We start from the raw sequence: 115,343 nt of genomic DNA on the forward strand, positions 1-115,343 counted from the left end.
TGTTTCTAAACCTTTAAATTGTGCTGACTTGGATTCTAAAGCCGTAATTTGACTTTCTAAATGCTTCCTTTTTTTTTGATTAGCTATATTCTTACCATTAATATGTTTTCGATAATAATTAAAAACATTTGGAGTAAAAATAATTTTCTCAGCCCTTGTTGCTACTCTACAAAAAAATTCACCATCTTGGTCTTTGCTTAAATCTTCATTCCAAGGTCCTGAATCTTTTATTAAAGATTTAGGAGTTAACCAAGCACTGGTTTGAATCATATTATGATGCTCTCCATCGGCACCATATAAATTTAAAAGCAGTTCTTTAGGATTATCTGTTGTATATAAAAATGCTCTATCAGTTATTTTACCCGTATGAAAACTCTCATAAAAATGTTTAGTACTGCATACTGTTATACTTTTAGAGTTTCTTTCTAATTGTGCAAGTTGGTTCTGAATTTTATCCTCACTTATTAGATCATCAGCATCCAAAAATTGTATATAATCACCAACTGCCAAATCTAAGCCATAGTTTCTCGCAGCACAAGCTCCTTTACCTCTATTCTTAACAACCCTTATATTATCTGAAGCATACTCTTTTGCTAATTCATAAGAACCGTCCTCTGAACCATCATCTACAATTATAATCTCCCAGTTTTTATAAGATTGATCAATAATAGATTTTATTGTTTCCTCAAAAAATGAAACAGAATTGTATAATGGAATTATAATCGAGACCTTTATATTATTCATATATTTTTAATAAGCTTAGCAGGAACACCACCGTATATAGCATTGGGCTGAGTCGATTTTGTTACTACAGATCCTGCAGCAATAATGCACCTCTCCCCTATAGTCACTCCTGGCAAAATAGTAACACCTGAACCTACCCAAGCTCCATCACAAATTCTTATAGGCTTTTTAATCAAACCTCCCTTCCAAGCTGCTACGTTTTTATCTGAATAAATATGGTCATGTGTATATAGTGTACTATTTGGACCTATAGCAACTGTATCGCCAATGATTACATCATCAACAAGGTCAATTATCGTGTAGTCTCCAATATTAGTATCATTTCCAATGACTAATTTTCCTGATTTTTCTGGCTCTCTAGCAAATATTGAGCAATATGTTTCAATACTTACATTATCACCTATGACCCAATCACTTTTAACATAAAGCCTAGCGTTTCTACCTAATTTGAAATTTTGCCCAGTTACTAAACTAAAATTAGTGTCAATAATTATAGTTGCATCATCTTCCGTTATGCACTTGTTTCCTATGGTTAGTTTTGCACTTTTACCTATTCCGAAATTAGTCATCCTTCCAAGGACAGCATTGTTTCCTATATTTATTTTTCCTTGACCTTCAACTTTAATAGGAAAGGTGATTTTTGGTGATTTCCCAAAACTAATATTGTTAAGCTTGTAAAACCAAAACAGTTTTCTTAATACCTTTTCTTTTAAATATTTTGCGTAACTGAAAATCATAATACTTTAACTAATAACCGAATTTAATATAGAAAAAAGGGTTACATTTTTACTTTCTTTATAAAGTTGAAAACTTTTTTTAAATGAATGATGCTTAGCTGCTGACAAAACAGCTCTACTCTGTTTTTTATAATTAAGCTCTAGAGCCTTATCTGCTTCCTTTGCAGATAAAGGACAACTATTACTTTTAAGCATTTCTTCTGAAAGCAATAAATATTTAAAAGGCACATAGGGATCTGTTCTATTATCATTCATTTGCTGATCGTCATGCTCTCTATACCAAACCAAACCTTGAGGCATCAAGACTACATTTTTGCTTTTTGATAGTATATGCCACATCTCAAAATCTCCAAGGTGCTGTTTTCCCGTAAAACCACCTACTTCGTCAAAATCTACTTTTTTTATAATAGCAGAGAGAGGTGCTTTATGAAAAATTGGAAACTCAAAATAGTGCCTATAATAAGCCTCTCTTGGACCTAACATAAATGGGTATATATTTTGTTTATCTTGACTTAGTGAGCACAAACCATAAGCAGACTCGGGGAATTTTTCCATATAAAAAACCAATTGTTCTAAGCCAAAAGGGTAAATTATATCATCTGCATCTAAATATTTTAAATATTTCCCATTAGCGTACCTTGCTGCTTGGTTTCTGTTTGGATAGTCCCCTAAGTTGACATCATTAATATGAATCTTAATTCTAGTATCTTTCTGAGCATAAGATTTTGCAATAGCTACAGAATTATCCTTAGATTGATCATCTACTATAATTAATTCCCAGTTTTTATAAGTAGAGGCAATAACACTTTCTATTGCTTCCGCAATATATTTTTCCCTATTATATACTGTCATTAATACAGATACCAATGGCTTTTCCATAATTATAAAATATTTCTCATTTTAGTATAGGAATTGTGTGCTTTTTGAAAATATTTTAAACGTGTTAAATACGTCTTATATTCTTTAAGGTCTGTTTTACTATGATCATTTTCTACAATCGACTTGTACTTTTGGTATAATTTAATATCATATTGATTTATGTCCTCTATAAGCTTTATTGTATCTGAATCAAAAGTAATTGAATCAAGTTCATTCTTAGTAGAGATATTTAAGGAATTATAATACGGATAATATTTCCAGTCTACTTTCTGATATATTTGAAACAAACTCTCATTAAACATCTCTTGGATTCCAACATACATAAAGTCTTTCGAAATATTAGATTCTGCCTCTTTAAAAATCAATTCCATATTCAAATCATTTCGAAATTTTTGTCCTGATATCCACGCTGTTTGCATATTAGAAAACCCATAAACTTTATTATTCTTTATAAGTTTATACAAACTCTTTTCTTTTTGAAACTCTCTATATATGTATGATTTAGGCATTCTTAAATACTGTCTAATATGAGATTTCACTCGGTCAATAGGGTCTCTAAGAAAAGTTACATACCTATAATCTCCTTCGATATTCATATAATTATGGATACCATAATGATAATGCCCTTTAAGCACCTTAAAATCTTTCGGCTCTATATCACCATTTTTATATTTTTCTTGTAATTCAACAAACTTAATGTTGTCCCAAGGATGTATTTCTTTTTTAGAATATTGAAGTTTTAGTAAGATATCAAGTGAAGTTCCTGCAGTTTTTGGTATATGTAAAAAAAATAATCGCATTACTATAAAATTTCTTTTTTCTTTAGTTAAAACCTGTTATTCTAACTATAGTGATTGAAACAAGCTTTCAATTTCATCATAATTTTTAATAGTATTTCTTAAATCAGGAGCATTCATCTTCTTAATATTAGCCTTTACAGAATAACTATCAACTCCTAAAAAAGAAAATATTCTGTCACAAACGGCTTGATGATTTTCTGACACTAATAAATCTTTTTCGTATGATACTTTTATATGAGGTATATTTTCAAGGCATTCTTTTTCCATATTGGTAAATTTTCTACGCCATAATACTGATTTTTTGAATTGAGTTGGGTCAATATATAGCTCTTTATCTTTCTTATTTTGAATATCTTCTGATTTATCTACAAACCATTTACCCAAACTAAATGCTTTGAACGACGATACATTATGTGCTAATTCATCCTCACGATGTAAAAAAATAAACTTCCATCCTTTTCTATGTAAATCTTCTAAAAGCCCCTTAACATTACTGATTTTTTGATCTGTATACAATTGGTAAATCTTAACTTTAAAACCATAAATTGATACATCTTTAGTCTCTGGCTTTCTTGAATTACTCTCAATGTATTTGTTTGGAGACAAAAAAATAGGAGACTTTTTATTTCCGAATATTTCTTGGTCGCAAAAAATTTTTGGATGTTGATTTATTAATTTTGTTAATAAAGTACTACCTGTTCTACCTTGGCCGAACACAATGAATTTAACTTTCTTTTCTGTGTTAGGGTTTTTATGATGTCTGTAGTGATATCTTTGAGAAAAAATCGATTTTAATCCGTTTTCTTTAATTAAATAATATAGTCTTCTCACTCTAAATTTTTATACTTCTATTTTAATATTTGGCTCTGTAGTTCTGTTTAAATTTCCTAAAATAATAAGGTTTCCAAAAATTTAGACATCTTAATAGAATTCTGTTGCATGTTTTTAGATTTTTCTTTCTTAGGTAATACATCATTTTAACAACAACACCCCAATTTTTATTAATGTTTGAAGCAAATAATCTATTAGTCTCTTCAAAGGTATTAATAATATCTATATCTGATGTATTTCTTAATACCGCTAGAGTGTCTCTAACCAAATACTTATGCAACTCATATTCCTGAACATCATTTAGCTTTGGTAGTATCTTTTTTATCAAGGGGATTCTATTGAAATATGATTTTATCGAGTAATGCCCCTCACTTATACGATGTTTATCAACAGCATCTCTCCTTATAAAATAATCAGGCTTTCCATCTATTTTTTTGTATCTCGGATTTTGAAGTAGCGCATGGACGTGAAACTCCCAGTCCTGAGAACTTTTAGCTTCTTCATCAAACCTTAGACTACTATTTATTAAATAGCTACGTTTCCATAAGGGTCCTGTTGTTTGCCAAACGACGTCTCCTCTGAGAAATCGGTTAAGATCATTCTCTTGAGTAAATTTATTCCACAGTCTATCAGAATCATCTATACTTTCAGTGAAAAAGGCACCTTGAAAAATCAAAAAATCGTAATCTTTAGATTCATTAATTGAATTCACTCTATTATGTAATGTTTCCTTTTGCAGAATATCGTCCGAATCTAAAAACACAACATAATCACCTTTAGCTTTTTCTAAACCTAAATTTCTACAAACAGGTGCGCCTTTTTTAGTTGTGAAATCCGATCTTAAATAATAATTTATCTGAGAAGAGGCTTTGCACACTTCCTGCATAAAACTATTGGTACCATCTGTTGAACCGTCATCTACAACAATAACTTCCCAGTTTTGGTATTTTTGATGCTTTATAGAATTTAAGGTTTCTAATAAAACGTTTTTTCTATTGTAGGTTGGAATTACTATTGAAATTAGCGGGTAACTCATGACTAATGAACAAGAGATTTAAAAAAATTAAACTCTTGTTCTTCAGAAAACTTAATTTTAACAAGATTATGTCCCTCTTCACCATGCTTTTGCAATAATAAAGCGCTTCTATAATACCCTAAAAAAGCATTGGCATGCTGCTGAATATTAAATGGCTCAATGAGATAGCCTGTTTTTTTATCAACAATAATTTCGTTAACGCCACCTACACTACCTGTTATAATAGGTATACCATAACTCATTGCCTCTATGAGTGTAACACCAAAAGCCTCTTCTTGCCCTGTAAGCAATCCTTTACAATTATGTGCTGTAAAAATACTTGCCTTTTGCATTAAGGCTTTTACTTTTTCTGAATTTACACTTCCTAAGATTTGTATTCTATCTTGATATTTTGATTTTATCTTTAGAAGTTCTACTGTTGTTCGAAGGGCTCCATCACCTGCAATTATAAGTTCTCCTTCTAAGCCCTGTTCGCAAGCTAACTCAAAAGCGTTTATTACTATATCTGCTCCTTTAAAATCTACAAGCCTACCTACATATAGTATGGTAAATTTATTTGGCAGAGGTCTTTTTTCATTTTCTTGAATACCAAAATATTTGGTTAAAACTCTATTTTCTGGAATCTTAATATCTAATAGTTTTTCCTTAGTACATTTTGAATTTGCTATAAAAAAAGCATGTTTTGAAAGCTTTAAAACCTTGGAAACGTAATCTGAACTAAAATGTTTTCTATTAGGATTAGTATGTGAGCGTAAATCCCAAGTAACATCATAACCATGACAATGTATATAAATCTTTTTTTGTGTTTGTTTTATAACATCATAAAAGCCCAAAGCAAAGTCTATATAATGAAACAATACTACGGAAGAGCTACTTTTTGTTAAAATACGCTCTAAGCGTTTTTTAATAACTTTTTTATAATCTTGCTTTTTTACTGAATTGTACAAACGATAAGATAACTCAGCTCTTGGGTCTATGGATGTTACAGGAATACCTGCAAATTTCTTTTGCTCGTAATAATCAACAACTACAATACTTTCTACTAGCGGTGAAATGAGCGCTAATTGTCTAGTAAGCCATGATTCGGATACAATATTAAGTTGTCTTACCACTACAATCATATCATCCTAAGATTTGGGTATAAGATTAACAATAGCTTTGCTATTAATCTTCTACTTGCATTATGAAAAGGTAATTTACTTAGTTTGGGGTTAAGTATATATTTTCTAATAGCTTTCTGTTCTTTGTCTGAATAATATGTATTTCTAATTTTTGGGATTTCGCCCGCACTATATTTGCTAAAGTGGGTTTCACTAAGTCCACCTTCTTCATAATAAGCTACTAAAAGATTTATTTTTTTAATACTAACACCTTTAAATATGGTTCTTAAAAACCAATCGTAATCGGCTTTAATTTTATAAGATAAATTGAAACCACCCAGTGTATCAAACACCTTTTTTTTACAGAATATGGCTTGGTGGCATATCATTTTTTGGTAAAGACTAATTTTTTCTACTTGAAAATCCGTAATACGCTCTTCTTTGGTATTAGGATTAACATAGATAACATCTCCATAAATAATATCGGTAGGCTTAACCTCTATAGCTTTTGCTACATTTTTTAATGTGTTTTTATCATAAAACAAGTCTCCTGAGTTTAAAAAAAATACATACTCGCCACTTGCCTGCAGTAATCCCTTATTCATAGCATCATACACCCCTTTATCAGGTTCACTTATACTATGATGTATCTTAGCCTTATGATTCTCAATAATAGTTGTACTTCCATCATTACTACCACCATCAATAACAATATATTCGTAATCCTTGAAGGTTTGACAGATAACACTTTGCATAGATTTTTGCAAACCTGATGCATCGTTATAATTTATGGTTATAATAGAAAAAAGAGCGTTTTTTTTCATTTTTAATTATTTCCTAAATTTACCCAAGTGTCTTAAAATTGAATACTTTATTAGTTTTATTTTAGGAGGTTCATGTTCTAAAAAATTCCATTCAGATTTTTGTAAAAAAACATCGAACAAAAAAGTGTCTTTTATTTTAAGTATTGGTAATTCATATTCGCCATATTCTCTAAGAAAATTTGGTTTTAGATAGTTTAAATATCCTTTTAAAAACTCTGACCAATATTTATCTTGTAATAAGTAATCCCAATTCTCAATAGATCCTTTATTAGGCTCCGAGTGTGTTTTAATTCCGGTAGGATCTCCAAGACGTCCTAAAAACTTCTTGTTTTCAGAATAATCTAAAATATTTTCATTGTAGTCTAATCCAACCCAATTATAGATACTTTTTAAATGAATTGAAGGATCTTTAACTAAATCTTCATATCTTAAACAATAGACATTTGGATTGTCTTTATTTTTTTTTTGAAAATTGTGTATAATAAAAGGAGCATTTAAAACATCCCTTTTAAAATCTAAAAGTTTGTCAATATCCCTAACTCGCCATGTTTTAATTATGGATTTCAAAACAGATAATGGATGCCTTTTCAAAATAATGATTTTACTATTTGGAAAATACTCTAGTATTTCATCAAGTATTTCATAATATCTTGGTGTTTTATCTAAGACATACTTTTCATTATTCTTAATAATTTTATGGTACTGCTTTAGAATAAAATCTGCCATATCAGTTTTAAAACTGTTATGGTTTGTTTTATCTAAAAATTCACTTATACCTTTAATTGCTAGTTGCTGTTGGTATTTAGCATCAATTAAATCTTTACGATTATAACTTAAAAATGGCAATAACAACCATGGCTCACTAACTGTTCCAACTAATTCATTGTTAGATAATAAAGCTTGTAATAAAGTTGAACCACTTCTTGGTTGAGAAGCTATAAAGATTAAGTTATTATCTGTCATCACTTTTTATATGTCTCAGAATTTTAGCAGGATTCCCAGCAACAATAGTAAATGGCTCAACATCATCTACGACTACACTCCCAGCTGCAACAACTGAATTTTTACCAATTTTACAGGGTCCAAGTACAATAGAATTACTTGCTATCCAAGCACCATGATCTATAATTATATCTCTTCCTTCTTTAGGATAGTCTTCAACCCTGTCTTTTCCGAAAACTCGGTAATTGTGAGTTCCTGTTATCAAAGAAACATTTTTACCAAAGAAAACATAATCACCTATAAAAATTTTTCCTGAATTTGTATTAGCAAAATAATTATTTGGGTAGGCATTATCTGATATAATCAATCGCTCTTTAGGACCTATAATTTTCGGCTTCTTAACAATAAATTCATAAATTCTCCTTTCCAAGAACTCATTAAAGAGTTTAGATCCTAATAATCTTTTGACAAAAAGTTTTTCAAAAACCTTATTCATAATTCAGTTATATCCAATTATGATCTATGTAAACTCCTGCTCTTTTTTCTAACTTACTATAACCTGAGTCAAAGAAATCCGCTGCTATTACATCAAAAGAAATTGCTTCTTCAATATAATCATTTAATACACCATCAACTATTAATCCAACATTTATATAATGTCTCCCATTCATAAAAGGCATTCTATCAACAACGCATTTGAAGCTCTGATTTTGTTTATCTAAAATTAGATCCACACCCTTAGTTTGATTATTAAATGCAGTCAAAAATGTTCCATTAGAATTGAAAATTTGTGCACCTAATTGAATAGGTTTATTCAAATAGTCTAAATCATTTGCTTTTATACTGTATTCTATAGTTATACCCTCTCCACTTCGAAAATCATTACTAACTTTAGAATTACTCAACTTCTTTATCTCTAAATTTTCTATTATAACATTTTGACTTCCTTTCCTCTTTTCTGATGAAAATTCTGTTCCTTTTGAAGATTTTGTATATATCTCTAAAGCTTTTGATGTTTCGCCATTGAAAATCAAACCACCATTTTGCAATATTAAAGTTTTTGTACAAAGGGCTTGTATCGTCCCTAGATTATGACTAACAAACAGTACAGTTCTTCCTTGTCCTTCACTAACTTCTTTCATCTTACCAATAGCCTTTTTTTGGAACTCGGCATCGCCTACTGCCAAAACCTCGTCCACTACCAGGATATCTGGTTCTAAATGTGCAGCTACTGCAAAAGCCAAGCGCACATACATCCCTGAGGAGTATCTTTTTACTGGTGTATCTATATATTTAGCACAACCTGCAAAATCAACAATTTCATCAAACTTATCTGCTATTTCTTTCTTGGTCATTCCTAAAATAGCACCATTGAGGTAAATATTTTCTCTTCCTGTTAATTCTGGATGAAAGCCTGTACCTACTTCTAATAGTGACGCTATTCTACCATGACAAGTTATCTTTCCTGTAGATGGAGCTGTAACTCTGCTTAGTAATTTAAGTAAGGTAGATTTTCCGGCACCATTTTTTCCTATTATACCTAAAATCTCACCTGGTTGAACTTCAAAATTTATATCCTTTAGCGCCCACACATAATCTGAACCACCTTTTGAAGTTCTATCATTTACATCTCCAACCTTAAGATACGGATCCTCTTTGCCTCTAACCTTATACCACCAGCGGTTAATATCATGAGACAAAGTACCAGTACCTACAGCACCCAATCTATATTGTTTTCCTAAATTTTCAATTTTTATAATTGGCTTATTCATACTATACTGTATCCATAAAAGTTTTTTCAACCTTATTAAAGGTCAATGTTCCTATTAGTAAAAAAACAATCATTGTAAAAAAACTGTATCCTAAATTAACCCAACTGAATTCACCTACACCTGTAAAAGCATACCTAAATGTTTCTATAATAGCACTCATTGGGTTTGCCAAAACAAGCATTTTTAGATTTTCATTATCTATTTCGCTCAATGGATATATTATTGGTGTAGCATACATAGCTAATTGTACAGAAAAAGCAATTAAGAATCTAAAATCTCTATACTTTGTTGTTAGTGCCGTAATAAGTAAACCTAAGCCTAAAGCTAAACCTGCTGTGATAAGAATGAGGACAGGTATTAAAAGCAAAGATACATTCGGGTTAATATTTGCATCTGTAAAAAATACATAGTAGAAATAAACGATTAAGAATAATACAAATTGCACTCCAAAAGTTAAGAGTTTAGAAACAACAATAGATAATGGTGAAATCACCCTTGGGAAGTATACTTTACCGAAAATTTTGGCATTAGCTATAAAGGTTTCTGAAGTGGTCTTTAGAGCTTCGGAAAAATAATTCCAACTTACTATTCCTGCTAAATAAAATATTGGTTGAGGAAGTCCATCGGTACTCATTTTTGCTATACCACCAAACACTACCATAAACATTATAGTTGTTAGGATGGGCTGTACAAAAAACCACAAGGGCCCAAAAATAGTTTGTTTATAAACTGCAACGAAATCTCTTCTTACAAACAAGAATAATAAATCTCTGTATCTCCAAACCTCTTTTAGGTTAAGATCCAAAAGCTTAGTTTTTGGCTCTATAACAAGCTTATAATTCTCTGGAGTTTCACTCATGTATTAAAATATTGTGTGACTAAAATTAAAATTTTTGGTTGTTAATTTTTTACCAAAAACCAATTGTTCAACAACTCTTCTCTATTGTATAACATTGGTGCTTTGGTTTTCCAATCTAACACTGTAAAACCAGCATGCTCGCAAATGGCTTGTCCTGCAGCTGTATCCCATTCCATTGTTGGTGCAAATCTTGGATAGCAGTCCGCTTTCCCTTCGGCTACCATACATAACTTAAGCGAACTACCTTTGGACATTAAGTTAACTTCACCATGTTTTTCTCGCATCTCATTTACATAAGCCTCTGTTTCTGGAGACATATGCGAACGACTTGCAACAACTGTAAAGGTTTTATCTTCCCTATCTAAGGGTAATTTGGAACCTTCTTTAACTAAATCTTCAACTGAATAATTTTGAAGGTCAACGTTTACTTTATAAGAACCATTATCTATTGTAGAAAAGTAAAGCTCACCAAGTGCTGGTACAAACACAACACCTAGTTGTGTTATTTGGTTATCAATAAGCGCAATGTTTACAGTAAATTCCCCATTACGTTTTATAAATTCTTTGGTACCATCTATAGGGTCTACAATCCAAAGTTGCTTCCAATCTTTTCGTTCTTCATAAGGTATTTCCTTACCTTCTTCAGACAATACTGGAATGTCAGTCGCTTTTAAGTGTGCTACAATGATATTGTGAGATGCTATATCAGCTTTTGTTAAAGGAGAATCGTCACCTTTCAACTCAACACCAAAATCATCAGAATTATAAATTTCTAAAATCGCTTTTCCGGCTTCTAGTGCTGCCTCAATGGCAATATTTAAATGTTCTTTCATAGCCAACTTATATAATCATTCCAGCTCCAATAGTTTCATTGGTTTGCTCGTCTATGATGATTATACTTCCGGTTTGGCGATTTTTTTTGTAGGCATCAAAGAATACAGGTTTTGCTGTTCTTATAGACATACGTACAATATCATTCATTTCCACCTTATCTATACCTTCGATTCTGTGTAGAGTGTTGATATCTATTTTGTATTTCAATTCTTTAACCATGGCCATACACTCATTCGTTGTATGTTTAACAACAACTTTTGTACGCGCTTGCATTGGTTTTGAACTCATCCAGGTTACCAAGGCTTCTAAATCCTGCCCAACTTCTGGAACATTATTTTCTCTAACAATCATATCGCCACGACTGTTATCGATTTCGTCCTCCAAGGTCATGGTTACAGACATTGGCGCAAAAGCCTCTTCAATCTGTTCGCCATCTAGTTCAATGGTCTTTATAGTCGATACAAATCCTGATGGTAATGACTTTACTTTATCTCCTGGTTTAAATACTCCACCATCAATTCTACCTGCAAAACCTCTGTAGTCCTGATTTTCTAAAGTATGAGGACGAATAACCGACTGAATAGGAAAACGACAATCTACCAAGTTATGATCACTTGAAATATGAACCGTTTCTAAATGGTACATCAAGGTACTTCCTTTGTACCAATCCATATTTTCGGAACGATTTACCACGTTATCTCCTTTCAAAGCTGAAATAGGAATAAACTGAATATCGTTAATAGCTAACTTAGAAGAGAAGGCATTAAAATCCTTTACAATTTTATCATAAACCTCTTCACTATAATCGACTAAGTCCATTTTATTCACACACACAATAGCATGTGGAATTCGCAATAATGATGCAATAAACGCATGACGATGTGTTTGCTCTAACATTCCTTTACGTGCATCAATAAGTATAATTGCTAGGTTAGCAGTTGATGCACCTGTTACCATATTACGCGTATATTGAATATGACCTGGCGTATCTGCAATGATAAATTTACGTTTTGGAGTAGCGAAATAACGGTAAGCTACATCAATAGTAATCCCTTGCTCACGCTCAGATTTTAAACCATCTGTAAGTAAGGATAAATCCACATAATCAAAACCTTTACTTTTACTCGACTCTTCTACAGCTTCTAATTGATCTTGAAAAATCGATTTACTATCGTATAATAAACGTCCTATAAGTGTACTTTTTCCATCATCTACACTTCCAGCTGTTGTAAATCTTAATAATTCTATATCTTGATATTCCATTCTTTCTTATTCTAAATAATATTAAAAGTAACCTTGTTTTTTACGATCTTCCATAGCTGTTTCAGCACGTTTATCATCTGCTCTACCTCCACGTTCCGTAGTACGTGTTGTCGCGATTTCTTCAATAATTTTCTGAAGATTATCAGCTTCAGATTCTACAGCACCTGTAATTGGCATATCTCCACAAGTACGGTAACGAATAGTCATATTAACCACTTCTTCACCTTCTTTTAAAGTTATAAATTCTGAGTTGGCTAATATCACACCGTCTCTAACCACACAATCACGTTGGTGAGAGAAATATAAAGATGGCAAATCAATATTCTCTAGTTTTATGTATTCCCAAACATCCATTTCTGTCCAGTTTGAAATTGGAAACACTCTAAAATGCTCACCGTAATTCTTTCTACCATTAAAAAGGTTCCAAAGTTCAGGACGTTGGTTTTTAGGATCCCATTGTCCAAACTCATCTCTATGAGAAAAGAAACGTTCTTTGGCACGTGCTTTTTCTTCATCACGTCTTGCTCCACCCATAGCTGCATCAATTTTATGATCTTCTAGTGTATCTAAAAGCGATACAATTTGAAGTGAATTACGCGACGCATCAGCACCAGTTTCTTCCTTAACACGTCCTTTATCAATAGCTTCTTGCACAGATCCAACGATAAGTTTTACTCCTAAGCGCTCTACCAAAGCATCTCTAAAAGCTATAGTTTCAGGAAAATTGTGACCAGTATCGATGTGGATTAATGGAAAAGGGATTTTTGCAGGATAAAACGCTTTCTTAGCTAAATGCGTTAATAAAATAGAATCCTTTCCGCCTGAAAACAATAATGCCGGATTTTCAAACTGCGCAGCAATCTCTCTTATGACGAAAATAGCTTCGGATTCTAGTTCTCTTAAATGATTAATTACGTAATTACTCATATGATGTATTTAATTTTTCTACTATAAAATCAACAATTTGCTTAGTTGATGCTTCTATAGATTGGTCATCGGTTTTTATTTCTAAATCTGGATTTGTTGGTGCTTCATAAGGTGCAGATATCCCAGTCATGTTTTTTATTTCTCCTGCTCTTGCTTTTTTGTATAAACCTTTTACATCTCTACGTTCACATTCTTCTAAAGACGTATTCACGTAGATTTCTATAAAATTCTCTGCACCAACTATTTTTTTAATGTTTTCTCTATCTTTTATATATGGCGACACAAAAGCAGCTAGTGTTACCACACCTGCGTCAACAAATAGGTTTGCAATTTCTGCAATTCTTCTGATATTTTCCGTACGATCTTCTGGAGCAAATGTGAGGTCTTTATTAATACCTTGTCTTATATTATCTCCATCCAAAGTATATGTAGAAATGTTTTGTTTATTCAATTCTACTTCTACGAGGTTTGCTAATGTAGATTTACCAGAACCTGAAAGACCCGTAAACCATAATAGAAAAGATTTGTGCTTGTGTATTTTTTCGCGATCGGCTTTAGCGATCTTGTAGTCATGTCTAACCGTATTTAGACTCATGCTTCTTTTTCATTTTTTAGTTCGTTCAAACGTCTTCTTCTTATTCTTTGATCTAAACCATAATTAATTTGGTACCAAAGTTTTTCGTGACCAAAATACAACAACATTTTGGTAATCACCTCAGCAGCTCCAATTTTTAATCCCGTAAGTGGATTACCTGTAACGAGCCAACCCAACAACATGGTATCCAATGTACCTATACCTCTCCAAGAGAAGGTTTTTAATATATGACGCTTATTAGACGATTTTATTTTAGAATGAAACCACACGCGCTCGTGAAAATAATAGAGCACCATTTTAGTTACAAGCTCAAAAACAGCAATTTTAGACCCTACCGCAAAATCTTCAGAAATAAACCATGACAGCAACAGCGTATCTAATGTTCCAAAAAAACGCCAAGTAATGGTCTTAGCTATGTGTCGTTTACTTAGTTTCAATATTAAAATTTACAAATTAGAATAGCTTTTCTTTAATCTATTAATGACAGAATTTCAACCATTTGGATTTCTACTACTCTTTTTTTTACAAAACTAAAACAAATTGTAAAACTGCCTAGATTCTTACAAAGAATATTATTAAAGTTTAAAAACCATAAAGTCTTATAATACGTAGATTGTATTGTTAATTGAAAACTAACATTAAATTATAAATCTAAAATTACTATTTGTTCAGAATAAAAAAATGGGTTATAACTGAGGTCTACATGGATATAATATTTTTACGTAAGAAAAATCTTTCTTAAAAATACCGTTTATCTAAGATTTTTTATCATAAAATATATTACCTTTGAGCCATCCTAAACTTACTGAAACCCCTTACTTATCAATAAGATAATGTTGGTAATTTTAGATAAAACAAAATTTAAAATATGAAAAAACACTTACTTTTTTGCTTGTTGACACTCTTCATTTCTATTGTTTATAGTCAATCTACAATTGTCACAATAGACCAGTCTAATGTTATAGGTCCTACTGACACAGACAATATACCCTCAATATCATCAGTTGGATTTACAAGAGGGTCTGGTGTATCAATGACAACTAACAGTTCTGCTTTTACTACTGGGTATTGGCCAGTTGGTGGAGATATCTCCACTGCACAATCTGGAAATGATTATATCCAGTGGTCTGTAACTGCCAATTCTACTTTTGAAATTGATTTAGACGAAATTGATATCAAATTAAGAAGAAATATTAACGGCCCAAGTAATTGGCAAATTTTCTACAGTTTAGACAACTTTTCTACTGCAGGAATACCTTTAACGTCTATTCAATCTCTAGCCTCTGGTACAACGACCTCATATAATTTTCCAAGTCTTGGTATATCTTCTGGTAATTCAGGAACTATAACCTTTCGTCTTTATGCTTGGGGAGCTTCTGCCTCACTTGGTTGGTTGAGAATCATATCGGAATCTTCATGGACAGGTTCTTTAGGAATACCTAATCCTGGTGCTCGATTATTAGGATCAGTCTCGACTGCATCTACCAATAGCTTTGATTCTGATATTATAACTTCTACATTTGGTTTGTTTCCAGTTCAGCAAAACATTGATTATACTTCTTATACTGCCACATCAGGGCTTAATTTTTCTAACGCTGTTAACCTAGGTGCATTTACAATAAGAGATGGTGGAGATACTTCTGATGGAGATACAGTTGGCACTACTTTAAGCTCAATTGAATTTGAAGTAATAAATAGTGAGAACATAGCTACACTAGCAATTTTAGATTTATCTACTTTTACAATAGTCTCTGAAATCGATTCGGTTACAGATTTTACCACTTTTAGTGAATTGAACTTAAGTGCTGAAGACGGTGGAACAAGACAGTTTCTAGTATTAGGATCTTTCAAAACAACAGTAACAGATAATGAACAAGTACAACTTATTATAAATACCGTAGAATCCCCAGCTTCCGGAAGCTCTCTTTTTGCACAGGCCAATGCAGGTGGATCTGCAACTTCAATAACAGGAGATGACAACCGTATTGAAGTTACGGCAAGTCAATTTATTTTTGATCAGCAACCAACAGACGGAAACCAATATGAGGTAATGGTTCCTTTCCCAACTATTTTAGCAGTAGATTCTAATTTAAACTTAGATGTAGATTCCAATATTGCTGATTTAACTTTAACTGCATCACCTAGCGGTAGCATTATTGCAGAAAATTACTCTATGACAAATGGTTTTGCTACATTTGATAATGTTGTATTTTCTGACACAGAAAGCAATATCACATTAGTCGCAACAGGAAATTCAATTTCGGGAACTAGTGCTTCATTTAATATTAATGGTCCATTAGTAAACATCATAGAACAAAATTTTGACTCCACTACCAATTGGTCATACACAAGTGACACAGCATTCTTTGGAACAGTTTCTGATTGGGGAAACCCTATCGGTTATTTTGGAGAAATAGCATTAGCAAACGCTTCACCTTTAGACAATCCTTTATTTGATACAAATATATTTGGTGAAAACGACCTAAACGATGGGACTAATGTTTTTGCTACATTAACATTTGATAACGTTGATATAAGTAATTACTCTAATGTCCGTATTGAATTTGATTGGCAAGTTATAGGGTATGATTATGCAAGCAATGATGTACAATATAGAATTGCCACAAATGGATCAGATTTTAGTGGTAGTTGGGTTTTTGTTTTTGATGGTGATACTGTTACTATTGATGGATCTGGACGTGTGAAAATTGATATTCCTAATGAAACCACAAGTGTTGCACTTCAAATAAGATTAAAAAACAATAGGGATACAGGATATTCTGGTTTTGACAATTTCAGAGTAGTAAGTGAATTTGATGGTCTTATATACACTAACGAAGATGGCTGGGCAAACAATATTGAACCAAACGAAACAACAGGAGCTTTTGATGCTTTAGTCATTGATGGTAACTATGATGTTTCCGGTGATGTACAATTAAATAATCTAATTGTAAATGAAGGTGCTACAACAACTGTTGGTTTTGGACAATCTATGACGCTTATTTCAAGTTTGACGAATCGTGGTAATGTTGAATTAAACTCTATAAGCAACAACTATTCTAGTTTAATTGTTAATGGCACTGTAGAGAATGATATTATATATAATCGTTTTGTGAACCAATTAGCAGCGCCTGGAACTACATCTGGTGATAACGACCTTATTTCACCTCCTGTAACTAATGCTTCTCAAACTTTTTTAGCATTTAGAACTACCAATCCTGATTTAGCATCAGGTACTATAGATGGTCAGCCAGCATTTTTATTCGGCCCATTTGATAATGAAACTAATTCTTATGTTATCTACACACCTGCTGATGATTCTGAAATATTAGAGTCTGGCATAGGCTACAGAACAGCTTCAGATACACCATCTGGATCTACTTTTGAATTTTCTGGCTCTGTGCTAACAGATATCAAATCAATTCCTATTTCTCAGGGTTCATCTAGTATATTTAACCTTATAGGAAACCCTTACCCTTCATACGTTACGCTTTCTGGATTCTTAGCGAGTAACAGTAGTGAATTTGAAGTTGAAACTTCTGGTATATATGGCTATAATGGTAATGCTTCACCTGCAAATCATTACACCATATGGAACCAAGCGTATTCTGATATGAATCCAAATGCTAAAATAGCTCCTGGACAAGGGTTCTATGTATCGTCTAAACCTGAAGGTGGAACTATAACTTTTGACCCTTCTATGCGAACTAATGGTACAAGCGACGACTTTATAGCGGGAAGATCTTCTTCTGAACAAAATTTAGCTTTTGTTAAGCTAAAACTTTCAAAAGAAAATAATTTCTATAGTACCGATCTTTATTTTAACAACAACGCTTCGTTAGGTCTGGATAATGGTTATGACACAGCAATGTTTGGTAACGTAACACCTAGCTTCGCACTTTATTCTCATCTTGTTGAAAATAATACAGGTAAAGATATGGCTGTACAAACAGTTAGTTTTACGGATTTGAACAATGTTACTATTCCTTTAGGAGTTAACCTTGCGCAAGGAGAACAAGCTACAATCAGTATCGCTGAGGAAATTGTACCTGATGATGCTACTATTATATTAGAAGACAATATAACTAACACGTTCACAAACTTAAAAGATGGTGATTACACATTTACACCATCCACAACTTTAACAGAAACTGGTCGTTTTTACATACATATGTCTCGCGAATCACTTAGCACGACAGAAAACATATTGAATGGATTAGAAATTTATACGGAATCTAATCCTAAAACTATAACTATTAAAGGTCAGTTAGATAGTAACACAACCTTTAACCTTTACGATATACAAGGTCGTTTGGTAAATTCTCAAGCATTAACTACCAAAAGTAACGAACAGAGAATAGATGTTTCTGATCTAACATCTGGTGTTTATGTAGTACAATTACAAAATACAACAAGTAATAGAACTCAAAAAGTGATTTTAAGATAGTAAAATCACAACTCTCAACAATTATAAGCGCATCCTTAACAGATGCGCTTTTTTATTTTATATAACTGAATAGAATTATTCATTTCTCAAAAACTTATCCTTAAAATTCACAACTTAACAAAAAGTAAACATAGGTAATGGAAACTTAACCTTATTTAACGTGAGAAAATTCTCTGTTTACTATATTTGTCACCCCCTTGTAATCAAACACTTAGCCTAGATTTTACATATTTAAGACAAAGAACATTTAACTAATGTTGTTTAGTAATATTTTGTAGCTTTTTTCTTAAAAGGTCTCATTCTGAATATTTTAATCAGCATGCTAAAATTAACTTAATTGCATATGAAAAATTTTTACAGCTTCTTATTTGCACTTTTAATAAGTGGTTTAGGCTTTGGGCAAGTAATTGAAAACTTTGACTTCAATTTTGGAACTTCTTATAGTAACTATGTTCATAATGACTTTCAAATCATTAATGGCCTTAGCGAAAGCTCATCTAATTCTTTGGGTTCAACCGGGAGATCGGTTAGGCTAAGAAACTCAGGAAGTCCAAGCCTAGAATATATTGGACCAGACGGTAATGGATTAGACGGCGGGGTAGGTACTATATCTTTTTGGTACAGGCATTGGGACGGGAGCCCTGCCATATCTACAATAAATATTGAGTATAGCATTGATAATGGCAATTATATAAATATAGGAACTATAAATAATTTTAGCAGCACTACATATTCTCAATTTTCTTATACATTAAATAACACTTCTGAAAATATTAAAGTCAGAATAACTTCTTCTGGTGAAGAACGTTTCATAATAGATCAATTTGAGATTACAGCACCTACTAGTGGCCCCAGTAATCCAGACACTTTCTCTGCTTCACCAAGCTCTTCAACACAGATAGATTTAGCTTACGATGATAATACCAGTGAAGATAACGTTATCATTCTATTTAACACTGACAATGCATTTACAACTCCTAGTGGTGCACCAACAGCTGTTGGGACTTCTTTTGCTGGCGGAACGATTTTAGTGAACAGCAATGGCACAGGCACATACAATCATACTGGATTATCCGAAAACACTACCTATTATTATATGGCTTACTCTTATGATGGAGCTGAATATTCAACAGGTTTAAGTGGTGAGGCTACTACTCCATGTTCAGCAATTTCTTCATTTCCTTTTACTGAAGGGTTTGAAAGCGGAGTACCTCCAACATGTTGGACATCTTACAGAGGAACAAACAATGAAGGGACATCTGAAGATTGGACTTCTAGTTCTGATGCTAATTCTGGTTCAGTAGCAGCCGTTGTATCTGATGAAAACGCAGGTGTGGAAACGGAGGATTGGCTTGTTACTTCTCCCTTAGACTTATCTGTATTATCTAATACCACATTGAGCTTTTATTCTAAAAATTCATATGATAATGATTACGGAACAGAATACTCTATAAGGGTATCAACTACCTCACAAACTGATCACGGAAGTTTTAGTGTAGTAGAAACTTATACTGAAACTGACTTTAATAATGTTGCTTACACACAACAGATTGTTGACTTAAGTGCTTATGATGGACAAACCATATACATTGCTTTTGTACAAACCCAAAACTGGGGTGATTCATGGTATTTGGACGATATTGAAGTATATGAAGCCATAAGCTCAGATAATGATTCTGAAGTTTATGAGTCAAGCCCACAGATAAGCGCCACTAGTATAGTTGCCGCAGATGTAACCACAAGCGGTTCTTCAGAAGATGTTTTTAGTTTTATAATTGAAGATTTTGGAACATCCGACGGCTTACCAACAAATGTAACTACTATGCGCTTTGTACCAGGTGCAAATAACTCTACAGACTGGAGTAATGCTATCGCTGGAATTACTCTGTATGATGAGAACCTTGTAGACTATACACCTTTTACAACCATTACAGATACAGAAATTATCTTGAATTTTGCTTCACCGATTGTTATCGCTAATGGCACAGCTTTAGAGTTTTTCTTAGGGATTTATTTAAACACAACTAATATCATAGATAACTCAGTAATTCAAGTTCAAATAAATGAAAGCTCTAGTGGATTTTCATCTGATAATTCTGGTTCTGGATTCTCAGATCCATTCCTTCTTGGTGATATTATTGGAAACAACATTACTATCGATGTAGAAGCAACTGAGATCATTTTTTCAGAGCAACCAACTGAGACCATTGTTAACGAAATAATGGACTCTGTTTCCATTACAGCTGTTGACACTAATGGTAATGTTGATTTGGGGTACACCTCTGACATTTCTGTAACTTCAACTGGTACTTTAAGCAGCACTCCTGTTACTGTAGCTGCGGCAAATGGAGTAGCTACTTTTTCAAACTTAACACATACTGCAACAGGAACCGCTTTAACACTTACGGCTTCCGATGACTTATTTACAGATGTTGTAAGTGAAGCTTTTAATATTATTGAAGTTCCTGTAGGCGCTACCGATTTATTTATATCAGAATACATTGAAGGTTCAGCAAGTAATAAATATATAGAAATATACAATGGCACAGGTGCAAATGTAATTCTAACGGATTATTCTGTTGAACTCTATTCAAATGGAGCTACGTCACCTACCAATACAGAAGATTTCACATCTGGTTTTCCTTCTACTTTAGCTGATGGAGAAGTGATAGTATTAAGAAACAACTCCGCAAACATACATGGTTCTCTAACTACATATACCTCTACAGTTGTTAACTTTAATGGTAATGATGCTATTGTTTTAAAACATAACGGAACAATAATAGATATATTTGGTAATATTGGCTGTGATCCTGGAAGCTATTGGAGTGGCAGTAGCAACACTACCCAAGATGAGACTTTAATTAGAAACTCAAATATCTGTGGTGGCATATTAAATGATTCGGGTTCAAATTGTCCTTTCTCTACTTTGGATAGTGAATGGACCAGTTTTCCACAAGATGACGTAAGCAATTTAGGTGTTCATACTGCAAATTGTGGCCCAACCACATACACCTATAATGACGGAGTATGGTCACCAAGTAATCCTGATGGCACTTCTACGGCATCAGAAAATATTGTTATAGAATCTGGTAATGCTACAATTTCTTCAGACACAAACATAAATTCTATCACTGTAAATCCAGGCGCAGGTTTAACCATAGATAGTGAAGTTATATTAACTGTGAACGACGTCTTACTTTTAGAATCAACCTCAACGAGTTACTCTAGTTTAATTGTGAATGGTACCGTAACTGGTACGGTTAATTATTCTCGTTATATAAACAGTGCTGCTGAATCAGGAACAACAACTGGAGATAATGATTTAATTAGCGCTCCACTAACGGGACAAACTTTCGGTGATTTCAAAACCGCCAACCCTAACATACTATCAGGTACTATTGGAGATGTTGGTCCTTACTATTTATTTGGTCCCTTTGATACTTCTAATAATGAATATGTGCTTTATTACGATACTGATAACGATGCTTCTACTCTAGATGCTGGAGTAGGTTACAGAACAGGCTCTAATGGAGGTGGTCCATACACTTTTACTGGTAATGTTGAAACTACGGATGTTACGGTTTCTATCCAAAACGAAACACAAAGCAACTGGAACTTAATCGGAAACCCTTACCCTTCTTACATTTCACTAAGTGACTTCTTAACAGAAAACTCATCTCTATTTGACACCTATAGTTCTGGTGTTTATGGTTATAATGGAGCAGATTCCAACCCTTGGGTGGTATGGAATAATGCCTATGCGTTAGCAAACCCTGGTGCTGTTATTGCACCTGGTCAAGGGTTTTATGTATCATCTCTAAACGAAAATAGCATGGTAACTTTTAACTCAACATCTAGAACTTTTGGTAGTACTGATGATTTCATCGCTGGTAGAAGTACTGAAACTGTAAGTAACATAACCTTATCGTTGAGTAATAACTCATCATCATTCTCCACCGATTTTTATTTTACTGAGTTCTCTACTCAAGGTCTTGACCCTGGTTATGATTCTAGTCTTTACTCAAGCACAATACCTTCTTTCGCAATTTATTCACATCTTGTGACTGACAATACAGGTATTCCTATGGCTATACAATCTTTAGGTGAAACAGATTACAATAATGTTACTATACCTTTGGGTGTAAACGCTAATCAAGGAGAGCAGATTACATTTAGCATTACAACAAATACAATACCTGCTAATATTGATATTTATTTAGAAGATACCGTTGAAAACACCTCAACATTACTGACCTATGGAGATTATACCTTAACTCCTAACACAACACTTAATGGCACAGGTCGATTCTTCTTAAATTTTGTTAATTCTACACTATCTACAATAAATAATGATTTAGAAACTCTTAATATTTATACTAATCAAGGTGATGACACCATTGTTATCCAAGGTCAATTAACGAAAAAAACCACTGTAAACATTTATGATATACAGGGTAGAATAATACAAACTACTCAACTATTAAACACTAAAAATTCCCAAAGTATAGATGCTAGCAGTTTAAGTAACGGTGTGTATATTGTTGAACTCAACAATAATTCACAAACTAAAACTCAAAAAGTAATTTTAAGATAAAAGAATTTAATAAAAAGTCCATGATAAGAAAAGAGTACTATAAATTGGTGCTCTTTTTTTACTTAAAATTATCTCATAATTTTTTACTAGTATAAATAAGGGTGATATTTTTCAGTTATGAACAACAATTAACTGTTACAGTTATTCCCTTTTATACTATGACAAAGAGTAGAAAAGTAAAACATATACCTAATAAAACTTCCGTTGTAAAATATTAGAGACCTTAGAGAAAAGATAATACGTTTAAACTTTTTTTAATAAAAAACCCTATCTTTAAACAAGTTAAGAATGTAAGTTATTGTAAACCTTTTTCATATTTACTTTAAAAACTGAATTATTTTGTTAAATTTGAATCAAATTTAGGCCATATCCATGAAGAAAGAAAATAACCTAGATAAAATTACTCGTAAAGAAGCTATTAGCAAAATGGGCAAATATGCTGCATTGACCGCTATTGGTACGTTTGTAGTTTTAAATCCTCTTAAGGCAGCTCAATCATCAACACCTCCAGATGATACAGGTGGGAACCCTTTTGATTAATAATCACATTTTGCATTGAATAATAGCCTATCACCAACATATAAAAGAATGTTTGGTGACTTTTGTGTTTTATGGTATCAATCTTCCAATACCTACAGTATTGTTGATTACTCGTTCAATACGATACTGGAACTTTACCTACAGTCTGAAAACATTGAAGACTTTGCCTCCTATCTTCAAAGCGAAAACTTAGACATCAAATCAATTATTGAAACAATCAATAATTATCTTAAGAGTTGCAACACTGTATCTTTTTCAGCTTCTAAAACTTCAATAGATTTTAATAATACCAAAAGAAACTTCAAACGGTTTTACAAAATCAATAAATTGATGATTCAGATAAACTACGATTCTGAATTAGTATTAAAAACAATTCATCCGTCTTTATCTCATCTAGAAATAAAAGAAACAAATGATATTCCTAATACCGTTTTCGATTTTTTTTTACAAGATGGTGAACTCCACTTATTTAAAAATAAAAAATGGGTAATCTCTTCTCCAAAAAGAGCGTATCATATTATACAAGGTAAGTTTGCCATCCAATTACTTTGTAGTATTTACGACCTTGAAGAGGCTGATTGGATTGGTACTTTTCATGGCTCTACAATTACCGATAATGATTCTTCTGTTCTATTTGTTGGAGAATCTGGAAAAGGAAAAAGTACGCTGTGTGCCTTATTATGTGCTTCTGGCTTTAATTTAGTTGCAGACGATGTTTCTCCTTTAAGATCTCAAGATAAATGTATTTATGTTAACCCATCAGCACTTTCAATCAAGGAAGGCTCTTTTGAAGTTCTTAAAACTATAGTACCTAATTTTGATGATGTCCCGATTACAGAATTTAACAAATCTAAGGGGAAAATTAAATACTTAGCATTCACTCCGCCTCAAGAAGATCGTTACCCATGCAAAGCTATAGTTTCTGTAAATTACACTAAAGGTTCCGATACTATTTTAGAAAAGACATCTATAAAGGAGGTTTTAGAAATAATAATTCCTGAATCTTGGATTTCACATAATACCGTTCACGCTAAACAATTTTTACATTGGCTGGAAAATGTAGAATTTTATAAATTACATTACAGTGATAACCAGAGCGTCATTAAAGAAATTTCAAGTTTATTTAAAAGCTTGAAATAAACAAATATTCTTTATCAGAAAAATTAATCTATGGGCAACCTAGCTAAAACTTATAGAATTATTGCAGATATTTTAGCAACTGAGTCTAACGAATCTAGTTTAGCTATTGAATTTTCCAACCCAAACTTTGATTGGGACAATATTGTTGTAAAAGGTAGTCAACAAGTAGTATTACCTGCAATCTGTTGCAGATTAAAAGAAAAAGAGCTTCTATCCTATCTACCTGAACAGCTACAAAACTATTTAGAATATATAACAACCATAAACAGAAATAGGAACATAACTTTATTAAGGCAGATAAAATCAATTTCTCAAATTTTAAATCAGAATAGTATTGAACATGTTTTCTTAAAAGGTGCTGCTTTATTAGCTTCAGGATGTTATAAAGACAATGCTGAACGCATGGTTGGTGACATAGATATTTTAGTAAAAAAAAATCAAGTATTAGAAGCTTTTGATTTATTAAAAAACAATGGATACAATAAAACCTCTGGTTTTGCTTACGACAATAAAGATTTTAGGCACCTAGACAGATTAATTTCAGAAAAAGAGCTTGCTGCCATAGAGTTACATAGTGAGTTGCTAGAAAATCCTAATAGAGATTTGATAGACTTAGATTCTGTCTTTAACAGTAAAAAAATAGTAAACAACATCACTATTCCAAATGATTACTACATAAATAAACATCAAATTATAGCCTGGCAAACAAATAATTATGGCTATTATTTTAGATCCATAAGTTTCAAATTATTTTATGACAGTATTGTTTTAAATGCTTTTTCTGACAAAGAATTAATATCTGATTTATTTGAAACTAAATTTGGGCAAGGTTACTTAGCTACTGCAAAATTTTATTTTCAAGCTTTCTCGTCTGTAAATTGCAACTCATTTATGGAGTCTTATACCGAAAGTCACAATAATTATGTAGAAAAAAAAATATTTAGAAAAGTTTTAAAACCAGCTAAATACGCTTATTTAAATATAAAGAAGAGGCTGATTTTGATTGCAAACAACGTATCTTACCGAAAACATATCTTAAATTTGAGATTTATTTTTAAGAAATAGCTGATTTTACATAGAATATACTATTTTTGAATCTATTAAAGACGAATTTCTAATTCAGAAAAAATATGAAAAGAACACTTCTCACACTTTTTATTTCTTGCTTTACTTTGATATCTATAGCACAATCTGTAAGATCTATAGATAGAAATGAATGGCTGTTTTCAGTAGGCTTAAATACCGTAAACTCATTAGGAACTCGTAACCCTGTTGAAGGAATTGGGGATTGGGGCTATCGCTTTCCTATAACATTTGGATTTGAAACTAAATGGTTTGATGTCTTTTCTATAGAAGCTGTCTTTAGTGTCAATGGTGTTGCTGCAAACCAAAGATTAGACGCCGCAGGACCACCAAAAGAAGATTTAACTTATGTTGCTATAGATACTAATCTTAAATATTACTTTGGTGAATATATATTCCCAAGGACTGATTGGTTAGATTTTTATGTTGCTGGTGGAGTTGGTCTTTTTGTTTTTGATGACACAAATATGTCTTTCAACTTCGGAGGAGGAGCTACGCTTTGGTTAAACAGAAGAAAAACTATAGGTTTTAAACCTCAAGCAATGGCTAAATTTGGTTTAAACAGTAGTAAAGAAAGTTATGAATATCCTAATAACCATTTCCAATATAGTTTAATGGCTGTATTTGTATTGTAAGATTTCTAAAAAGATATTTGAAAAGCTTCATATTCATTTATGAAGCTTTTTTCTTTTTAGTAGTGAGCAAAGTCAAAATTCAACATTTGTTTTATATAATTATAAAGCTCCGGGAATTGAGTTTTGAATTCTAAGGGAGTCTCTATAAAGTTTTCTAACAAGACTGCAAAAAATTCAAACTGATTTGTATAAGCGTACTCTCTAAAATATCTCGAGGCGATTAATTCTTTCCTTACATCTTCATTATTTTGTAAATACGTAGTGAGGTTTTCAAAACCTATATTAAAAATCATACTACTAATATCATCACCTTTGTAAGCATTAAGGTGAATTGCATGTCCAAACTCATGAATACCCAAATTTAAGTTATCGTCACCTATTTTGTAACCGTGTTTAAAATCTTCCCACGAAAATACAATAGTCTTAAGTTGCGGATTCATTTCACCTTTATGCAAAGTGTCATTAATTTTAGAGTAGTAAGCTTTTGGATATATGATGACATGCTCAATCAAGTCAATTAGATAATCTCTAAATCCAAAAGTTAACATCACAGCTGTTGATGAAATTAAAATTTTCATTTCATCGTTAGGTACAATTCCTTCTCTACCTGTAAAAGTCTTATCGCTTATAAACTTAGATAAGCGATGCCGAAAAATAGTCTTATCTGCTTTAGATAGATTTTGATAAAAAGAAAAGTCAGATTCTAATATAGACCGATGAGCTTCCTCTAACTTGTCTGAAAACACAACTCTATTGATGTAAAAGGGTTTGTATCTTCTTAAGGCATAAAGCTTTTCTATATAAAGAAAGGTTTTATAAAGTACAATAGTTGCGATACCAACAAAAAAAATGACCAACAAAACAAGTTCGGCAATAGGACTAAGTCCTTCGTCTTGAATTAGGGCGAAATATATCATGTCTAAATATAGAATAATTTCATAAAATGTGACTTCTAGATATTGGCTACGGATACTTTGGATTTAGCTACATTTATAAATAAATTAATGTTGAATTTTGAACCAACAAAAAACATTACAACATGAAAAGAAATAAAATTGCTCTAATTACAGGTGGAAGTCGTGGCTTAGGAAAAAATATGGCTTTAAAAATTGCCGAAAAAGGAATTGACGTTGTCATCACTTATCACACTAATAAAACAGCTGCTGATGAGGTTGTATCAAAAATTGAACAGTTGGGTCAGAAAGCTCACGCTTTAAAGCTAGACACAAGTAAGACGGCTACTTTTGATAAATTCTTTGAAGAACTAAAAGATTATTTAGAGAGTAAAACAGGTCATTCTAAATTCGATTTTCTAATCAATAATGCTGGTACAGGCATCTACACTCCATTTACCGAAACGACAGAAGAACAATTAGACGACATGTTTAATATTCATTTTAAAGGAGTTTATTTTTTAACCCAAAAAGCCTTAAATTTCTTGAATGATGAAGCAAGAATCATTAATATCTCATCAGGATTGGCTAGATTTAGCTTTCCTAACTCTTCTGCTTATGCTTCAATGAAAGCTGCTGTAGAAGTGTTTACAAGGTATTTAGCAAAAGAATTAGCACCACGTAAAATACGAGCTAATGTCGTTGCTCCTGGTGCTATAGCCACCGACTTTGGCGGAGGCGAGAATAAAACCAACGAGCAAAAGCGTACTGCGGTTTCTAATGCTACAGCTTTAGGTAGAGTTGGTGAACCAAAAGATATAGGTGGTATTGTAGCCTTTTTATGTACCGAAGATGCTGAGTGGATTAACGGACAACGTATTGAAGCTTCAGGAGGTATTTTCCTTTAAAACAACATTTTTGAAAAAGAACACTATATACAAGATAAAATCCATTAGTGATTTTCATAAAGTCAGAGGCTTATCAAAACCGCAACACCCTTTGATAAGCCTTATCGACTACAAAGCCATGATCCACAAACCAGAATACAACAATATTAGTTGGCTACAAACCTACTACTCTATTGCGTTAAAAAAGGATGTTCCTGGCAAGTACAGATATGGTATACAAGATTATGACTTTGATGATGGCCTAATGTCGTTCTTTGCACCAAACCAAATCCTGAACATTAAGTATGTACCTAACGACACTAATAAAGTCCCTTCGGGTTGGATTCTTCTTATACATCCAGACTTTTTGTGGAATACCAGTTTGGCTACAAAGATAAACAGCTATGATTTTTTCAATTATTCATTAAATGAAGCATTGTTCTTGTCTGAAAAGGAACAAAAAACCATATCCGATTTATTAGAAAATATTAAACAGGAATACCAAGCGAATATTGACAAATTCAGTCAGAATATTATTATTTCTCAAATTGAATTGCTACTTAATTATGCCGAACGCTTTTATGAAAGACAATTCATCACCAGAAAGAAAAATAATCATGAAATTTTGTCTAAGCTAGATGCTATTCTGAACAGCTATTTTGAAAACCAAACCCAATTACCCACCGTACATGCTGTGGCAGACCAACTGCACATCTCACCAAATTACCTGAGTAGTACTTTAAAATCTGTTGTAGGACTCAACACCCAACAATACATACACGAAAAGCTGATTTCTAAAGCTAAGGAAATACTATCTACAACCGAGCTTAGCGTGAGTGAAATAGCGTATCTATTAGGTTTTGAGCACTCCCAATCGTTTAGTAAACTTTTTAAAAACAAAACCAACCTCTCGCCTTCTGAGTTTAGAGCGTCTTTTAATTGATATTAGTTTTAAATTACATTATCTTTTCTTCTAAAAATCATTAGATTAGCTAATGTTAATATAAGTTGGATATAGTTAATGTGTATATCCAATTGTTGTAGCCAATTCGAACAAATGGAAAAAGAAAAAATTCAAACCATTAGGAATAAAATTCATTTAATTGAAAAATACTCAAATCAAAAGTGTAACTTCAATAAGATGGTCAATGAAAAGGAAGTTTTAAAGTTTGAAAATAAATTTGACCTAAAATTACCTAAAGATTATCGTGATTTTATCATACAAGTTGGAAATGGTGGATTTATGAATTTAAATTTTTTAAATATTAACCACTATATTCATCGAGTTAGTAAATCTGATAGAATATCTGAAAAATTCCCACTTAAAAAAGCGCTTATCGATATTAACGAAAATGAAGATTTAGAAGAGCACGTAAATATTGGTGATTATGATTTTTTAAGATTGCAAGAATTGAATTTTGATTTTGATGAATTATATAACGGTCAGATTATATTAAAAAACACTGGTTGTGGCAACTACATATTCTTAGTTATAAAAGGAGCTGAATATGGAAATGTTTGGATTTGGGAATATCCATCAAATGGAGAAATTCTACCATATAACGGAAAAAAATGGAGTGATAGATTTAAATCATTTCAAAGAAAATCTTTTAGTGATTGGTTAATAGAAGAGTTAAATCAATATTTATTAGATAAAAACTGGCTACAACAAGGCGTATAATTAATTGCGGCTGAATTTCCTCGCCAGAAATTCAATCTTATTAATTATCTTTCCGCAACATCGGAAAACGACTCGCGTCCTTTCCCGCAAAAAATCATACACAAATACGTTGTGTGTAATTTAAGCAACCTAACTAAAAACAAAATGAATGGGATTCTTTGGAAATCTATTTGGAAGTAAAAAACTAAAAACGACTGACTCTGATTTTGGAGAAATCGAGAGTTTTAGCACAAGAGGAAATGATGTTGGTTGGCAGGTAAATAAAAAATATTTTAACTCTGACATTGAAATACTCATTGCAGGAAACAAAGACGGAATTGCCGAAAACCAAAAACGGATTTTACTCAATGCTCTGAATAACGAAACGGAAATCAAATCTGAATCGGAAAAGGCTCTTAAGGAACAATATGCAAATGCAGAAATGGAATTTGAATCAATTGAAAAGCATTTTGACCTGAAAGGAATTTCCGTTAGAGACGAAGGATTTGAAATGGCTTTTCAACAAAAAAATGACCCATACTATTTTTTTAATGTTCATTTTGAGAATAACAAACAAGTTGGAGTTTCAATAGATGGTTAGTTTAGATGTAAAACATTATCTCGGAATTTATAAAACCCGACTGCAAATGCAAGAAGAAGGAATTACCAATCCTTCTGACGAAATAAAATTATTAACTAAAACAATCGTGGAGAAATTATCTCAATTACCTCTAACCGAAAAAATTGAATTAGAGAATGGCAAAATGATCGATTCAAAAGGTAATATAATTGTTGTTTTTCCGAGAAATTAAACGAATAAAAACCTCAAACAACATTGGCTATAAACAATTGCTATTACAGGCTTATCCTGAAAATTCCTGCGGAATTTTCAGCTTCGTGTGTACTTGCAAAAGTCCGTGCTAACCCACGAAACTATTCATAGCCGAGACCGTTACCCAACATTTAAAAATGACTAATAAAAAAATAAAATATACCGGAATTACAACAGGGATAATCTTGCTAACTGGATTTTTGTACTATTTTTTATTTGTAAATGACTTTGAAGCCATTGACTTTTCAGCTTGGGAACAAACATACACCAAAATCAAGTTTGATAAAGAAATCTGGAAAACTGATAAGGAGCAAAGATTTACTATGTCAAAAGATCTAATTGATAGTGGAATACTTATTGGAAAAAATTTAATCGAGGTAACGGAATTACTTGGAGAAGATTATATATCAAACTCTGAAAACACAATATCCTATTATCTAGAATTTATTCCGAGTCCAGGTAATTTGGATCCTGACTTATTAAAACTGACTTTTGAGAATGATATGGTAATTGAGGTCATCCAGCACGGAACATAAAAACGTTGGGTAAAAACGTGTATAATTAATTGCTTATTCTCGCCTACTTCTGAAAACCCTGACCTAAATAAAGTGTATATTTGCGATTAGACTGGTTTAAAAATATTGAGGCAATAATTTGCAAAATTCACTTAATTTAAAGTTCTACCCTACTAAACATTTTTTGTTTTTACTAATATGTGTAAGTCTTTTTCTTGCAACAACTAAAATCCATTCGCAATCTGAAGACGACATTTTATTAAACAAAGCTTCTTGGCTACTCTATGACCAACCTCAAGAAGCTATAAAGATTGCAGATTATATAATTAAAAAGACTTCTAGTCCCTCTGAAAAAAATTTGAAAGCTCAGCTTATTTTAGCTGAAAGCGGACTTTTGCTTAGCGACTATAAAACAGCCATAACTTGTTTATTTAATACCAAAGAAGCTCTGGATGTTTTTCCAAATCAAAAACTTAAAAATAAAAACAGCATCTTATTTGCTTCATTATATCGGCAATTAGGCTTATTAGATAAAGCAAAACAAGCACTTGAATTTATACCAAAAGACAAAGACTTAAAAGGGCGGTTTTATTTTGAACAAGGACTTATAGAAGCGAATCTTAAAAATCAAGATAAAGCAACCTCTTGTTTTAATAAAAGTTTAGATGCCTACAAATCCTTACCTCATACGCAACTTTCATCTTGCCTAATCGGTTTATCGAGATTGGCTCTAGCAGAAAACTCTTTAGAGACTTCTGAAAAACTTGACAGTGCCTTTACAGACACATCTTCACCACAACTTCTCAAGCATATCTCTAAAAAATTACAAGCAAAGTTTTTATATGATAAAGAAGCATACAACGAATCCTTAGCCTTATTAACTACATTGATGCCTTTGGAAAATTCAGTTAAAACTACTGAATTAAGAAAGCAACTTTTCGAAATTGCTTCTCGTGATTATTACGCCTTGGGTGATTTTGAAAAATATCTAGACTATGATGAGCAATTTAATGCGCTTGAAGATTCTTTAATTAACATAGAAAAAGAAGCCCATATTGCACTGTATGCCCGAATGCTGAAATATCAAAAAAAGACAGTCAACCAAAAAGGTGAAAGTAATAAAATTAAAGGGATTATAATCCTAACCATATTATCCTTGATAGTAGCCTTTCTTATCTTTTACCGAGTAAGACAGCATGTTTTAGAAAAGAAAAAAACAGGTGGTGATACTGATCATAAATCGAATAACGATCTTGTAAAACCTCAAGAGCATGAAAGTAAAACCATTGTTATTCCTGACGATACAAAATATCAAATTATTCAAAAACTGAATGCTTTTGAAAAAAATATGGAATTTCTAGATGCAAGAATCTCATTAACTTCCATGGCAAAAAAACTAAATACAAACACCAAATATCTTTCTGAAATAATCAATACTGAGAAAGAAGTAAGCTTTACACGTTATATAAATCAACTTCGAATTGATTACATACAGAAAAAATTAGCTGAAGAACCTACCTATCGAAAATATAAAATTAGCTATTTAGCTAAAGAAAGTGGATTTGTGTCTCACAGTACCTTTGCTACTACGTTTAAGTCACACACAGGAGAATCACCAACAGCTTATATCTCAAGACTTCAAAAAAAAGAAAAAAATAACAGGATATGATGCGTCAAAAAATTTACATCATACAATTATTTGTTTTCCTTCTTGGAAATTCCATTTCAGGAATAGCTCAAGAAGACACTAAAAGTATTGATAGCTTATTTAAAGAAGCCTCTTTTTTAGTCTACACACATCCAGAATTATCTATTGAAAAGGGAAACTCTTTATATGAATTAGCTAGAGAAAAAAAATTACCCAAAGTTCAATTACAGGCTCTCATCGTCATAGCAAATGGCCATGCTGCACAAAATCAATATGACAAATCTATTAGCTTCTCTCGTAAAGCTTACGATATAGCATTACAATCTCAGGATTCCATCAATCAAATAAAAACCTTAGCATTCATAGGAAGTCAATACCTCTCAATAGGCATGAATGATGAAGCCTGGATATACTTAGACAAAGCAGATAAGCTTTCTCAAACTGGCTCACTTTCAAAAGATATACAACCGCTTTTGGGGAATATCTTTTTATTGAAAGGAATCAATTATAAACATAATTTAGACTGTGCTTTTGCACAAGATTTTTTTGACCAAGCGATACAAATATTTGTTACGTACCCAGACAGCAATTATTCTAGAGGAAACATTGCCCAAGCTTGGAATCAAAAAGCAACTTGTTATTTACAAATCAAACAGTTGGTTAAAGCTGATTCTAGTTTTATTAAGGCAATAGATTATGGAGAGCAAAACTATTCCAGTGGTATTTTAGCTCATGCCTTTTGGGGACGTGCTCAAATATGTGAACAAAGGCAAGATTTTGAAAGTGCCATGAATTACCTAACCAAAGCCTTGGAATATGTTAGGGAAAACAGTATAAAAAAGCTCGAGCTAGAAATATACAGATCCTTAGCAAAAACTAATTTGCAACTCAATAATCTGGAAGACCATAAACTATATAATGAACGGTTTAGAGAGGTAAAAAAAGAGATTACAGAAACACAGCAAAAATCACTTTTATCCCTACAAAAAAGTATGCTTGATTATGAGGTATCAATAATTGAAAAACAACAAGACAAAACGAAACTTATTTTTATTATTAGTTCTGCCTTATTAATCATTTTTATTGCAGTATTATCATGGAATATCTTAAAAAGATATAAAAAATAAGCATTTCTTAACCTAAAGCTAAAAATTCTTCTGTGTTTTCACTTCCTAAACACAAACAATTGACCTACAAATATTTAAGCATCCTTTTATATTTTCTAAAACTTGAAATTTTACCGAATACAAAAAAGCAAGTTCTTGATTAGGCTCTTTAATTAGGTACTTTTGGTCAGAACTATAACTACAAATAATTTATGAAAAGCAAAATTACTTTTTTCACAATTTTAATCACTTTTATATCATTTTTAAATGCTCAAGAAGGAGTGAACTTAGAACTGGTTAAGGATATTAATATTTCAGGAAATTCTGAACCAGGTTCCTTCATTGATCTGCAAGGGAGTTTAATATTTGTTGCCACTGATGTAGATCACGGAAGGGAGTTATGGATATCTGACGGTACTGAGGGAGGAACTCAACTTTTGAAGGATATTAGGACAGGTACAGCAAGTTCTAATCCTTCGCAGTTAACTTTATATGGTAACCATGTAATTTTCACAGCTCAAACTGATGAAGAAGGTAATGAAGTTTGGATAACGGATGGTACTGAAGCAGGAACCGTGATACTAAGTGATATCAGACCAGGAACAGCTAGTTCTTTTGCCTTTGAGTTTACTGAGTATAACAATGCTATTTTCTTTAGAGCTAATAATGGTTCTGAAGGTACAGAATTATGGAAAACAGATGGTACAACAAGTGGAACTGTGATGGTAAGTGATATCAGAAACGGACAGTCTGGATCAAACCCTACAGCTTTTGTAGTATATAATGGTCTACTTTATTTTAGAGCTAATGACGGATTTGATCCTGGCCAACATGGTTTTGAATTATGGGTTTCAGATGGTACCGATTCTGGCACATCACTATTTATGGATATCAACCCAAATGGTAATAGCAACCCTCAAACCTTTTATGTATTTGATAATATGCTCTACTTTGTTGCAGATGATGGCACTAATGGTATAGAACTATGGCATACAGACGGAACTATGGCAGGTACTCAAATAGTTAGTGATATTAATCCTAATGGTAATTCGTTGCCTAGTTATTTATATGCAGCTAATAATGAGTTATTTTTTACTGCCTACACACAAGATTCAGGAAGAGAACTATGGAAAACAGATGGTACAGAAGCAGGTACAGTACTTGTTAAAGATGTTAGCCCAGGTACTGGTGATGGTATGTTTACTCAATTTAGTATCATTGAATACCAAAACAATGTCTATTTCACAGGTGTTGATGGGGTACATGGTGCAGAGATATGGGTTACAGATGGAACTGAAAGTGGCACCCATGTTTTTAAAGATATTTTTGCAGGTAGTGAGTATAGTATTTCATATGCAGGAAGAGTCGATTTCCAAATCTATAACGGGTTATTGGTATTCAGAGCTATGGATGATTTAGTTAATGGTTATCAATTATGGCTGAGTGATGGTACTATAGACGGAACTCAAGAGTTTATACCTGATTCTGTAGAAAACCCAAATGCATTATGGTTAACCCCTGGGTTTACCGTTATGGGTGACTCGTTATATTTCCAAGCCAATTTTGACGGAGCTTATGGCTCAGAATTGTACAAGCTTACATATACAGAAAACTTAAGTACAGAAGAGTTTAGCGCAACTAATTTTGAAGTCTTCCCTAACCCTACAACAGACTATGTAACGATATCTTCAGTAAATGAAGATTTACAGAGTGTTGAAGTATACAATACCTTAGGAAAACAAATTTTTAATATAGTCCCTTCTCAACAAAGAATAGATTTATCTCAATGCAATCCAGGTATATATTTCCTAAGGCTTACAAGTACATCTGGAAATTATATGATTAAGAAAATCATCAAAAACTAACTTTCACTTTCAACTAAAAGTTTAGTATTGAAAAGCCTTGTTTTTAAAACAAGGCTTTTTTTAATGCTAGTCAATGGCTTATTTAATTTTAATCAGCAAGGAAAAAACCTATACAACCAAGATTACCTTAAGCTAAATAACATAATATTAAGTTTTGTGCACTCACAATAGTTTAGTAAACTTTTTAAAGACAAAACCAACCACTCACCTTCTGAGTTTAGAGCGTTTTTTAATTGATATTAGTCTTGAATTACATTACCTTTTTCTCTAAAAATCATTAGATTAGCTAATATTAACATAAGTTGGATATAGTTAATGTGTATATTCAATAGTTATGTGCAATACTGAAAAGAACTTATGAAAAAAATTTTAGTCCCTGTTTTTCTAATGACAACACTGATTTCAATTGGACAAAGTGTTTACAGAAAAGACGCTGACCTGAAAAAACAGAATGGAATCAAGCAAACTGACATCTATATGCTAGATAAATCGAAATCAACTAATGCGATTTTGTTCCAGTCAAACCTTTATGACAGAAATGGTCGAACAATAGATACAAAAAGCTATACTCTTGATGGAAAATTGGATTCTCATTCAAAATTTGAATATCCAAATGACACAATTAGAATCAAGATTTCAGTTGACTCAACCCAAACAGAATTAAAACGGATTGAACAAAAATTTGACTTATCTGATAAGAAAAGAGAAGCACAAAAAAATAAGAATCGGAATTTTGAATACGAATATGATTCCAGAGGCAACGCAACAAAAATCTACAGAATAGTAGGAAACGAAAAATCCTTGTTAACTGAAAAAGAATATAATCAAAATAATTATCTGACAAGAGAAGGAGCTTTCTCGTTTAGGTCAGATGGAACTAAAAGATGGAAAGTTAGAATTTACGAACGAGATGAATCTGACAACATTTTACGGATTACTACAATGGACGAAAGTGAAATTGAAAATGTTGTAATATATGTTCACAAAAAGTACAGCACATAACAACGGCTATAGTTCATTGCTTCTGACTTTCCTCTCGGAAAGTCCTCGCAAATTTGCTATCTTCGGTTTACGGCAGAAAATCCTAGCGGATTTTTACGTAATGAAACCATAGCCAAACCGTTACATATCATTTGAGAAACTAATGACAATTAGAAAAATCACTCTCTTAATATTTACAATTTTTCTCATTTCTTGTTCCAACAAAAAACTGATTAGATACGAATTCAAGAACTCTGAAATTGAACTGAATTGGTTTTTTTATAGTTATTTATCAAACACAAGTTCCGATTTTATCGAAGTTAAATGTGATGATTATTTTATTACAATTTTTGAGTCTCAGCACGGATTGATGAAAGTGAAAGTCGAAGATAAAACAATAATAATATCTCATCTAAAATCTAACGGAATTCAACCTAAATTAAAGCGTACAAAAATGTTTGCGGATATAAAATTGAATATCAAGAAGTTTCCTCTCACGATATCTATCAAGAATATTTGAATGAAAAAAGTAATGAAAACAAATAAAAAAAGTATAGCAATATGTAACTATAGCGGATTCGACTTACCTTAGATTACGTTAGATACGAAGCTCTCTAATACACTAGTAATAGTTAACGTCTGTACTTTACCGAAAAAATATTAAATTTTAATCCCTAACGAACGGTTATACTAGACCGTTAGCCTCAATATGAATAAAGTGTCATTTATAAAACGAATTACAATATTATTGAGCTTTTCTATTTTACTACTTCTGACCTGTATATCGATTACTATATATGAGTTATTGAACTCTAATCCTGTAACGGATGACCTTAATTACGGAATTATGGCTCTAATTTTTATTGGTCTTTCTGGACTATTCGGAATTATAATTGATTTCATATTGTACAAATTCATAAAAAACAAATGGATCCTAAATATAATCGGACTAATAATTGTTCTATGCTTTATCTATTATTGGTATTAAATTGAGTTAAATTCTGAAGGTAACAACTCATATAATGCGTAAACAAACTGTTAACTAAAATATGAAAAAAAACATTTAACTTTTTTAATTGGATTTTTTATCTTGATTACTTCTTGCTATCAAGCAGAAAAGAAAGAACGCACCCAACTAAAAAAAAATGAACCTATTATTCAGGAAATTATTGTAGAATCTAGTGAATTTGAAGAAAAAGAAAGCCCTCAATTCATAGAAAACGATAGTATAATTCATCTCTGGGAATCTGAATTAAAATCATTGACAAAAGAATACAGCAATTTCGTAGTTAAAACGGAATTAATTGAAAATGACCACGATAATACTCAAATAGACACTATAAGAACTTTAACTTTTGACAAATCAAAAATAGTAGTTTATTCAACGACCGGATTTTATGCTGTTTGGACAGCAGACATAAAAAATTCGGAATTACCAATATGGAACTATGTAAAAGTCGGAATGAAAAAACACCAATTGGAAAAAACCCTAGCAACTAGATTAAAATCTGACACAATAAAATTTGGGAACTTAGAACAGACATCACTTTTTGAATTTTATTTTAGTAATGAAGAGTTAAAACAAGTGAAATTTGAGGGATATATTGATTAAAAATTCTGAAATAATATTTTATAAAACTACTCACAAAAAAACCACCAAAACTCATCTCAAAACAAGTCTTAGTGGCTTAAATAATTATGTATTTGTGACCGCGGAGGGATTCGAACCCCCAACCCTCAGAGCCGAAATCTGATATTCTATCCAGTTGAACTACGCAGCCTTTACTTCCTGAAAAAGCAGGAATTTATCACTTTAATTAAGACATTAATTTTGCCTTAACTATAGAAGATATTGTTTTTCCATCAGCTTGCCCAGCTAATTCTTGGCTTACAATGCCCATTACTTTACCCATATCCTTCATACCTTCTGCACCAACTTGGTCTATAGTCATTACCACAACTTTTTCTATTTCCTCTTCACTCAACGCCTCTGGTAAAAACTGGCTTATAACTTCAGCTTGGTCTAATTCTGGTTGCGCTAAATCTTCACGTTTTTGCTCTAAAAATATGGCTGCACTATCTTTACGTTGCTTTACCATTTTAGACAAAATCTTTATCTCTTGTTCTTCGGTAAGCTCATCTCCACCATCTGAAGCTGTTTTAGCTAATAATATTTCAGATTTTACAGCCCTTAATGCCGCTAAAGCTGTTTGATTTTTTTCTTTCATGGCTACTTTCATAGCGCTCATAACATCATCTTGTAAACTCATAGTTTGTTATTTTAATAGAAGTGCGAAGATACTAAAAGTTTCACTGTTTTAAGCTAGAAATCTAGCCTGTAAACTCAAAATACCATAAACAAAAAGCCCAAATAGTTGGAGGGACTTTTTGGGCTTTGACTGGTGTTTTAACACTTAACTTAAACTTGCTATTAATCTACGTTGTCGTGTAAAAATGAATTGTTACTTCTTAATTGAATATCGTCATTTTCATCAGTATTGACAGACATTCTAGAAGAGTTAGTTTCTGAGGAATGTTGAGCATCCTCCAAGTTTACACCTTGTCTTTTGTAAGCAGGTTCCTTTTCAATTTCATCTATTTTAGCGTTGTTAAACTTATAGTTGAAATCTTTCATTTTTCTTCTGCGCTCATCTGCACGAGCTATTAATAATTCTGAAATTGGAGAGTTTAAAGGATCTATCTCACCTTCCTTCATCACTTCAGTATCATCTTTTGGTAATACTTTCTTTTCAAAAACAACTTCTTCCTTAACTTCTGTTTTTTCAGCTTTAGTGTTTAAAGACGATTCAAAGGTTTCAAATTCATCTAAAGTATAGCGTTTTTCGCCTTGCTCATTCACTTGCGTTACAGAAATAATTTCTACAGGCTCATTAACATCTATATCATTAATATCTTCGTCTAAGCTAAAGAACATCTTTTCTTCTTTAGATTCTGGCGCTTCAACTTCTTCAATAGTCTGATTGGTTAAAGGCAAATCGAAAGTCAATGTGATTTGCTCTTCTGGCTCTATTTCTATCTCTTCAGCCTTATTTACGATTGGTGTAATAATAAAATCTTCTGAATCGTCTACAAGTGGCTTAGCATCTATAACTTCATCATATACAACACTCATATTTTTAATGAAATCTGTTGTAGGAATGATGTCTGAATCATTATCGTTTTTACTTGAAGCTATTGTCTCATTAGTATCTTCTTCATCTAGTAATGTATGACGCACTACTGGATTTTTATTCTCATCTTCCAAAACAATATCTGGAGTGATAATCGCTGGCTCTTTATCTTTTGTGCTGATATCCTCATCCGAAGATTCACCTAAAGCATGGATTACTTTTTTTGCTTCAGTATTTGAAATTTCATTTTGCTGATCTAGATTAAAACCCGTTGCTATAATGGTAACAGAAATAGATTCTTGTAAAGATTCGTCTTCACCAACACCCATAATAATGTTAGCACCATGACCAGCTTCATTTTGAATATGATCGTTGATTTCACCTATCTCATCAATAGTGATTTCCTGAGAACCAGAAACGATTAACAACAATACATTTTTAGCTCCAGTAATTTTATTATCGTTTAATAATGGTGAATCTAAAGCTTTCATAATAGCTTCTTGCGCTCTAGTTTGACCAGAAGCAACTGCCGATCCCATAATGGCAGTTCCACTATTACTTAAAACAGTTTTAGCATCACGTAAATCGATGTTTTGTGTATAGTGATGTGTAATAACCTCGGCTATACCTCTAGAAGCTGTAGCTAAAACTTCGTCTGCTTTTGAGAAACCAGCTTTAAAACCAAGGTTACCATAAACTTCACGAAGTTTATTATTATTAATAACGATTAAAGAATCTACATGCTGACGTAAGTTTTCTATACCACGTTGAGCTTGTTCGTTTCGCATTTTACCTTCAAACTGAAAAGGCATTGTGACGATACCAACGGTAAGAACATCTAATTCCTTAGACATCTTAGCAATGACTGGTGCAGCACCTGTTCCTGTACCACCACCCATTCCGGCAGTAATAAATACCATTTTGGTATTGGTATCTAACATTCTGCGAATATCTTCTAAACTCTCAACAGCAGCTTGTTCACCAACATCTGGGTTAGCACCTGCACCTAATCCTTCGGTTAAGTTGACTCCTAGTTGAATTTTGTTTGGAACACCACTGTTTTGAAGTGCTTGCGCATCTGTATTACAGATTACAAAATCCACTCCTTTGATACCTTGCAAAAACATGTGATTGATGGCATTACTACCACCTCCACCGACACCAATAACTTTGATGACGTTAGATTGGTTTTTTGGCAAGTCAAATGAAATATTTCCAAATTCGTTACTACTACTCATACTATCTGTGATTATGGGATTTTATTTGTCTTAATTAATTTCTATTTTATTATTCTGCGTTGTCTAAAAATTCTTTGACACGCTCTGTCAATTTATCTAAAAATGAACGTCGTTCTTTTTTAGGTTCTTCAATTATTTGTTCTGCTTCTGGCTCTGTTGTTTCTTCAGCAGCATTTTCAATTTCTATTTCTTCAATTTCTTCAGCTTTCTTACGATCTTGGCGCTTAAGGCCATCCATAACTAAACCTACTGCTGTAGCAAAAAGCGGGCTTGCAATATCCTCATCACTATCACCAGCCAAATGCTCATTAGGATACCCTATTCTGGTATCCATTCCTGTGATATATTCTACTAATTGCTTAAGGTGTTTTAATTGGCTTCCACCACCTGTTAAAACAATACCAGCTATCAATTTTTTCTTTTGCTCTTCGTGTCCGTAGTTTTTAATCTCTACGTAAACTTGCTCTATAATTTCCACGACTCTAGCATGAATAATTTTAGATAAATTTTTCAGTGTTATTTCTTTTGGCTCTCTTCCACGTAACCCTGGAATTGAAACAATCTCATTGTCTTTATTTTCACCTGGCCAAGCAGAGCCAAATTTTATCTTCAGTAATTCAGCTTGCTTTTCAATGATAGAACAACCTTCTTTAATATCTTCAGTGATAACATTACCACCAAAAGGAATTACCGCTGTATGGCGAATAATACCATCTTTGAACACCGCTAAATCTGTTGTACCACCACCTATATCAATTAATGCAACACCAGCTTCTTTCTCTTCCTGACTCAATACTGCATTTGCCGATGCTAAAGGCTCTAAAGTGATGCCTTCTAGCTCTAAACCAGAACTTTTGACACAACGTCCAATATTTCGAATTGATGACACCTGACCTACAACCACATGGAAATTGGCTTCTAAACGTCCACCATACATTCCGATTGGCTCTTTTATTTCTGCTTGTCCATCAACCTTAAATTCTTGTGGCAACACATGGATGATTTCTTCACCTGGAAGCATCACCAATTTATGAACTTGATTGATTAAACGATCAATATCAGTTTCGTCAATAACCAACTCAGAATTTGCGCGCGTGATATAGTCGCTATGTTGCAAACTGCGAATATGCTGACCTGCAATACCAACTGTGACATCTTCAATTTTTTCTGAAGCTGCCGCTTCAGCCTCTTGTACCGCTTGCTGAATAGATTGAATGGTTTGAGTAATATTGTTTACCACACCACGATGCACACCCAAGCTTTTGGATTTACCTACACCTAAAATCTCAACCTTACCATACTCGTTTTTGCGACCAATCATGGCCACAATCTTTGTAGTTCCTATATCTAAACCAACCGAAATATTATGCTTTTCCATAGTTTACTTTTTGGTGCAAATAACTTGTTTATCAAACTTTAGATTAATCACTTTGTAATTGTCCAAAATTTTATCTTTCAGCGCTTTTTGATAAAAGGCTTTAAAATTGTTTATCTTTTTTTGTAGATTTTTTAGAGTTCCTACATGAACCAAAAAATCACTTTTACGTATTTTAAAATCAATGGTTTTATCGTCGTTTTGACGAATCTCAATGATATATTTTTTTAAAAACTCATCTTCATCTACAGCTTTAGCAAATTGAAAAACCGTTTCGAGATTATTTTTCATAACATTACCTGTTACAAGTGGCACTCTTGCTGTATAATTAGAGGATAAAGGCATGTAAGAACCTTCATCATCTATATAATATGAAGCATTAGTATTGACCCTTGCGATAGGTCTTTTTTGTTCTATTTCGGCTGAAAGCTCACCGTTTACTGACATAAACACCTCAGCTTTCTTTATCATTGGATTAGAATTTAGGGCAGTTTCTAATTCGTTCAAATCTATAATTTCTTTAGGTTGCTCCGTAACTGGTCGTTGATTTTGTATTAACAATTTACTAACAGTAGCATCCGTGATAAAGAGTTTATTATCGCCTAAAAACTTAATGTTTGATTTAACAACTTTCCGTGCATCGTTTCTTTTATTAGAAAACGCGAACAATCCACCAACCAAAATCAGCAAAACAATGATTTTTATGTAGTTATAATTAATTCGCAACACTAAAAGCTTCTTTTATATGTTTTACTTCTTCTCCAATATCTCCAGCACCAATCGTCATTACAATATTGGTATCAGATTTTTTTATTTCATTAATTAATTCTGATTTTTGAATTAACTTTTTGTTATCGTTTTTAATTTTATTCAACAACCATTCCGACGTCACACCTTCGATAGGCAATTCTCTTGCTGGATAAATATCTAACAGGATAATTTCATCGAATTTTGAAAGACTTTCTGCAAAACCATCTACAAAATCTCTTGTTCTACTGAACAAATGCGGCTGAAAAACTGCCAATACTTTTTTATCTGGATACATCTCTCTAACTGCTTGATGCACGGCATTAATTTCTTCTGGATGATGCGCATAATCATCTATAAAAACAAATTCATCTGTTTTTATTTGATAGCTAAATCGACGCTTTACACCTTTGTAAGATGCCAAGCCTTTAGCCAACTGCTCATGAGAACAGCCATATTCTAAAGCCATCGCCAAGGCAATTATGGCGTTAGACAAATTATGTCTACCTGGTAGATTAAACTCTAGATTTCTATAAGTACCATTCGGTGTTTTAATATCGAAAATGTATGATCCATTTTCAATCCTTACATTTTTAGCACTATAATCGGAATCATCTTCTATACCATAGGTTATACCTTTTAGTGGTAGACCATTTTTTACAAATAATTTACCATTAGGTTTTATTCTTTCAGTAAAATCTTTAAATGATTTTATCAGCTCAGAAGCATCTCCATAAATATCCAAATGGTCTGCATCCATTGATGTGATGCACGCTAAATTTGGCGAAAGAGTTAAAAAAGAGCGATCGAATTCGTCCGCTTCTACCACGGTAACTTCTGTTCCGTTTATAATCAGATTTGAATTATAATTTTCACTAATTCCACCTAAAAATGCCGTAACCGGAGCGTCACAACTATTCAACAAATGTCCTAAAATGCTTGTTGTGGTAGTTTTTCCATGTGTACCAGCCACAGCCAAACAAGTGGTTTGTTTTGTTATTTCACCTAAAATAGCCGAACGTTTTAAAACCTTAAAGTTATTGTCGATGAAATAGTTTAATTCGGTATGGGATTTTGGTATCGCTGGTGTGTAAACAATCAGAGTTTCATCTTGATTCAAAAACCTTGAGTCGACATGTTTTACATCATCTTCAAAATGAACAGTTATACCCAATTCCTCAAGTGCTCTTGTAATATCTGTCGGTACTTTATCATATCCTGAAACATGCTTACCATTAGCCACAAAATAACGTGCCAAGGCAGACATTCCAATGCCTCCAATTCCAATAAAAAAAACGTTATTTACAGCTTTTAAATTCATCTATTTTTCAATAGTTTTTCAACTTCATCAACAATATCATTTGTAGCATTTACCAACGCTAACTTTTCTATATTTTGCCTTAAAAATTTTCTCTTTTCTTCATTAGAAATCAATTCGACAAATTCAGATTCAAAATCAGTATCTAGATCTTTTTCTCTTATCAATACCGCTGCATTTTTATCCGCTACAGCCTTTGCATTTTTGGTTTGATGATCTTCTGCTACATTTGGAGATGGAATAAAAATCGTTGGCTTTCCAACAATACACAATTCCGACACAGAAATAGCTCCTGCTCTTGAAATGATAACATCTGCTGCTGCATAAGCCATATCCATATTATTCAAAAATGCATGTACCTGAACACTATTTAACTCATTATATTTTTTGTACTGATCGAAATACAATTTCCCACATTGCCAAACCACCTGAACATTATTAGCTTCAAACATTTCAATATTTGCTTCGATAAGCTGATTGATTCTTCTGGCTCCCAAGCTTCCACCCAAAACCAATAAAGTATGTTTACTATGAACTAATTTAAAAGTATCTTTTCCTTCAATTTGCTTTCCTTTTACTTCCAACAAATCTTTACGAATTGGATTTCCTGTTAGTTTAATTTTTTCTTTTGGGAAGAATTTCTCCAATCCTTCATATGCTACACAAATAGAGTTTACCTTCTTCCCCAACAGTTTATTAGTAATACCTGGATAGGAATTCTGCTCCTGTATTAAACTAGGAATTCTTTTTGAAGTCGCCACATGAAGCAATGGCCCACTTGCAAATCCACCTGTTCCAATTACTACATCTGGCTTAAAGGATTTTATTATTTTTTTAGAACGTAAAATGCTACTTATTAACTTAAATGGAAATGCTAGATTTTTTAACGTTAATTTTCGTTGAATTCCAGAAATCCAAAGCCCTTCAATTTTATAGCCAGCTTGTGGCACTTTATCCATTTCCATTCGATCTGAAGCACCAACAAATAGAAATTCGGCATCTGGATAACGAGATTTCAATTCATCCGCAATAGCTACTGCAGGATAAATATGACCTCCTGTTCCTCCTCCTGATAATATGAATTTATAACGACTCATTAAATTGCTTCACTTAAAATATCCAACGGATTTTCTTCCGATTCTTGTTCTTTTATTTCTTCGCGCTTAGCACTAACACTTAATATGATTCCGATGGCCATACAGGTCATCCAAATTGAGGTTCCACCACTACTAATAAGCGGTAAGGTTTGTCCTGTAACTGGAAACAACTCCACTGCAACTGCCATATTAATCAATGCCTGAAACACAATTGGCAAACCAACTCCAAGCACTAATAATTTACCAAAAATGGTATCTGATTTTTGAGACACAATAACAATTCTAAACAATAACCACGAATACATGATTAGCAAAAAGATACCACCAAACAAACCGTACTCTTCAATAATGATGGCGAAAATAAAATCTGATGAGGACTGTGGTAAAAAGTTTTTTTGTACGCTTTTTCCTGGACCTAGGGGTGTTATTCCTGTAGCTATTGCAATTTTGGCTTTTTCAATTTGATAATCTTCTTCAGTATCTTCACCATTAGCAAAATTTTCTATTCGGCTAATCCATGTATCCACACGGTTTGGCATAGCTTCTGGAAAAGCTTTAGCTGTCAAAATAAACATAGTCAGCGCTAACAGCCCTGTTCCTATAATAATCAAAAGATATTTTACTGGATAACCACCAATAAAAGCTAACATCATCACCATAGTAAATATGATTGCTGTTGTGGAAAAGTTAGCTGGAAGAATCAATATCAAAATCAAAAATACTGGTCCCCAAAGCGGTAACAACGTTTCTTTAAAACTAACTTCTTTATCTTTTATCTTCGACAAATATCTAGCCACATAAACCATCAAAACTACAGCGGCTAATGTTGATGTCTGAAAAGACATATTAACAATAGGAATCTGAATCCAACGGCTCGCGTTAGCACCATCAATAGTAGTACCTTGAAGCATAGTAATAATCAACAGCACGAACACTATCGGAATCATAATCATCGATAGGCCTCTGAAATACTTATAAGGCACTTTGTGCACTCCAAACATAATAGCAAAACCAAGCGCTAAATGCATAAAATGCTTTAAGAAAAAAGAAAATGTATTACCCATACCTCCAACATAAGCCAAATTACTCGCCGCACTGTATACAGGTAAAAACGAAAATATGGCCAATAGCGTTACTATTGCCCAAATCGCCTTATCTCCTTTTATTTGCTTAAAAATATTATTCATATCATCTATTATCCACAATCAATAGCCCTAGGAAGCACCTTACTAAATTTCAGCTCTTCTATAAGGTAGTATTTCATACAGTAACTCTATATCGTTATTAACCTTGTATTGATTTAAATTATTTATCACATAACTTTCTTTACCATAAAACACTTCCCATAACCAAACAAAAAATATCTTAGAATCTTTTGTTAGTTCAAATGAAGGCATAGAACGCTCAAAAACCTCTTTAAAATCAACCTCATTGGTTGTCAAAAAATACGACAGTGAATTTTTAAAAATTCGTTGAAATTGATCTTTTTTATAATTATAATAGAACGGTATTAATATTAAATATTTTATTAAACTTTTAACCTCTCGCTCATCTTCCGTATTTACATCCCCAAGAACATCTTCACATTCGTCTATATCATAAAAGCTTGCAGAAACTAAGACCTCTGAAATAAAATATTTATTTACCAAATTCATAGTTAAAGGTTTCTTACAGCATTTTTAAATTGACGACCACGATCTTCATAGTTTTCAAATAAATCAAAACTCGCACACGCTGGTGACAACAATACATTATCACCTGCTTCAGCCACTTTATATGCTATTTTTACAGCTTCGCTCATGTATTGGGTTTCAACAATAACATCAACCATATTTCCGAAGGCTTCAATTAGTTTTGCATTATCTACACCCAAACAGATAATCGCCTTTACTTTTTCATTTACGAATGGAAATAATTCCTTGTATTCATTCCCTTTATCGACACCTCCAACAATCCAAACTGTTGGCGCATCCATACTTTCCAAAGCGAAATACGTTGCATTAACATTAGTTGCCTTAGAATCATTGATGTACTGCACTTTATTGATCTTAAGCACATGCTCCAAACGATGCTCAACACCCTGAAAATTCTCTAAACTCTCTCTTATGGTTTGTTTTCTTATTTTAAGTAAATGCGCCACAGTTGATGCTGCCATTGCATTTTTTACGTTGTGCTTTCCTTCCAAAGCTAAATTTTCTGTCGGCATAATTATTTGGTTATTATCTATTGTTATTATTATTTTATTATTGTCTAAATATGCACCTTCCTCAATGACTTTAGTCAGTGAAAAAGGCAGTTTTCGAGATTGAATTGGGTTGTTTTGCAACCACTCATTGATAACCTCATCATCAGCATCATAAATGAAAAAATCTTCTTCAGTTTGATTTTCTACAATTCTAAATTTTGAAGCGATATAATTTTCAAACTTGTAATCGTAGCGATCTAGATGATCTGGCGTAATATTGGTTAAAACCGCAATTTTTGGTTTGAAATCCACGATATCATCGAGCTGAAAACTACTAATCTCCAACACATAGTTTTCGTGATTTTTCTCTAAAATCTGTTTTGCGAAACTGTCACCAATGTTACCAGCCAAACCCACATCCAATTCTTGCTTCAGCAAATGATGCGTAAGTGTTGCGGTAGTAGTTTTACCGTTACTTCCCGTTATACCGATTAAAGTTGCTTCTGTGAATTTTGATGCAAATTCAATTTCTGAAACAACGGGAATTCCTACTTCACGAATTTGTTTCACCAAAGCCACTTTATCTGGTATCCCAGGACTTTTCATTACGATGTTTGCATTCAGAATTTTTAATTCTGTATGCTGTTCATCTTCAAATTCAATCTCATTATTTAAAAGAACGTCTTTGTACTTTTCTTTAATTTTTCCTTTATCAGAAACAAAAACTTCATAGCCTTTTGCTTTTCCTAAAAGCGCCGTTCCTACTCCGCTTTCACCTCCACCAAGAATTACCAACCGTTTCATTATCTAATTTTCAATGTAACGATGGATATAATTGCCAGCAAGATTCCGATAATCCAAAATCGAGTTACAATTTTACTTTCATGATATCCTGATTTCTGATAATGGTGGTGCAATGGAGACATCTTAAAAATGCGCCTCCCTTCACCATATTTTTTTCTTGTGTATTTGAAATAACTCACCTGCATTACCACAGATAAATTTTCCGCTAAGAAAATACCACACAGTACAGGGATTAACCATTCTTTTCTTACCGCAATAGCAATTACCGCTATAATTCCACCAATTGTCAAGCTTCCTGTATCACCCATAAACACTTGTGCTGGATATGTATTATACCACAAGAACCCTATTAAAGCTCCTACGAATGCCGCAATGTAAATAGTGATTTCCTCAACCCTTGGTATGTACATAATGTTGAGATATTCCGAGAAAATGATATTACCTGAAACCCATGCAAAAATTCCTAATGTCAGTACAATTATGGCTGATGTACCTGCTGCTAACCCATCAATACCATCGGTAAGATTTGCACCATTAGAAACAGCCGTAATAATGAAAATACTCACCAGAATAAAAATGACCCATGCATATTTTTCTAAATCAGGACTGATCCATGTGATTAAGTTTGAATAATCAAACTCATTTCCTTTCACAAACGGAATTGTGGTTTTTGTTGACTTTTCCTCAGCATCAAATAATTTTGCTGGAGCAATGTCTGGATCTTGTGCTAACAAGACCTGTTGCTGCTCTACTGGTAATTTTTCCTTTATAGTAACATCATCACTAAAAAATAGTGTAGCACCTACGATGATTCCCAATCCTACTTGGCCTAAAACTTTGAATTTACCTTTTAGACCTTCTTTATCATTTTTGAATTTCTTAATGTAATCATCAATGAACCCAATAGTTCCCATCCAAACTGTGGTAACCAGCAAAAGAATGATGTATATATTTTCAAGTTTTGCCAATAACAACACAGGAATTATGGTTGCTAGAATTATGATGATTCCACCCATAGTTGGCGTACCTGCCTTCTCAACTTGCCCTTCTAAACCTAAATCACGAATAGTTTCACCAACCTGTTGTTTTTGTAAAAACTTTATGATGCGTTTCCCATAAATTGTCGAAATCAAAAGCGACAATATTATAGCCATAGCTGCTCTAAAGGTTATAAACCCAAAAAGCGAAGCTCCAGGTATCTGAAATTGTTGTTCTAAATATTCAAATAGGTAATACAGCATCTTACTTTTGTAATTGTTTCACTTCGACAAGCTCAGTGACCGTTGTAGTCTCATTGCTTACTGTCGTTTATTTTTTTGTTATTGTCTTACTTGTTAAGCTTCTTTAAATAATCTTGCACTATTTTAAAATCATCAAAATCGAATCGCTCTCCTTTAATTTCTTGATAGGTTTCATGTCCTTTTCCCGCGATAAGAATAATATCATTTGCTTCCGCCATTTGACATGCCGTTTTTATCGCTTGTCTTCTATCTGTGATTGATAATGTCTTTTTGAAATTTTGAGGTTCAACTCCTTTCTCCATATCTTCAATAATGGCTTCAGGAACTTCGCTACGTGGATTATCGCTAGTAAAAATCACTTTTGTACTTAAAGCCGAAGCGATGTGCGCCATTTTAGGTCGCTTGGTCTTATCTCTATCTCCACCACAGCCAACAACCGTAATTAATTCTTCATTTTTAGTACGAATACTATTTATTGTTTCCAGTACATTTTTCAATGCATCTGGTGTATGCGCATAATCTACAATCGCTGTGATTTTCTCATCTGAAATGAAATACTGAAAACGTCCCGAAACATTTTCCAGCTCACTTATCAATCTCAAAATTTCATCTTTTCCTAAACCTAAAAGTTCAGCAGCACCATAAATTGCTAGAATATTATAAGCATTAAAATCACCTATTAATCGTGTCCACAATTCACTCTCATTCACCTTCAGTAATAAGCCACTAAATTCATTTTCTAAAATCTGCGCTCTGTAATCAGCGTAATTCTTTAAAGCGTAAGTGTATTTTTTAGCTTTTGTATTTTGAAGCATTATCAAACCATTTTTATCATCCATGTTAGATAATGCAAAGGCTTCTTTAGGCAACTGATCGAAAAATCGTTTTTTAACATCCCTATACTCAGCAAAGGTTTTATGATAATCGAGATGATCATGAGATAGATTTGTGAAAATTCCTCCAGCAAACTGCAATCCTTCAGTTCTACTTTGATGTATACCATGAGAGCTCACCTCCATAAAGCAATATTCTACACCTGCCTCATTCATCATCTTTAAATATTTATTTATCGTTAATGAATCTGGAGTAGTATGTGTCGCTTTATAAGTTTCATCAGCTACCATGATTTTAACCGTTGACAATAAACCAACCTTGTAACCCGCTTTTTTAAAGAGTTGATACAACAAACTAGATACCGTAGTTTTTCCATTAGTACCTGTTACACCAACAAGTTTTAAGTTTTCGGATGGATGCTCAAAATAATTGGCAGCCATAAAAGCCAAAGCCTGATTTGAATTTTCAACTTCGATATAAGTAATTCCGTTTTGAAGATTTTCTGGCAAAACCTCACACACGATAGCTGTCGCACCATCTGCTATAGCTTTCTCAATGTATTTATGCCCATCTGTTAATGTCCCAGTAATTGCCACAAAAACATCATTAGTTTGAATTTGACGTGAATCAAACTCAATCTTTTGCACGGTAATGCCTGTGCTACCAACAACAGCATTAATATTAACCTTATACAATATGTCTTTCAATACCATCATGATGCTTCTAAAACTATTGTTTGGTTAGCTTGTAATTTTTGATGCTTGTCTACGGATTGCTTTCTCACCACTCCACTTCCGGTAATTTTCACCTTAATACCTACAGGCAGATTTTCCAACAAAGCCAATGCGTCCATAGCAGGCATACCAACTACGTTTGGCATTAACTCTCTATATTTTCTGGAATTTTCATAATAACCTTCAAAATCATTCTTCACTAGATTACTCTTATAATCAAGGTTTTTGATTTCATCTACTATAGGAGTATCTGTATAAATCTTTTGAGCAATTCTTTTAAACACAGGACCAGAAACGTCCGCACCATAATAACCAACACTTTTATCAGGTTCATGAATTACCACAATACATGAATATTTAGGGTTATCCGCTGGAAAAAAACCTGCAAAAGATGAGATATAGTTTAATTTATCCCTATTTCTATAATCCTTTTGACATGTTCCTGTTTTACCTGCCATGGAGAAATTTTCAGAATACAATCTATGCCCTGTTCCATGCTCCTTTTCTACCACATTCTCCAACAACTGCTTTACTTTCTTCACAGTTTCTTCTGAACAAATTCTAGGATTGATTACTTTCTTCTCAAATGGCTCAACCACTCTATCATACTCCTTAACCTCTCTTAAAAACCTAGGCTTTACCATTTCACCATTGTTTGCAATGGCATTATAAAAAGTTAGTGTTTGAAGCGGAGTAAAAGACACACCATAACCATAAGCCATCCACTGTAGCGCAATACCACTCCATCTACCGTTTTTTACTCTTGGATCTGGAATTATAGGACTTGGCTCACCAATTATTGGAAGATCAAGACTATCGTTAAGATTCATAGCATACAATCTATCCACAAATTTGCTTGGCTTATTTCTGTATGCATTATCAATAGCTTTTACTATTCCTGTATTTGAAGAAACCTCAAAAGCTTCAGAAACTGAAATCTTGCCATAACCACCATGTTTTGAATCTCTAACTTTTTTACCATAAAAAGTCAGAATCCCCTTTTCCGTATCAACAACATCACTAGTATCTATAACCCTATCCTCTAAAGCTGCAGTTACAGCCATTAACTTAAACGTAGAACCAGGCTCATGACTTTCTCCTACAGCATAATTCAATCGTTCGTAATAATGTCCGTTAGTATTTCTTCCTAAATTAGAAATGGCTTTTATTTCTCCTGTTTCAACTTCCATAACCACCACACACCCATGATCTGCTTTGTATTTTTCTAATTGTGCCAACAATGCGTGATGCGCTATATCTTGAATATTGACATCTAAAGTTGTATAAACATCATAACCATCTTTTGGCTCTACTTTATCAAAATCGTAAATTGGTTTCCAATTGCCATTACCTATCTTTTGTTTAGTTCGTTTACCATTTACACCTCTTAAATATTTTTCACCAAAAGCACCGTCTAACCCAACTCTTGTTGCATAATTATTTTCATCTATACGCTCATAACCAATGGAACGTGCAGCAATTTCACCCATCGGATGTTCACGTCGTGTAGTTTGCTCAACTATTAAACCTCCTTGAATTGCACCAAGCTCTAAAAGCGGAAAGTTTCGCATTCTTATATAATCTGAATAGCTGATGTTTCTTGCGAGTAAGAAATATCTATTTTTGTTATTTCTCGCTCTTCTAATAATGTTTTTGTAATACGAAGCTGGCTTTCCTTTATACACACTAAGCGAATCTGCAAGTGCATTTATATATTTTTCAAAAACTACATCTTTAGGCTGAATCGCATCAATACGTATATCATATTTAGGAATAGACGTTGCCAACAAACTACCATCAGCAGAATAGACATTACCCCTATTGGCAGGTATTTCGAAATCTCGCAACGTACGCTTTTCTGCAAGCGCTCTATATTCATCACCTTGAATAAACTGAATACTAATCAGCTTGAACACCACAGCAAGCGCAAATACAAACATGCAGCCTGCCACGAAGTACAATCTGTTTAATATGTTGGTTTCTGTTGTTGCCAAAGTTTATTCTTGGTTTGATTTTACTATTATTTTTGTTGGTGGATTTAATGAAATTTCAATTCCTCTTTCTTTCATTTTAGTCTCCACATAAGACTCCTTTTTGAGACGCATTAATTTGCCTCGCTTATCCACAAAGGCCGAACGAAGCTCTTTCACTTCATTTGTAAGCCTCGCTATTTCATATACTTTTTTATCTGCACTATGAGAACTCGCAATCATAACTATAGCCAGTACTGAAATAAAAATGATGATACGCCAATTTTTAAACGAATCATCACTAATCAGAAACCTGCCTCTTAATATGCTATAGATGTTTTTCTTCATAGTTTCTCAGCAATTCTCAGCTTTGCACTCCTTGCTCTATTATTCTCTTTAATTTCTGTTTGCGAAGGCACAATTAAACCTCCCACTTTTTTTAACGGCACTTCAAAATTTCCAAACACATCTCGCACTGGCTCACCTTCAAACAACCCGTTTCTTATAAATCGTTTCACCAATCGATCCTCTAAAGAATGGTAAGAGATAAAACTTAATCTCCCACCTGTTTTTAAAACCTCTGGCATCTGCAACAACAACTCCTTCAACACTTCGATTTCTTGGTTCACCTCAATTCTTATCGCCTGATATATTTGCGCCAATACTTTATTCTCTTTCTTATGGTTCAAAAACCGCTTCAAAACAGTTTTTAATTGCTCACTCGTTTTTATTTCCCCATTATTTCTTTCCGAAACAATCACCCTTGCCATTGCTGGAGCCTGTCTTAACTCACCATATTGCAAAAGCACATCTCTAATTTGCTCTTCAGAATACTCATTTATCACTTCAAAAGCAGACAGTTTATTAGATTGATTCATTCGCATATCCAAATCCGCCTCAAAACGTGTTGAAAACCCTCTTTCAGCAACATCAAATTGATGCGACGATACACCAAAATCCGCAAGCACACCATCAACCTCCTTTACACCATAAAATCTTAAGAACCTTTTTATATATCTGAAGTTTTCATTTATCAACACAAAACGATCATCTTCAATTACATTCTCTAAAGCATCTTTATCCTGATCAAAGGCAAACAACTTTCCTTCTTCACCAAGTCTCGACAATATCTCTCGACTATGACCACCACCACCAAATGTTACATCTACATAAACTCCATCAGGACGAATATTCAAACCATCCACCGTTTGTTTTAACAACACTGCGTTATGATATTCCATCGACCTCATCATCTTGTCCCATTACCTCTTCAGCCAAATCCGCAAAATCTAATGCAGCATCATCAATAGCTTGCTCGTACTTATCCTTATCCCAAATCTCAATGATATTCACAGCAGAAGCCAAAACAACTTCTTTTGTAATTCCCGAAAAACCCATCAAGTCTTTCGGTATCAACAATCTTCCCGCATTATCAACCTCTACCACTTTCACACCAGCAGTGAATCGTCTTATAAAATCATTGTTTTTTTTCTTAAAACGATTAAGCTTATTGATCTTTGCCATAAGCACATTCCACTCAGCCATTGGATACAATTCCAAACACGGCTGAAACACCGCTCGCTTTAAAACAAAACCATCTTGCAAAGCCGACGACAACTGCTTTTTGAGCACAGCAGGCACCATCAGCCTTCCTTTTGCATCAGCTTTACATTCGTATGTTCCTATAAATGAATTCACAAGGTTTCGCTTACAACTTCAACGATTTAAATTCAAATATATTGAAAAATTATCCACTTTTTACCACATTATCCCACTTTGTTGATAAGTTTTGAATTTTAGAAGTCTGATTTACATCTAAATTCTAGAAATACAGACACATCACAGTTAGTTAAAATTGTGGGAGATATTAACAAGCAAAAAATATTTAGACGGTAAATGAAATGACCGATATTTTCAGCATTATATTTATATTCTAAAGGATTTAGTTATATTTGTTTTTAACATTTAACCGCTAATATGTAAATGGCACACCTTTTAAAAAAAGAAAAGGATTATAGATATATTGAAGTAGGAGAAGGCACACCAATTATAGTACTTCATGGATTAATGGGAGGGCTAAGTAATTTTGATGCCGTTACCAAATTCTTCAGCTCTAATGGGTATAAGGTTATTATACCTGAACTACCGATATACACCATGTCTTTACTTAAAACTAACGTAAAGAGCTTTGCTAATTACCTAAAGGATTTTATTGAATTCAAAGGTTTAGATAATGTTATTTTGCTAGGTAATTCCCTTGGTGGTCATATCGGTTTATACCACACAAAACTTTACCCAAATAAAGTAAAAGCCCTTATTATAACAGGAAGCTCTGGTCTTTATGAAAGCGCTATGGGTAGTGGCTACACAAAACGAAGCGACTACGAAGTAATTAAGAAGAAAGCACAAGATGTTTTTTTCGATCCTGAGGTTGCCACAAAAGAGATAGTAGATGAAGTTTACGAAACCGTAAATGACAGAAATAAACTCATTAAAACTTTAGCCATTGCAAAAAGTGCTATAAGACATAATATGGCTAAAGATTTACCAAAAATGGATACACCAACTTGTATAATTTGGGGTAAAAATGACAACGTAACTCCACCTGAAGTTGCTGAGGAGTTTCATGATCTTTTACCAGATTCTGACTTGTATTGGATTGACAAATGTGGCCACGCTGCAATGATGGAACATCCTGAAGAATTTAATAAAATACTTAATAACTGGTTAGAAAAAAGAGGCTTTTAAAAGATTACATCTTCTTAGAAACTTAAAATCTTACACACCATTTATAAGAAATTATGAAAATAAAATCTGCCGAATTTGTTGTTAGCAATTCTGATGTTGCCAAATGTCCTAAAAACCATTTGCCAGAATATGCATTTATAGGCAGAAGTAACGTAGGTAAGTCTTCTTTAATCAACATGCTTACCGACAGAAAAAGCTTAGCAAAAACTTCAGGTAAACCAGGAAAAACACAACTGATTAATCACTTCGTCATCAATGACAATTGGTATTTAGTTGATTTACCAGGTTATGGTTATGCTAGAGTTTCTAAAACCTCAAAAAAGAAATTCCAGAAATTCATAACTAATTATTTTGAACAACGTCAACAATTGGTTTCTGCTTTTGTTCTAGTAGATATTCGTCATGAGCCTCAAACTATTGATTTAGAATTTATGCTGTATTTAGGTGAAAATGGAATTCCTTTTGGTATTATTTTTACCAAAGCCGACAAATTAAAACCAAAAGCTATTGAGCGCCACGTAGATGACTATTGCCAAGAACTACTAAAAACTTGGGAAGAACTTCCGCCTCATTTTATAACCTCATCTAGCAAGAAGATTGGACAAGAGGAGGTTTTAGGCTTTATTGAAGCTACTAATGAAGAGATTGAAGCTTTAAAAAATGAATAAATTTTAGGTTTTTACATCCAAAGCATCCCTAAGTGCATTACCAACCAGCATAAAGGCCATCACTAAAATCATAATACAAACTCCAGGAATCATAGCTAAGTATGGCTTTCCTAAAATAATGTAGTTATAATGGTCTTTAATCATCGCTCCCCAACTAGCCATTGGAGGTTGGGCACCTATACCCAAAAAACTTAAGCCACTCTCTATAAGAATCGCAGCTGCAAAATTAGCTGCAGAAATCACAATTAACGGCCCGAATATATTAGGTAGAATATGTTTTGTAATAATTCTGTAATCATTATAACCTAAAGCTTTCGCAGCAGTTACATATTGCATTTCCTTGGCACTAATAATTTGACCACGCACCACTCTAGCCACTTCTACCCACATAGTTAAACCCACAGCTATAAAAACTTGCCAGAAACCCTTACCCAAAGCCAATGTTATTGCAATAACCAACAGTAATGTCGGAATGGACCAAGTCACATTAATAACCCACATAATTACAGCATCAACTTTACCTCCATAGTAACCAGCCACACTACCCATAAGCAAGCCAACAACTAAAGAAATAAAGACAGCGATAAAACCTATAAAGAAAGAAATTCTAGAACCTATTAGAATACGACTAAGATAATCCCTACCATATTTATCTGTCCCAAAAAGAAAGGTTCGGTTTTCAATAAAATTTTTATAATCTGAATTGGGAAATTTAGTGAGTTCCACTTCTTTTTCTACCCCTTTTAATCCATCCGAAGCATATTCAACATAGCTTAAAACACCATTATTAACACTGTAAGACTGAATAGGAATTTCAGTATCTGTATTCTGTTTTCCAAAAAATAATTGTGAAATAAAATTTTGATCCGACTCTATTCCAGATGGTATGGTTAACATTTCAACATTAAAACCAGGCGATTTAGAATGTATAGCCAAATGCATCTGATTTGCATTTTTTGTAGCATCTGGAGCAAAGAGATAAGCAAAAACTGAGATAAGTCCTATGCAGGAAATTATACCCAAACTAAAAACGCCCCAAAAGTTTTTTTTAAACTTTTGAAGCGCTAATGTTGTTAGTGAATTATTTGGTTTTCCCATAGGAAGTTTTTAATTCTTCACAGAGCCTGCTAATTTATTTTTAATAGCATGTGTCATTTTTAAATCATGTAACACATTGATTGCCTCTTCTATGTACACATCTTTTGCTAAAGCTTGATGCCAACGGTTACGCTTTTCTTCAAGTACAGAATCCTTTTCCATCAATTTTATTTCATATGGAAGCGAATTAAATGTAAGGTTTGTTTTGTATTCAGAAAGTTTTTCAAATCGTTTTGCTTCTTGCTCATTTAACTCCATTTCTTTCTTATACTCACTATACTTTAACGAATACACCTCACGGTCTCTTATTTTTTTAACCCATTTAGCATTCGCGTCAATCAACTTTAATTGCTCATTGACAGCCATGCGTTCCTTACTCTTGCTTATTGTAGTATCATAATCAAAATAGTTTTCCCAAACATCATATTCTGCAGCATCAATTTTATCCCAAGGTAATGGGTTTTCCTGATCTTTCTCACCAATATTAATGTAACTATAACGGTCTGGCACAACAACATCACTCTTAACACCTTCTAACTGGGTAGAACCACCATTAATTCTATAGAACTTTTGCGTAGTAAATTTTAGCGCTCCCATATCTCCATTAGTGTTGTTTCTAACCATACGGTTTAAATCGAAAACAGTCTGCACAGTTCCTTTTCCATAAGTTTGCTTACTTCCAATCACTATACCTCTTTTATAATCTTGCATTGCCGCAGCTAAAATTTCGGAAGCTGAAGCCGAAAGCTCATTTACCAGAATTACCAAAGGACCATCCCATACTATCGACTTATCTTTATCACTTAAAACCTCTTTAGCTTCACCTGTTGTTTTAACCTGAACTACTGGACCTTGCTCAATAAACAATCCTGCAATATCAACAACTGTTTGTAAAGAACCACCTCCATTATTTCTTAAATCAAGCACAAGACCTTCAACATTTTGTTCTTTTAAACGAAGGATTTCTTGTTTAATATCTGAAGCTGCATTTCGCTTATCATAATCTTCAAAATCGATATAAAATTTTGGGAGATTGATAACACCAAATGTTTTACCTTCCTTTTCAACCGTAGAAGACTTTGCATAAGTTTCTTCCAACTCAACAATATCTCTGGTAATTGAAATATCCTCAATGGTGCCATCTACTTTTTTAAGAGTTAAGGTTACTACAGTGCCTTTTGGACCTTTAATAAACTTGATAGCGTCATCTAAACGCATACCTACTACATTAACTGCCTCGTCCTCGTCTTCTTGTTTAACCTTAAGGATTTGATCTCCTACTTCAAGTTCGTTCGCTCTCCAAGCTGGACCTCCGCTAATGATTTCATTAACAACGATACCATCCATTTTCTTTTGTAAACGTGCTCCAATACCTTCAAAGTTTCCAGACATATCTCTATCAAATCGCTCTTTATCTTCTGGAGCAAAGTAAAATGTATGAGGGTCAAATTCTTCTACAATAGCGTTTACATAAACCGAAAACCAATCTGTTCTTCTTCTGTCATCAATGTAATCGTAAAGCTCATCAAGAGAACGCTTTGTAGCATCTCTAGCCTCTGATTCAATTTCACTTAAAGTCTTTTTATCTTCTTTAGAATGTGATTTCTCACTAGTTGCAGAAAACAAACTTTCTGGTAGTTCATTAGCACCTAATTCTATATTTCTTTGCGTGATAGCATCATCATAATTTGCGATGGTAGAAAACTTAAGTTGCTTTCTCCAACGTTCTTTCATTTCTTTTTTCGACTTTACATAAGTCAACTTTTCGTAATCCGCAGAATACTCTTCATCTTTTGTAAAATCAAACGGTTTCTCTAAAATCTCAGTGTAGATTTTTTTAGATTCCGCTATACGTTGAAGTAATCGCTGGTGTGTTAAATTGAAAAATGACACATCATATGCTTTAATCTGATCGTCTAATTGTTTTCTGTAAGCATCAAACTCTTCAATATCCGAAGCATAAAAATAACGCTTAAACGGATCAAGGTTATTTAAGTAATCTTCATAAACACTTTCAGAAAAATCGTCATTTATATCTTGTGGATTGAAATGTCCCTGTTCTAAAAGATAAGTGATTAATTGAATCAATAATTTATCTTTATCAGGATCATCGAACTTTTTACTTGTAAAGCTACATGACGCAAAAGCTATCATTAATGCTAGTAGCAAGAACTTATAATTCCCTTTCATAGTCTTATTTTTAAATTTATAGGATTAAGTAGGCTTTCAATATTTCACTAAAATAGCAGAAAAAACCGTGCCATAAAAAATAGCGGCACTAATTTTTTGTTAAAGCCAATATAACCGACAAAAGGTATAGTTTTTTAGTATTTTTACAACACAATAACAATTTTTCTTACACAATGGCCAAACGCCCTTTAATTTTAGTAACAAACGACGATGGTATTACTGCCCCTGGCATACGGACTTTGATTTCGGTAATGAACACCATTGGTGATGTTGTAGTTGTTGCTCCAGACAGTCCACAAAGTGGCATGGGGCATGCTATTACCGTTAACGCAACATTGTATTTAGAAAAGGTAGCCATAGACGGCAAGCAACCCGAGTACAGCTGTTCTGGCACGCCTGCAGATTGCGTAAAATTAGCCGTAAGAGAAATTTTAGATAGAAAACCAGACATCTGTGTTTCTGGTATAAATCATGGCTCTAATTCTTCAATAAATGTGATTTATTCAGGAACAATGAGTGCTGCTTTAGAAGCTGGAATTGAAGGCATTCCTGCAATAGGTTTTTCGTTATTAGATTATAATTGGAATGCCGATTTTGAACACTGCAAACCCTTTATAGAAACAATCACCAGACAGGTTTTAGAACATGGTTTACCTGATGGCGTTGTGTTAAATGTTAACCTTCCTAAACTAAAGAAAGAAGATATAAAAGGGATTAAAGTTTGTAGACAAGCTAGAGCTAATTGGGTTGAAGAATTTGACAAACGCACCAACCCAATGGGAAGAGAATATTACTGGTTAGCCGGAAAATTTGTAAATCTAGACAATGGTGAAGATACCGACGAATGGGCTTTAGAACACGGCTACGTTTCTGTTGTTCCTGTTCAATTCGATCTTACAGCTCACCATCTCATACAGAACCTAAACACCTGGAACCTGAACAACTAAAAAGCTATGAAATACTATATCATTGCAGGAGAAGCTTCAGGAGATTTACATGGTTCTAACCTAATGAAAGCTTTGTTTAAACAAGATGAAAATGCGGAGATTAGATTCTGGGGAGGAGATTTAATGCAAGCTGTTGGTGGCACTTTGGTAAAGCATTACAAAGAGCGACAGTTTATGGGTTTTGCTGAAGTTATTCTCAATCTTAGGAAAATCTTAGGACTCATTAAGTTTTGTAAAAATGATATTGAAAATTTTAATCCGGACGTTATTATTTTCATAGACAACTCTGGCTTTAACCTAAGAGTTGCCAAGTGGGCCAAAGAGCAGAATTATAGAACACATTACTATATTTCCCCTCAGGTTTGGGCATCAAGAGCCAGTAGAGTTGAAAAGATAAAACGCGACATCGACGCCATGTATTGCATCTTACCTTTTGAAAAAGCCTTTTACAATAAGTACAATTATGATGTCAACTTTGTTGGCCATCCTCTAATTGATGCTATAGCAAATAGAACTCAGATTGAAGAAGCCACTTTTAAATCTCAGAATAATCTTAATGATAAACCTATAATTGCTTTGTTACCTGGTAGCCGAAAACAAGAAATCACCAAAATTTTGGGAGTAATGCTAAGTCTTGTTAACGATTTTAAGGACTATCAGTTTGTAATCGCCGGAGCTCCAAGCCAAGACTATGAATTTTACAAGCAGTTTATAAAACAAGACAATGTTAGCTTCATTTCTAATAAAACCTACGATTTACTAAGTGTTTCTTATGCTGCTCTTGTAACTTCTGGAACTGCAACATTAGAAACTGCACTTTTTAAAGTACCGCAAGTGGTTTGCTACAAGGCCAATGCTATTTCTTATCATATAGCGAAACGCATTATTACACTTAAGTTTATATCTTTAGTTAACTTGATTATGGATCGAGAGGTAGTTACTGAATTAATTCAAGCGGATTTAAACAAAAAGCGCCTCAAAAAAGAATTAAATTTAATTTTGAATGGAGAAAAGAGAGAGCAAATGTTCCTCGATTATTTTGAATTAGAGAAGAAACTAGGTGGTAAAGGTGCCAGTGAAAACACCGCTAAATTAATCTACGAAACCATAAAAGAACCCAATATCTAAACTTACAAATGAAAAGACTATTACCTATCCTACTTTTAGTAGTAATCTCAACCAGTTGTAAATCTAAAAAAAGCTACAGCAGCAAAAAAAGGCAGACCTATTCCGTAAAGGTAGAAAACAGTTCTAAGAAACCTTCTAAAGACGCAGAAAGCATTGTGAAATTTGCTAAAACATTTAACGGCACACGCTATAAATATGGAGGAACTACAAAAAAAGGCATGGACTGCTCTGGGTTAATATATACCTCTTTTAAAGAACACAATATTAGCTTACCAAGGTCAACTTCTGGATTACGAAGTTATGGAGATTGGGTAGATTTGAAAGAAGTTAATGTAGGTGATTTAGTATTTTTTGCCACTAGTAAAAATAGTAGAGATGTTAACCATGTTGGTATTGTTACAGATGTTAGACCTGGAAATGTTGAATTTATTCACGCCTCAACCAGTAGAGGAGTTATGATTTCTTCTTTAGCAGAAAAATATTGGTATTTCGCTTTCGTTCAGGCGAGACGTGTTTTATAACCTAACTTTTACTATATTAGTAGCTCATTATCATGAAGTTACTGAATTTTCCTATCATAAAACTGACCGTTTTCCTGATTTTAGGAATTGTAATTTCCCATTACTTTAAGTTAAGCCTAAACCTTATTTTAGTTTTTATAATCCTTAGTGTTATAGCGCTTGGACTCTTATGGATTTTGTTACGCTCAAAAATTGCAAACCATCCGTTTTTTGACATCCTGAGTTTTGTTTGTTTTATTGGTATAGGAATGCTTAGTTACACTATTCAAAATGAAAAATTACTAAGCAATCACTACCTAAACATTGATAAAAGTAATGGAGCTCAAGAAATAATTTTACAGATTGAAGAACGACTAAAACCAGATAACTACAATGACAAGTATATTGCTTCGGTAAAGTCCATTAACAATAATAAATCTTCAGGTAGGCTACTCATTAACTTAAAACCAGACAGTCTTTCTAAACCTTTTGCTGTTGATGACATTGTATTGACTTCAGCAAAACTCACTAATATTCAAAAACCATTGAATCCTTATCAGTTTGATTATTCTGAATATTTAGAATTAAAGCAAGTTTACAAACAACTATATTTAAAAAAGCATGAGGTTTTTCTTCTTTCAAATTCTAAACATAGCATTTATGGATACGCGGACCAACTTAGATCAACAATCAATCAAGAGTTAGTTAATACTGGATTTAAAGGAGATGTCTTAAGCATAATGAATGCCTTACTACTTGGGCAAAGACAGTCTATAGACAAAACAGTTTACAATAACTATATCAATTCTGGTACTATACATATTCTTGCCGTTTCTGGTTTGCATGTTGGAATTTTATTATTGATCCTCAACTTCGTTTTTAGTCCACTACTCTATTTTAAACATGGTAATTTCATAAAAGGCTTAGTCATATTTGTTCTGCTTTGGTCTTTCGCTATTATTGCTGGCTTATCACCTTCGATAACTAGAGCCGTCATGATGTTTAGCATCATAAATGTTGCAATGCATTTAAAACGACCAACAAATATTTATAATACCCTAGCTGTTTCAGCTTTCCTTATTTTACTCTTTAAGCCTACATTTTTGTTTGAAGTTGGTTTTCAGATGAGCTATTTAGCTGTTTTAGGGATTGTAAGTATTCAACCTATTATTTACAAAATCTGGCAACCAAAATATTGGATTCTTGATAAATTATGGCAAATATTTACCGTAACAATAGCTGCGCAATTTGGAGTATTACCTATCAGTTTATTTTATTTCCATCAGTTTCCAGGTTTGTTTTTTATATCAAATATTGTTGTTATTCCGTTTTTAGGATTAATTCTAGGTTTAGGCTTATTGGTTATATTATTGGCATTATTAAATGTGCTTCCAAGTTTATTAGTTGATGTATATAGTACGATAATAAATTCACTTAATGGATTTATAGCTTGGGTAGCTCAATTTGAAGATTTTTTGTTTAGAGACATCCCTTTTACCATAGCTCAGGTGATTTGTGTCTATGTTTTTGTGGTTTCTCTAGTCCAAGTCCACAAACACAAAACTTTCAAATGGGTTGGATTAGCATTGATCACTGTAATCTGTTTTCAAGGTACTTTTTTCTACAATAAGCATCAAAGCGAAACTTCTGCTTTTGTTGTATTCAATAAGAGTCGGTTCTCTATGATTGGCCTACAAAAAAGCAGCAAACTTTTAATTCATCATAATTTAGATACTTCTAAGCGAAAAACAGATAATGTTATTAAAAACTATAAGGTTGGTAGAATATTAAAAACCCTTGAAGAAGATTCTTTACAACACTTTTACACCTATAAAGACTATAAAATTTTAGTAATTGATAGTTTCGGTGTTTATAAAAATATATCTGCAAAAATCGATTATGTTTTATTGATAAACTCACCAAAAGTAAATCTAAACAGAGTCTTGGACAGCTTGAAGCCTAAAACAATTATTGCAGACGCCAGTAATTATAAAACTTATGCGCAACGTTGGAAATTAACTTGCCAGCAAAAAGAAAACCCTTTCCATTACACCAATGAAAAGGGAGCTTTTATTCTTGAGTGATTTCTAAAAACCTATTCTCAATACAATTTTCCTAAACAGGATTTAGGAAAACCACCCGTATTGACGGTTAATCTATTCCTTAAATGTAGGTTTAAAGTTTTTGTAATATTCATTAAACTTTTCCTGTGTCGTCATATCCTTATGTTCATCAGCTTTAAACATTTTTAGATACAACTCTAATTGTTGAGGCTTTAAATAACCTGTAATTGGAGGCGCAATGACATTAGCACTTTCATCAAAAAACACCATTGAAGGATAAGCTCTTACTTGTAAATACCTTGAGAATTCATGCGCACTATTTCGTCTGTTGGCGTTCGCTGGATTATAATTAGGATTACTAAAAGTCTTATCCTTATAAGTCACTGAGGCATTACCTTCTGCATTAAATTTTACGGCATAATAATTCTTATTAACATAGTCAACCACATCTTCGTTATGAAAAGTATTTTTGTCTAGCATTTTGCATGGACCGCACCAATTAGTGTATACATCCATTATAATTTTTCTAGGCTCTTCCTTTTGAAGTTCAATAGCCTCCTCTAGCGTTATCCAATTAATTTCCTTCTCAGCCTTATCACTCACCTTGAAAGATGTAAGTAACACAATAGCAAATATGTAAAGTAGATTTTTCATAACCGATTTGTTGCAATTCTTGTTCCGAACTTACAAAAAATGCTCCTTTTTAGGAGCATTTTATATTATTTTAACTGTTTTGATTAGCGTACACCGTGCATTAGTTTCTTAAGTACTGGGTTTAATAAAAATACCAAAACACCAGCTGCGACAGGGACAATTGTAAAAATCAGGAAGAATGTAGAGAGACTATACTCTTCTGTAATATTTTCAATCTGACCTCCTAAAACAGCCGCTAACTTATTACCTATAGCAATGGCCAAGTACCACATACCAAACATTAACGCAATCATTCTCGCTGGCACCAACTTACTAACGTAAGACAAACCAACTGGAGACAAACACAATTCTCCCAATGTATGGAAGAGGTAGGCTAAAATCAACCAAATCATACTTACTTTAACTCCATCAACTGCACCTGAAGAACCAAAGGCTAAAAGACCAAAACCAACACCCATAATTATCAGCCCTAATGCATATTTAGTAGCTGCACTAGGATTATATTTACTTTCCCACCATTTAGAAAACAATGACGCAAAAACAATTATAAAAAATGAGTTTAAGATACTGAACCACGATACAGTAATCTCTACTTCATTATCTCTAACTTTTGTTATCGTTGCAGACACAATTCCGTTATCTCTATTTAGCGCAATAGCATTTTCTTTGGCGAAAGCTAACCTTTCTTCATCCAAGAAACCAAACTCAGTTCCTTCGTTATTTTTTGTTATGATATTTAATTTATCACCTACATTAAATGATAATGGTTCAGCAATTGATGTTGTTCTAGTAACAACTTTTTGACTTGAATTTGCTTGATTACCTTCAGTTATTGGAACGTAAATAAATTCTAAATTGCCATCTTTGTCAACCTTTTGTTTTCCATCATCATCCATTGCTGGTTGTTCTATTGCAGAATACGTAACATCATATGCAACAGTTTTAAAATCACGGTTTAGCATCCAACCAACAATTCCCCACATCAACAAGAAACAAAGTACCAGCACAACATTTGATCCTGGAATTTTCTTGAATGTTTTTTTCCATAACAAGTATAACACATATGAAATGATGATTAAAGGAATTACCGTCAACAAGGTATTTACGATATTAAATGTCGTTGCAGCTCCTCCACTTAAAAGCCTATCAACATTATCTCTTGCAAAAATAACTAGTGATGATGCGCCTTGCTCAAAAGACAACCAAAAGAATACCGTAAAAAAAGCAAACACAATAAAGGCTATCATTCTATCCCTAACTACAGCTGTATATCTTAAAATCCTTCCGATTACCAAAACTAAAAATAGAGCAAGGGCAAATAGAACAGCTACATACTGACCTTCAAAATCACCTATCTGTAAAGCAGAAAACATATCGATACCTGCAATTTTAGACATCGGGTCATTAATAGCATATCCCAAACCTATAACTGATGAGATAATGATTAATATTTTATCAAAAAGTGTGAAAGGATTAGGTTTTTCTTCTTTTTCAAAATTCTCATCAAATTCAACAGATTCCTCATTGATATTTTGAGGTAATTCAACTTCATTAACTTTGGATGGCTTGGCACCTATTTTTCCAAATAATGGTCCTGATAACCAAAATTGCAGCGTTCCTAAAAGCATAAAAACACCTGCTAATCCAAACCCATATGCCCAGCCTATTTTCTCTGCTAAATAGCCACACAACATCATACCGAAAAAAGCTCCTGCATTAACACCCATATAATAAATGGTGTAAGCTCCATCTTTTTTCTCTGGGTTTTTCTTGTACATCTCGGAAATAATAGAGGTCATTGTTGGTTTAAAAAACCCTGTTCCGATTACTAACAATGCTAAACCTAAATACAGAGAAAACTCAGTTTCTATTGCCATAGAAGCATGACCCAAAGTCATGATAAGCGACCCTATAATCACAGCCCAACGATAACCTGTAAATTTATCCGCAATGTAACCACCTATGATAGGTGTGATATAAAGTAGCATTGCATAAGTACCAAAAAGAGCTCCTGCATTTTCTACACTCCATTCCCATCCTGGATTATAGCCTATAGCTGCCATGGTTAAAAAATTAACCAAAAGAACTCTCATTCCATAGAATGAGAAACGCTCCCACATTTCTGTAAAAAACAATACAAATAGTCCACCAGGATGACCAAGAACCTTATCCTTAAATAGATTTTCAATATCAGTACTCATAAAATAATAGTTAGTTTTAGTTAGTGTAGAAAACCCTTATTACACATAAGGGTTTAGTTATTTAAAATAATATTTTTAATTATTTATTTCAGAATCAGCTAATTCATATTTTTCTGTCTCTAGCAACTCTCTTTCATTATCCTCAGCTCCATGAGTTAATCTTTTTAAAGGTTTTAATAATAAGATCACCAAAAGTCCAAATAAAACTGTGAACACTGTAATTCCAGAGAAAATAGCATATTCACCAAATTCTGAAGCTGACTCGCCAATAACACCTGCCACCTTATTCCCTAAGCCAGTAGCTGCAAAATAAACTCCCATCATTAATGAAGCATATTTTACAGGTGCTAATTTTGTAATAAAAGAAAGTGCTACAGGAGAAGAACATAATTCTCCTATAGTATGGAATAAATAAGCCAAAACTAACCAATGCATCGCAGAACTACCTTTTTCATTAAATTCAGCAGCAGCGAAAATCATAAATACAAAACCTAGTCCCATAATCATTGTTCCTATGGCCATTTTGAAAAGAGAAGAAGCCTCTTTTCCTTTCAGTTTTCTTTTTGCCCAGAAACCTGCAACCAATGTTGCAAATATGATTATAAAACCTGCATTAAGTCCTTGAAACCATGTTGCAGGAACTTCCCAACCGAACAACATTCTATCCGTATTTGTCTTAGTATAAATACTCATTAAACCACCTGCTTGCTCAAAGGCTCCCCAAAATACAATGACAATTAAGAAAGATAATAGAAGCACTAGGTATCTATCTTTAGACACTTTTGTTTCTAAGTTTTTATAAATCATCATCATGATTCCTGCCACAATAGCTATAAACACATAAAGCGCTGTGTAGCCCCAACTATCAACACCTTCATAAGAAAAGCCTGCATAAATAGCATAAGCTATTATTAAGAATACTATCCCTAAATTCACTGGAGACTTAATCAGGTCGCCTAATAACTTACCGATGGAGGCATCACCTTTTTTATCTTCTTCTGTAGGTTTATTACCTACAGTTATTAAAAATTTCTGTCCATACAAATACACTAGCAAACCTAACAACATAGCAATACCTGCTAATCCAAAGCCATAATGCCATCCTATTTTTTCACCAACATAACCTACTATAAATGTTGCTAAAAGTGACCCTAAGTTTATACCTATATAAAAGATACTAAAACCTTTATCTCTTCTAATATCTCCTTGTTTGTATAAACCACCAACCATAGTCGAAATATTTGGTTTAAGTAATCCAACACCTAATACAATTAAAATTAGACCTGTATAGAATGCCCACATTTCATCAAAAGCAAGTATACCGTGACCTGCAACTAAAGTTAAAGCACCATAAAGAACAGCCTTTTTCTGACCTAAAACTTTGTCTGCAATGATACCTCCTGGAATTGACATTACATACACTAGCATAGTATACCAACCATAAAGCATTATTGATTCTGAATCTAACCATCCTAAACCAGGATTGTCTGCAGTTGTTTTTTCTACGAGATACAATGTTAGTAAAGCTCTCATCCCATAATAAGAAAAGCGCTCCCACATTTCCGTGAAGAACAAAACATAAAGTCCTACTGGGTGACCAAAAAGCTCTCTTTGATGCGGTTGTTTAACTGCTGTTGACATATATTTTAATTTAGTTAGTTACTGTGTTATTTATTAGCTATTAGCCTTTGATATTAGATCTTTGATTTTCTTCTTTAGCATTGTCTAACTTATCACCTAAGGTTTTATTGATGAAGTTGGTCATCTTTTTATATAAATGCAAACGGGTGTTACCACCATAAATACTATGATTTTTATCTGGATAAATCATCCATTCAAATTGCTTATCTGCTTGAATTAATGCTTCAACCATTCTCATCGTATTTTGCAAGTGCACGTTGTCATCACCAGAACCGTGAATTAACAGAAAATCACCTTTTAGTTTATCAACATGATTTATTGGCGAGTTTTCATCATAACCACTTGGGTTTTCTTGTGGTGTTGTCATGTAACGTTCGGTGTAGATTGTATCGTAAAATCTCCAGCTTGTTACAGGTGCGACTGCGATTGCCATTTTAAAGACATCATTACCTTTAAACAGCGCATTACTACTCATAAATCCACCATAGCTCCAACCCCAAATACCAATTCTTGAAGCGTCAATGTATGGTCTTTCTCCTAATTGCTTTGCTGCAGCTATTTGGTCTTCAACCTCATATTTACCTAATTCATTTTGAGTAACTTTTTTAAAGTCCGCGCCTTTAAAACCTGTACCTCTACCATCTACACAAGCCACAATATAACCTTGCTGTGCTAACATTTGATACCAATAATCATTTGCTCCATTCCATCTGTTAGCGACTTGCTGAGATCCTGGTCCTGAATATTGATACATAAACAATGGGTATTGCTTTTTCGGATCAAAATCAGACGGTTTTATCATCCACATATTTAAATCATTACCATTGACATTTATGGTACTAAATTCTTTTTTTGAAGTCACATAGTCTCCAACTTTTTGAGATAACTTATCATTATCCTTAATACTTTTAACCAACTCTCCAGATTTAGCATCATTCAAAGTATATTCTGGTGGAGTTGTTGCGCTAGAATGTGTATTTATAAAATACGTAAAATCTGCACTGAAAGACGCACTATTGGTACCTTCAGCTTTAGTTAGTCTTTCCTTATTTTTACCGTTTAGCTTTATTGAATACACATCTCTGTTGATGGAACCATTTTCCGTAGACTGAAAGTAAATGGTATTGACCTTCTCATTAAAACCATAATAATCGGTTACTTCCCAATTACCTTTGGTGACTTGGTTTATCAACTTTCCATTTTTATCATAATGATAAATATGATTAAAACCATCCTTTTCGCTCGTCCAAATAAAGCTATTGTCTTTTAAAAATGTGAGATTGAAAGTTACATCGATGTAAGCTTTATCTTTTTCTGCCAAAACTAAATTTGCAGTATTGCTTTTTACATTTATAAACCAAAGATCCAATTCATTTTGGTGACGATTCATATATTGAGCACTAAGCACATCAGCATCTTTTGTCCACTTTATTCTTGGAATATAAAAATCAGCATAAGACTTGTTCACTTTAATTTCGGATAGTTTTTCCGAATCTAAATCGTACAAGTGTAAAGACACCTTAGAGTTAGCTTCACCAGCTTTAGGGTATTTAAAAACCTGTTGTGTTTGGTACAAATCCGAACCGTACACATCCATTGAAAATTCAGGCACTTCGGATTCATCAAAACGAATAAAGGCTATTTTATTTCCATCTGCATTCCAATCAAAAGCTCTTACAAAACTAAACTCTTCTTCATAAACCCAATCCGTAATTCCATTGATTATTTTATTCTTTTCACCATCAAAAGTGATTTGCTTTACATCACCAGATTTTAAATCTTTTATGTATAAATTATTTTCAAAACCATAAGCAATTTTACTAGCATCTGGTGAGAACGTCGGCTCTTGTACTAAATCATTAGATACTTTAGTGACTTTTTCATTTTCAATATCATAGATATAATATTCTCCTAAAGTAGAGCGTCTAAAAACCGGAATGGAATTAGTCGTTAAAAGTACTTTAGACTCATCTTCACTAAAGCTATAATCAAAAAAACCTCGGACTTCAGCTAAATCTGCTGAGGATACCAAGGTCTTTACCTTTTTCAAAGTTTTATAATCGTAAATATCTATTGTTGAAGTTCTGGTTTGCCTATCAAAATTTAAAACCGAATATTGCTTACCATTATTCATAGAATGCAGCGCTTGCATTCCTTCTGTTCTAAACTCACCACTCCAAATATCTTCTAGTGTAATCTGTTTTTCTTGACTGTAAATTAGGGAGGTAGCAATAAAGCCAATTACGGCTGCAAAAAGTTTAAATTTCATATTTTATTTTTTCGATAAGGCAATGCCAAGTTTACTAAAAATTATGGAAAAAACCGTCATTATTAACAGTAAATCCGCAATATTGATAGTTTGCGCACACATTTTATGCCAATGATAAGTATCTTTGTATTTTAAAACTAAATTTAACATGCCGAAACCAATTTCTGGCTTTTCTAAGCTTTCAAAATCTGAAAAGATCGATTGGCTTTTAGACACCTATTTTACAGACAAAAATCAATCTAAAACTCTTGTTGAACAATACTGGAATAGCGACAAAAAACTGCAAAAGCTACACGACGAGTTTATTGAAAATACCATAACCAATTTTTATTTACCGCTTGGAGTAGCTCCAAATTTTAAAATCAACGAAAAGTTGTACACCATACCAATGGCTATTGAAGAAAGTTCAGTGGTAGCCGCAGCAAGTAAGGCTGCTAAGTTTTGGTTAGAACGTGGTGGTTTTAAGGCTGAAGTTATATCCACCGAAAAAATTGGCCAAGTTCATTTTACCTATGATGGCAGTTTTGAAAAATTAGAAACATTCTTCAAAACTGTTAAGCCTAAATTGATTTCTGATGCTTCTGCAATTACAAAAAATATGGAGCGTCGTGGTGGTGGAATTCTAGATATTGAACTGATAAATAAAACTGAAGATTTAGAAAATTACTATCAGTTACACGCTACTTTTGAAACTCTAGATGCTATGGGAGCGAATTTCATTAATTCGTGTTTAGAGCAGTTTGCAACAACATTTAAAGATGAAGCTGAAAAAATTCTTGAAGGCAATATAGAAATAGTAATGAGTATTTTATCTAATTACGTTCCTAACTGCTTAGTAAAGGCTGAAGTTTCTTGTAAAATTGAAGACTTAAAAAGTAAGGATATTAACAATCCACAATTATTTGCTCAAAAATTTAAGCAAGCAGTTAACATAGCTGAAGTTGAGCCTTTCAGAGCAGTTACACATAACAAAGGCATTATGAATGGCATTGATGCTGTTGTACTTGCTACTGGTAATGATTTTAGAGCGGTTGAGGCTGGTGTTCATGCTTATGCTTCAAAAAGTGGTCAATACTCTAGCTTAACACACTGTAAAATTGATGATGACACTTTTAGATTCTGGATTGAAGTTCCATTAGCATTAGGAACCGTTGGCGGATTGACTAGTTTACATCCATTGGTGAAATTTGCTTTAGATCTGCTTGAAAAACCAAATGCGAAAGAACTGATGCAAATTGTAGCTGTTGCTGGTTTGGCGCAAAACTTTGCTGCTGTAAAGTCATTAACTACAACCGGAATTCAAGAAGGACACATGAAAATGCACTTGATGAATATCCTTAATCAATTTGAGGCTTCAAATGAAGAAAAGGAAAAAGTCGTTGAGCATTTTAAAACCAATATTGTAACGCATAGTGCTGTGGTTGATACTCTAAAAAAACTAAGACAGTAATCTTGAAAACCTTTAGAAGCAACGGTAAATTATTACTAACATCAGAATATTTAGTTTTAGATGGAGCTAAAGCCTTGGCGATTCCTACAAAATATGGTCAGAGTTTAGTGGTTAATTCTAGTGATGATGATACTATCGGCTGGAAAAGTTTTGATGAAGATGAAAAGTTTTGGTATGAAGGTGTTTTTACTTTTGGAAATGGTAAGATTCTGAAACAAGTTCAGGATGACAATCCTATTACAAATAGACTTGAAAGTATTCTAACTACTGCTCTTAAATTAAATCCTGAATTCTTGTCAAAGTCTAAAGGGTATAAAGTTTCTACACACTTAGACTTCAATAGAAAATGGGGATTAGGCACATCATCTACACTTATTAATAATTTAGCAAAATGGGCTAATGTAAATCCTTATAAGCTCTTAGAAAAGACCTTTGGCGGAAGTGGTTATGATATAGCTTGTGCTCAAAATGATAAGCCAATAACTTATCAAATAACTGATGGATCACCAATTGTAAAAGAGGTTAATTTTAACCCATCATTTAAAGAGCAACTGTTCTTTGTTTATCTTAATAAAAAGCAAAACAGCAGAGACGGTATTGCTAATTACAAAAAGAATGCTGTTATCAATAGTTCTATAATTAATGAAGTAAACAGCATAACAGAAACCATGATTTCATGTATGTCCTTACCCGATTTTGAAGACTTAATCAATGCTCATGAAACCATTATTTCTAATATTATTCAGCTAGACCCAGTCAAATCAAAATTCTTTAGTGATTACGAAGGTTCTATAAAAAGTCTTGGAGCTTGGGGAGGGGATTTTATATTAGTTACTTCGGAAAATAATCCTTCAGATTACTTTAAGTCTAAAGGTCTTGATACTATTATTCCTTATTCTGAAATAATAAAATAGAACTATAAAAACGTATCAATAAAAAAGGGCTTTACATTTCGTAAAGCCCTTTTTTATTTTATTAAAATTGATTAGAAGACTAATAAACTGTCTTAGCTCTGTTATCTTCTATATCAGCAGCTTTTTCTAAAGCTTGATATACTTTTGTTTGAACTGTATTTCTACGCTCAGAGTTTAATCTATTCATTACTGGAGCATAGTTTTCTAATTCAGTTGCTTCGTTTACTTTAGTTACCTCAACAACATAAACACCTTTTTCTCCATCAATTGGTTTAGAAGTTGCACCTTCTTTTAAACCAAATGCTGCACCAACAACTTTTGGCTCAACACCTGCACCAGAAAGTGTCGTATTCTTAATAGTTACAGCCGCTGCTGTTCTTGGTGATTGACCATTATTCTTAGCTATATCATCTACAGAAGTTGTTGTAATTTTTTCACGAATCATTTTAGCTTTCTTCTCTTTTCTAATTTCTGGAAGTGCCGTGATTGAAGCATCTTCAACACTCATTAAGCCTTCCTCATTTTTCTCTACAAGTTTTGCAACGATAAATCCGAAACCTGATATTGAGAAGTTTTTATAATCTCCTTCATCTGTATCTTCATCAAAAGCCCAACGCACTACTTCTCTTTGACTTCCCAAACCTGGAATAGTTTCATCCAATTCATTAAATGTAATTGGCTTCACTGTTAAGTCACGTTCTTTAGCTAACTCACTAAAATCACCATCTTTTGCTGCAATTTCAAACTTTGACATTTTGTTGAACACTTCATCAAGAGTTTCTTGAGATGGTTCAATTTTATCAGCTAAAGTTGCTACTTTGATAGCTTTATTAAAACTATTTTGTTCTAAAATTTCAATAACGTGGTAACCAAAAGATGTACCAACTACTTCTACATCACCAACTTCATTTTCAAATGAGAATGCTTTGAACTCTGGTGCCATACCTGCGTTGTAATCAAACTCTATTTCACCATCTTTTTCATTACTAACCTTATCAGAAGATAATTCTAATAAGTCCATGAATTTAGTTCCTCCTTTAATTGCAGTTAAAATACTATCAGCAGTTTTTTCTGCTTCCGCTGGAGTTTTAGTTACTGTAGCATCAGCTCTAGTTCCACCAACATAAGGAATTAGGATATGACGAACTTTTACAGAATCTGGCATTTGCTTTGCCGCAACAACCTTAGATAATTTAAAGAATTCCCCATCTTTATAAGGTCCGTAATAATCACCAACGTTAAGTTTTAGTAATGTATCTTTTGCAACAGCTGGCAACTGATTAGCTCTTAAGTAAGCATCGTTGTATTTAATATCAGAGTATGTATTTATAAACTCTTCAACATCTGAAGTCGTATCAAAACCAGAAATTGTATCTGTGTTTTTACTACTTTCATTGTACTCTGGTCTATCAGATTTTAATGCTAACAAGTCTGCTTTAATTTTATCCTCATCAGCTTTAGAAGCTTCTTCCTTAAACTCTACATAAACTACTTCTCTATTAGCGTCAACTTCAAATTTATCTTTATGGCTTTCCATATAAGATTTGATTTCGCTTTTAGAAACAGGCACCAAGCTATCTGCTATTGTAGTGTAAGGTATTTGTACATATTTTACATCTACAGTTTTAGCATCACCAAGATATTCATCTTTAGCTTCTGCAATCGTCGCACTTACGCCAGCTTTAATCATATTGTAATATGATTGCTGAATTGCACTTGCTGCAATATTTTGCTCGTTATTTGTCCAGCTATCATAAGTCACCATGAAGTTACTTAATGGAGCAGCTTCACCATTTAAATCTTTAAGGTTAGCTATAAAAGCGTTTAAACGGTTAACATCAAAGTTTCCATTTTGATCTTGAAATTCTGGGTAAGAAGAAAAGCTAGTTTTTAATAAATCACGCATCTCATCTTTTTCAACTGAAAGACCTAAAGCTTCTGTTTCAGAATTTAAAATAATTCTACGAAGCTCTTGGTTATAAATAGTATTCATAGCTTGTGTAGAAGTGACTCTACCACCAACTCTATCTTGGTAACCTTTTACTTTTTGTTGAAACTCTAATCTTCCAATATCTGTTCCATTAACCGTTGCAACAACATCTTGCGAACCTCCCGTCAATGCATCTGAATTTTTAAACAAATCGCCAATAACGAAAGAGAATAACGCTAAAGCTATCACTAATATCAATATAAGCGAACGTTGTCTAATTTTATTTAAAACTGCCATAGTCTTGTTTTATTTAGTGTAAATAAGTGTGCGAAAATAGTATTTTCTAGTAAATTATAAAAGGAGAAGTTCAGTTTTTACAATCTCTTAAAATCCTTAGTCTATTTCAAGAATTTTGAGCACTACCACATCAATTTTTGTTGAGGAAACTTCTTGTATGGTAAACTTAAAATTATCGATAAGTACATCGTCGTTTTCTTGCGGAATTTCTTCCGTTGCATTAACAATTAGTCCTCCCAGAGTTTCGTAATTTTCTCCTTCTGGCAAGTCTAATTTATAGGTTTCGTTGATATAATCAACCTCTAAACGTGCCGAGAATCTATAGGTGTTTTCACTAAGTTGCTCTTCTATTAATTCTACAGTGTCATGTTCATCTTCAATTTCACCAAAGAGTTCTTCTATAATATCCTCGACGGTCATAATTCCTGAAGTTCCACCATATTCATCAATAACGACAGCCATACTTCGTCGTTTTTTTGTTAGAATATTCAAAACATCCTTAATAAGAATAGTTTCGGGAACAAAACCAACCGGAATTATTATTGATTTTATACTTTTTGGTTTCTTGAATAATTCAAAAGCATGAACATAACCTAAAATATCATCTATAGTATCTTTATAAACTACAATTTTGGTTTTACCTGTATCTATAAAAAGTTGTCTTAAGTTATCAATGCTTTCTGAAATATCTACAGCTGTAATTTCGGTACGAGGCACCATAACTTCTCGAGCTTTAACTTCTGAAAACTCTAAGGCGTTTTGAAAAATTTGAATTTCGCTATCAACATCTTCATGGTCTTCAACAGACTCCATTTGTTCCGTGATATAATTTCCCAATTCTACCTTTGTCATCGCTAAAACTACATCTTCACCTTCAGCCCTAAAAACATATTTTAAAATGATATCTGATATCCAGATTACAAAATCGGATATAAACCAAAACAGCATGTAAAATAAATACGTCGGAAATGCTAACAACTTCATTAAAGTGTTAGCATATATCTGAAAAAATACTTTTGGTAGAAATTCTGCCGTTATTAAAATTACCAAAGTAGATATTATGGTTTGGGTTAATAACTGAAAGTCTATAAATAAGTAAGACAACAATGCATTATCGATTGGCAGCATTGATTGAAACCACCTTACTAACACATCACCCATAATTAAACCATATATTACTAATGCTATATTATTCCCAATAAGCATCGTAGCAATATATTTTGAAGGTTTTGCTGTAAGTCTAGCTAAAATCTTTCCTAAAAAATCTCCTTGTTTTTTTTCTAGTTCTAAGTGAATTTTGTTTGAAGACACATAAGCAATCTCCATACCCGAAAAAAAGGCCGAAAGGATAAGTGTAGTTACAATAATGATTATATCTACAGTCATAGATTAATCCTTATTATTCTTATTTCGTTCTTCAATTTTTTTTCTGAAGCGTTTTCTAAAGAAATACATAAACACCGACAGTGCTGCTAAAAAGAGTGAAGTATATGTTCTATTTCTATCTTCTGACCAATTTTGAATGGCGTCCCAAAGAAATATTACAGCAAAAATTAAATAAGCGTATTGAAAAAACTTTAATAGTTTCATTAAAATAAAATTGAATTACAATACAAATGTAATCAATTATCAAGTTCAAAGTCACCACCCATTTCTAACATTTCAATATTCTTGAAACTTTTATCAGAATCGAAACCATTACCTTTCGTATAACCTACGGTTTGCTTATAGTAAAAAGGCTCATTTGTAAAAACCCATTCAAGCTTTTCATTGTAGTAAAGTTGATCGGTAAAAAGTGTATCTTTACTATGTGTTGCGATAATAACATCTCCTCTTAAATCTATAATACCTGTCTCCTCATAGTAAACAGCGTATTTAGAAGTAATGTCTGTTCGTTTGCTATTATCATCATAAACTTTTAGCAAAATACCATCAGGAAATTCTTGGAAAGCGAAACCTCTATTTGAGTAATCTAGCATTTTTGGACTAAGAAGGTTTGCTACTAATCTTACAGTGTCGTTTTCGTATTCGGTATATTTTAAATCTATATTTTCGGCTTCACCAATGGGCTGATTTTGCAACACACCAACTTGTTGCACTTTATCAAAATCGTTTTCACATGAAAAAAACAAAGTCACAGCAATTGCTGTGACTAAGTTTTTTATGATATGTAAATTTTGTTTTATCATTAAATATTAGGAACTGTAATAGTTCTTCCAATCCAACATCCAATTTTTAAAGACTGACCAGCATTACCTTCAGTAAAGATATCTGCTTTAGATGGTGCACTACCTCTGTAACTTGCCGCTGTTTTTGTAGCTGTAGATTTTAAACGTCCATCTACTCTACCTGCTTTCTCAGCTTCATCTGCAGCTAACCAAAATACTGCTCTCTTGTTAAAGTTAGTATCCCCACAGCTATTTGCGCTCTTTGCATACATAGCAGCTATTCTTAAGTGAGGTACACCACTAGATGGATTTAATTTTAAAGCCTCCATATATTGTTGTCTAGCCTTAGCAAAACTACCTCTTTTGTAACTTTTCTCAGCAACTCTCATTACTAACTTCCATTTTTGTAGTGGATCTGTTTCTAGTTCTAAAGCCTGATTATAATATTTTTCTGCTTCTGCCATTTTACCTTGCTTTTCTTTCAAAACACCAAGATAATAAGCTGTTTTAGCATCTGGTTCAAGAGAATTCTTCTGTTCAACTAGTTTTTCAAAAAGCGGATCATCAGTACACTCCTTTTCTCCCATTTTATTCATTGCACGTTGTAACCACTCTGCGTCATTTTTCTTTTCTTCAAAGTATTTTTCGTACAAAGGCACTAATACATCACAATTAGCTCTACCACCAAGCTTACTATCCATACTAGACTTTACTTTTTCGAAAGCCTCTAAGTTCGCTTCATAATTATCCTTATATTTTTGTTCTTTACTAGAGAGTGCAGTACCTGCCTCTTCCTTTTCAACTAACTTATTTAATTTTTGAATATAGTTTTCCTCTACATTTTCAATAAGCTCCATTACATCATCATACTTGTCGAACAATTTTTGAGCATCATCTGGGGTTTTCGCTCCTGCATCGTAGATATCTACAGCTATGGAAAAATAAGTATAAAGTCCTATCGTACTATCAAAGTTCTTAGGATCTTTTTTATAAGCTTCATCAAACATATCATAAACTTGTTGATCTGTTTTATTCAGCTCGTTTTTATACTTATAAGCTAATTGCGCTTTCTTAACTAACATCTCACCCAAAGAATACTTAGATGAAAAGTATTCATGACTTTGGTCAAATAATAACATTAAATCTTTTATAAATGCTACTTGCTCTGCACCAGTAGAATTTTCGATTTTATGCTCTAAAATATTATCACCATAAGCATAAATAGCTCTATTGAACTTAGGGCATTTTTCTCTTACCGTTTTCCAAGGTCCATAAGCATCATCATACTTTTTACTTTTGTAATAACTATCAAAAATTGATAAGTTATTCATACACTCTTCGTCTTGCTGAGCAAAACCTATATTGAAACTCACAAAAAGTGCAATTAGCATTGTTGTAATTCTCGTCTTCATCTTGTTTTTAATTATATTATATTACGTTAGTTATACTTCTTTTGTCTAAACCATCTGGCGTTTAAAGATAAACTTACATTGAGGTTTATAAAATTCTCTTGTATTAAATTTTCGTTAGTTGTTCCTCTTCGCCCAAATTCTACACCTAAATTAGCATTTGAAAATAAACTTCGATTCCCAACTGGTAAACCTAAACCAAAAGACATGCCAAACTCTCTGATGGACTCATCTTTCACAACTAAGCCTGTGTTTGAAAAGTTTAATCCAGCTCTGTAAACTACTCGTTTAAAATAACCTGAAAACGCATTATAATCAGGAATATAAAAACCACCAAGTGCTATTTGAGAGGCATTTTCAAAGCTTGAAATTTGATTAGAAAATATTGGGTTAGAAAAATCAGCCGTATTTTGTAGAGTATATTCTGCACCAACAAACCAAGACCTTGGAGCTCCAATACCTCCCCCAAAACTTAATCGAGAAGGAATGGTTAAATCAGTATTTTTTAAATTTTGAGACTCTAAATCAACTTCAATTGTATTTCCCAGACCAACAACCTCGTAATCAGTATTTAATACAACTGTAGAGATATTTCGCTGGTTTTCAGAAGACAATTTACTTTCAGGCGCATAAGCTAAAGTCGCAGAAAGTTCTAGTTTATCCGATATCATAGTTCTGTAAGCCAACCCAAAATTCAGGTTTAAACCACTTAAATCTGACCTATTATACTCTCTTGTTTGGTACTGAACTAACTCACCCTCTGGCGTATACTCAACAGCTATTGCGGTATTTTGGATATTTCCAAAGTTGTAATTAAAATCTACACCAACGCTCAACTTATCTGAAATTTTGTACCCTAAGCCAGCAAAAACTCTATTAACACCACCTTCACCAAAATAACGGTTTTCTAAATCTTGACTATCATTGATATCATCTAATTTATAACCTACAGAAGTATATGGTAAAAGTCCAAAACCAAAACCAAATTTTCCTACTGGCACAGATAATGCCAAATAATCGAAAGTTGAACTACTCGCTTCTGATTCTCCTGAATTACTTTTAAGTGTAGAATTATTCGAAGTAGCAGCAACTGTAAACTTTACTGGTCTACTTTCTCCATCGAAATAAGGACCGTTTAAATTATCACCTACGTAAGAGGCAGGGTTTCGAAGATTAACATGAATACTGTCTAAGTAAACACCTATACCACCCATACTACGGTTTTCTACAGTACCTTTGAATTTAAGGCTTCCTATTCCATAAAAAGAGTATGGAGATGCAGTGCCTTGTTGTGCATAAGCACCATAACTTATTATTGTAATGCAAATTACAACGAGTCGTTTAATCATTATTTTGAATTATAATCTAGAATAAAATTCAAACCTTCAAGTAAAAAATTTGAATGCGCAAATATGCTATTTTTTAATTGGTTTGACAAAAAATTGGCATCACCACCTGTTAAAATAACTGTTAAATCTGGGTATTTCTCACGATATTGATCAATAACACCATCAATTTCTTTAATAATTCCCATAATTACACCAGAATGTATTGAAGATTCTGTTGAATCACCAGTAATTGTTTTTGGCATAGCTGTTTCTAATAACGGAAGATTGGCGGTTAAATTATTTAAGCTTTTATATCTAAGCCTAATGCCTGGGGAAATGGCTCCACCTAAATAATGATTTTTATCGGTTATAAAATCGTATGTAACACAGGTTCCTGCATCTATTATTAAAACATTATTATCAGGAAATTTATTTACTGAAGCACCTACTAACGCTATTCTATCAACTCCCAAAGTATTAGGTGTTGCGTAATCATTTTTGAATGGTAAAATAGTTTCTGAACTTAACTCAACTACTTTTATATCTTTTTTAATGACTTGAATTTGCTTTTCGGACAATTTTCCAACAGAAGATATAATAGCTTGATTAAGGTTCGGAAACTCTTTTTTTAGCTTTTTGTACTGATTTTTGAACTCTGAAAGTTCAAAATTAGCTTTGTGAATTAATTTTTCGTTATTAAAAACTGCAAACTTCACAAATGTATTTCCCACATCTACAATAAGATTCATAAGCTTTTTATAAGTCACAAATTTATAAAATCAAATTTTACAAAATTATTTTTGGGAATAATAAAAAGGAGTATATATTTGCATCCGCTTAATTAAGCAACTGGTGCCTTAGCTCAGTTGGTAGAGCAAAGGACTGAAAATCCTTGTGTCCCTGGTTCGATTCCTGGAGGCACCACCTTTAAACCCTGTAAATATTTCATTTACAGGGTTTTATTTTTTTTAGGTGACAAAAAAGTTGATTATTTTAATGACCATGATTAGAATGATCTTCACTTTTAACATCTCCTGATTGATTCATTGCCATGTCATGATCGTATTGGCAACATCCTGGTAGGTTTTTGTAAGCTTCTTCATCTCCTGCTACTTTTTCTGTATCGTATCCTGATGCTGCAATTGCATTATGAATTGCCATTTCATCTGTTTTAGAGCTATCAAAAGACACATCTATTTTCTTTTTGTCTGTATCCCAATTTGCAGTTGCTACACCTTCTACTCCATTTGCGGCTTTCTCGATAGTGTCTTTACACATACCACAGTTTCCTCTTACGCCAAAGGATAAATCTGTCATTGCAATGTCTTTTGATACTTCTGACACTTCTGTTGAAACAGTTTCTTCTGTTTTTTTGGCTTCTTCTTTACAACTTGTTAAACCCATAGCTACGATTACAGCTATACTTAAAATTACTTTCTTCATCGTTTTAAAATTTAATTATTGTTTATATTATTTATTCTATTGTTTGTTTTACTTCACCACATTTAAGCATAGCATCGCCAAAATAAGGATTTAAGATTTGCTCTTCTTTACTCAACCAATATGCGCCATTATTGTTATCTGCCATAGGACAAAACTCCACATATACTTTTTCATTGACACCAAATAATTGAACTACCTTTATTAGATGAGTAGATAATTGTTTGAAATAATCTCTTTGAGTTTTAATTTCAGAGGATTTAGAAATTGAATTAGCAGATGACTGAATATGACCTTCTAAAGTCATCCATTGTTTGTGCGCCTCGCCTGTTAATAATTCCATATTTATCTTGCGAAAGCTTGATATTAATTTTTTGGCATCACTAGTTGCTTGTTCTGAATTATCTTCCACCAAAGCATCTTTTAAATTTATGTAGTTGTCATACACTTGTTTTAATTGCTGTTGAAATGCTTTTGGTGATTCTAATCGAATGATTTTTAAATAGTCCTCATTTACAGTCATTTCTTTAGCAACTGGCTGATTCATCATACTTTTTTTGCCTTGTAATTGTGCTGCTGCATCTACTGTAAATGTTCCGTTGGTGACAATTTCGTTTCCTGAGGATAATCCGTCCAACACTTCGTAATTATCGCCTATTTTATTACCTAAAGTGACTTCTTTGAGTTCAAAAACAGGCTCGTTAGGATTTGATTTGATATAGACTACAGAACGTTCGCCAGTCCAAAGTACTGCAGAAGACGGAACGGTTATCACTTCATTTGAATTGATTTTATCGCTTTCAATTTCTGCAGACACAAACATTCCTGGTTTGAAAATGGCTTCTTTATTGTTTAAAACCACGCGTAAATCTACAGTACGTGTTTTGGTATTTAAAACTGGATCTATAAAATCTACCGTTCCTTTAAATGTTTTATTAGGATATGCATTAGTAATTACCTTAACCTCTTGACCTTTTTTGAATTGTTCAATCTGATTTTCATATACATCAAAATTTGCCCAAACCGTATTTAAGTTTGCAATTTTAAGCAATGGTTGTCCTTGTTTGATATAATCTCCTTGTTCTACAAGCTTTTCAGTAACTGTACCAGAAACGGTAGCATATACCGGAAAGTTTTCAATCACTTTTCCTGATGCCTCAATTTGATTTATTTGGTTTTCAGAAAGTTTCCAAAGCTTTAATTTATTTCGTACCGCTTTGTATAAAGCAGGTTGAGATTCTTTCAAGGAAGATGCTGTGATTAATTCTTGTTGTGCAGCGTATAATTCTGGTGAATAAATAGTAGCCAACAGTTGTCCTTTACGCACTTCTTCTCCTGTAAAACTGATATTTAAACGCTCAATTCTACCTGAAAAATAACTGACTTGCACAGCGTTTGCTTCTTCGTTTTCAGCAATTTTACCAGATAGTTTTATAATGCCATTTTCAATTGAACCATTACCAACTACCGTAGTCTGTATATTTGCCAATGCCATAGCATTTGGTGTCAATTTGAATTGGTCTGCTGTTAAACCATCTGCGCCAGCTTCAGCAGGAATTAAATCCATACCACAGATTGGGCAATCACCTGGTTCTGGCTGCATAATTTGTGGATGCATTGAGCACGTCCACATTTGATTGGTTTGCGAAGCCTCATCATGATTATGATTTGCTTCTTCATTGGAACTACCACCAAACAACAACCAACCAACCAATACTCCAGACAAAAGCAATCCTACATAAATGATTATTTTATTATTTTTCATTTTCTAATCGTTTTATCATGGCTTTCATTTCTTCAATTTCTTTCTTTTGAGCTGTAATAATATCTTCTGCCAATTGTTTTACTTCTGGATCTTTAATATCTGCTCTTTCACTAGTTAAAATAGCAATCGAATGGTGTGGTATCATGGCTTTCATCCATAAAATATCGCCAATAATTGGTTTTTGCATTCTTACTAAAGATAAAGCACTAACAAACAATACTAAGCTTCCTATTAAAATTGCTATATTTTTCTTTTTGTCTTGATACATTTTTCGCATAAAAAACCACATGACTACAGCCATAGTTGAAATTCCTAAACAGGTCATATAAAAACGTGTGAGGCTAAAATATACGTGGTCTATCGCATAGGTGTTTAAATACATTGTGATGTACATTGTAATAAATGAACAGCCTAACATTATAAAAAATGTTTTGTAGTTTCCCTTTTTTGAATGTGTATTTGAATTTTCCATAGTTTTAATTTTTAAATAGTTAACATTAATATTGCCATAATAATCATAATGGCATTTTCGATAAATGTAGCTTCTGTCATTGGTAATTTAAGCGCTGTACCTAAACAGGCACAACGTATTGATTTTTTATCCAACAAGGTTTTTGTAACACCAATAGTTGTAATGCCTAAAATGACAAGGGTAATGATTAAAGCAATTTCGACTTCAAAACGCATTAAAAACATTAATCCTAAAGCAGTTTCTATAAATGGATAAATCCAACCATAAGCAGGTACACGTTTTGCTAAAGGATCGTACATGCTAAAAGATTCTGGAAAACCTTTTAAATCTAACATTTTGAAGAAGCTAAACACAATGTAAAATAAGCCCATAAAGTCTAGCATAAATGCCGACCAAGCCCAATCTTTATAATGTAATAAAGTACTAGCTGAAGCAATGTAAAATATAATAAGCAACAACGGTTTTAACTGTTGCAACTTACTTTTATTCTCTTCCATTGGCATGCTACTCATATCAGATGAAGCAAAGACATTTTTCTCTTGCTTTTCTGTAATCGTATATTTATCTGATAAAGCATTTTGTAGTTTTTCTGTTGAAATATGAGATGACATTGTTATTTCTGCTTCACCTTTTTCTAAGTTTACTTTTACCTCATTTACAGCATCTAAAGCGTTTAAACTTTTTTCTACTGAAGCCTTGCAACCGTTGCAAGTCATGCCTGTTATATTATATGTATGTGTCATTTTTATTGAATTAAATAATTGATAATTGTACTTTGTATGTAATATTTTTTAACCGCTTCAATTTGATTGATTTGAAACTTTAATTGCAATTCCTGAATATCTAAAACATCATTAAAATCTATAGTTCCTGTTTCGTAGCTTTTAATAAGAATTTGCTCAGCATCTTTAGCTTGTTTCAGGTTTTTTGTTGCTGTTTTATGACTTATTCTTGCTGAAATTCGGTCGTTTACAGCTTTATCTAACAGCGTTTTTAAACTGTTTAATCGTTCTTGTTTTTGGTAATTGATTTCTTGTTGTTGTAATTCGTTTTGCTTTGAAACCGACTTGTATTTTTTATTAAAAATGGGAATTGACACCGATACCATTGGCATGATAATATCTTTACCATTATCTGAAAAACTCATACCTGGTCTTTCTTGCACATTGATGTAATCTAACCCAAAACCAACCATGGGACTGCTTTCTTTTTGGTTGAGTAATTCTGATTTTTCTATGGATTGATATAACTTATCAAACTTTACTAATTCAGGATGAACCGATAAATTCTCTGAAGTGATTTCAAAATCTTCCAAAGGAATAGTTAAACTATCTACAATTGAAATTTTCGTTTTATTGTCTCTATTTAAAAGATTATTGAAATTAGTTTGTTCTGCTAAAAACTGTTGTTGCAATACATCTTTTAGTTGTTGTAAATCGTTTTGTCTCATTTGAAGACGCAATACATCAACTGCAGATGCTTTACCAACCTCAACAGACGTTAACGCCATAGTTTCGTAGGTTTCCAAAAGTTTGATATTCTCGCTTATTACTTGCTGCGTGGTTTGATTTGCGTACAGATTGTAATACGATTGTGACACCGAAGCCATCAATTTACGCTTAGCAATCACAATGTCTTCATATTTAGCATCTGCCAAAGCGGTTACATAACCTTCACGAGAAGTAATGGTGCCAAACCACGGTAGCATTTGTTTTACAGACACTTTAAACCGTTGTGCGCCTGTCCTTGTTTCAGGTTCACTTACAAAGTAGCCAACGCCAAATTCGGTATTTGGAATGGTATTGACCTCGTTTACTTTTTCTGAAGCTCTTTTGTATTGCAACTCAAATTTTTGAATTTCAGGATTATTCTCTAATGCTTCGTTAATTAATGTTTCTAATTGTTGTGCATTTGCAAAAAGACTCATGAAACAAGAACCAAGAGCCAAGACGAGTTTTATATGTATTGATTTATATTTCATTTTGATGCTCTTTTAATTTTAGACTCAGCTTTCCAGCTATATAAAACTGGCACTACAAATAGGGTTATTAAAGCGATTAACATTCCACCGAAACTTGGTATTGCCATAGGTATCATAATATCGCTACCACGTCCTGTTGATGTTAAAACAGGTAACAATGCTAAAATGGTGGTTGCTGTAGTCATTAAACACGGTCTAATACGTTTTTCACCTGCTTCTACAATAGATGCTCTAATCTCCTTTTTTGTTTCCGGTGAATTTCTGTCGAATGTTTGTGTTAAATAGGTTGCCATTACTACACCATCATCTGTTGCGATACCAAATAGTGCAATGAACCCAACCCAAACGGCGACACTTAAATTAATGGTGTGCATTTGGAATAAATCGCGTAGGTTTTCCCCAAAGACACTGAAGTTTAAAAACCAACCTTGACCATAGAGCCATATCATTAAAAAGCCACCTGCAAACGCTACTGCAATACCTGTAAATACCATTAAGGATGTACCTACTGAACGGAATTGGAAATACAGAATTAAAAAGATGATCGTCAATGCTAATGGTACAACTACCGATAAGGTTTTTTCGGCACGCAATTGGTTTTCGTAAGTTCCTGTAAATTGATAGTTAATGCCTTTTGGTACAATTAATTCACCTGCATCAATTTTGCTTTGAATCATTGCCTGAGCATTTTCTACTACATTTACTTCTGCATAACCATCTACTTTATCAAACAATACATAGCCTACTAAAAAGGTATCTTCACTTTTAATCACTTGTGGCCCTTGTTCGTAACGAATAGTTGCCAATTCGCTTAAAGGTACAGGACTTCCTTTTTTAACAGGAACGTAAATTTGCTGTAAATCGGTTGGGTTAGCTCTTAATTCTCTTGGGTAACGCACACGTACACCATAACGCTCACGACCTTCCACGGTTTGGGTTAATGACATACCACCAACAGCTACTTTTAAAACGTTTTGCACTTCTTCAATGCTTACACCATAACGTGCAATTTTTTCTCTATCAATATCGATTAGCAAATACGGTTTACCCACAATACGGTCTGCAAAAACGGCTTCATCCTTTACACCATCAGCTTCTTTCAAAATGGTTTCTAATTGCATACCAAATGCTTCAATTTCTTTTAAATCTTGCCCTTTTATTTTGATACCCATTGGTGCTCTCATTCCTGTTTGTAACATCACCAATCGGGTTTCAATAGGTTGTAGTTTGGGTGCTGATGTGACACCAGGTAATTTGGTAACTTTTACTATTTCATTCCAAATATCGTCAGGTGATTGAATTTCTGGTCGCCAATTGCGGTAGAATTCACCATCATCGTCTGGGATTAACTGTTCTTCTGCATTAAGAGATTGCCACGCTTCACGCTGTTCCGCTCGCAATGACATACCGTTTTTTAATATGTATTCACCGTCTTCATTGACTTTGAAACGCTGACGTTCTCCTTTATCATTCAACATGTATTCTGGTTTATATTGAATGATATTTTCATACATCGATAATGGCGCAGGATCTAAAGCCGATTCTGTTCTACCAGCTTTACCCACAACAGTTTTTATCTCAGGAATACTAGCTACAGCCATATCCAATTGCTGTAAAACACGCTTATTTTCTTCTATACCAGAATGCGGCATTGAGGTTGGCATCAACAGAAAAGAACCTTCGTTTAATGATGGCATAAACTCTTTCCCAGTGTTTTTCATTATGAAAAATCCTGCAATAACGATAGCTGTCGGGATAGACAGAAACAGTAATTTATTATCTAAACACCATCTTAAAATGCGTGTGTAATATTTTATAAATAATGAGAATATGCCTAATAAACCAAAGCAAATAATAGCTACAAAAATGAGGTTTAAAAAGAAGCTTTCGGTAACACCTAAAGGTCGCCAATATTCTGCTAACAAGAATACTATAGCTGAAGCTGAGATAATGATATTAGTAAGATTCGCTTGTTTATCTGAAATCTTATTTTGAAGATTTAGTAAGACTATTACACCAAAAGCGATGAGTATGATTCCTAACCAATACCCATAAATTATCGCAGCTATTCCTAATACTATCAATACACCATTTAAAGCATATTTAAAATGTTTTTGAATGTTCTTTTTTCGGAATAAAAAGGCTGCAAAAGGCGGAATTATAAACAACGCAACTATTATGGAAGCTGTTAATGCAAAGGTTTTGGTAAACGCCAATGGACGGAATAATTTTCCTTCGGCACCAATCATTGTAAACACAGGAATAAAACTGATAATTGTTGTCATCACTGCAGTTACGATTGCGCCTGAAACTTCAGCTGTAGCATTATAAACCACTGTGTTTATTGGTTGATTGTTTTCGTTTTCATCTAAATGCCTGATGATGTTTTCTGAGAGAATGACACCAACATCTACCATAGTTCCAATAGCAATGGCTATTCCGGATAGTGCAACAATATTAGCATCGACATCAAAGAGTTTCATGGCAATAAACACCATTAATACCGCAACAGGTAATAAACCTGAAATCAATACAGAAGCACGAAGGTTAAATACCATAATGACAATAACCAAAATGGTAATAAGAATTTCTAAAGTTAAGGCTTCATTTAGTGTGCCTAACGTTTCTTGAATAAGTTCCGTACGATCGTAAAATGGCACGATGGTGACTTGTGATGTTCTACCATCTGATAATGTTTTTGTAGGTAAACCAGCGCTTAATTCGTTTATTTTAGCTTTAACATTGTTAATGACTTCCATTGGGTTAGCACCATAACGCGCTACCACAACGCCACCAACCACTTCTGCTCCTTCTTTGTCTAATATACCTCGTCTTGTTGCAGGACCCAAAGAGACTTTGGCAACATCTTTTATTTTGATAGACGTGTAATCTTCTGAGGTTACTACTGCATTTTCAATATCTGCTATTGATTTCACATAACCTAAACCACGTACTAAATATTCGGCTTGATTAATTTCTAAGGTCTGCGCACCAATATCTTTATTACTTTCTTTAACCGCTTTCACAATTTGGTTTAAACCAATATTGTATTGACGCATTAATTCTGGGTTAACATCTACTTGATATTCCTGAACATACCCACCAATGGATGAAACTTCAGAAACACCACTTGCTGAGGATAGCGCATATTTTACATAGTAATCTTGAATACTACGTAATTCGTGTAAATCCCATCCGCCAGTAACGTTTCCGTTTTCGTCACGACCTTCAAGTGTGTACCAAAATATTTGACCTAAACCTGTAGCATCAGGACCCAATGCAGGATTTACGCCTTCTGGCAATAATCCACTTGGTAAGGAATTGAGTTTTTCGAGAATACGACTTCTGCTCCAATAAAATTCAACATCTTCCTCAAAAATGATATAGATACTTGAAAAACCAAACATGGAAGAGCTTCGGATGGTTTTTACCCCTGGAATACCTAATAATGATGTAGTTAATGGGTAAGTAATTTGGTCTTCAATATCTTGAGGCGAACGACCATCCCATTTGGTAAAAACAATTTGTTGGTTTTCACCTATATCTGGAATAGCATCTACTGCTACAGGATTGCTTGGCAAAAAACCTGTATCCCAATTAAAAGGTGCATTTACAGTTCCCCAACCTACAAAAAGAACAAGTAATAATACTGCTACGAGTTTATTTTCTATTAAGAATTTGATGCTTTTGTTTAGCATTGATTTTGATAATTAAACAGTTAGACATTGGTATTAGAACAATACCGAATACAGCAAATTATCCACATAGCAAAGCCATAGGATAGGATAACAACCTCTAAAAGTTTAAAAATCAAATTAAATAAGTCTCGTCAATCTTGAAGATTTGCCTGACGACGAGTGGCGGTTTGTATGCTTCAAAAGAAGAAACATTTTTATCAATATTTTCAAAAAGATTGATATAAGTATAAACAAAGGAAGCGATAAATATTTGTTGCTCAAAAGAAATTTTATCAACGGTCAATTGTAACTCGTCTTGTCCTTCTACTGATAATTGCTTATCATCACAACAACTTTTTTTTGTAATTGAGCAGCTTTTGGTTGAAGGTTTTTCCATTTCCATACCACAACCTTTTGCTTTATGAAAAAATGCGGTTTCCACTAAAGTGTCTCCACAATAATGCATATTAACCGTAAATGACATTGTAGAAAACAACACTACAAATGCCATAGCTAATGATACTATTTTATGGAAAACTTTTTTCATACGTTATGCGAAGTTACGAAATTTTAACAAATACTGATTTAATTAACAGAAGTTTAGATAAGACTATTAATTTAAAATTTAGGTTCATTAGACTTCTTTATAAATCTTATATAAGTTCTTCCAAACCATTAACCAATAAATATCTCACCATCAAAAAGCCGATTCGTTTGAATCGGCTTTTTGGTTTTTTGCAGTATTTTTACTAGTCGTTACTCGATATGTTGTGTTTTACTAAGTTCCGAAATTCCGTTTTCATTAAAAGCTTCAATGGTAAAATAATACGGTGTATCTCTATCTAAGCAGCGCATAAAATGAGAATTAGTATCGTAAACTTGCCAAGATTGGTACAGTTTGTCTGGTGCTATTCCCCAACGTATGTTATACCCTTGTGCGCCATCAACTTTATCCCAAGAAAATGAAATATCTCTACGATCTTTTTCGCGGTTGATTTTAAAGTTAGAGACTTTGTTTGGTGCTTCCCCTAAACCTAATCCGAAAACTCTAACTTCTGACATTGCAAAGTTGTTCCCTGGAACTTTTACATTGTTATATCTAACGTATTTTGCTCTTACAGGTTCGTCTAAAACTAGGTAAGCATTTGGCGCGTCAATATCAGTTTTACTTCTGTCTACAACCGTTTTCCAGTTTTTACCATCTTCTGAAGTTTCTATAGTAAATTGATGTTTCAAACCTTCAACACGTGTATAAATTCCAGAGTTGTGATCGTGATAATTTAGTTGAATGGCGTTTACGGTTCCTTCATTTAACAATTCGATTGTAATCCATTGTTTATCGTCATTAGCTTCGGCAACCCAAAATGTTTTTGGGTTTTCGTCAGTTAAAACGTTTGCTATTATTTGTCCTTCAGCATTCGTTTCTGTTGGGATTTCTTTTACTTCAACTTCATCATCATTAGAGGTAAATTTCATGATTTGTTGAAGCGATGACGATACCGTTACATTTCCTTTATAGGATAGCAGCATCCAACCGTTATGCTGTCCAGCTTTTGTTGGATGATTTGGTCCAAAACGTGGATAATCGCCGTAAGAGGTGTTGCTGTACATTAATCCATCGTCGTCAAAATAGGTAGGAAACATGCACAAACGACGTTCCCATTGTGCATTAGATGCCAACGCCATTGTCGCAAAATGCCAGTATTGACCATTGGTTTGCTTTACTGTAATACCGTGTCCTGCACCATTGGTAAATCCACCTGGTTTAAAACTCATCGGATTATTTTTCATGTAGGTGAAAGGTCCAAGTGGCGAATCGCCAATGTAAACGCCATCTGCATACACGTTAAACTGCGTACCTGGCGCTGCATATTGTAAATAATATTTTCCGTTGTGTTTGGTCATCGATGCACCTTCCATATAACCTTCTTTTAAGGTTGGATGAAAGTTGTTTTCGCCAAAACGTTCCCAACCGTGCTTTTCTTCATCTAAATTTATCAATTCTTCTCTAACGCCAGTTTCTAAAAAGCGGTCGTCTTTATTCAACATTTTTACACGAATAGGATGCACGTTAGAACTTCCCCAATAGAGATACGACTTGCCATCATCGTCAATAAATAATTCTGAATCTTGAATGTTATTTGAAATGGAAGCGGTTGGTGTCCATAATCCTTTTTTAGGATCGTCGGTATATAAAATACTTCCGTAACCAGCAGGATCACCAGCAAAATAAACTAAAGAATCTTTGTAGTTGAATGCTGTTGGTGCGTTGCTTCCTTCAAAAAACCATTGTTGCGGTTTAATGAATTTCCAGTTGACCAAATCTTTGGAATGCCAATACCCAAACGAACGCGTGACGAACATATAATATTCGCCTTTAAACTCAATTACCGCAGGATCTGCACCAGAACGATAGGATTGGTTTCTGGCAGAATTATAAACCATATAGGTGTAGTCGATATCTAGTGGATTGATGTAGGTTTCTGAATATTTTTCTATGACTTCTTTTTTTGTTGAAATTGAAGTGCTTTCTTCTTGATTTTTGACGTCTTCTTTACAAGAAAAAACAGATGCTATAGCGAAGAAAAAAAGTATTTTTTTCATTATTAAAGTTTTTTGTCTGTGTCGGTCATTGGGTCGTAAGATGTACCAGTGTTACCTCTTAATTTTTCAAATTGTTTGTAAGCACGTTCAACTTGTGTTTTTGGTGCTTGCTTAAATTCTTCATCCGTAACCTTATATTGTTCTTGAAGTTTTGCTAATTCTAAGCGTAGCTTATCTTCAATATCGTCATATTTAGGATTGTCAATTTGATTATGAATTTCTTTTGGATCTTCTTCTAAATCATATAATTCCCAAGTATCAATATCATCATAAAAATGCATGAGTTTGTAACGCTTTGTTCTAATTCCGTAGTGTTTTTTTACCATGTGAAACGCTGGGTAATCATAGTAATGATAGTAAACTGCGTCTCTAAAACCTTCACTTTGGTTATGTGTTTTTTCTAACAACGGACGCAACGATTTACCTTGCATATCGTTTGGTATTTCAGCTTCTGCGTAATCTAAAAACGTTTCAGCGAAGTCTAAGTTTTGGGTTAAATCTTCAATAACAGTTCCTGGTTTTATGGCTTTAGGATATTTCACTAATAAAGGCATTGCTAAAGATTCTTCGTACATATAACGCTTATCAAACCAGCCTTTTTCCCCTAAATAAAAACCTTGATCGGTAGTGTAAATTACGATGGTGTTTTCGGCTAAACCGTTTTCTTCTAAATAATTCAGCACTTTTCCAACACCTTCATCTACCGATGCAATGGTTGCTAAATAGTCTTGAAGATAGCGTTGTCCTTTCCACTCAGCTAATGCTTTTCCTGATAAATTGGCATCGTGAAACGCATCATTTTTTGGTTGATAAGCTTTATCCCAAGTAGCGCGTTGTTCTGGTGTCATACGCTCAAAATCGGTTGTCCAAGGATTCCAAGCTAACTCTGGACTGCCTTTTTTCTTAGTCATTTTTAAATCATGACCTTCATACATATCCTTGTAAATGGTTTGCAATTGGTCTTTTGAACCTAAGGAACCTTCGTGAGCTGTAAAATAAGTGTCTGGTAACGGAAATTTTATAGAATCGTATTTATTAACGTGACGCAAAGCAGGCATCCAATTTCTATGTGGTGCTTTGTGCTGTAACATTAACATAAATGGTTTGTCTGAATCTTTAACACGATTTAAATAAGCTAAACCATCTTCGGTAATAATATCTGTAGCGTAACCTTCAATTTGAGTAGTATCGGCTTGTTTTGTTTTCGGATTTAAACTAATAAAATCAGGATTATAATAATTGCCTTGATCTTTTAAAATGTGCCAATAATCAAAGCCTTCAGGATTTCCATGTAAATGCCATTTTCCTATAACTGCTGTATTATATCCTGCTTTTTGTAGTAATTTAGGAAAGGTTTGTTGGCTTCCGTCAAAGCGGTTTCCATTCATTTTAAAACCATTGATGTGGCTAAATTTTCCTGTTAAAACAACAGCACGACTTGGTCCGCAAATAGAATTAGTACAAAAGTTATTTTTGAATAGCGCACCTTCTTTTGCAATTCTATCAATATTTGGTGTTGGTGCTAATTGACTAATGGGATGACCATACGCGCTAATGGCTTGTTCTGCGTGGTCATCTGCCATAATGTAGATGATGTTTGGTCGCTTGGTTTCCTTTGGTATTTCTTGTTCTTTGCTGTTTTCTTTACAAGACTGAAATGCCAAAAGCACTAATAATATGAAAGAAATATATCGCATTACTCTTTAGTTTTTATGATTTTTGTTTGAATGACTTCATCATTAAGGACTGTACGTTCAAAAAAGTTGAATACAATATCTAATTCTTCATAGGGTATTCGAGAAATTTCATGACGTGCCTCTTTGACAATATTGAAATAGAAAGACGTTTCAAATTGCTCTAATTTATCAGCAATAATTTTAGAACCATCTAGCATTATATAACCATCTTTTGTTGGTGCACAATAATGATGTGGCGCATTCCCGTAAGGTACCAGTTGGTCTTTTGTGCCGTGATATAAAACAGTTGGCACAGCATTTTCTGGCGACATATAACTTGCATCAACAATAGCACCAGCACACGAAAAAGCACCAGCAAATTTTACATTACTATACTCTTCAGCATTATCTACAAAATACTCACGCATAAAAACTGCGTTAAGAATACCCTCAGCACCAGCACTACTGCCGCCTGCTATAATTTTTGTAGTATCGATTTGAAACTCATTAGCGTGTTCAACCACATATTTTGCAGCATCCATATAATCGATAGCAGCTTGTTTAAAGGTTTCAAGTTTTTCGTCTTTAGTACAATCACACCCAAAACCTGTTGTTGTCCCCTTTCTTAGTAATCTGTAAGAAATTGAAATCCCAATATAATTTTGCTCTTTTGCAGCGTATTTTACTAAATTTTCATCATCTATATAATCTCTGTGGCCGACTGCAAATCCACCACCATGCATCCAAAGTAACACAGGTAACGTATCTGTTATTTTAATATTTTCAGGCGTATAAACATCCAATTTTAAGGTATCTTTTCCTTTTATGGAATAAGTGTATGTAGCTTTGTTTTGTGCTGAAAGTGATAACACAAAAAAGAATACAAATACTTTTATTATAAATTTCATTTAGTCTATTTTTTCTATTAAAATACCGCTAATAACTGGCAAACCTTCAATAGCGTTGAGTTTTAAAGTTAGTCCTTTTTTTGTTTGAATAATTGCCTGAAGCGTTACACCATACTTTTCGGGATAGGCTTGGGCTAAATTCAATTGTTTTTCGATTAATCCATCGTTAATGTACACATCAAAAATGCGTTGTATTTTATTACTTTCTGAAGATTGTTCTGAAAGGTTATAAATATTTTCGGTTGACTTAATTTGTGGCTCTACGAAGTATAATTTCACATTATAATTGCCTTCAGGAACGTCTAGTTGATATTCTGTACAACCTTCTAACAAGGTTTGAAATAACGGCTCTGCATCAGTGTTTTTTATATTATGTGGCAGACCTTGATTTTTATCTTTGGTCATTCCTAAAGCTGAACCATTTTTATATCCAAACCATTCTTTTTTATATTCTTGGTCTGGTACAAATATGATGTTTTGTGCTTCATCATAAAAGTTGAAATGTGCACCTAAATTGATACCGAAACGTTTGAAATTTTTAAAATCAAAAGCTTCAATTCTATTGACTTTTATTGTTTTTTCTTCGGAAATGCTTTCTGTTGAAACTGCAATAGAATTATTACCATTTGTGAAAGGCATATCAATAGAAACAACACCATTATCAACTTTAAAATCACCTAAATTGTTACCATTCAAACTGACATTGACTTCATTTTGATTGGAATAGATTTGAACAGGAAAAGCTTCCTCTTCAAACACAGTCAATCCTTTTAAATTATCTGTTACGATATAAATAAATGGTACACCTTCATCTAAAACCGATTTGTACCAATAATAAATATCCTTTGGTGTTCTGTCGTATTGCACTAATCCTTTTTGGTTAACGTGCGGAATGGCATCACCACGAAATTCGGAACCAAAATCTGCAAAATTCCATGCCGTCATTCCAGTCATAAACAGCCTATTTGTAATTTGTTTGTAATAGGATTGATGCAGTTTTGCTTGATAATTGGTAGAGAAATCAAACTTTTTTGGGGTTTTGGTGAAAATTCTAACGTCTGCACCAGGACCATATTCCGACAACAATAATGAGCGCTTTGGATAACGTTGATGTTGGTCATCTAAAAACTTTCCTAAATCTTCAATTTGTGCATCATACCAACCAAAATACAGGTTCCAGCCTAAAAGCATTGGCAAATTTGCTATTCCCGTCTCGTTATAAACTTCATTGAGATGACAAGCCATAACCGTAATATGGTTTGGAGCTAGACTTCTGGTTAAATTCTCTAGCTGCTTGGCGAGTTTTAAAGTTGTTGTTTTTAATGCTTTCTTTTCCTCTTCAGTAGATTTTCTATCGAATGCTAAGCGCAGAAAAATCTCATTCATATACCCTAACATCACTACACTTGGATAGTTGTAATATTGTTTTATGTGTTCGTTTTGCATTGTATTTGAAACCTCAAAAAAGGTTTCAGAATCTGTGACTTTATTCACAATTGGTATTTCTGTCCAAACTAAAATCCCAAGCTTATCACAAAGTTCATATAACTCTCTTGCATGCGGATAATGTGCAAAACGAATGACGTTGGTACCCATATTTTTGATGAGATGAATATCTCTTTTTTGCAGCTCGATTGGCACTGCATTTCCGTAGTTTTTATAATCTTGATGACGATTTACGCCAATTAATTTTATTGGTTTTCCGTTTAGGAAAAAACCTTTTTCTGCATCAACTGTTGTCCAACGAAAACCTAAATTAGATAGTTTTTGGTCTAAAACGGTCCCATTTTTATCACTTAAGGTTAGCTGTAATTTGTATAAACACGGATTGTCTGGCGACCATAATTTGGGATTTTTAATTTCAGGAAATGTGACCTCAACTGTTTTAGTTTCGTGACCCTTCAACTTTAAACCTTGATGTTCTTCACGAATTAGGTTTCCATCAGCATCAAAAATTTTAAGCTCTAAATACGTATTGGTTTTGTCTTCAAAATTATCAATTAAGACCTTGACCTTAACACCTGCTTTTTCGTTGGAAACATTGTAGTAATTGACATAAAAACCATCGGACGCAAAATCCTTTAAACTAAAATGCTGCTTTGGGACTTTTATCAATTCGACATCACGATAAATACCACCATAAAAGGTGAAATCTGCATCTAATGGTGGAATATTATCGTTGTGCGAATTATCGACTTCAACTTCAATTAAATTGTACGCATCAAATTTTAGAAATGAAGTGATTTCAACATTAAAGGCAGTGTAACCGCCTTTGTGATTGGTTATTTTTTTTCCGTTTACATAAACGGTAGCTTCTTGATTGACAGCATTAAATTTTAAGTAGAAAATCTGTTCTTTTTCTTTTGAAGACACAAAGATTTGCTTTTCATAAAAGCCTAATCCTCTACGGTAACCAGCCTCGTCATCAAATGCATCTTTAGCATTCCAAGTATGCGGAATATTGACCGTTTGCCAATGGGTTTTATTTTCAGAATATTGCCAACCATAATTAATTGTTTTTGATTGAGAAAAACACAAAAAGGGGAAAGCCACATAGAAAAACAAGTACATAATTGTTATTTTGTTTGTCGTATGTGGCATAATTAGCTATTAATCTAAAAAGTTTATTTGCTATTTTATATTTATTACTTTTGTACGCTCTGACACTCCACTTTCGTTAAAAGCCTCAATTGCAAAATAATATTCGGTGTTTTTATCCATACCTCTGAAATCGTAAACATCATTTTCATAAACCATAATACTATTGTATAGTTTATCTGGTGCAATTCCATAATAGATATTATAACCTATTGCATCAGCTTTCTTTTCCCATGAAATCATAGCATTTCTAGAATCTTGCTGACTTCTATCCACCTTAAAACCCGTAATCGATTTTGGTTTTTCTGACAGCCCATTTCCAAAAACCCTAAAGTCTGAAACAGCAAATAATCCTGAGGCATTATGGATATTCACCATTTTAATGTAGCGTGCCTGGATTGGTTTTGTTAGTTCTACATAATCATGTGGTACATCCTTATCATTCTTAGATTTATCAACTACTAAAGTCCAATTCTCAGCATCATCAGACATAAATACTTTATACTGGTAATAGATATCCATTGCTTTATTGAACTGAGTTGCTTTATGATCTGCATAATTGATTTGCAATGCATTTACTTGCATTTTTTTACCTAAATCTACTTGAAGCCATTCGCCCTTATCTCTGGTCGATGCTGACCAATAGGTTTGAATATTCTCATCCGTTAGGTTTGAAGCATCATAACAGATTTTTTCAAATACCTTTTTACCACCATGATCCATTCTATTAGTTTCGACATCTTGGCATTTTTCAAAAGAAGAAACTGTCACTGGTTTTTTGTAAGACAATAACATCCAACCCGTAGAAGCCCCTTTTGTATGATCTCTACTTTCCGTAGGAAGCATAATTGGAAAATCACCATAAGCAGTTATAGAATACATGATATCATCTTTATCAAAACCCGCTGGAAACATATCAATTCTACGTTCAAAACGGTCTTTTACAGAAATCTTACAGGTTCCTGTGTTCCAATAATTCCCATAGTTATCAGCAAACGTATTACCATGACCTGCGCCAACTACAAAACCTCCAGGCTTGTATGACATTGGGTTGTGCTTTTGATACTCAAACGGACCCAATGGATGGTTGCCTACGTGAACACCATTTGCATAGCCTTTAAATTCGGTTCCTGGCGCACCATATTGCATATAGTATTTACCATTATGCTTAGTCATCCAAGCTCCTTCAATAAAATTTCCCCAAGGTGCTGGTTCCATATCATTGTTTGGTCCAAAACGTTCCCAACCATGTTCTGAAGGGTCCAGACCTACAACATTTTTGATTTCTCCATATGGCTTTTGAATATCCTCTACTTCGGTTGCTTGATAAAGCTTTTCATAATCGGCTTGATCTCCTTTTGGCAACCATGTATCATAGTCTACTTCTACTCCTACAAGAGGTAATTTCCCACTAGAGCCATAGTACATGTATACTTTTCCATCATCATCTTGAAAAATTGCAGGATCCCAAGTTGGTAACATTGCTGTATTGACGTGTCTTGTCCATCTTCCAGATTTTGGATGAGCAGTTTTCCAAATAGGATGATCTTTTTTCCAAGTTGAACCAGCATAAAACAAAGTATCGTTTACCACCCAAGCCGCTGGCGCACATTGGTCGTTTTCATCTGGATCTCTCTGAAAACTTCCGTAAACAAAATTCCAGTCAGACATATCTTTACTCCAGAAAAAACCTGCTTGGTTAGTAGCAAACAAATAATATTCGCTTTTGTAGGTAATAATTACAGGATCTGCACTTGAACGACGAGACACAGGAATATTATTATGGTTTTTGGTAACATAATTGTATCCAATATTTATAGGATTACAATACGTAGTTGCTGGTTTATCAGGATCGAACCACTCAGTTTTACCATTTGACTGTGCTGACAAATCAACATAAGTCGCTAATATTATAAAAATAAAGAAGAATTTCACCTTATTCATAATTTTAAATATATCAGCTTGCTTAAGTTCATAGATCATTATTAATCCTACTTTTCAGTTAGTTCAAACTCTGATATCATTTTAGTATTAGAATCTGTACCTACAAAAACTTGAAAAGTTCCTGGTTCGGCAACAAAATCTAAGTCATAGTTATAGAATTTTAAATCTTCAACAGAGATATTGAATGTTACAGTTTTGGTTTCACCTTTTTTAATTTCAACTTTTTGGAAACCTTTTAGTTCTTTAACTGGTCTTGTTACCGTACCAACTAAATCTCTTATATAAAGCTGTACTACTTCTTTACCGTCATAATTACCAGAATTAGTTACATCTACAGAAACCGAGATCTCACCGTCCAAATTAATTGATTTTTTATCTAATTTTAGATTTGAATAATCAAACGTTGTGTAGCTTAATCCATAGCCAAATGGGTATAAAGGCTCATTACGAACATCTAAATAGTTGCTTTTAAATTTCTCAAAATTACCTTGATCATTACCTAATGGACGACCTGTATTTTTGTGATTGTAAAAAATAGGAACTTGACCAACATTCATAGGAAATGTTGAGGTTAATTTTCCTGAAGGGTTTACATCTCCAAATAATACATCTGAGATGGCTAAACCTGCTTCACTACCAGGAAACCATACGTTTAGTATTGCAGGAACATTATTATTTTCTTCAACTAAAACTAACGGTCTTCCTGTAAATAATACTAAAACAACAGGTTTTCCTGTTTTTAGTAAAGCATTTAATAAATCTTTTTGTACTTGTGGTATTTCTAAGTTGGTTCTACTACTACTTTCTCCGCTATATTCTGCAGCTTCACCAATAGCAGCAACAATAACATCAGATTTGTTAGCAATAGATAAAGCTTCGTCTAACAATTCTTGGTCAGATCTTCCATCACGTGGTATATCTTTACCAAACATGGTTCCTCTTTTTTCTAATTCAAGGTCATAATCTACATTACTTCCTTTTGCATATAATACAGTGCCTTTATCTCCAACAACTGTTTTTAAACCATCTAAAACCGTATTTGATTTTTCTTGGTCTGTAGATACACTCCACGTACCAGCCATATTTACAGCGGTATTGGCTAATGGTCCAACTAAAGCAATGGTGCTAGATTTTTTTATAGGTAATGTTTGGTTTTCATTTTTTAATAAAACCATAGATTCTGCAGCAACTTTACGTGCAAAATCTTTATTTTCTTTAGTAGCAACTTCAGTATTTGCTCTGTTCTCATCACAATATTTGTAAGGATCATCAAAAAGCCCTAATTGATATTTAGCTGTTAAAATTCGTTTTACAGCTGTATCAATATCTGTTATGCTAATTTTACCTTCGTCTAAAGCTGTTTTTAGGTTTTTTATAAAAGCAGCGTCAATACCAGGTGCATCACCTGCCATATCCATATCTAAACCAGCTTTTAAAGCTAGAGAAGTTACGTCAACACCATCTCCCATACCGTGAGCTCTCATTTCGTAAATACCAGTATAATCTGAAACTACAAAGCCATCAAATCCCCAATTATCACGTAATAAATCGGTTAATAACCATTTGTTTCCTGTTGCAGGAACACCATCAATTTCGTTAAAAGACGCCATTACAGAACCAACGCCTTCTTCTACAGCAGCTTTATAAGGTGGTAAATATTCATTATACATTCTTATACGGCTCATATCTACGGTATTATAATCTCTACCAGCTTCTGGTGCACCGTATAATGCAAAGTGCTTAACACAAGACATTATGGTGTTATTTGCAGCTAAATCGTTTTGTTGATAGCCGTTAACCATTGCGCGAGCGATTTGACTTCCTAAATAAGGATCTTCACCGTTACCTTCAGAAATTCTTCCCCAACGCGGATCACGAGATACGTCTACCATAGGTGAGAACGTCCAGTTAATACCGTTGGCACTAGCTTCGGTAGCTGCAACTTGAGCGGTTTTTTCAATCATTTCCATATCCCAAGAAGAAGATAAGCCTAGCGGAATAGGAAACGTAGTTTTAAAACCATGAATCACATCCATACCGAAAATTAAAGGAATACCTAATCGGCTTTTTTCTACTGCTATTTTTTGAACTTCGTATATGTTTTTGTGATCTTTTATATTGAAAAGTCCTCCAATTAAACCGTCTTCAATTTTCTTAACAACGTCTGTACTTTTAGAAGCGCCAGTTGTAATTGGACCTGTTGCAGGAAGATTTAACTGACCTAATTTTTCATCTAAAGTCATTAAGTCAATAATTGAATCGACTTTTTCTTGATAAGGGTTTTCACTTTTAGAACCTGAAACAGATTTACTTTCTGTATTGGTATTACAAGAAAAAATGGTAATAACACCAAGTGTAACTGCTAAGGATTTTATGTTTTTAGTTAGTCTAAGTTTTGTCATTTTTATTTTTTTGATTTAGAGAAAAGCCATTTTAATAATTCTGGTTCTGCGAATGTTGGATCCCAACTGTTATGATTAGCAAAATCGTATAATGTAAATTTTGGATAACCTCCAGCATTTAAAAATGCTGAAACCATATCAATAGAACGTTGTGGATCTACCACATTATCCTTTGCACCATGAAAAACCCAAAGCGGTAAAGTTTTCGCATAGCTATCTACCGAATTTGGATTTCCACCTCCGCAAATAGGAATTGCTGCGGCAAACATTTCTGGTTTTCTATGAATGATTTCAAAAGTACCCATACCACCCATGGACAAGCCCATAACATAAACCTGATCTTTTTTGACATAAGGTTTTGATAGGGTTTTATCCATCAAATCCATAACTAAACTCATCGCTGTTGTTGGACCAGTTTCGTAATTAAAGTTCAAGCCAATAGGATTTGTAGATCTATCCACATCTACTTTTGCCCAATAATCCTTTTTCGGACATTGAGGTGCTATTATTATTGCTGGAAATGAGTCTCTTGTTTTGGTATTTAAAAACAAACTACTACCATGCACTAGCTGTTTTTCATTGTCACTTCCTCTTTCACCTGCTCCATGTAAAAACAATAAAACAGGATATTCTTTATCTGTTGAAAAATTTTCAGGCAACAACATTCTGTATTGCAGTGTATCACTACCTACAATATGAGCTTCATACGAAAACGTTTCTTTAGGTAATATTTGAGCTTTTTTAGTTGCACAAGAACTAAAGACAAGACTACAAAGCAGTATAAGAATGAAAAATTGTCGCATATTTATAATTTATATTTAATAGCTAAAGCCTAAAGCATTTAAACCATTTTGAACATCTTCATTTTGCATGAACAGATTCCAAAATAATTGTGTTCTATAATTTTCTATCATAATAATTTCTGGACCCTGATCAATAGCCAAATAACGTTCGGTTACCCAATCATTATAATGAGGGCTAAAGGCATCGTAAAATCCTGCTGGACCGAGTAGAATATCATTTTTACTGTAGAAGTAATGCATCGCAGCCAATGATTTTTCTGGTGTGTACGGAATTGAACTTATTGCTGCTGTTGGCGAAATAACACCTGTATCATTTCCTGGACTGTGAGCTGTGTAACCAACTGAGCCATCACCATTTCTTGTATAACTAGCTGTTAATCCCCAACAATCAACACCATAATCGACATAATTATTAGGATTATTTACGCAATGCTGATAGTTAATATTGGTATGGTTTACATTTAAATCCCAATAATTTGCATATTGATCTGTTAGATTTCTAGGGTCTAACCCTAAGTAAGAATAATGAGCCCAAAACAATGGACCTGTACCAGAGCCAGCGTGATCTAGTATCAAAGGAATATTATATTGGCTTCCACCTGAAACAATAGCACCATTATTAGCCCAACCTTGATGATAAACCTCAGCTTCAATTGAATAATCTGGTGAAGCAGCACCTAAAATAAAGGCAATCAAAGTTTCATTATAACCTTGTAGTTCTAAATTAATTGCAAAACCATCACTAGGACTCCAGTGCCAATACAATGCATTTTGGCCTTGTGTATACCAATCCCATTCTACATCTTTCCATAACATGTCTGCTTGAGCTGCAAGCGCTTCTTCTTCTGGCGTAGCTCCATCTGCTTCTAGATACTCTTTAACACAAATTAAGCCTTGCGCCAAAAATGCAGTCTCCACTATATCACCACCATTATCTAAAGCACTAAAAGGTATAGCATTACCAGATCCACCATCTATCCAATGTGACCATGCACCATGGAAACGATCAGCTCCTTCGAAGAAATCTACTATCTGACTAAGTCTAGCAACACCTTCTGCTCTTGAAATATATCCTCTTTCAATTCCAACTATTATAGCCATTAGTCCAAATCCACTCCCACCAGTAGTTACTACGTTCTGACTGTTAGATGGATCATTAGGGTGATAACGCTCTTTTGCAGCACCAGAATTAGATTCTGCGTAGTCCCAGAAATATCTAAAAGTTGTTTCTTGAGTCAAATCCATAATTTCTTCATCTGTCAATGGATCTACCACAACTGGGTCATCATCATTTGGATTATAAGGTTCCTGATAACCTGGACCATCGTCATTACCACAACTAAAAAATAATATTGCTATAAAAAGCACTTTGTATAATCTCATTTTATTTATCTCTTTCTATTTTAAAATCAAGCTTTTTTAAACCTGCTTGCACATCTTTATTTTTCATGAACAAGTTCCACAATAAACCTGTTCTATAATTTTCTATCATTACAGGAATAGGACCTTGATCGATAGCCAAATATCGTGGTAAGTACCAATTATCCTCTAGACTAAACGCGTCATAAGGCCCGTACTTACCTACTAGACTATCATGATTTTTGTATATATTTTCTAAAACATTCATACTGGCTTTTGGTGTGTAAGGAAAAGAAGATAGGGCTGCTGTTGGTGATACTACACCCAAATCTTCACCTGGTCTGTGACCAGCATAGCCTTTTATAGAATAACTAGAGGTTAAACCCCAAAGGCTATCTCCATATCCTTTGTAATTTTTCGGATTATTGATGGCATACTTATGATGGATTTTAGCATGATTTTGAGTTAATTTCCAATAATCGGCATACTGATCTGACAATCCTTGTGGGTTTAAACCTAGATATGAATAATGCGCCCAGAATAATGGTCCGATAGGATCATCACTATGTTCAAAATAATCCAACACTAACTCTTCATCATAATATTTATCTTCTGAAACTATATCTCCACCTCTAGCCCAACCTTTTTCATAAACAGACTTATTGACTGAATGTGTAGGAGAAGATGCCGCAAGAACATACATAATTAGACATTCATTATAACCACCAACTGGAAAGTTCATTTCCCAATTATACTCAGGTGACCAATGCCAGTACAATACATCTTCACCATTCTTGGTGTACCAATCCCACTCTACTTCGCGCCATAATTTGTCTATTTTCTCACGAAGTTCATTTTCCTTAATGTTATCTTCTTGAAAATATTCGGAAACTGTCAGCAATCCTTGGATTAAAAAAGCCGTTTCAACTAAATCTCCTCCATTATCTTTTTTTCCAAAAGGCACAACTTTTCCCGTCTCACCATTTATCCAATGTGGCCAAGCACCATGAAAACGATCTGCTTTCTCAAGAAAATCTACAATTTTGATATATCTATCTAAGGCTTCCTCTTTTGGCACAAACCCTCTTTCTATGCCAACTAAAATTGCCATGAGCCCAAAACCACTTCCGCCTGTAGTTACTGTATTTTTTGGAGATGTTGGGTATACATCATCCATATGAAAACGCTCTCTTGCTAAACCAGAATTAGGTTCAGCGCCACCCCAAAAATAATTGAATGTTTGGTACTGAACGGTATCCAACAACTCTTCATTAGATAAGTGACTATACTTCCCTTCTGGTTTCGTTTTTTCTGTTACTTGCTGTTTTTCAGATTTATTTTGGTTTTTACAACCAAGAATAACAAAGCATAACAGTATAAAACTGAGCGATATTTTATAGAATGTTTTCATTTAAAATTATTAGTAAGAATTTAGCGACACTTTAATGAAAAAATGCCGCTAAAATTAAATAAGGATAATTCAAAAAATTATTTAGACTTAAACCAATTGAAATATGAAATTTTATAGCATATCCTGTATTTCTGTCTCAGACAAAGCAATGTTGTAAAATCTGAGCTCATCTAAAGCACTTAAATCAGACAAGTGATTCCAGTAGCTAAATGTCTCACCACCTGCACCTATTGTAATTTCTGTACAACCTGTCCAATCTACACTTGAAGACAAAGTAGAAGATAATTGCTCTACTCCATTAAAATAAATTTTACTTTCTGTAGCAGATACTGTAAGCGCAACATGTACCCAATCTCCTGTAGTAGCATCTAAAAGTCCACCATCATTCCAGCTCTCGCCACTTCCAATACCTACATTCGCTTTAATTCGTTGTTCTGTTGCACTTCCTTCTCTAAAAAGTCTAAACCCTTGATTTCGATCATCAGCATCATCACCAACCGTTATAATACCCGATCTATCAGGTGTTGAGTTAACGTTGTACCAAAATGTAACACTAAATGCGTCATCACCAAATACACCTTCTATAGGGTATGTTAAATATGAATCTGTGGCTCCCATATAGGCATCAGAACCTTCATAACTTACTCCAGCAAAACTAGGTGTTCCAACTTCTGTTGCCGATGCGTAAGTCATTAAGTTTGTATAAGAACCATCAAAAGGCATATAGAATGTTTCACCATTATATAAAGGCTCGTAAGGATCTGAAGCATTAATCATAGTTTGAACCTCAGCCTGAGTAAGTGTTGTGTTGAATAATCTTAACTCATCCATAGAACTATTATCAGATAAATGATTCCAATAGCTAAATGTTTCACCACCTGCACCTATTGTGATATCAGTACAACCTGTCCAATCTATAGGAGCTGTTGGTGATCCTGTATTTACTGGCACACCGTCTAAGTATATTACGGTTTCTGTTGGAGATATTGTAAAAGCAACATGTACCCATTCTCCAGCAGCAACATCTATTACTCCACCATCATTCCAACTTTCAGCTGTACCAGTTCCTACATTCAGTTTTATTCTTTGCTCTGTAGCAGAACCTTCTCTAAATAATCTAAATCCTTGATTTCTATCATCAGCATCATCACCTACTGTCAATATTCCTGATCTGTTTGGTTCAGCATTCACTTTATACCAGAAGGCACCGCTCATATTAGAACCGAACATTAAATCATCGATTGGAAAGGTCAAATACGAATCTTCAGAAGCTCTAAAAGAATTTGAACCATCAAATGCTTCACCTGCAAATTCAGGAGTCCCAACCTGAACTGGATCATCCAAGGATACTAATTCGGTAAAAATACCATTAAATGACATGTAAAAAACTTCACCTGGGAAAATTGGTTCGTAAGGTGGTGCTTTTTCAAATGTAACTGAAGAAGTCGTAGAGTTACCAGCTATATCTGTAGCTGTTACAGACACTGTATGCTCACCTGTTGTTACATTATCATAAGTAAGCTCTCTTTCTACAATTCTATAATCTAAAAATGTATCATTACTTCCATTGTAAGATGCTATTTGATCACCATCATAACTTACAGTTATTGATGCTACCTCTATATCATCCTCTACTCTAAAAGAAATATCTATTGGCACTACCAATTCAATAGTATTAATTTCATCACCTTCAGATGGGTATAAAATATCTACTATAGGCGCACCAGCATCTGGTCCTGGATCTACTTCTGTTATTGGGTCTATACCATCATAACAAGACGTTACAAGTATTAAACTAAACAGATATATAAATTTATTTATTGTTTTCATATTAGTTATTATTTTAATTGTTCTCTAGAGGTAGTAGGTCTAGCTGATCTTGAGGATAAGGCAAATACTCTGCATCTGCAGTGAAAGTACGTCCGTCGTAACTTAACTCGTCGTATCTATTCAATCTTATCATATCAAAATAACGAATTCCCCACTCCATACCTAATTCGGCAAACTTCTCATCTATAACATCATCTGTTGTAACTCCTGAAATAGGCGTCATATCTGCTCTTTCTCTAACTAAATTAACCGCTTGATCTGCTGTAAGAACACTTCCAGATGCTCCATGCGTCAATGCCTCAGCATACATTAATAAGATTTCAGCATAACGAATAACCAAAAAGTTCTTACCAGAACCATAACTATTTCTTCCTGGTGTTAATTGATTCGATGGCCAATAGTGCTTCCCACTAGCAAACATAAATCTAGTAGTATCATTAAAAATATCACCATCTAAAGTCGTGTTAGATATATAGCTCGGTAAAGTTGCGTAATTAGGATCTAACATTAACTCATCCATACCTCTAGGAGTAAAACAAACACTTGTAACTAAACGAGTTTCGTCGCCTCTATCTATCATAAACTTTATGTATTTTAAACTTGGCTCATAGAATCCCCATCCGGAAGAAGCTGTAGATACCACTGGTGTCCAATTTGGAGGACCAAATGGTGCAAATAAATGATTGTTTACATCGCCTGTTGCTTGACCATAATCCGAAAATTGTAATTCAAATAAGTTTTCGTTACTTAACTGACCATCTTCTTTAAAAAGTTCATAATAGTCATCATATAACATAAATTTATCTGACTCTATAATTTCAGCCGTGGCATCTGCCACACCTTGATAATTCTCAAGCTCAAGGTTCGCCATCGCTTTTATTGCCAGAGCTGTATATTTTGTTACACCTCCTCTAACGTCTGTTCTTTCATTAGGTCTTAAATCTGGCAAAAAGGGAATTGCTTCATCCATAAGATCCGATACATACTGCATCACCTCTTCTTTTGTATCAACACCATTATCTATATCTTCAGAAACATTAGATGTAGTTATAATGAATATATCGCTCCAAAGACGAGACATTTGCAGGTGTTGAAAACCACTCAACACTTTTGTTTCAGCTATGTACTGATCCGCTAAGGCTATATCACTTCCTGTAGCAAACTCTTTATACCTCTGAATTGTTTCACCTGAATTAACAATATCCACCAAGTCACCATAGAGATTACTCCAAACTTGATTAAACATCCAATAGTTATTGTCATAATTATATAAATCTGCATTTGTTAGACCTCCTTGGGCATCACCAACACCTCCTGCATTTACATCATCACCTCTTACACCAACTAATATTGGATCTTCCCAACCTCTTGAGTAAACTTCTGCATAAGCCCCAATTAAAGGCAATACCATATCTCCTGTTTGAGTAAAGTCTAAATCATCAGCTGCAACTTGCCCATCATTCTCTTCTAATTTATCAGAGCAACTATAAAATACTGTACAAATAGCCAACAAGAATGTTAACCACTTTAATTGTTTAATTTTTTTCATATCGTGCTTTTTTTTATAATTTAATATTAACACCAAAAGTATAAACTGCTGGTATTGGGTAAGGCTCTCTATCAATTCCGTTAGCTACTTCTGGAGTAAATCCATTGTAGTTAAACAGTGTTAATGGACGATCTGCAGTGAAAGTTAACTTCACCTCTGGCATTTTAACACCTTTGATAGTACTTGATGGTATTGTGTACGCTAATTGGATATTTTGTATTCTAAAAAACGAACCATCTTCTACAAAAAATGTACTCATTCTCTGGTTCCACGCTTTTCTTCTACCTTCTGATGATGGATAAGAATTCGAAGTACCTTCACCATGCCATCTATTTATAGCAAATTCAGCATCCATATTAGTATCATTAGTAAATAAAACCTCTCCTCTTCTTCTATTAAGGATATCGTTACCTGTTTGTCCTGCAATAGCAACTGAAAGATCAAATTGCTTGTAAGATACCTGTAGATTACCACCATACACAAAAGACGGTAGATAAGAACCAATTACTGTTCTATCATCTGCATTTATTTCTCCATCGCCGTTTCTATCTCTATATTTAAAATCACCTGGCACTAAACCATTTGCTACAGCTATAGGATCATTTTGTATTTCATCATCATTTTGATATACACCTACTACTTCCCAACCAAAAAATGCTTCTATAGGTTCTCCAACCATGGATCTTTGACGAAATTCCGCTTGACCCGTATCAAAATAACCTGCTGCACTATTTACTTTAGTAACCTCATTATTTAGTGTAGCAATATTACCAGCTACAGAAAAACTCCAGTTATCATTTAACCTTTGAGACCAATTTGCTGCGATTTCTATACCTTGAGTTCTCATCTCACCAACATTCTCCATAATTGTATTACTTATAATTGGCTGATCCACAGGAATTACTAATTTTTTTGTATCTCTGATATAGTAATCAGCTTCTAAAGACAATTTACTATCAAAAAGTCTTGCACTTATTCCTAGGTTAGTTTCTTCTAGTATTTCTCTTTCTAAATTTTGAAAATTACTTGAGCTTATAAATCCATCTGTAGGAATATCATCTATCGCAGTAGTTAAATTATCGATAGTTCTTCTACCTGAACTATCACCTAGGGCACCATTAGCTAATTGTCCCCAACTACCTCTCAATTTAAGAAAATCGAAAACACCATTATCTTCCATAAAACTCTCTTCAGAGACTACCCAACCTAAACCAAAAGCTGGTGTAGTTACCCATATTTCACGTGGAAATCTTGAATCTCCTTCTGCTCTAACAGTAGCATTCAATAAATATTTACTATTATAACTGTACTCAACTCTACCGAAATAAGAAAGAGAATAAAGTCGATCACCTAATTCATAGACTCTATCATTTCCAAAAGAAGTTGGGTCTGTAAAATTCAAATACCAAGAACTCTCTAATTGAGCTGCTCTAATATCATCTCCTGTAGCATGGAATAAGTTATCTTGTTCATCTCTAAAAGAGGATCCTGCAAGAACAGTTAGGTTATGATTTCCAAAACTATCTGTATAGGTTAATGTATTATCCCATATTTGATTAGAATACTCCTGATTAGCTCTTCTTAAAGAAGACACTTCTCTCTGAGAATTCTGAGATACAAAATATGGCAACCTCACATTTCTTTCAGAAATCGTAGAAAAATCATGACTATACGCTGATCTAAACTTTAACTTATCAGGAATCAACTGATACTCAACATAAGCACTCGCTAATATTTTTTTAATTTTTAATCTGTTATTATTAAATGTCATAACAGGGAACGGATTTTGAGAACTACGATACCCTAACACTCTTGCATCAGAAAATGGTATAGGAGTAGCTTCTGTATTTAGCTCATCATAAACTGGTAATATTGGAACAGCAAAATAAGCTTGAAACCAAGCACTATTTTCAGGATTATATTTAGTTGCGTTACTAAAAACCATATTAGCTCCAACTTTTAATCCTTCAGAAACCTTAATATCGACACTAGACTGAATATTAAAACGCTCATATTCATTCTTCATATCCATGATACCTTCTTGAGAGAAGTAACTAGAGTTAAAACTGTAAGTAGCATTTTCACTTCCACCTGTAACACCTATACTATGACTTGAAATAGGAGCTAACCTTAATATTTCATCATACCAATCTGTATTAACATTAGGAATGTTTGGGTTTACTCGACTTCTTCCGTAGCGTTGGATTGCATTTTCAACAAATTGAATATCTGCAGCAGAACCAGACTCGTAAGCCATAGTCACAAACTGTTCTGCATTAGCCATCTTAACGACATTTTGCGCAGTTTGAAAACCCGTGTAGCCATTATATGTAAAAACTGGCTTTTGCTCAGTTTTTCCTCTTTTAGTTTCTATAATGATAACACCATTAACCCCTTTTTGACCAAAAATAGATACAGAAGACGCATCTTTCAAAACAGAAAAACTTTCAATCTGACTACTGTCTAAGAAGTCTATATTGCTATAAAACATACCATCGACAACATATAGAGGTTCACTTCCTGCGTCGTAAGATCCCACACCACGAATTCTTACCGTAGGCGAATCCCCAGGAGAACCATTACTAGTAATTTGTACACCAGCAACTTTACCCTGTAAAGATTGAGCAACGTTACTATTTGGAGTACGTGCAATATCCTCTGACTTCACAGTTGATATAGCTCCTGTTAAATCTGCCTTTTTCTGTGTACCATAACCCACAACAACAACTTCATTAAGAGATTCTACATCATCTTCTAATGAAACATCGATAGTTGTTTGGTTTTCAACAGTAATAACCATTGTTTTAAAACCTAGATAGCTATATTCTAATTGATCACCACTACTGACCGATATCGAATACTTACCATCAAAGTCTGATGTTGTACCTCTTGTAGTACCCTTAACAATAATACTTACGCCGGGCAAAGGCAAACCATCACTTTTACTTGTTACAACACCATTTATATCCATCTGTTGTGCAAAGGCACTAAATGAAAAAAATAGCATTAACAATAGACTAATTTTTGTTTTCATAAAATTAATTAATATTAGATTAGATAGTTAGTTTTTATTCCAGTGTCTAAATTATAATCTAATGTTAAATAGTGTTAACATCGGTTTACATTTTAATTACGCCACATTTATGGAGTATTTGCGTTTTTATTAAAAAAACTTACTGTTGACGTAGCTTAAAACTATTAAAAAAACGTTGTAGTTAAAAACAAAACGGGTAATTGACGTACTAATGACGTAGTTAAATTTGAGTATTGAATAAAATAATACGTCTATTTTTTAATATTCAACAAATAATCAACGACAGAAATGTCATTTTCTAAATCTAACTTCTTTTTTAGACGGTAACGATGAGTTTCAACACCTCTCACAGAGATATTCATTAAAGGAGCTATCTCTTTTGATGAAAGATTCATTTTGATGTATGCGCAGATCTTTAAATCTTTTGGCGTAAGTTTAGAATGTCTAGATTTAAGTATTTCAAAAAATTCATCATGAACTTGAGTAAAATTTTCTTCAAAAACTTCCCATTCATCTTTAAGAACTATTGAATTATCTAGCTTTTTAACCAGCTTTTTAAATGCGTAGTAATTACTAAACCCATCTTTGTTTAACATTAGCTCTTTTTTGATTTCTTGAAGTGTCTCATTTTTCTTCACCAATGCCATTGCATTATTGGCTAACTGCTTACTCTTAAGCTTTATTTCATTATGAAGTGATTCATTCTTTAATTGCACAATGCGTTTTTCGTTCTCTAAGGTTTTTTCACGTAATAATTTTTGTTGCTCCTTCTGATATTTAATCTTAATCACTCTTTGCTCTTTAGCTACTTTTCTATTGTGCATTATGTAAAACGAAGCTAAAATCAATGCAAGAATTACAAAATACAACAACAGACCTAACTTATCTCGGTACCATGGTGGCAACACATCAATTTTAATAGAATGAGCTTCAGAAATATTACCAGAAGTATCTCTTGCCCTAAAAGAAATATCATAAACACCATCTTTTAGATTATTAAAAGTCGCTCTATTTCCCTCAACTTTAGTCCAACCTTCATTTAAACTTGGTATCTTGTATTCAAAAAAATGATTTATAGATTTAGCCGAAGAAAGCTCTACTACAATAGATTTATTATAATTAAAAGCAATAGCCTCATCTGAAGATTTTTCAGCAGATATAAGATTACCATTCACAAGAATTTTTTCGACATCTGGTTTGAATAATTCAATATTATTTTTTGATGTACTATTGATAATCATAAAACCATTATCCAGATTGAGTGCATAGGAAGAATCTTCTAGCTTTGAGATGTTCTCATAACCTATTATATATCTATCTTTCAAAAACTTATCATTCAGAACCAGGCCACCATTATCATCTGTAAAAGATTTAAAACTTATAAACCCACTACTATTCTTTAAAGCAAAAGGCTGAACATCCTCTTCAGATATAACATAATTATCTTTTCCCAACTTTTCATTCAGCAGTTTGAAAGGTATAATTGAATCTAATATAGGTTCATATTTTTGCCATCCTTCATTTGCTTTAAAACAAATGTTATTCATGATATTATACAACCTTACATTGTAATCGGAAGTAATCCCTTTATTTTGATAATCGGAAATTGAAGTTATTGTATCATGATTTTCATCAAAATTCACACGAAAAACACCTTTTGTTGCATGAGCCACCCATGCGGTTTTAGAGTTTTCAAAAACTAAAAATCTTGAAGGAATAGTAGTTTTCCCTAAGTGCTTAACCTCCCAACTACCAGAATGTTTTCTAAACCTCACCAAGCCAGAATAAGTTCCTTGAATATATGTTGACTCTGTTTCTGGTACTTTTTTAATAGTCCAACCACCTGTATGAGAAGATATCATTTTAAAATCATCACCATCAACCAGAAAAGTACCTTCATTATGACCACAAAACAATTCACCTTCAATAATTTTTAAATCCCAAACCTGACCTTGTGAACCTTCTACAAAGTCTAATTGATCATTTTCATCAAGTTTAAACAATCCTGTATTTGTTCCTATATATATAACATCTTTAAATTCAATTATATCATAAACAGCACCTAACCTCCCAGAAACATCATTATAAAAATAATTACTACTATTAAGCTCAATATTAGCAACACCATTATCTAGCCCAAACCAAAGATTATTGTCTTCATCTAAAGCCTGTCCTAAAACAGTATTATTTAAAAGTCCATTTTCCTTGTTAATATGAAACTTAATATTCCCATTGATATCTGTTACAAAAACGCCATCTTTTATTGTACCAAAAATCATTTCTCCAGAATCTAATATGGAAAAGTTATTAAGCTGGTGTAATTTAATTTGCTCGTTAACTTCAAAACTAGTTCTGCTAAGTTTACCATTTTCTAAAAAAAAGCATCCTTTCAATGAAGTCGTCAACAATAACTTATTTTTATACTTATCGATAGATATGATTTTAGCATCTAGAAGTAAGTCATTATTATAAAACTGCTGAAGTTCATTTTCTTTCAGCAAATAAACTCCTTGTTTTAATGTACTTATGTATAGCTCACCATCCACAACACTACAGGATATCACAGTAGAATTTGGCCTTAGCCTGGTAACACTATTACTATCGTAGACATAAACATTACTAAACGAACGGAAGATTATTT

91 protein-coding genes and 2 tRNA genes (2 of these 93 only partly in view) are annotated in these 115,343 nt (G+C 33.4%); 26 read left to right on the forward strand and 67 right to left on the reverse strand.

Going from position 1 to position 115,343, the window contains the following annotated elements:
* The 17 genes in view from QGM60_RS02010 to QGM60_RS02090 are tightly spaced (at most 45 nt apart) and all read right to left on the reverse strand, a layout consistent with a single transcriptional unit that may run on beyond the window.
* Positions 1-744, reverse strand: the 5' portion of a protein-coding gene (locus QGM60_RS02010) for a glycosyltransferase family 2 protein (protein WP_281138559.1). The gene continues 222 nt to the left of window position 1, outside the view; the window shows 744 of its 966 coding nt (coding positions 1-744); it begins with the start codon at positions 742-744; the stop codon falls past the left edge of the window.
* Positions 741-1,481: an acyltransferase gene (locus QGM60_RS02015; protein ID WP_281138560.1), complete on the reverse strand. Its 741-nt coding sequence runs from the start codon at positions 1,479-1,481 to the stop codon at positions 741-743. The genes QGM60_RS02010 and QGM60_RS02015 overlap by 4 nt, the downstream gene beginning before the upstream one ends.
* A gap of 6 nt (positions 1,482-1,487) precedes the next feature.
* Positions 1,488-2,360, reverse strand: coding sequence for a glycosyltransferase family 2 protein (locus tag QGM60_RS02020; RefSeq protein ID WP_281138561.1), 873 nt, complete (start codon positions 2,358-2,360; stop codon positions 1,488-1,490).
* A gap of 2 nt (positions 2,361-2,362) precedes the next feature.
* Positions 2,363-3,160 carry a sulfotransferase family 2 domain-containing protein gene (locus QGM60_RS02025; protein WP_281138562.1) on the reverse strand — a complete coding sequence of 266 codons (798 nt, stop codon included), beginning with the start codon at positions 3,158-3,160 and terminating at the stop codon, positions 2,363-2,365.
* A 45-nt stretch (positions 3,161-3,205) separates the two neighbouring features.
* Positions 3,206-3,991, reverse strand: coding sequence for a hypothetical protein (locus QGM60_RS02030; RefSeq protein WP_281138563.1), 786 nt, complete (start codon positions 3,989-3,991; stop codon positions 3,206-3,208).
* A 22-nt stretch (positions 3,992-4,013) separates the two neighbouring features.
* Positions 4,014-5,027, reverse strand: coding sequence for a glycosyltransferase family 2 protein (locus tag QGM60_RS02035; protein ID WP_281138564.1), 1,014 nt, complete (start codon positions 5,025-5,027; stop codon positions 4,014-4,016).
* Positions 5,028-5,029: 2 nt separating this feature from the next.
* Entirely contained in the window at positions 5,030-6,148 is a 1,119-nt protein-coding gene (locus QGM60_RS02040) for a glycosyltransferase (protein ID WP_281138565.1), read from the reverse strand.
* Entirely contained in the window at positions 6,145-6,951 is an 807-nt protein-coding gene (locus QGM60_RS02045) for a glycosyltransferase family 2 protein (RefSeq protein ID WP_281138566.1), read from the reverse strand. The genes QGM60_RS02040 and QGM60_RS02045 overlap by 4 nt, the downstream gene beginning before the upstream one ends.
* A gap of 6 nt (positions 6,952-6,957) precedes the next feature.
* Positions 6,958-7,914: a sulfotransferase gene (locus QGM60_RS02050; RefSeq protein WP_281138567.1), complete on the reverse strand. Its 957-nt coding sequence runs from the start codon at positions 7,912-7,914 to the stop codon at positions 6,958-6,960.
* Complete coding sequence (locus tag QGM60_RS02055; RefSeq protein WP_281138568.1) at positions 7,904-8,389, reverse strand: hypothetical protein; 486 nt, start codon at positions 8,387-8,389, stop codon at positions 7,904-7,906. Before QGM60_RS02055 ends, QGM60_RS02050 begins: the two co-directional genes overlap by 11 nt.
* Before the next feature lie 7 nt (positions 8,390-8,396).
* A complete protein-coding gene (locus QGM60_RS02060; protein WP_281138569.1) occupies positions 8,397-9,665 on the reverse strand; it encodes an ABC transporter ATP-binding protein in 1,269 nt (422 codons plus the stop codon).
* Position 9,666: 1 nt separating this feature from the next.
* Positions 9,667-10,524, reverse strand: a complete 858-nt coding sequence (locus QGM60_RS02065) for an ABC transporter permease (protein WP_281138570.1) — start codon at positions 10,522-10,524, stop codon at positions 9,667-9,669.
* Between the two features lie 41 nt (positions 10,525-10,565).
* Entirely contained in the window at positions 10,566-11,357 is a 792-nt protein-coding gene (gene cysQ, locus QGM60_RS02070) for a 3'(2'),5'-bisphosphate nucleotidase CysQ (RefSeq protein WP_281138571.1), read from the reverse strand.
* Between the two features lie 7 nt (positions 11,358-11,364).
* Positions 11,365-12,621, reverse strand: a complete 1,257-nt coding sequence (locus QGM60_RS02075) for a GTP-binding protein (RefSeq protein WP_281138572.1) — start codon at positions 12,619-12,621, stop codon at positions 11,365-11,367.
* Positions 12,622-12,642: 21 nt separating this feature from the next.
* Positions 12,643-13,548: a sulfate adenylyltransferase subunit CysD gene (gene cysD, locus QGM60_RS02080; RefSeq protein ID WP_281138573.1), complete on the reverse strand. Its 906-nt coding sequence runs from the start codon at positions 13,546-13,548 to the stop codon at positions 12,643-12,645.
* Positions 13,541-14,143 (reverse strand): adenylyl-sulfate kinase, encoded by a 603-nt coding sequence (cysC, locus tag QGM60_RS02085; RefSeq protein ID WP_281138574.1) that lies wholly within the window; start codon positions 14,141-14,143, stop codon positions 13,541-13,543. The genes cysD and cysC overlap by 8 nt, the downstream gene beginning before the upstream one ends.
* Entirely contained in the window at positions 14,140-14,580 is a 441-nt protein-coding gene (locus QGM60_RS02090; RefSeq protein WP_281138575.1) for a DUF2061 domain-containing protein, read from the reverse strand. Before QGM60_RS02090 ends, cysC begins: the two co-directional genes overlap by 4 nt.
* 431 nt (positions 14,581-15,011) lie before the next feature.
* Between QGM60_RS02090 and QGM60_RS02095 the strand changes: the two genes are divergently transcribed.
* From QGM60_RS02095 to QGM60_RS02120, 6 genes are all read left to right on the forward strand, one after another.
* Complete coding sequence (locus QGM60_RS02095; RefSeq protein ID WP_281138576.1) at positions 15,012-18,590, forward strand: T9SS type A sorting domain-containing protein; 3,579 nt, start codon at positions 15,012-15,014, stop codon at positions 18,588-18,590.
* Positions 18,591-18,933: 343 nt separating this feature from the next.
* Positions 18,934-23,187, forward strand: a complete 4,254-nt coding sequence (locus tag QGM60_RS02100; protein WP_281138577.1) for a choice-of-anchor J domain-containing protein — start codon at positions 18,934-18,936, stop codon at positions 23,185-23,187.
* Between the two features lie 372 nt (positions 23,188-23,559).
* Positions 23,560-23,727: a hypothetical protein gene (locus QGM60_RS02105; protein WP_281138578.1), complete on the forward strand. Its 168-nt coding sequence runs from the start codon at positions 23,560-23,562 to the stop codon at positions 23,725-23,727.
* Positions 23,728-23,742: 15 nt separating this feature from the next.
* Entirely contained in the window at positions 23,743-24,867 is a 1,125-nt protein-coding gene (locus tag QGM60_RS02110) for a hypothetical protein (protein ID WP_281138579.1), read from the forward strand.
* 30 nt (positions 24,868-24,897) lie between these two features.
* On the forward strand, positions 24,898-25,932 hold the full coding sequence (locus QGM60_RS02115; RefSeq protein WP_281138580.1) for a nucleotidyltransferase family protein: 1,035 nt from the start codon (positions 24,898-24,900) through the stop codon (positions 25,930-25,932).
* Between the two features lie 65 nt (positions 25,933-25,997).
* Positions 25,998-26,585: a hypothetical protein gene (locus QGM60_RS02120; RefSeq protein WP_281138581.1), complete on the forward strand. Its 588-nt coding sequence runs from the start codon at positions 25,998-26,000 to the stop codon at positions 26,583-26,585.
* Between the two features lie 56 nt (positions 26,586-26,641).
* Here the strand turns inward: QGM60_RS02120 and QGM60_RS02125 are convergent, their stop codons facing one another.
* Entirely contained in the window at positions 26,642-27,502 is an 861-nt protein-coding gene (locus QGM60_RS02125; RefSeq protein WP_281138582.1) for a zinc-dependent peptidase, read from the reverse strand.
* 122 nt (positions 27,503-27,624) lie between these two features.
* Here QGM60_RS02125 and QGM60_RS02130 point away from each other — a divergent pair, with 122 nt between their 5' ends.
* The 11 genes from QGM60_RS02130 (at position 27,625) to QGM60_RS02180 (ending at position 38,584) form a co-directional block, all read left to right on the forward strand.
* Positions 27,625-28,386, forward strand: coding sequence for an SDR family oxidoreductase (locus QGM60_RS02130; RefSeq protein ID WP_281138583.1), 762 nt, complete (start codon positions 27,625-27,627; stop codon positions 28,384-28,386).
* A gap of 10 nt (positions 28,387-28,396) precedes the next feature.
* The gene (locus QGM60_RS02135) at positions 28,397-29,308 is read left to right on the forward strand and encodes a response regulator transcription factor (RefSeq protein ID WP_281138584.1); all 912 of its coding nucleotides are present in this window, start codon (positions 28,397-28,399) and stop codon (positions 29,306-29,308) included.
* Between the two features lie 114 nt (positions 29,309-29,422).
* A complete protein-coding gene (locus tag QGM60_RS02140) occupies positions 29,423-30,046 on the forward strand; it encodes an SMI1/KNR4 family protein (RefSeq protein ID WP_281138585.1) in 624 nt (207 codons plus the stop codon).
* Between the two features lie 148 nt (positions 30,047-30,194).
* Positions 30,195-30,626, forward strand: coding sequence for a hypothetical protein (locus QGM60_RS02145; protein WP_281138586.1), 432 nt, complete (start codon positions 30,195-30,197; stop codon positions 30,624-30,626).
* Between the two features lie 46 nt (positions 30,627-30,672).
* The gene (locus QGM60_RS02150; protein WP_281138587.1) at positions 30,673-30,837 is read left to right on the forward strand and encodes a hypothetical protein; all 165 of its coding nucleotides are present in this window, start codon (positions 30,673-30,675) and stop codon (positions 30,835-30,837) included.
* Between the two features lie 220 nt (positions 30,838-31,057).
* A complete protein-coding gene (locus QGM60_RS02155) occupies positions 31,058-31,393 on the forward strand; it encodes a hypothetical protein (RefSeq protein ID WP_281138588.1) in 336 nt (111 codons plus the stop codon).
* Between the two features lie 163 nt (positions 31,394-31,556).
* On the forward strand, positions 31,557-33,041 hold the full coding sequence (locus QGM60_RS02160; RefSeq protein WP_281138589.1) for an AraC family transcriptional regulator: 1,485 nt from the start codon (positions 31,557-31,559) through the stop codon (positions 33,039-33,041).
* A complete protein-coding gene (locus QGM60_RS02165) occupies positions 33,038-34,147 on the forward strand; it encodes a tetratricopeptide repeat protein (protein WP_281138590.1) in 1,110 nt (369 codons plus the stop codon). Before QGM60_RS02160 ends, QGM60_RS02165 begins: the two co-directional genes overlap by 4 nt.
* A 191-nt stretch (positions 34,148-34,338) precedes the next feature.
* On the forward strand, positions 34,339-35,991 hold the full coding sequence (locus QGM60_RS02170) for an ELWxxDGT repeat protein (RefSeq protein ID WP_281138591.1): 1,653 nt from the start codon (positions 34,339-34,341) through the stop codon (positions 35,989-35,991).
* Between the two features lie 357 nt (positions 35,992-36,348).
* A complete protein-coding gene (locus QGM60_RS02175; RefSeq protein ID WP_243472777.1) occupies positions 36,349-36,993 on the forward strand; it encodes a hypothetical protein in 645 nt (214 codons plus the stop codon).
* Positions 36,994-38,062: 1,069 nt separating this feature from the next.
* Positions 38,063-38,584 carry a hypothetical protein gene (locus QGM60_RS02180; RefSeq protein WP_281138592.1) on the forward strand — a complete coding sequence of 174 codons (522 nt, stop codon included), beginning with the start codon at positions 38,063-38,065 and terminating at the stop codon, positions 38,582-38,584.
* Positions 38,585-38,679: 95 nt separating this feature from the next.
* On the opposite strand, the gene QGM60_RS02185 is transcribed toward QGM60_RS02180, so the two are convergent.
* The 16 genes from QGM60_RS02185 to mraZ form a co-directional block, all read right to left on the reverse strand.
* Positions 38,680-38,753 (reverse strand) — tRNA-Arg (locus QGM60_RS02185).
* A gap of 36 nt (positions 38,754-38,789) precedes the next feature.
* A complete protein-coding gene (locus QGM60_RS02190; protein ID WP_281138593.1) occupies positions 38,790-39,242 on the reverse strand; it encodes a GatB/YqeY domain-containing protein in 453 nt (150 codons plus the stop codon).
* A 161-nt stretch (positions 39,243-39,403) separates the two neighbouring features.
* Complete coding sequence (ftsZ, locus tag QGM60_RS02195) at positions 39,404-41,341, reverse strand: cell division protein FtsZ (protein WP_281138594.1); 1,938 nt, start codon at positions 41,339-41,341, stop codon at positions 39,404-39,406.
* A 49-nt stretch (positions 41,342-41,390) separates the two neighbouring features.
* Positions 41,391-42,719, reverse strand: a complete 1,329-nt coding sequence (gene ftsA / locus QGM60_RS02200; protein WP_281138595.1) for a cell division protein FtsA — start codon at positions 42,717-42,719, stop codon at positions 41,391-41,393.
* Positions 42,720-42,722: 3 nt separating this feature from the next.
* On the reverse strand, positions 42,723-43,442 hold the full coding sequence (locus QGM60_RS02205) for a cell division protein FtsQ/DivIB (RefSeq protein WP_281138596.1): 720 nt from the start codon (positions 43,440-43,442) through the stop codon (positions 42,723-42,725).
* Positions 43,432-44,784, reverse strand: coding sequence for a UDP-N-acetylmuramate--L-alanine ligase (gene murC, locus QGM60_RS02210; protein ID WP_281138597.1), 1,353 nt, complete (start codon positions 44,782-44,784; stop codon positions 43,432-43,434). Before murC ends, QGM60_RS02205 begins: the two co-directional genes overlap by 11 nt.
* Complete coding sequence (gene murG, locus QGM60_RS02215) at positions 44,781-45,878, reverse strand: undecaprenyldiphospho-muramoylpentapeptide beta-N-acetylglucosaminyltransferase (protein ID WP_281138598.1); 1,098 nt, start codon at positions 45,876-45,878, stop codon at positions 44,781-44,783. The genes murC and murG overlap by 4 nt, the downstream gene beginning before the upstream one ends.
* The gene (locus QGM60_RS02220; protein ID WP_281138599.1) at positions 45,878-47,065 is read right to left on the reverse strand and encodes an FtsW/RodA/SpoVE family cell cycle protein; all 1,188 of its coding nucleotides are present in this window, start codon (positions 47,063-47,065) and stop codon (positions 45,878-45,880) included. The genes murG and QGM60_RS02220 overlap by 1 nt, the downstream gene beginning before the upstream one ends.
* A 42-nt stretch (positions 47,066-47,107) precedes the next feature.
* Positions 47,108-47,533 (reverse strand): hypothetical protein, encoded by a 426-nt coding sequence (locus QGM60_RS02225; protein ID WP_281138600.1) that lies wholly within the window; start codon positions 47,531-47,533, stop codon positions 47,108-47,110.
* A 2-nt stretch (positions 47,534-47,535) separates the two neighbouring features.
* A complete protein-coding gene (murD, locus tag QGM60_RS02230) occupies positions 47,536-48,867 on the reverse strand; it encodes a UDP-N-acetylmuramoyl-L-alanine--D-glutamate ligase (protein WP_281138601.1) in 1,332 nt (443 codons plus the stop codon).
* On the reverse strand, positions 48,867-50,108 hold the full coding sequence (mraY, locus tag QGM60_RS02235; RefSeq protein WP_281138602.1) for a phospho-N-acetylmuramoyl-pentapeptide-transferase: 1,242 nt from the start codon (positions 50,106-50,108) through the stop codon (positions 48,867-48,869). Before mraY ends, murD begins: the two co-directional genes overlap by 1 nt.
* Positions 50,109-50,194: 86 nt before the next feature.
* Positions 50,195-51,658: a UDP-N-acetylmuramoyl-L-alanyl-D-glutamate--2,6-diaminopimelate ligase gene (locus tag QGM60_RS02240; protein WP_281138603.1), complete on the reverse strand. Its 1,464-nt coding sequence runs from the start codon at positions 51,656-51,658 to the stop codon at positions 50,195-50,197.
* Positions 51,655-53,616: a penicillin-binding protein gene (locus QGM60_RS02245; RefSeq protein WP_281138796.1), complete on the reverse strand. Its 1,962-nt coding sequence runs from the start codon at positions 53,614-53,616 to the stop codon at positions 51,655-51,657. The genes QGM60_RS02240 and QGM60_RS02245 overlap by 4 nt, the downstream gene beginning before the upstream one ends.
* Before the next feature lie 57 nt (positions 53,617-53,673).
* The gene (locus QGM60_RS02250) at positions 53,674-53,994 is read right to left on the reverse strand and encodes an FtsL-like putative cell division protein (RefSeq protein WP_281138604.1); all 321 of its coding nucleotides are present in this window, start codon (positions 53,992-53,994) and stop codon (positions 53,674-53,676) included.
* Positions 53,991-54,887: a 16S rRNA (cytosine(1402)-N(4))-methyltransferase RsmH gene (rsmH, locus tag QGM60_RS02255; RefSeq protein ID WP_281138605.1), complete on the reverse strand. Its 897-nt coding sequence runs from the start codon at positions 54,885-54,887 to the stop codon at positions 53,991-53,993. The genes QGM60_RS02250 and rsmH overlap by 4 nt, the downstream gene beginning before the upstream one ends.
* Entirely contained in the window at positions 54,874-55,344 is a 471-nt protein-coding gene (gene mraZ / locus QGM60_RS02260) for a division/cell wall cluster transcriptional repressor MraZ (protein WP_281138606.1), read from the reverse strand. Before mraZ ends, rsmH begins: the two co-directional genes overlap by 14 nt.
* A 285-nt stretch (positions 55,345-55,629) precedes the next feature.
* Between mraZ and QGM60_RS02265 the strand changes: the two genes are divergently transcribed.
* Positions 55,630-56,394, forward strand: coding sequence for an alpha/beta hydrolase (locus QGM60_RS02265; RefSeq protein ID WP_281138607.1), 765 nt, complete (start codon positions 55,630-55,632; stop codon positions 56,392-56,394).
* 53 nt (positions 56,395-56,447) lie between these two features.
* Complete coding sequence (gene yihA, locus QGM60_RS02270; RefSeq protein WP_281138608.1) at positions 56,448-57,062, forward strand: ribosome biogenesis GTP-binding protein YihA/YsxC; 615 nt, start codon at positions 56,448-56,450, stop codon at positions 57,060-57,062.
* 3 nt (positions 57,063-57,065) lie between these two features.
* Here the strand turns inward: yihA and QGM60_RS02275 are convergent, their stop codons facing one another.
* Complete coding sequence (locus tag QGM60_RS02275; RefSeq protein WP_281138609.1) at positions 57,066-58,160, reverse strand: ABC transporter permease; 1,095 nt, start codon at positions 58,158-58,160, stop codon at positions 57,066-57,068.
* A gap of 9 nt (positions 58,161-58,169) precedes the next feature.
* The gene (locus QGM60_RS02280) at positions 58,170-60,350 is read right to left on the reverse strand and encodes a carboxy terminal-processing peptidase (protein ID WP_281138610.1); all 2,181 of its coding nucleotides are present in this window, start codon (positions 60,348-60,350) and stop codon (positions 58,170-58,172) included.
* A 173-nt stretch (positions 60,351-60,523) separates the two neighbouring features.
* Between QGM60_RS02280 and surE the strand changes: the two genes are divergently transcribed.
* The 4 genes from surE to QGM60_RS02300 are packed head-to-tail and all read left to right on the forward strand — an operon-like array spanning position 60,524 to position 65,009.
* Positions 60,524-61,297, forward strand: a complete 774-nt coding sequence (gene surE, locus QGM60_RS02285) for a 5'/3'-nucleotidase SurE (protein WP_281138611.1) — start codon at positions 60,524-60,526, stop codon at positions 61,295-61,297.
* 6 nt (positions 61,298-61,303) lie between these two features.
* Positions 61,304-62,425 (forward strand): lipid-A-disaccharide synthase, encoded by a 1,122-nt coding sequence (lpxB, locus tag QGM60_RS02290; RefSeq protein ID WP_281138612.1) that lies wholly within the window; start codon positions 61,304-61,306, stop codon positions 62,423-62,425.
* Between the two features lie 8 nt (positions 62,426-62,433).
* Entirely contained in the window at positions 62,434-62,946 is a 513-nt protein-coding gene (locus QGM60_RS02295) for a C40 family peptidase (protein WP_281138613.1), read from the forward strand.
* A 32-nt stretch (positions 62,947-62,978) separates the two neighbouring features.
* On the forward strand, positions 62,979-65,009 hold the full coding sequence (locus QGM60_RS02300) for a ComEC/Rec2 family competence protein (protein ID WP_281138614.1): 2,031 nt from the start codon (positions 62,979-62,981) through the stop codon (positions 65,007-65,009).
* A gap of 72 nt (positions 65,010-65,081) precedes the next feature.
* On the opposite strand, the gene QGM60_RS02305 is transcribed toward QGM60_RS02300, so the two are convergent.
* The 4 genes from QGM60_RS02305 to QGM60_RS02320 form a co-directional block, all read right to left on the reverse strand.
* Positions 65,082-65,642 (reverse strand): thioredoxin fold domain-containing protein, encoded by a 561-nt coding sequence (locus tag QGM60_RS02305; protein ID WP_281138615.1) that lies wholly within the window; start codon positions 65,640-65,642, stop codon positions 65,082-65,084.
* Positions 65,643-65,725: 83 nt separating this feature from the next.
* Positions 65,726-67,843: a peptide MFS transporter gene (locus QGM60_RS02310; RefSeq protein WP_281138616.1), complete on the reverse strand. Its 2,118-nt coding sequence runs from the start codon at positions 67,841-67,843 to the stop codon at positions 65,726-65,728.
* 75 nt (positions 67,844-67,918) lie between these two features.
* The gene (locus tag QGM60_RS02315) at positions 67,919-69,484 is read right to left on the reverse strand and encodes a peptide MFS transporter (RefSeq protein ID WP_281138617.1); all 1,566 of its coding nucleotides are present in this window, start codon (positions 69,482-69,484) and stop codon (positions 67,919-67,921) included.
* A gap of 40 nt (positions 69,485-69,524) precedes the next feature.
* Positions 69,525-71,753: a S9 family peptidase gene (locus QGM60_RS02320; protein WP_281138618.1), complete on the reverse strand. Its 2,229-nt coding sequence runs from the start codon at positions 71,751-71,753 to the stop codon at positions 69,525-69,527.
* 148 nt (positions 71,754-71,901) lie between these two features.
* Here QGM60_RS02320 and QGM60_RS02325 point away from each other — a divergent pair, with 148 nt between their 5' ends.
* Positions 71,902-73,203 carry a hydroxymethylglutaryl-CoA reductase, degradative gene (locus tag QGM60_RS02325; RefSeq protein ID WP_281138619.1) on the forward strand — a complete coding sequence of 434 codons (1,302 nt, stop codon included), beginning with the start codon at positions 71,902-71,904 and terminating at the stop codon, positions 73,201-73,203.
* A 2-nt stretch (positions 73,204-73,205) separates the two neighbouring features.
* Positions 73,206-74,117: a GYDIA family GHMP kinase gene (locus QGM60_RS02330; protein WP_281138620.1), complete on the forward strand. Its 912-nt coding sequence runs from the start codon at positions 73,206-73,208 to the stop codon at positions 74,115-74,117.
* Positions 74,118-74,196: 79 nt separating this feature from the next.
* Here QGM60_RS02330 and QGM60_RS02335 read toward each other — a convergent pair whose 3' ends face one another.
* The 7 genes from QGM60_RS02335 to QGM60_RS02365 form a co-directional block, all read right to left on the reverse strand.
* Complete coding sequence (locus tag QGM60_RS02335; protein WP_281138621.1) at positions 74,197-76,344, reverse strand: SurA N-terminal domain-containing protein; 2,148 nt, start codon at positions 76,342-76,344, stop codon at positions 74,197-74,199.
* 96 nt (positions 76,345-76,440) lie between these two features.
* On the reverse strand, positions 76,441-77,730 hold the full coding sequence (locus tag QGM60_RS02340; protein WP_281138622.1) for a hemolysin family protein: 1,290 nt from the start codon (positions 77,728-77,730) through the stop codon (positions 76,441-76,443).
* 3 nt (positions 77,731-77,733) lie between these two features.
* Positions 77,734-77,934 carry a hypothetical protein gene (locus tag QGM60_RS02345; protein ID WP_281138623.1) on the reverse strand — a complete coding sequence of 67 codons (201 nt, stop codon included), beginning with the start codon at positions 77,932-77,934 and terminating at the stop codon, positions 77,734-77,736.
* A gap of 32 nt (positions 77,935-77,966) precedes the next feature.
* The gene (gene lptC, locus QGM60_RS02350) at positions 77,967-78,533 is read right to left on the reverse strand and encodes an LPS export ABC transporter periplasmic protein LptC (RefSeq protein ID WP_281138624.1); all 567 of its coding nucleotides are present in this window, start codon (positions 78,531-78,533) and stop codon (positions 77,967-77,969) included.
* Complete coding sequence (locus QGM60_RS02355; RefSeq protein WP_281138625.1) at positions 78,533-79,924, reverse strand: hypothetical protein; 1,392 nt, start codon at positions 79,922-79,924, stop codon at positions 78,533-78,535. The genes lptC and QGM60_RS02355 overlap by 1 nt, the downstream gene beginning before the upstream one ends.
* Positions 79,925-79,950: 26 nt before the next feature.
* A complete protein-coding gene (locus QGM60_RS02360) occupies positions 79,951-81,270 on the reverse strand; it encodes a hypothetical protein (protein WP_281138626.1) in 1,320 nt (439 codons plus the stop codon).
* The gene (locus QGM60_RS02365; protein ID WP_281138627.1) at positions 81,270-81,998 is read right to left on the reverse strand and encodes a type III pantothenate kinase; all 729 of its coding nucleotides are present in this window, start codon (positions 81,996-81,998) and stop codon (positions 81,270-81,272) included. Before QGM60_RS02365 ends, QGM60_RS02360 begins: the two co-directional genes overlap by 1 nt.
* Before the next feature lie 102 nt (positions 81,999-82,100).
* On the opposite strand from QGM60_RS02365, the gene QGM60_RS02370 reads away from it, so the two are divergent.
* Positions 82,101-82,173: transfer RNA gene (locus tag QGM60_RS02370), tRNA-Phe, on the forward strand.
* Positions 82,174-82,242: 69 nt separating this feature from the next.
* Here the strand turns inward: QGM60_RS02370 and QGM60_RS02375 are convergent.
* The 20 genes from QGM60_RS02375 to QGM60_RS02470 all read right to left on the reverse strand — a co-directional run.
* Positions 82,243-82,692: a heavy-metal-associated domain-containing protein gene (locus QGM60_RS02375; protein ID WP_281138628.1), complete on the reverse strand. Its 450-nt coding sequence runs from the start codon at positions 82,690-82,692 to the stop codon at positions 82,243-82,245.
* A gap of 31 nt (positions 82,693-82,723) precedes the next feature.
* On the reverse strand, positions 82,724-84,454 hold the full coding sequence (locus tag QGM60_RS02380; RefSeq protein WP_281138629.1) for an efflux RND transporter periplasmic adaptor subunit: 1,731 nt from the start codon (positions 84,452-84,454) through the stop codon (positions 82,724-82,726).
* Positions 84,444-84,926: a DUF305 domain-containing protein gene (locus QGM60_RS02385; protein ID WP_281138630.1), complete on the reverse strand. Its 483-nt coding sequence runs from the start codon at positions 84,924-84,926 to the stop codon at positions 84,444-84,446. The genes QGM60_RS02380 and QGM60_RS02385 overlap by 11 nt, the downstream gene beginning before the upstream one ends.
* An 11-nt stretch (positions 84,927-84,937) precedes the next feature.
* A complete protein-coding gene (locus QGM60_RS02390; RefSeq protein WP_281138631.1) occupies positions 84,938-85,669 on the reverse strand; it encodes a MauE/DoxX family redox-associated membrane protein in 732 nt (243 codons plus the stop codon).
* A 2-nt stretch (positions 85,670-85,671) separates the two neighbouring features.
* Positions 85,672-86,907, reverse strand: a complete 1,236-nt coding sequence (locus QGM60_RS02395; RefSeq protein WP_281138632.1) for a TolC family protein — start codon at positions 86,905-86,907, stop codon at positions 85,672-85,674.
* Positions 86,904-90,605, reverse strand: coding sequence for an efflux RND transporter permease subunit (locus QGM60_RS02400; RefSeq protein ID WP_281138633.1), 3,702 nt, complete (start codon positions 90,603-90,605; stop codon positions 86,904-86,906). Before QGM60_RS02400 ends, QGM60_RS02395 begins: the two co-directional genes overlap by 4 nt.
* A 112-nt stretch (positions 90,606-90,717) precedes the next feature.
* A complete protein-coding gene (locus QGM60_RS02405) occupies positions 90,718-91,131 on the reverse strand; it encodes a hypothetical protein (protein ID WP_281138634.1) in 414 nt (137 codons plus the stop codon).
* A 209-nt stretch (positions 91,132-91,340) separates the two neighbouring features.
* A complete protein-coding gene (locus QGM60_RS02410) occupies positions 91,341-93,188 on the reverse strand; it encodes a family 43 glycosylhydrolase (RefSeq protein WP_281138635.1) in 1,848 nt (615 codons plus the stop codon).
* Positions 93,189-93,190: 2 nt separating this feature from the next.
* On the reverse strand, positions 93,191-94,885 hold the full coding sequence (locus QGM60_RS02415; RefSeq protein WP_281138636.1) for a sulfatase: 1,695 nt from the start codon (positions 94,883-94,885) through the stop codon (positions 93,191-93,193).
* Positions 94,885-95,772, reverse strand: a complete 888-nt coding sequence (locus QGM60_RS02420; RefSeq protein WP_281138637.1) for a carboxylesterase family protein — start codon at positions 95,770-95,772, stop codon at positions 94,885-94,887. Before QGM60_RS02420 ends, QGM60_RS02415 begins: the two co-directional genes overlap by 1 nt.
* On the reverse strand, positions 95,773-98,343 hold the full coding sequence (locus QGM60_RS02425) for a glycoside hydrolase family 2 TIM barrel-domain containing protein (RefSeq protein ID WP_281138638.1): 2,571 nt from the start codon (positions 98,341-98,343) through the stop codon (positions 95,773-95,775).
* A gap of 60 nt (positions 98,344-98,403) precedes the next feature.
* Entirely contained in the window at positions 98,404-100,314 is a 1,911-nt protein-coding gene (locus QGM60_RS02430) for a discoidin domain-containing protein (protein WP_281138639.1), read from the reverse strand.
* 47 nt (positions 100,315-100,361) lie between these two features.
* The gene (bglX, locus tag QGM60_RS02435; RefSeq protein ID WP_281138640.1) at positions 100,362-102,716 is read right to left on the reverse strand and encodes a beta-glucosidase BglX; all 2,355 of its coding nucleotides are present in this window, start codon (positions 102,714-102,716) and stop codon (positions 100,362-100,364) included.
* Positions 102,717-102,718: 2 nt separating this feature from the next.
* Positions 102,719-103,519 (reverse strand): prolyl oligopeptidase family serine peptidase, encoded by an 801-nt coding sequence (locus QGM60_RS02440; RefSeq protein WP_281138641.1) that lies wholly within the window; start codon positions 103,517-103,519, stop codon positions 102,719-102,721.
* A gap of 15 nt (positions 103,520-103,534) precedes the next feature.
* A complete protein-coding gene (locus tag QGM60_RS02445; protein ID WP_281138642.1) occupies positions 103,535-104,902 on the reverse strand; it encodes a glucoamylase family protein in 1,368 nt (455 codons plus the stop codon).
* A gap of 1 nt (position 104,903) precedes the next feature.
* On the reverse strand, positions 104,904-106,289 hold the full coding sequence (locus QGM60_RS02450; protein WP_281138643.1) for a glucoamylase family protein: 1,386 nt from the start codon (positions 106,287-106,289) through the stop codon (positions 104,904-104,906).
* Positions 106,290-106,400: 111 nt separating this feature from the next.
* On the reverse strand, positions 106,401-108,119 hold the full coding sequence (locus QGM60_RS02455; RefSeq protein ID WP_281138644.1) for a LamG-like jellyroll fold domain-containing protein: 1,719 nt from the start codon (positions 108,117-108,119) through the stop codon (positions 106,401-106,403).
* 13 nt (positions 108,120-108,132) lie between these two features.
* The gene (locus QGM60_RS02460) at positions 108,133-109,668 is read right to left on the reverse strand and encodes a RagB/SusD family nutrient uptake outer membrane protein (RefSeq protein ID WP_281138645.1); all 1,536 of its coding nucleotides are present in this window, start codon (positions 109,666-109,668) and stop codon (positions 108,133-108,135) included.
* A gap of 13 nt (positions 109,669-109,681) precedes the next feature.
* The gene (locus QGM60_RS02465; RefSeq protein ID WP_281138646.1) at positions 109,682-112,702 is read right to left on the reverse strand and encodes a TonB-dependent receptor; all 3,021 of its coding nucleotides are present in this window, start codon (positions 112,700-112,702) and stop codon (positions 109,682-109,684) included.
* Positions 112,703-112,953: 251 nt separating this feature from the next.
* Positions 112,954-115,343, reverse strand: partial view of a LuxR C-terminal-related transcriptional regulator gene (locus tag QGM60_RS02470; protein ID WP_281138647.1) — the 3' portion only. It continues 403 nt past the right edge of the window; the window shows 2,390 of its 2,793 coding nt (coding positions 404-2,793); its start codon lies beyond the right edge, outside the window; its stop codon occupies positions 112,954-112,956.

Origin of the sequence: Winogradskyella sp. SYSU M77433, assembly GCF_029911945.1 — a bacterium.
Lineage (GTDB): Bacteria > Bacteroidota > Bacteroidia > Flavobacteriales > Flavobacteriaceae > Winogradskyella.

What these genes read in the sequence shown, in the direction of transcription:
- QGM60_RS02015 (WP_281138560.1), bottom strand. Translation starts at nt 1,481, where the DNA reads ATGATTTTCAGTTACGCAAAATATTTAAAAGAAAAGGTATTAAGAAAA.
- QGM60_RS02020 (WP_281138561.1), bottom strand. Translation starts at nt 2,360, where the DNA reads ATGGAAAAGCCATTGGTATCTGTATTAATGACAGTATATAATAGGGAA.
- QGM60_RS02025 (WP_281138562.1), bottom strand. Translation starts at nt 3,160, where the DNA reads ATGCGATTATTTTTTTTACATATACCAAAAACTGCAGGAACTTCACTT.
- QGM60_RS02035 (WP_281138564.1), bottom strand. Translation starts at nt 5,027, where the DNA reads ATGAGTTACCCGCTAATTTCAATAGTAATTCCAACCTACAATAGAAAA.
- QGM60_RS02040 (WP_281138565.1), bottom strand. Translation starts at nt 6,148, where the DNA reads ATGATTGTAGTGGTAAGACAACTTAATATTGTATCCGAATCATGGCTT.
- QGM60_RS02045 (WP_281138566.1), bottom strand. Translation starts at nt 6,951, where the DNA reads ATGAAAAAAAACGCTCTTTTTTCTATTATAACCATAAATTATAACGAT.
- QGM60_RS02050 (WP_281138567.1), bottom strand. Translation starts at nt 7,914, where the DNA reads ATGACAGATAATAACTTAATCTTTATAGCTTCTCAACCAAGAAGTGGT.
- QGM60_RS02055 (WP_281138568.1), bottom strand. Translation starts at nt 8,389, where the DNA reads ATGAATAAGGTTTTTGAAAAACTTTTTGTCAAAAGATTATTAGGATCT.
- QGM60_RS02060 (WP_281138569.1), bottom strand. Translation starts at nt 9,665, where the DNA reads ATGAATAAGCCAATTATAAAAATTGAAAATTTAGGAAAACAATATAGA.
- QGM60_RS02065 (WP_281138570.1), bottom strand. Translation starts at nt 10,524, where the DNA reads ATGAGTGAAACTCCAGAGAATTATAAGCTTGTTATAGAGCCAAAAACT.
- cysQ (WP_281138571.1), bottom strand. Translation starts at nt 11,357, where the DNA reads ATGAAAGAACATTTAAATATTGCCATTGAGGCAGCACTAGAAGCCGGA.
- QGM60_RS02075 (WP_281138572.1), bottom strand. Translation starts at nt 12,621, where the DNA reads ATGGAATATCAAGATATAGAATTATTAAGATTTACAACAGCTGGAAGT.
- cysD (WP_281138573.1), bottom strand. Translation starts at nt 13,548, where the DNA reads ATGAGTAATTACGTAATTAATCATTTAAGAGAACTAGAATCCGAAGCT.
- cysC (WP_281138574.1), bottom strand. Translation starts at nt 14,143, where the DNA reads ATGAGTCTAAATACGGTTAGACATGACTACAAGATCGCTAAAGCCGAT.
- QGM60_RS02095 (WP_281138576.1), top strand. Translation starts at nt 15,012, where the DNA reads ATGAAAAAACACTTACTTTTTTGCTTGTTGACACTCTTCATTTCTATT.
- QGM60_RS02100 (WP_281138577.1), top strand. Translation starts at nt 18,934, where the DNA reads ATGAAAAATTTTTACAGCTTCTTATTTGCACTTTTAATAAGTGGTTTA.
- QGM60_RS02105 (WP_281138578.1), top strand. Translation starts at nt 23,560, where the DNA reads ATGAAGAAAGAAAATAACCTAGATAAAATTACTCGTAAAGAAGCTATT.
- QGM60_RS02115 (WP_281138580.1), top strand. Translation starts at nt 24,898, where the DNA reads ATGGGCAACCTAGCTAAAACTTATAGAATTATTGCAGATATTTTAGCA.
- QGM60_RS02120 (WP_281138581.1), top strand. Translation starts at nt 25,998, where the DNA reads ATGAAAAGAACACTTCTCACACTTTTTATTTCTTGCTTTACTTTGATA.
- QGM60_RS02125 (WP_281138582.1), bottom strand. Translation starts at nt 27,502, where the DNA reads ATGATATATTTCGCCCTAATTCAAGACGAAGGACTTAGTCCTATTGCC.
- QGM60_RS02130 (WP_281138583.1), top strand. Translation starts at nt 27,625, where the DNA reads ATGAAAAGAAATAAAATTGCTCTAATTACAGGTGGAAGTCGTGGCTTA.
- QGM60_RS02140 (WP_281138585.1), top strand. Translation starts at nt 29,423, where the DNA reads ATGGAAAAAGAAAAAATTCAAACCATTAGGAATAAAATTCATTTAATT.
- QGM60_RS02145 (WP_281138586.1), top strand. Translation starts at nt 30,195, where the DNA reads ATGGGATTCTTTGGAAATCTATTTGGAAGTAAAAAACTAAAAACGACT.
- QGM60_RS02150 (WP_281138587.1), top strand. Translation starts at nt 30,673, where the DNA reads ATGCAAGAAGAAGGAATTACCAATCCTTCTGACGAAATAAAATTATTA.
- QGM60_RS02165 (WP_281138590.1), top strand. Translation starts at nt 33,038, where the DNA reads ATGATGCGTCAAAAAATTTACATCATACAATTATTTGTTTTCCTTCTT.
- QGM60_RS02170 (WP_281138591.1), top strand. Translation starts at nt 34,339, where the DNA reads ATGAAAAGCAAAATTACTTTTTTCACAATTTTAATCACTTTTATATCA.
- QGM60_RS02175 (WP_243472777.1), top strand. Translation starts at nt 36,349, where the DNA reads ATGAAAAAAATTTTAGTCCCTGTTTTTCTAATGACAACACTGATTTCA.
- QGM60_RS02190 (WP_281138593.1), bottom strand. Translation starts at nt 39,242, where the DNA reads ATGAGTTTACAAGATGATGTTATGAGCGCTATGAAAGTAGCCATGAAA.
- ftsZ (WP_281138594.1), bottom strand. Translation starts at nt 41,341, where the DNA reads ATGAGTAGTAGTAACGAATTTGGAAATATTTCATTTGACTTGCCAAAA.
- ftsA (WP_281138595.1), bottom strand. Translation starts at nt 42,719, where the DNA reads ATGGAAAAGCATAATATTTCGGTTGGTTTAGATATAGGAACTACAAAG.
- murC (WP_281138597.1), bottom strand. Translation starts at nt 44,784, where the DNA reads ATGAATTTAAAAGCTGTAAATAACGTTTTTTTTATTGGAATTGGAGGC.
- murG (WP_281138598.1), bottom strand. Translation starts at nt 45,878, where the DNA reads ATGAGTCGTTATAAATTCATATTATCAGGAGGAGGAACAGGAGGTCAT.
- QGM60_RS02220 (WP_281138599.1), bottom strand. Translation starts at nt 47,065, where the DNA reads ATGAATAATATTTTTAAGCAAATAAAAGGAGATAAGGCGATTTGGGCA.
- QGM60_RS02225 (WP_281138600.1), bottom strand. Translation starts at nt 47,533, where the DNA reads ATGAATTTGGTAAATAAATATTTTATTTCAGAGGTCTTAGTTTCTGCA.
- murD (WP_281138601.1), bottom strand. Translation starts at nt 48,867, where the DNA reads ATGAAACGGTTGGTAATTCTTGGTGGAGGTGAAAGCGGAGTAGGAACG.
- mraY (WP_281138602.1), bottom strand. Translation starts at nt 50,108, where the DNA reads ATGCTGTATTACCTATTTGAATATTTAGAACAACAATTTCAGATACCT.
- QGM60_RS02240 (WP_281138603.1), bottom strand. Translation starts at nt 51,658, where the DNA reads ATGATGGTATTGAAAGACATATTGTATAAGGTTAATATTAATGCTGTT.
- QGM60_RS02245 (WP_281138796.1), bottom strand. Translation starts at nt 53,616, where the DNA reads ATGTTTGTATTTGCGCTTGCTGTGGTGTTCAAGCTGATTAGTATTCAG.
- QGM60_RS02250 (WP_281138604.1), bottom strand. Translation starts at nt 53,994, where the DNA reads ATGAAGAAAAACATCTATAGCATATTAAGAGGCAGGTTTCTGATTAGT.
- rsmH (WP_281138605.1), bottom strand. Translation starts at nt 54,887, where the DNA reads ATGGAATATCATAACGCAGTGTTGTTAAAACAAACGGTGGATGGTTTG.
- QGM60_RS02265 (WP_281138607.1), top strand. Translation starts at nt 55,630, where the DNA reads ATGGCACACCTTTTAAAAAAAGAAAAGGATTATAGATATATTGAAGTA.
- yihA (WP_281138608.1), top strand. Translation starts at nt 56,448, where the DNA reads ATGAAAATAAAATCTGCCGAATTTGTTGTTAGCAATTCTGATGTTGCC.
- QGM60_RS02275 (WP_281138609.1), bottom strand. Translation starts at nt 58,160, where the DNA reads ATGGGAAAACCAAATAATTCACTAACAACATTAGCGCTTCAAAAGTTT.
- QGM60_RS02280 (WP_281138610.1), bottom strand. Translation starts at nt 60,350, where the DNA reads ATGAAAGGGAATTATAAGTTCTTGCTACTAGCATTAATGATAGCTTTT.
- surE (WP_281138611.1), top strand. Translation starts at nt 60,524, where the DNA reads ATGGCCAAACGCCCTTTAATTTTAGTAACAAACGACGATGGTATTACT.
- lpxB (WP_281138612.1), top strand. Translation starts at nt 61,304, where the DNA reads ATGAAATACTATATCATTGCAGGAGAAGCTTCAGGAGATTTACATGGT.
- QGM60_RS02295 (WP_281138613.1), top strand. Translation starts at nt 62,434, where the DNA reads ATGAAAAGACTATTACCTATCCTACTTTTAGTAGTAATCTCAACCAGT.
- QGM60_RS02300 (WP_281138614.1), top strand. Translation starts at nt 62,979, where the DNA reads ATGAAGTTACTGAATTTTCCTATCATAAAACTGACCGTTTTCCTGATT.
- QGM60_RS02305 (WP_281138615.1), bottom strand. Translation starts at nt 65,642, where the DNA reads ATGAAAAATCTACTTTACATATTTGCTATTGTGTTACTTACATCTTTC.
- QGM60_RS02310 (WP_281138616.1), bottom strand. Translation starts at nt 67,843, where the DNA reads ATGAGTACTGATATTGAAAATCTATTTAAGGATAAGGTTCTTGGTCAT.
- QGM60_RS02315 (WP_281138617.1), bottom strand. Translation starts at nt 69,484, where the DNA reads ATGTCAACAGCAGTTAAACAACCGCATCAAAGAGAGCTTTTTGGTCAC.
- QGM60_RS02320 (WP_281138618.1), bottom strand. Translation starts at nt 71,753, where the DNA reads ATGAAATTTAAACTTTTTGCAGCCGTAATTGGCTTTATTGCTACCTCC.
- QGM60_RS02325 (WP_281138619.1), top strand. Translation starts at nt 71,902, where the DNA reads ATGCCGAAACCAATTTCTGGCTTTTCTAAGCTTTCAAAATCTGAAAAG.
- QGM60_RS02335 (WP_281138621.1), bottom strand. Translation starts at nt 76,344, where the DNA reads ATGGCAGTTTTAAATAAAATTAGACAACGTTCGCTTATATTGATATTA.
- QGM60_RS02340 (WP_281138622.1), bottom strand. Translation starts at nt 77,730, where the DNA reads ATGACTGTAGATATAATCATTATTGTAACTACACTTATCCTTTCGGCC.
- QGM60_RS02345 (WP_281138623.1), bottom strand. Translation starts at nt 77,934, where the DNA reads ATGAAACTATTAAAGTTTTTTCAATACGCTTATTTAATTTTTGCTGTA.
- lptC (WP_281138624.1), bottom strand. Translation starts at nt 78,533, where the DNA reads ATGATAAAACAAAATTTACATATCATAAAAAACTTAGTCACAGCAATT.
- QGM60_RS02355 (WP_281138625.1), bottom strand. Translation starts at nt 79,924, where the DNA reads ATGAAGACGAGAATTACAACAATGCTAATTGCACTTTTTGTGAGTTTC.
- QGM60_RS02360 (WP_281138626.1), bottom strand. Translation starts at nt 81,270, where the DNA reads ATGATTAAACGACTCGTTGTAATTTGCATTACAATAATAAGTTATGGT.
- QGM60_RS02365 (WP_281138627.1), bottom strand. Translation starts at nt 81,998, where the DNA reads ATGAATCTTATTGTAGATGTGGGAAATACATTTGTGAAGTTTGCAGTT.
- QGM60_RS02375 (WP_281138628.1), bottom strand. Translation starts at nt 82,692, where the DNA reads ATGAAGAAAGTAATTTTAAGTATAGCTGTAATCGTAGCTATGGGTTTA.
- QGM60_RS02380 (WP_281138629.1), bottom strand. Translation starts at nt 84,454, where the DNA reads ATGAAAAATAATAAAATAATCATTTATGTAGGATTGCTTTTGTCTGGA.
- QGM60_RS02385 (WP_281138630.1), bottom strand. Translation starts at nt 84,926, where the DNA reads ATGGAAAATTCAAATACACATTCAAAAAAGGGAAACTACAAAACATTT.
- QGM60_RS02390 (WP_281138631.1), bottom strand. Translation starts at nt 85,669, where the DNA reads ATGACACATACATATAATATAACAGGCATGACTTGCAACGGTTGCAAG.
- QGM60_RS02395 (WP_281138632.1), bottom strand. Translation starts at nt 86,907, where the DNA reads ATGAAATATAAATCAATACATATAAAACTCGTCTTGGCTCTTGGTTCT.
- QGM60_RS02400 (WP_281138633.1), bottom strand. Translation starts at nt 90,605, where the DNA reads ATGCTAAACAAAAGCATCAAATTCTTAATAGAAAATAAACTCGTAGCA.
- QGM60_RS02405 (WP_281138634.1), bottom strand. Translation starts at nt 91,131, where the DNA reads ATGAAAAAAGTTTTCCATAAAATAGTATCATTAGCTATGGCATTTGTA.
- QGM60_RS02410 (WP_281138635.1), bottom strand. Translation starts at nt 93,188, where the DNA reads ATGAAAAAAATACTTTTTTTCTTCGCTATAGCATCTGTTTTTTCTTGT.
- QGM60_RS02415 (WP_281138636.1), bottom strand. Translation starts at nt 94,885, where the DNA reads ATGCGATATATTTCTTTCATATTATTAGTGCTTTTGGCATTTCAGTCT.
- QGM60_RS02420 (WP_281138637.1), bottom strand. Translation starts at nt 95,772, where the DNA reads ATGAAATTTATAATAAAAGTATTTGTATTCTTTTTTGTGTTATCACTT.
- QGM60_RS02425 (WP_281138638.1), bottom strand. Translation starts at nt 98,343, where the DNA reads ATGTACTTGTTTTTCTATGTGGCTTTCCCCTTTTTGTGTTTTTCTCAA.
- QGM60_RS02430 (WP_281138639.1), bottom strand. Translation starts at nt 100,314, where the DNA reads ATGAATAAGGTGAAATTCTTCTTTATTTTTATAATATTAGCGACTTAT.
- bglX (WP_281138640.1), bottom strand. Translation starts at nt 102,716, where the DNA reads ATGACAAAACTTAGACTAACTAAAAACATAAAATCCTTAGCAGTTACA.
- QGM60_RS02440 (WP_281138641.1), bottom strand. Translation starts at nt 103,519, where the DNA reads ATGCGACAATTTTTCATTCTTATACTGCTTTGTAGTCTTGTCTTTAGT.
- QGM60_RS02445 (WP_281138642.1), bottom strand. Translation starts at nt 104,902, where the DNA reads ATGAGATTATACAAAGTGCTTTTTATAGCAATATTATTTTTTAGTTGT.
- QGM60_RS02450 (WP_281138643.1), bottom strand. Translation starts at nt 106,289, where the DNA reads ATGAAAACATTCTATAAAATATCGCTCAGTTTTATACTGTTATGCTTT.
- QGM60_RS02455 (WP_281138644.1), bottom strand. Translation starts at nt 108,119, where the DNA reads ATGAAAACAATAAATAAATTTATATATCTGTTTAGTTTAATACTTGTA.
- QGM60_RS02460 (WP_281138645.1), bottom strand. Translation starts at nt 109,668, where the DNA reads ATGAAAAAAATTAAACAATTAAAGTGGTTAACATTCTTGTTGGCTATT.
- QGM60_RS02465 (WP_281138646.1), bottom strand. Translation starts at nt 112,702, where the DNA reads ATGAAAACAAAAATTAGTCTATTGTTAATGCTATTTTTTTCATTTAGT.